We start from the raw sequence: 115343 nt of genomic DNA on the forward strand, positions 1-115343 counted from the left end.
CTGGTGGAAAAACGGGATATGAAAAAACGTTGTTAATCGATCTTGATGGTGCTGGGAAAACAATTGAAGCGGCTAAAAAGGCAGGTATTGATCGTTTTATTATGGTCAGTGCAATTCAGGCGAATAACCGGAAGAACTGGCATGACAATATCCTCCCCTACTATGCAGCAAAGCATTATGCGGATAGAGTGCTGGAAAGTAGCAGTTTGAACTACACAATCATAAGACCGGGGATTCTTTTGAATGAAATCGGTACGGGAAAAGTGGCTGCCGCGGAGAATATCACCTATGGCAGTATTCCTCGTGAGGATGTAGCAAGTGCCATTGTGGCAGCTTTAGATGAGAAGAACACATACAAGCGAGCATTTGATCTGATTACTGGTAACGATTCAATTGTCGATGCATTGCAAAAAATCTGAAGATGAGGATCAAGTATGAATCCAAACAATAAAGAACTATTTGCACCAGTTACATTGAAAAACGGAATCACTCTGAAAAATTGCGCACCTAGAGTTGACAAATAAAACAAACATGTTAATGTATATGCTTGTGCATGCATTTTATTGATACATTTCATAATATAAATCAGAGAGGAGTCTTTCTCACATGAAAGATTTATTTAGTCCCTATACAATTAAAGGTTTGGAATTGAAAAATCGCGTAGTTATGCCTCCAATGTGCCAATATTCGGTTGACAAAAAGGATGGGGTCGCCACAGATTGGCATTATATACACTACGTCAGCCGGGCGGTAGGCGGAGCTGGTTTTATCATGATTGAAATGACAGATGTAGAGCCAGATGGTCGTATCTCCGATTTTGATCTTGGTTTATGGTCAGATGAGCAGATTCCTGCTCTCAAACGGATTGTAGATGCTTGTCACAGCTACGGTGCCAAAGTGGGAATCCAGATCGCTCATGCCGGACGCAAGGCGGAAGATGCTGAAGTCCCTTTAGCACCCTCTGCTATTGCATTTGATGAAAGTTCAAAACAACCTCGCGCGCTTACAACAGAAGAGGTTAAAGGACTAGTTGAAAAATTTCGTGCTGCTGTAGCTCGCGCTGTCAAGGCTGGATTCGACAGCATTGAAATTCATGGTGCACATGGCTATTTGATTCATGAATTTCATTCGCCGCTTACGAACAAACGGGAAGATAAATATGGTAAAGACCTTACCCTTTTTGGTCGGGAAATCATTCAGGCAGCGAAGAGCGAAATGCCGGAAGATATGCCGCTCTTGATGCGTATTTCTGCCAAAGAATACGTAGAAGGTGGATATGGTATTAAGGAAAGCATTGCTTTTGCCAAGGAATATCAAAAGGCAGGAGTAGATATGTTTGATATTTCATCTGGTGGTGAGGGACCTATAGCTGCATGGGGCAGACCAGGAACTCACGCAGCGTATCAAGTCCCCTTGGCAAAAGAGATTAAAGAAGCTTTGGATATTCCGGTGATGGCCGTTGGAAGACTAGAAGATCCAATTTTGGCGAATGCAGTTATCGGAAATGAAGAGGCCGATCTGGTTGCTGTGGGTAGAGGGATGCTGAGAAATCCTTATTGGTCACTGGAAGCCGCATCAAAATTGAAAAAAGAAACTGCAATCCCTACACAGTATACTACAGGGTTCTAAGACTGACTAAAATGATGAACCTCTAGCTATATTCGTCCAGGGAAATATTTTAAGCCCGAATGCAACGATAAAGGAATTTGAATTGGTTGATTAAGCAAAAAAAGTACGTCCTTTAGACCTTCTGTAAAGTACTCTATCAAGGTACTCTACAGAAGGTCTAATTAATGAACTCTGCGATCATAGAGAGCATGGAAGAAGGTTTGCGCTTGTGGCGGGAGAAGTGCGTAAGATTGCCGAATATGCTTTGAATCTGTGGGCGGAATCCATGACCAGACGATTCATCAAAGTACGGCATGTAGAACTTGACCTTACAAACAATAATGAAGATGTTCAGAGGAAGATACATAAGAAGAGATTCATTTTTAGCTCTTACTAGTTTTGATATGTGGCACTATAAGATGGTTGTTCATGCCATGGACGTTACAATGCAATGGAGCATCCTATACTTTAATTTCATATTCGAATAGAAATTATTAAGTCCAAACAGCTAGAGTATTAAAAGATGTCTCTTACTCGATTCACGGAGACGGGATGGTTCTAGAAAGTCCAGTGTAGGCACTATTGATTTATAAGCCATATTATTTGCTAAACAATTAGTTTTTGATGGTAGAAGTGAATGTTGGTAAAAGCACCTGCAAACTGCTCCTCAAGTTTTCTTTTGTCATTTCTATTGGACTTTTGTGTAGAAAAATGGGTAAAAATACAAGCTAGTTTCGGAGGTTTTTTTGTATTCCATATTTTCTCTAATTGACTTTGTAACCCGACATTATTATTATCTTATACTATAAGATTAATTATCTCATACTATAAGGTATTAGCGAGAAGGTGTTGTGACCATTGGATTATAAAGCATTAGCGACAGAATTATTCGAGTATATCGTCAAATCGCGGAAACCGGCATTAGAGGAACGAGGGCACTTCTCACGTGGCGAAATGGGGATTCTCATTTGTCTGAATTTCAATAAGGACGGGGTTACCTCTGGCCACTTGAGCGAATACTTGTCCGTCAGTACGGGACGGGTAGCAACGGCACTGAAGAGTCTAGAGAAGAAAGGACTAGTTGTACGGCGTACTGATGTCAACGACAAACGTAAGGTGATTGTATTCATTACGGATTCAGGTAAGCAATTTATGATTGATAGGCATAATGAAGGAATTGCATGGACCGAGAATGTTCTTCGAAAGTTAGACGAAGAGGATGCTAAAGAACTGATTCGACTCATTAAGCTTATTGTCTCTAGAAGCTGAATTTCTATGCAGATGCAGGACGCACCATACTTCACCAAACATCAAAGACTATCAGATAAAAGGAGAGCAACAGAATGCTAAAGATATTCAAATATCTCAAGAAAAATGAATGGATGCTCGTGCTTTGCAGCTTAGCTTTCATCGTTGTGCAGGTATGGCTTGATCTGAAGCTGCCTGATTATATGGCGGAAATTACGACCAAGCTGCAAACGGAAGGAACGCCTGTGTCCGAACTGCTGATTCCCGGCAGTTACATGTTGCTTTGTGCCGTCGGTAGTATGATTGCATCTATTATTGTGGGCTACTTCGCGGCAAAGGTGGCTGCAGGGCTGGCTATGCGTCTGCGTGCGATGGTCTTTGACAAGACCTTATCCTTTTCGATGGAAGAGATGAACAACTTTTCGACGGCAAGCCTCATTACCCGCTCCACGAACGATGTTACACAGATTCAAACGGTGGTTGCGCTGGGGCTGCAGGTGATCATCAAGGCACCGATTCTAGCCGTATGGGCCATTGTGAAGATTGCGGATAAAAACTGGCAGTGGACCGCCTCCACAGGAGCGGCCGTAGCTGCTCTGATTCTAATGCTAAGTGTCATTGTTGTTTTCGCTCTTCCAAGTTTCCAGAGAATCCAGCGTCTCACCGATAATCTGAACAGGGTAACACGTGAGCATCTGATCGGACTTCGGGTAGTACGCGCTTATAATGCAGATCAGTATCAGCAGGAGAAGTTCGAGCAGGCTAACGTTGAGTTGACGAATACAAACCTGTTTGCAAACCGATTAATGACGATGATTGGCCCAGGTATGACCTTTATTATGTCAGGTCTGAGCGTCTCTATCTATTGTATCGGCGCTTACCTGATTAACGGGGCGGCCGTACCAGACCGTATCACGTTGTTCTCCAATATGGTCGTATTCTCCTCTTATGCAATGCAGGTGGTTATGGCCTTTATGATGGTAAGTATGATATTCATTCTGATGCCTCGCGCCTCGATTTCTGCCAAACGGATCATGGAGGTTTTGAATACCGAATCCAGCATCGTTAACGGGCATGAGACGACTGGAGAAGAGAGCGTTATGGGGCAAGTGGAATTCCGTAATGTCAGCTTCAAATATCCGGACGCGGAGGAGGCCGTGCTTCGCAACATTAGCTTTACGGCGAAACGAGGCGAGACGGTTGCCTTTATTGGCGCTACAGGCAGCGGCAAAACCAGCGTGATCAATCTGATTCCCCGTTTCTATGATGTGACCGAGGGAGAGGTACTCGTGGATGGTGTGAATGTCAGGAACTATAATCAGCAGGCACTCCATAACAAAATCGGGTATGTCCCCCAGAGAGCTGTACTGTTCAACGGTACGGTGGTATCCAACGTTTCGTATGGCGATAACAGAAGAGCAGGAGCTTCGGAGAAACTCGTTAAAGAGGCCGTTGGTATTGCTCAAGGAACGGAGTTTGTCGAAAAAATGGATGGTCAATATCAGGGTAGAATTTCGCAAGGTGGAGCGAACGTGTCCGGTGGTCAAAAGCAGCGGCTGTCCATTGCGCGTGCCATCTACCGTCAGCCGGAAATTTATATTTTCGATGATTCCTTCTCGGCATTAGACTACAGAACAGACCGGATTCTGCGCTCCGCTCTCAAAAAAGAAACCGGCCACGCTACGACACTTATCGTTGGTCAGCGCATAGGTACTATCAAAGACGCTGATCGGATTATCGTGCTGGACCAGGGAGAGATTGTAGGGAGCGGCACGCATGAAGAGCTGATGACGAACTGCAGCACCTATCAGGAGATCGCATATTCGCAGCTTTCGAAGGAGGAACTCATACATGGATAAGAATGAACACACCGTCGACAGCCAGCAAATGAAAATGAATCAGCGAGGTCCCATGGGTAAAGGACCCGCGGGGGGCAGTGGTGCTGGTGAAAAAGCGAATAATTTTAAAAAGACCATTAGCCAGCTTGTATCCTACAGCAAGGCCTATGTGCCTATGATTATACTCGCTATGGTACTGGGCCTGGTCGGCTCTACCCTCAACGTGATTGGCCCCGATAAGCTCAGTGATATTGCCAACCTGATTCAGGAAGGAATCGTAACCGGGATTGATGTAAGTGCTGTTCAGAAGATTGTTCTTGTATTGGCGCTTTTATATGGATTTGGTCTTATTTTTAACTATTTCCAGGGCTTCATTACGGCAACCGTCTCACAGCGTCTTACAAAGAAGATGCGGACAGAGCTGTCTCGAAAAATCGATCATATGCCTTTGAAATATTTTGACTCTACGAGTTACGGTAATGTGCTTAGCCGTGTAACCAACGATGTCGATACCATTGGACAAACTTTAAACAACAGTCTCGGCACGCTTGTCAGTGCGCTGGCTACCTTCGTGGGCGCCTTGATTATGATGCTTTATACGAACTGGATTATGACCGTTACCGGAATTATAGCTACGCTGATCGGCTTTTGCCTGATGAGCGTGATTATGAAGCATTCACAGAAATACTTTGTAGCACAGCAAGCGGAGCTTGGCCAGATCAACGGTCATATCGAAGAAACCTATGCTGGTCATAACGTAGTCAAGGTATATAACGGGGAACAAGCAGCCAAGGAAGTGTTTCATGGTATTAACAGCCGCTTATATACAAATGCATGGAAGTCCCAATTCATGTCTGGTCTGATGATGCCAGTCATGATGTTCATTGGAAATTTTGGTTATGTCGCGGTCTGTGTTGTGGGAGCTTTGCTGGTCAACCAACAGACTATAACTATCGGAACTATTGTCGCCTTCATGGTGTATATTCGTCTGTTTACACAGCCCTTGTCGCAGCTGGCACAGGCCGCAACCAATCTGCAGTCGGCGGCTGCCGCCAGTGAACGTGTATTCGAATTTCTGGGTGAAGAAGAATTGGCAGATGAGCGTCACAAGACCATAAAGCTGGACACCGCCAAAGGGGATGTCGAATTCAAACATGTCCGTTTCGGCTATAATACAGATCGTATGATTATCAAGGACTTCTCCATGAAAGCTGAAGCTGGTCAGAAAATTGCCATTGTTGGTCCGACAGGTGCTGGTAAGACCACGCTCGTGAATTTGCTCATGCGGTTTTATGAGCTGAACGATGGAGAAATCTACATTGACGGAACCCCGATCAGCCAATTAACGCGTGAGAATATTCATGAATTATTCTGTATGGTGCTTCAGGATACCTGGCTGTTCGAAGGAACGATTCGTGACAATATCGTCTTTTCCAAAGATCATGTTACCGATGAGCAGGTGGAAGCTGCTAGTAGAGCGGTGGGGCTGCACAGCTTCATTAAAACACTGCCGCAGGGCTATGATACAGTGCTGGACGACAAAGCCAATCTCTCCGCCGGTCAAAAGCAATTGATTACCATTGCAAGAGCGATGATTGAAGATTCACCCATGCTCATTCTGGATGAGGCCACAAGCTCGGTCGATACGCGTACGGAATTGCTGATTCAACAAGCGATGGACCAGCTGACTGTGGGGAAAACCTCCTTTGTGATTGCTCACCGACTTTCGACGATCAAGAATGCGGATCTGATTCTGGTCATGAAGGACGGTGACATTATCGAAATGGGTAACCATGAGGAATTGTTGGCTAAAGGCGGCTTCTATGCCGATCTATACAACAGTCAGTTTGAACATGCATCTTAAAAGTAACTGCTTGAAAGTACAATAAATATCCATATAATTCCAACGACATTGACATCAGCATATGGACATTATAAGGTATGAAAGCCAGAATTTTTTAATCATAATTGTGGAGGCAGATCAATGAACCAGCGTTTTCGAATCACTCGTTCCATGCAGGAAAGTCCTGTGGAGCAATCCATTTCCCTGGAGGAGTGCAAAGATTACTTTGCATCCCAGCCAGACTTTTCGTATTCACGAGTGCTAATCATACAAGGTGCTGAGAGCACCATGTCGATCGAGGGAGATTTTTTCATGTGGAAGTATGCTGATGTAGAAATACCTTTTCGTCATTACATGGGTGATGTGTATGTGGCTATTTCCGATGAGGCTGTCGTGCCTAAGATGATTGAAATTGCAACAGATTTGCAAGCAGATGTGGTGGATGGGTGAAGAACTATTCACTATTCTTATTCTGCTGAAGGTTGTTGACTTCGTAGTATATCTTTACAGCAAATTGACAGTGCTGATTTCTGCCTGCTGACATCGAGTTACATAGATGTCAGCATTTTTGTTAACCACGCAACTTCATTGGACAAAATTTAGTTATTGAATATCATAATCTGTTGAATAGGTATCATTTTTTGGATTGTTTTCTCATTTTTCAAGGGTTCGTTTCCTGTCTGGTCAGGGCAGAAGCTCACTCGGTTGTGATGCGCTCGTCAACAAAAACGATTCGATTCGTACACAGTATACATCACACAACAAATGTTTCCGGTACATTCGCTGTGGGAGTATTCATTTCATTCTTAAGGGTCAAATCGCAAAAAGTTAAAAATAGCAAGTCTCTTGCAACATGGAGACTTGCTATTTTGTATTTTCGATTCATTAAATTTCGCGAAAAAAAGTAGTTCCAAAGTTATGGATTTTCTAAAAATTTATATTTTTAAAGGGAAATAAAAACGTTTCTATTAATTAAAAAATAAATTTTATAGCTTAAATTAGAGAAAATTTAAGCTGAACTGAAATTTCAGAAGAAAAATTAAAGAAAATTACGTATGTGAATTAGTTCAAAAGAACTATAAAAAGTCACTATCTATTTAAAAAGTGAAGAGTTATTAATTTTGAATCATTTCAGCTTTATACAAATAAATTCCATGATATAGGTAATTAAAGAATATTGCTGAAAAAGTTGAATTTTGTCGAATGATGTCAGGATTGAGTTGTTACATTTGTGTTAATGATATGTAACATGAAATTTGCTTTGGTACAAGGGTTTTGGACTTTTTTGCAAGCCTACATCATTTTGATTTTATCAATTTATAAAATCAAAAATTTTGTTTTGAAGCACGTTAATTGGTCATGATGAGTATTCAATTTAATAAATAAGTGAAATTCTTGCATTTGAAGATATAAAAATAATAGAATAATATGGGTTATTTATTGATTTCATGAAATCTATCAATTTGGAACTTATGTCCCATGCTAATCGGTTTTAAAGTTTGTATATTTAAAATAGCTAGAAAGTATTGGGAGGAAAAAAGGGATATAAGGATTTATTGTGAGATTTTGGACAGCAAGAGGACATGGGGAATTTATATGCTGACTCGGTCATGTCTTGGTTTTGGAAAATCGCAATCCATCTGACTGAGAAGATCCAGTTATTTTGTTTCGCCCGACCTGAGGGCTTTGCCTGAATGGCTTACAGAACATGAAAGTTGTTCAACAGCAGCTCCATGGACATCAAGCATGACAACATGCCCTCACTGCTTCCCGAAATAGCTTCATAAGTACATAAGCTGTTTTCTTTATTAGAGACTGTATGGGAGCACTGATTGTAATTGAAACAGCATGGCAGTTGTATAGGCAAAACTGCAAGATTCCCTGTCCATAGCATCATATCCGGTAAATTCTTCTCACACCTTCCGTATTCCAAAAGACAACTCCATTATTTTTAAGGTATACGAAACGTATCCTTAACAGCCTGGGAATCTCGTTAGCTCGTCCGATGACCATCACTTTTTCATCCATGTACAAAATCAGGAAGTTATAAGCGCAGTTGTGAGTATTTTTTCGCTCCTTTCAGCCTAGAATTACACTCCTAACCACGCTGCAGCAGCTTATGCATCTCACAGCATCGATACCCTCCAGCCAAGATTCAGACAGCACACATCACGATACACTACGTTGTTAACACTGCGGCAACCATTCTACAACCCACCACCAAGATGTACTCTCAGCATAATTCAAAAACGATCTCATTCCATACACGTATTCATACATCCAGAGTCAGAGTTATTTCACTATGTCCGCCAACTAAAAAAGCTTGCACTGCGAAAGTGTGATCGATGAAAAAGAGAGATGTGCTTGTTTCGATCAAATTCAGCTCTTTGAAGGCACCCATGTCTCAATGGTATATCAGGAGTGATCGCTTTTGCCGACTGCCATTGGCAATTTAATGCCGGAGAAAAGACACGCATGGCTAGTTCCTTGACAAGGACGGTCATTTATGAGGAGTTACTTTTTACCCATATCTATTTCGCGAGGAGAGATACGTATGACTCAGCACAATGTTCAATTGTTTGCATTAAGCCAACCACAACAACGTATTTGGTACACGGAGCTTGTGTATCCTAATCGCAACACGTCCACGATTATTACCACTGTTAAAATTAAGGGAACGGTTCGAATAGATGCATTGCAGCAGGCAATGAACCGAGTGATTGCACAAAACGATTCTTTTCGTATCAAAATCACGGCTAGGGACGGCATTCCCTATCAATATGTGGAGCCGTTTACTGCTCAAAGCATAGAAACACTTCAGGTTACCCCGGAGGAAGCAGAGCTATGGGTTAGCCATCATAACGCACGGCCGTTCCCCTTGCTGGATTCGCAGCTGTATCGGTTTGTTATTTTGCAGCTGGGGGCAGAAGACACCTGGTTTAGTTTCAAGATGCATCATATTATTTCTGATGGCGTTACCATGGAGCAGGCCATTAATGAAATTACGGGGAATTATATGAATATTGTACATGGTACAGGTTCAGATACGCCGGCCCCAGCGAACTCATATCTTGATTTTATTCAGACGGAGCAAAGCTATGAGCAATCAGATCGCTATCAAAAGGACAAGACATACTGGACGGAAAAATTTGCCGATTTGTCGGAGGTTACGGGTTTAAAATCATATAATCCGCTCACGGTGAGCACGGCTGCATGCCGGGAGAATTATACACTTAAGCACGAATTATATCGTGGTATCACGGCTTTTTGCGAGGCGCATAACATCAGTATTTTTACATTTTTCCTGGCTGCTCTGTATATTTATTTACATAAAAATACAGGGGAACAAGATTTAACTGTTGGTACATTGTATGCTAACCGTACTTTGAAGAAGGAAAAAAATACAATGGGCATGTTCGTCAGCACTGTGGCTACACGTTTGCAAGTTGAGCCGGAGTCCGAGCTGCTTACCTTCCTGCAGGGTGTTGGCAAGGAGCAGGCGTCCATTTTGCGGCATCAGCGTTATCCATACAACAAAATCATACAGGATTTGCGTGAACAGCAAAGCGGCACGAATATTCGCCGCCTGTTTGGCGTTACCATTCAGTACCGTACACTGAGCTTCTCCCGTTTTGATGAAGCCGTTCAGCAGGTGCATACCGATTTCTGCGGAGATACGGTGAGCGACTTCGATATTGCCATGATAGACATGCTGGATGACGATAAACTTGTACTGCAACTGGATTATCGGACCGAGCTGTTCAGCGAGCAGGAAATCGCCCGAATTATTCGTCAATTCTTGAGTGTGGTAGAGCATATGGTGAAAGGGCCACAGAAGCGGATTCAAGAGTTGTCACTGGTGAGTGACGAAGAGCGGGCACAAATTATGGATGTATTTAATGCGACAGCAGTCCCCTTTCCACACGATGTGGGAATTCACGAGCTATTCGAGCAACAGGCAGAACGTACACCGGGTCAGACAGCGGTTATGTTTGGAAATCAGAGTCTGACTTATCGGGAGCTGAATGAACGGTCGAATTCATTGGCACGAATGCTTCAAGCACAGGGAGTAGGACCTGACAAGCTGGTCGGCCTGATGGTGCAGCGCTCCATGGAAATGATTGTAGGTCTGCTGGCCGTTCTAAAAGCAGGCGGTGCTTATGTGCCGATTGATCCTGAATTTCCGTCATCTCGTATTCAATACATGCTGGAAGACAGCAAGGCCGCAGTGCTTCTGACCCGTCGTGATCTGGCAGAAAAACATCACTACATCGCCAATACCATGTTTCTTGAGGATGCAGCATTGTATCAGGGAGAAAGCGGCAACCTGGAGGCGATTGCCCGTCCAGAGCATCTGGCTTACGTCATCTATACCTCTGGTTCGACTGGAAATCCGAAAGGAGTTATGCTCCAGCATCGCTCGGTACTCAACTTTATTACCGGGATGCGTGAAATCATCGACTTTGAAGCGAACAAAACGATTTTGTCACTGACGACCATTTCATTCGATATTTTCGTATTGGAAACCATCCTGCCCCTGCTCGGTGGAATGACGGTTGTGCTTGGCGACCGCCAGCATCAGGTGAATCCTCAGGCGCTTGGTGAGTTGATTGCTCATCATCATATTGATATGTTGCAAATGACACCATCCCGGCTGCAAATGCTGATGGATCATGAATCAGGTTCCCGCGCGCTGCGAGACGTAAAGGAAATCATGGTCGGGGGTGAAGCCCTTCCGTCCAAGCTGCTCGCAGCACTGCAAGAAATAAACGGTCCCCGCATTTATAACATGTACGGACCTACAGAAACGACGGTGTGGTCGGCCGTACAGGAAATGACTCATGCTCAAGACATTAATATCGGACGTCCTATCGCGAATACTCAAATCTATATCATGAATGCGAGTGGGGAATTGCAGCCCGTCGGTGTGCCGGGCGAGTTATGTATTGCAGGGGAAGGACTGGCCCGTGGATATTGGAATCGCGAAGAACTGACGGCCGAGAAATTTGTGGATAATCCGTTTGCCGGAGGCAAAGTCGGGTATGAACGTATGTACCGTACAGGCGATTTGGCGAGATGGACGCTGGACGGCAACATTGAATATTTGGGACGGATGGACCACCAGGTGAAAATCCGGGGCTACCGGATCGAACTGGGCGAGATTGAATCGCAGCTATTGCAGGTGGAATCGGTACGAGAAGCGGTCGTCGTGGCCCATATGGACGAAACGGGCCAAAAACAACTAGTTGCGTACTATGTGGCGAGTCAAGAACTGGGAGCCAGCGAACTGAGAAGTGAGCTGGGGCGGGAGCTACCAAGCTATATGGTGCCGTCGTATTTCATTCAGTTGGAGCAGATGCCGTTGACACCGAACGGTAAAATCGATCGCAAGTCCTTGCCAGCACCGGAAGGCAGCCTGCAAAGCGGAGCGGATTATGTAGAGCCGCACACTGCACCGGAACGGGCACTCGTAGCGGTCTGGCAGTCAGTCCTGGGCGTGCCAACCGTCGGTATTTTGGACAATTTCTTTGACCTGGGCGGCGATTCGATCAAGGCGATTCAAATCGTATCTCGTGCGTTCCAGGCAGGCTACAAGCTGGACATGAAGGATCTGCTTGGGTATCCAACCATCGCAGCACTGGCACTGCATATGCACGAGGCAAGTCGTATGGCAGATCAGGGAGAAGTGAGCGGGGAAACAGCGTTGCTTCCGATCCAGCACGGGTTCTTTGAACAAAAGCAAGTGGATGCGCATCATTTTAATCAGGCGGTTATGCTGCACCGGGAGCAGGGCTTTGACGAAGCTGCTTTGCGTCAGACGTTTATCAAGTTGACGGAGCACCATGATGCACTGCGGATGGTGTTCAGGAAGACCGAGCAAGGCTATGAAGCATGGAACCGCGGAATACAGGAAGGCGAGCTGTACCATCTGGACGTGCTGGACTTTAGAGCTTTGACAGATAAAGCCATGCTGAGCGCGACGATTGAGACGAAAGCAACTGAGATACAAAACAACATGAACCTGCCCCAAGGACCGCTGGTAAAGCTGGGTCTGTTCCATTGCCCGGATGGAGATCATTTGCTGGTGGCGATCCACCATTTGGTGGTCGATGGTGTGTCTTGGCGTATTTTGCTGGAAGATTTGGCAACCGGCTATGAGCAGTCTTTACGGGGCGAGTCTGTCCGTTTGCCGAATAAGACGGACTCCTTCCGTCTGTGGGCTGATCAGCTGTCGACATATGCGAACAGTTCGGCTTTGCAGAAGGAGCGTGCATACTGGCAACAGCTGGAGCAAGCGGCAGCTACACAAGCAGCTTTGCCCAAGGATTACACTTGCAAATCCGAGGTCAAGCCTCAGCTACGAGATGACCGCACACTGACCGTAGCGTGGACGGTAGAAGAAACGGAACAATTTCTGAAACAAGCTCATCGGGCCTACAATACGGAAGCGAACGACCTGTTGCTGACAGCTCTGGGCACCGCAATTCAGGAGTGGGCAGGCATCCGTCAGGTGCTTGTAAATCTGGAGGGTCACGGACGGGAAGCCATTTTGCCGGATGTGGATATTACGCGTACGGTCGGTTGGTTTACAAGCCAATTCCCGGTTGTACTCGATATGGGCGAGGATCGGAATGTGGGACGGCGTGTCAAGAACGTCAAAGAAGGACTGCGCCGTTTGCCGCATAAAGGAATTGGATACGGGATTTTGAGATATCTTTCTGCGCCTAGGGAAGGGGAAGCCACTTTTGTCGCCGAGCCGGAAATCAGCTTTAACTATCTCGGACAATTCGATCAGGATTTAAAGAAAAATGCCTTTCGCATGTCTCCTTATTCCATCGGAGCTTCCATTAGTGACACGTTAACCAAGCGGTATGCTCTGGATATCAACGGCATGATCACGGACGGTGCACTGGAGCTGACGATCAGCTACAGCAGGAAAACATTCATGAAAAAGTCAATCAAAAAGCTGGCTGATCTGCTTCAGGAGAGCTTGCGTGAGGTATTGGCTCACTGTGTGGAAAAAGAGTTGCCAGAGCTGACGCCAAGCGACTTGTCCTTCCAAGGACTGACGGCTGGAGAGCTGGATCATATTGTAGAGCAGACGGCTGCTGCGGGAGAACTAGAAAATATTTATTCGCTCACACCCATGCAAAAAGGCATCCTGTTCCACGGCCTAATGGAGCCGAAATCCGGGGCGTACTTTGAGCAGGCGACATTTGATCTGCAAGGCAGCTTTCAAGTGGAGGCTTTTGCCGAAAGCTTAAATCAACTGGTGGATCGCCACCAAATATTCAGAACGAATTTTTATAGCGGCTGGAATGAGCAGCCTTTACAGGTAGTGTACTGCCATAAAGCGGCTGGATTCCGTTTTGAAGATGTACGTTCACTGGGGCAAGGAGAGCAGGACGCATACATTGCTGATTTTGCTGAGCGTGACAAAGCCGAAGGCTTTCATTTCAGATCAGGCGAGCTGATGCGGGTGTCTGTTTTGCGTACAGGCGAGGAATCGTACCGTTTTGTGTGGAGCTTCCACCATATTTTGATGGACGGCTGGTGCTTGTTCCTGGTTGTCGGGGAAGCCTTCAACACGTATTTTGCCCTGCTCGAAGGCCGCAAACCGGAGTTAGCTCCGGTAACGCCTTACAGCGAATATATTGAATGGCTGGAGCGACAGGATAACATGGAGGCTGAGCGGTTCTGGAGTGACTATTTTGCTGGTTTTGAGCAGCAAACAGTGCTGCCACAGGCGAAGCAACTGGACGATCACGCTAAAGAATATGAAGCGGACAAGCTTTCGTTTACGCTGAGCCGTGAAGTGACCAAGCAGATGAAGAAGCTGGTCAAGCAGCAGCAGGTAACGGTCAATATACTGCTGCAAGCGGCATGGGGCGTTGTGCTGCAACGGTATAACAACAGTCGGGATGTTGTATTTGGCAGTGTCGTATCCGGCAGATCAGCGGATATTCCGGGTATCGATAAAATGATTGGTTTGTTCATTAACACGGTTCCTGTACGGATTCACAGTGAGAAAGATATTACGTTTGCTGCGTTAATGAAGCAGATACAGGAGCAGGCACTGGCTTCCCGTGCCTATGAAACCTATCCGTTGTATGAAATTCAGGCCCTAACAGAGCAGAAACAGGACCTGGTGAACCATATTATGGTGTTTGAAAACTACCCAGTGGAACAGCGCATGGAGCAAATGGGTAGCCGTGGTGAGAATGGTTTTACGATTGCCAATGCTTCCGTGTCGGAGCAAACGAACTATGATTTTAACATTACAGTGGTGCCAGGCGATAAAATGGATATTCATTTTGAATTCAACGCGCTGGTGTTTGAACGTGCAGCTGTCGAGCAATTCCGTGAGCACTGGCTGCGTGTGATAGAAGAAGCAATTCACAAACCGCATGCCCTAGTAGATGAGCTGGAGCTAGTGACTGCTGAGGAAAAAGTGAAGATCATCGACGGCTTTGGTTCCGTTGGTGTATCTGCATGGAGTGATGAAAAGCAATCAGAAGGGTTGTTCCACGCCTATGTGGAAGAACAAGCGCAGCTTGTGCCGGATCACGTGGCAGTTGTATACGAGGAGCGGCAGCTTACGTATCGCGAGCTGAACGAGCGTGGGAACCAACTTGCTCGTAGATTGTGGAATGAAGGTATTGGGCGCGAGTCCATTGTTGGTATTTTGAGCGAGCGCTCGGTGGACATGCTGATCGGCGTATTAGCAGTATGGAAAGCCGGAGGTGCATATGTACCGTTAGATGCGGATTATCCATCCGAGCGTATCCGTTTTATGCTTGAGGACAGCGGCGCAACGGTACTGCTGACTCAAACTAGTTTGCGGGAGCGCGCACAAGCATGGCTGAATGAAAGCCAATGGGCTTTGGACGATGGAAAAGCTAAGGGTGAGCTGGAGACGGCGGTTAGCGTTGAAACAATGGAAAGAGACAGCCTCAATGAAGGTTTGAGCTTGAAATCAGATTTGGAGTCTGCCAGCGAAGCAGCACCCGAATCCGCAGCGAACTTGCGTCTGCATACCGTACTAGCGCTGGATGATGAGTCACTGTACACCGGGGATACGACGGATGTGGAACCTATCAATGAGCCGCAGGATCTGGCGTATGTGATCTACACGTCCGGGACAACGGGGCGTCCAAAAGGCGTTATGGTCGAGCATCGCAGCTTAGTGAATACGGCTAAGGCATATCGTCGGGATTATCGCCTGAACCAGTTCCCGGTACGACTGCTGCAGCTGGCAAGTTTCTCCTTCGACGTATTCGTCGGTGATATCGCACGGGCGCTCTATAACGGTGGCACGATGGTCATCTGCCCGAAAGACGACCGGATTGATCCAAGCCGTCTGTATGGCTGGATTCACGATTATCAGATTACGGTGTTCGAATCTACCCCGGCTTTAATCGTACCGTTCATGCAGCATGTGCATGAACACGGACTGGACATGAGCAGTCTGGAACTGCTGATCACCAGCTCGGATAGCTGCAGCGTGACGGATTATCGGGTGCTGCAAGAACGGTTTGGTGCGGATATCCGCATTATGAACAGCTATGGCGTCACGGAAGCGGCGATTGACTCCAGCTTCTACGACGAAGAACTGTCGAAGCTGCCAAGTAGCGGCAGTGTGCCGATTGGTCAGGCATGGCTGAACGCACGCTTCTACATTGTGGACAGCCAGTTGAATCCGGTGCCGATCGGCGTACTGGGCGAGCTGTGCATTGGCGGTGCCGGGGTGGCACGAGGCTACCTGAATCGTGCGGACCTGACGGCCGAGAAATTCGTGGCCAATCCGTTCGTGCCAGGTGAACGGCTGTACCGCACAGGCGACTTGGCGCGGTGGATGCCAGATGGCAATGTGGACTTTATCGGCCGGATGGATGATCAAGTGAAAATCCGGGGATACCGGATTGAGCTGGGCGAGATTGAAACCGCGATCCAGCGGGTGCCGGGTGTGCGTCAAGCGATAGTCATCGACCGGACGGACGAACGTGGACACAAGTACTTGTGCGGATACATCACGGGTGAAGACGAGCTGCGGATTGAGGAAGTACAGGCCGAGCTAGAAGCAGGACTGCCAGCACATATGGTACCTGCACGCTTGATGCGTCTGGAGACCTTACCATTGACCCACAATGGAAAAATCGACCGCAAGGCCTTGCCGGAACCGGAAGGAAGCATCCATACGGGTGCAGCCTATGTGGCTCCACGTACTGCGGTAGAACAGGTTTTAGCTTCAGTGTGGGCCGGGGTGCTGGGTGTCGAAACGGTAGGCACGCAGGATAACTTTTTTGAACTGGGCGGCGATTCGATCAAAGCACTGCAAGTATCATCCCGCTTGCTGCAAGCAGGGTATCGACTGGACATGAAGGATTTGTTCAGCAATCCGACGGTAGCGTCACTCAGTCCTTTACTTCGTACAGATGGCAAGATTGCCAGCCAGGAAGAGGCCGTAGGCAAGGTAGATTTGACGCCCATTCAGCGGTGGTTCTTCGAGCAGCAGCCGGTTGATCTGCACCACAGCAATCAGGCGATGATGCTGTATCGAGCTGGGCGCTTTGACGTCGACGCGCTGCGCCGTACGATGGACCGTATTGTCCAGCATCATGACGCATTGCGCACGGTATTCCGTGAGACGGAGCAAGGCTATGCCGCTTGGAATCGGAGTGTGGAGGAAGGCGAGCTATACACACTAGACATTGTAGATTTTAGAGGAATTGAGGACGAATCTGCCGCTGTAGAAGCCAAGGCGAGTGAAATTCAAGCCGGCATTCATTTGAGCGAGGGTCCGCTTGTGAAGCTTGGTCTGTTCCATTGCGCTGGGGGCGACCATTTGCTAATCGTGATTCATCATTTGGTTGTGGACGGTGTATCGTGGCGTATTTTGCTGGAGGATTTGGCATCGGGTTATGAGCAGGCCGTTGCAGGTAAAACGGGTAAAGCTATTCGACTGCCGCATAAAACAGATTCGTTCCAGGAATGGGCTAAACAGCTGTCAGCCTACGCGAACAGTGCGACGATAGAGCGGGAGCTTGCATACTGGCAGTATATCGAACAAGCAGAAGCCAGTCTTGCAAAGCCTTTGCCGAAGGATTTTGCGAATGACAATGCACTGCTTGGGGACAGTGAGGTTGTGACGGTCCGCTGGACGAAGCAGGAAACCGAGCAGCTGCTCAAACAAGCTCATCGCGCATACAACACAGAAATGAACGACCTGTTGCTGGCTGCGCTCGGAAAAGCCGTCTATGACTGGTCTGGTTCCGAACGAGTGCTGGTCAACCTGGAAGGCCATGGACGGGAAGCCATTGTACCGGATGTGGATATTACGCGCACGGTCGGCTGGTTTACGAGTCAGTTCCCGGTTGTACTGGATGGAAGTCTGGGACAAGGGGGGAATACGGCTCGTCTGATCAAACGGGTCAAGGAAGGGCTGCGTCATATTCCGCAGAAAGGCATCGGTTATGGTATTTTGCGATACCTGTCAGATATGAATGTTCTGGAGAAAGCAGGCGTGCAGTTAAAGACTCAGCCTGAGATCAGTTTTAACTATTTGGGCCAATTCGATCAGGATTATAAAGGCAACGATCTGGAGCCTTCCTCCTATTCCATTGGTGTGCCTGTCAGCACGAACGCGGCTATGGATTTTGCACTAGATATCAATGGATTAATTGAGGATGGCGAGTTGATTTTCACTATTCGCTACGGCACAACGCAGTTCCGTCATGAGACGATTGCACGACTTGGAGATTTGCTGGCATCCGGCTTGCGTGAGGTGATTCATCATTGTGTTGCCCAAGAAAGAACGGTGTTGACCCCAAGTGATGTCCTGTTAAACCATGTAACGCTGGATGAGCTGGAGCAATTGGTGAAGGATACGCAAGATATGGGTGAGCTGGAAAATGTGTATGCTTTGACACCGATGCAAAAGGGCATGCTCTTCTTCAGTCTGATGGATGAAAATTCGGCAGCTTATTTTGAACAGGCAACCTTTGAGTTGAACGGTCGTTTTGATGTGGTTGCTTTCAGCAAAAGCTTTGATCTGCTCGTACAGCGTCATGAGGCATTACGGACGAATTTTATCAGTTCATGGAAGGATGAGCCTGTGCAGGTTGTCTTCCGTGACCGCAGCGGAGAATTGTATTACGAGGATTTGCGCGAACTGGAAAAGGAGAAACGTGAAGCTCATGTTGAGGCATTTATCCTTGCGGATAAAGCCAAAGGATTCCGCCTGTCAGAGGATGCACTCATTCGTGTCTCCATTCTGCAAACTGGGGATGAAACGTACCACTTTGTTTGGAGCTTCCATCACATTTTGATGGATGGCTGGTGCTTGTCCTTTATGACACAGGAGGTATTCGGCAGCTATTTGGCACTGCGTGCGGGTCATGAGCCAGCGCTGGAGCCTGTCACGCCGTTCAGTCGATTTATTGAATGGCTGGAACGTCAGGACCGTGAGGCAGCCTTGCAATACTGGCGTGGGTATCTGGCGGACTACGAGCAGCAAATTACGCTCCCGCAGCAAAAAACACAGCCTAAATCGATGCAAGATGGGGAATATGTCGCTGCAGATCTGGATTGCGAATTCCAGCCAGAGCTGGTTGCTCAGATCGAACGGGTGGCGAAGCAAAATCAGGTCACGATCAACACGCTGATTCAGACCGTATGGGGCGTTCTGTTGCAAAAATATAATAACAGTTCGGATGTCGTGTTCGGCAGCGTTGTGTCCGGTCGTCCAGGGGATATTCCGGGTGTGGAGCACATGATTGGGCTATTCATTAACACGATTCCAGTGCGTGTGCAGTCTGAACAAGGTGAAAGCTTTGTCGAGCTGATGAAACGAACACAGCGGCAGGCGCTGGCTTCCAATGCCTACGATGCGTTCCCACTGTATGAAATTCAAGCACTGACCGAGCAGAAACAGGATTTAATCAATCATATTATGATTTTTGAAAATTATCCGGTGGAGCAGCAGGTAGAGCAGTTGGGCAGTGATGGACAGGATAAATTTACGATTTCGAACGTGGTGTCTACAGAGGCAACCAACTATGATCTGAACGTCGTCGTGATGCCGGCAGAAGGCATCAAGATTCGTTTTATGTATAACACGCTCAGCTTTGATCAAGCAGGTATTGAGCGTCTGTATGGGCATTTTGCACGCCTGCTGGAGCAAATTTCGGTCAATCCGCATGTTCGTGTTGAAGAGCTGGAACTACTCACAGCAGAGGAAAAACAACAGATTACAGCGGCATTTAATGATACCGCTTGTGCATTCCCATGCAAACAGACGATCCATCAGCTGTTTGAGGATCAGGTGGAGTGTACGCCGGATCAGGTGGCATTGGTGTTTGGACATCAGAGTCTGACTTATCGGGAGCTAAATGAACAGGTGAATTCATTGGCACGAATGCTTCAAGCACAAGGAGTAGGACCTGACAAACTGGTCGGACTGATGGTACAGCGTTCAGTGGAAATGATCGTAGGTCTCCTGGCTGTTCTAAAAGCAGGTGGTGCTTATGTGCCGATTGATCCCGAATTTCCGTCCTCTCGTATTGCATACATGCTGGAAGACAGCGAGGCCACAGTGCTTCTGACCAGTCGTGATCTGTTGGAAGAGCATCATTGCAACGCCAATGCAATATTTCTTGAGGATGCAGCCTTGTATCAGGGAGAGAGCAGCAACCTGGAGACGATTGCCCGCCCAGAGCATTTGGCTTATGTCATCTATACATCTGGTTCGACTGGAAACCCGAAAGGAGTTATGCTCCAGCATCGCTCGGTCCTCAACTTTATTACCGGAATGCGCGAAGTCATTGACTTTGAAGCGAGCCAAACCATTTTGTCACTGACGACTATTTCATTCGATATTTTCGTCTTGGAAACCATCTTGCCCCTGCTCGGTGGAATGACGGTTGTGCTTGGCGACAGCCAGCATCAGGTGAATCCGCAGGCGCTGGGTGAATTGATTACTCAACATTCGATTGAGATGTTGCAAATGACCCCATCCCGGTTACAAATGCTGCTGGGTCATGAAGCAGGCTCGCGCGCGCTGCAAAGCGTGAAGGCCATTATGGTCGGGGGTGAAGCCCTTCCGTCCAAGCTGCTCGCAGCACTGCAAGAGATAAACGGTCCCCGTATTTATAACATGTACGGACCTACAGAAACGACGGTGTGGTCGACCGTGCAGGAACTGACCCATGCCCAACATATTAATATTGGACGTCCCATCGCGAATACCCAAATCTATATCATGAATGCAAATGGGGAGTTGCAGCCAGTAGGTGTGCCGGGTGAGTTATGTATTGCAGGGGAAGGCTTGGCCCGTGGGTATTGGAAACGTGAAGAACTGACGGCCGAGAAATTTGTGAATAATCCGTTTGCTGATGACAAGTCAGACCATGAGCGGATGTATCGTACAGGCGATTTGGCGAGATGGATGCCGGACGGCAACATTGAATATTTGGGTCGGATGGACCATCAGGTGAAAATCCGGGGCTACCGGATCGAACTGGGTGAGATCGAATCGCAGCTGCTGCAGGTGGAGTCGGTACAAGAAGCGGTTATCATGGCACGCACGGACGAAACGGGCCAAACACAGCTCGTGGCGTACTACGTGGCGAGTCAAGAGCTTGGAGCTGGTGAGCTGAGACATGAGCTGGGGCGGGAGCTGCCAAGCTATATGGTGCCGTCGTATTTCATCTGGTTGGAGCAGATGCCGCTGACACCGAATGGTAAAATCGACCGCAAGTCCCTGCCAGGACCAGAAGGCGGTTTGCAAAGTGGTGCGGATTATGCAGCGCCACGCACTGTAACAGAACGAACACTCGCAGCGATCTGGCAGTCCGTCCTGAGCGTGCCAACCGTCGGTATGTTGGACAATTTCTTTGACCTGGGCGGCGATTCGATCAAGGCGATTCAAATCGTATCGCGTGCGTTCCAGGCAGGCTACAAGCTGGACATGAAGGATTTGTTCCGCTATCCCATCGTCGCAACGCTGGCACCGCATATGCACGAGGTCAGTCGTATGGCAGATCAGGGAGAAGTGAGCGGGGAAACGACTTTGCTTCCGATCCAGCACGGGTTCTTTGCGCAGGCCCAAGTGGATGCGCATCACTTTAATCAGGCGGTTATGCTGCACCGGGAGCAGGGTTTTGATGAGTCCGCTCTGCGTCAGGCACTTGGCAAACTAGCAGAGCACCATGATGCACTGCGGATGGTGTTCAGCAAGACCGAGCAAGGCTATAAAGCATGGAACCGCGGAATACAGGAAGGCGAGCTGTATCAGCTGGACGTGCTGGACTTTAGCAATTTGGCGGATGAAGCTATGCTCAGCGCGGCAATTGAAGCGAAAGCCAGTGAAATCCAAAGCAGTATTCAGCTGCATGAAGGGCCGTTGTTGAAGGCGGGCTTGTTCCACTGTGCAGATGGAGATCATCTTCTGATGGCGATTCACCATTTGGTCGTGGACGGGGTATCCTGGCGTATCTTGTTTGAGGATTTGGCTACTGCCTATGAACAGGCCGTTCATCAGGAAGTGCTTCAGCTGCCGAACAAAACGGATTCCTTCCGTTCCTGGTCTGGGCGACTCTCCGCGTATGCGAATAGCACAGCCATGGACAGGGAACACGCCTACTGGGAGCAACTGAACGCAGCCGCTTGGGCTGACCAAGTGCGTTTGCCTGAGGATCAAGCGCAGGCTGAGCCCTTTACCTTGGCTGACACGGATACAGTGGTCGTCCAGCTTACGGAAGAAGAGACTGAACGGCTGTTGAAGCAAGCACACCGCGCATATAACACGGAAGTGAATGATCTGCTTCTGACTGCTTTGGGCATGATGCTGTACACATGGACCGGCCATGAACGCAGCCTGATCAACCTGGAGGGACACGGACGTGAGGATATTTTGCCGGATACGGACATTTCTCGTACGGTAGGCTGGTTTACGAGTCCATATCCGGTATTGCTGGACGTTGGTCGTGATCACGCTTGGTCGGGACGCATCAAACAGGTCAAAGAGAGCCTGCGTCATATTCCGAATAAAGGAATGGGCTACGGTATATGGAGATATTTGAGTGAATCCGGCCAAACGGTTGGTCAGCAAGCAGATGCACGGCACCTTGGTCAACATCAAGCTTTTGCCGAGCCACAAGTGAGCTTCAATTACCTCGGCCAGTTTGATCAGGACTTGCAAAACAGCGATATGCGTATGTCTCCTTACTCGATTGGATCGGTCGTTAGTGACCGGACGAAGATGAAATATGCTCTCGATGTGAGCGGGATCGTAACGAACGGCATCCTGGAACTGGACATTCGGTATAACGGCAAAGCCTTCCGTAAGGACACCGTCCACATGCTGGCTAATCTATTAAAATCCAACCTGCTTGAAATGATCGAGCATTGTGTCACACGGGAGCGGACCGAATTGACTCCAAGTGATGTATTGCTAAAAGGTCTGACCCTGGAGCAATTAGATACGATTAAGGAGCAGACCAAGACGGTTGGGGAATTGGAAAATGTGTACCCGTTGACCCCTATGCAAAAGGGGATGCTGTTCCATAGTTTGATGAATGCAGAAACAGGCGTGTATTTTGAACAGGCAAGCTTTGATCTGGAGGGGTACTTTGAAACGTCCCTATTCGAGGAAAGTCTGAAGCTGCTGGTTAGCCGGCATGCTATATTACGGACGAATTTCTACAGTGGCTGGTATGGTCAACCGTTGCAGATTGTCTATCGTCATAAAAATTTGAGCTTCTTTTATGAGGATGTCAGAGGGCGCGAACACGCTGTAGCTGAATTTGTGACCCAGGATAAAGCTCGAGGCTTTGATCTAAGCAAGGATGCGCTTATGCGCGTAGCCGTCTTCCGCACGGGTGAAAGCTCATACCGTTTTGTATGGAGCTTCCATCATATTGTGATGGACGGATGGTGCCTGTCTCTGATGACGGACGAAGTGTTTGGGGCATATGTTGCCTTGCTGGAGCACAAGCAGCCAGAGCTCGCACCTGTCAAGCCGTATAGTGACTATATCGAATGGTTGGAACATCAGGATGCACAGGAAGCGACCCGTTATTGGAGTGACTATTTGGCAGGTTTTGAGCAGCAAACCTTGTTGCCTGGGGAGAACGCACAAGCTTCTGTCGTCGCACGGGATGAAGAACCGGACAGAAGTGGTGAAAGTTCAAATGCCGGCTATGTTTTGGAAAAGCTACCCTTTAGGTTGGGTAAAGAACGGACTGCGGCATTAAACCAAATGGCCAAGCAAAAACATGTCACGATTAACACATTGCTGCAAAGCGTGTGGGGCGTTATTTTACAGCAATACAATAATCATCAGGATGTTGTGTTTGGTGGTGTGGTATCCGGTCGTCCGGCAGACCTTCCAGGCGTGGAGAACATGATTGGATTGTTTATCAACACGATTCCAGTACGCATTTGCAGTGCACCGGATGCTACATTTGCTGAAGTATTGCAGCGCACCCAGGAACAGTCTTTGGCCTCCAGTGTCTATGATACGTTCCCGCTATACGATATCCAGGCACTGACTGAACAAAAACAAGACCTGATTCATCACATTATGGTCTTTGAAAACTACCCGATCGGGCAACAGATGAAGCAGATGGGCGGTTCCGACGAGACAAAGGCACAAACAGGCTTCTCGATTGCCAATGTGGCACTTGCCGAGCAAACCAACTACGATTTCAACCTGATTGTCGTGCCTGATGAGGATATCTCTATCCTGCTTGAATACAATGCTCAGGTGTATAGCCGGTCTGCCATGCAGCGTATCCAGGGCCATATCGACCATGTCATCGGACAAATTGTGGACAATCCGAATATCCGAGTGAATGAGTTGGAATTGGTAACCCCGCAAGAACAGGCACAGATCGTTCAGGTTTGGGGAGATACGGCGGCAGCCTATCCGCAGGATCAAACGCTAAATGCACTGTTCGAGCAGCAGGCAGCGAATACACCGGATCAGGTGGCAGTGTTGTGCGGATCGGAATCGTTGACCTACGCGGAGTTGAATGAGCGCGCGAACCGTTTGGCTCGGACGCTGCGTGCCGCAGGTGTTGAACCGGATCAGCCAGTAGGCATTCTGGTCCAACGCTCGCTGGACATGATCGTCGGCATCTATGCGATCCTCAAGGCAGGCGGAGCTTATGTACCCATCGATCCAGAATATCCGGCGGACCGCATCCGCTTTATGCTGGAGGATTCGGGTGCGAAGCTGATACTGACGCAATCGCATCTGGCGGAGCAAGCCTCACGGAGTTTCGACGGCCAGGTGCTGGTGCTGGATCGCGAGGACATTTACCACGAAGATGGCTCGAATTTGGAGCCACTGGCCGGACCACACCATGTAGCCTATGTCATCTATACGTCCGGCTCCACGGGAAAACCGAAGGGCGTGATGATTGAGCACCATTCTGTGCTGAACCGGATTTTGTGGATGCATGATCGATACGGCTTGAGTGCGGAAGATACGATCCTGCAAAAGACCGCCTTCACGTTCGACGTGTCGGTGTGGGAGCTGTTCTGGTGGTCGCTGGTCGGTTCGAAGGTAAGCCTGCTGTCCGTGGGCGGGGAAAAGAACCCGGAAGACATCGTCGACACGATTGCCCGCGATGGCGTGAGCACGATGCACTTTGTACCTGCCATGCTGCATGCGTTCCTGGAGTACGTGGAGCAGCAGCCACGGGAAGTGATGCAAGCGAAGCTGGCAACGTTGCGTCATGTTTTTGCCAGCGGCGAAGCATTGCCACCACAGCATGTGGCCCGGTTCCAATGGCTCGTGTCGAGCCTAGTGGGAGCGAAGCTGATTAACCTGTACGGTCCAACCGAAGCGACGGTGGACGTATCGTACTTCGATTGCGAGCCTAATGAAACCTATTCGGTCATTCCCATCGGAAAACCGATTCAAAACATCCGTCTGTACATCGTGAAGGAAGGCACGGAGCAATTGCAGCCGATCGGGGTTGCGGGAGAGCTGTGCATTGGCGGTGTCGGCGTAGCCCGAGGCTATCTGAACCGTCCAGAGCTGACGGCCGAGAAATTCGTAGCCGATCCGTTTGCTGGCGGGGAAGCAGGCTATGAGCGGATGTACCGCACAGGCGATTTGGCGAGATGGATGCCGGATGGGAACATTGAATATCTGGGCCGGATCGACCATCAAGTCAAAATCCGAGGGTACCGGATCGAGCTGGGCGAGGTCGAATCGCAGCTGCTCCAAGTAGAATCGGTACGAGAAGCGGTCGTCATGGCTCGTGCGGATGAAACGGGCCAAAAACAAATGGTGGCGTACTACGTTGCGGGACAAGAGCTAGGAGCCAGTGAGCTGAGAAGTGAGCTGGGCCGGGAGCTGCCAAGCTACATGGTGCCATCGTACTTTGTACAGCTGGAGCAGATGCCGCTGAGTCCGAATGGCAAAATTGACCGCAAGGCCCTGCCAGCACCAGAAGGCAGCCTGCAAACCGGAACGGATTATGCAGAGCCGCGTACCGCATCAGAACGCGCTTTGGTAGCGGTTTGGCAGTCAGTACTGGGGCTACAGACGGTCGGCATATTGGACAACTTCTTTGATCTAGGCGGCGATTCCATTAAGGCCATCCAAATCGCATCGCGCGCGTTCCAGGCCGGCTATAAGCTGGACATGAAGGATTTGTTCCAGTATCCAGCGGTTGCAGCACTGGCACCGCATATGCATGAGGTCAGTCGTATGGCAGATCAAGGAGAAGTGAGCGGGGAAACCTCGTTGCTTCCGATCCAGCATTGGTTCTTTGCGCAGGAGCGCGAGCGCCCGCAGCACTTTAATCAGGCGGTCATGCTCTATTGTGCCGAGGGCTTTGATGAGACGGCGATTCGCCAAGTCATGGATCACATCGTGAAGCATCATGATGCGCTTCGTACGGTTTTCCATCAGGATTCCTCTGGTTATATGGCTTGGACACGTAGTGTAGATGAAGGCGCGTTGTATACGCTGGAAACCGAAGACTACCGTGAACAAGTAGCCTATGCGGAAGCGCTGGAAGCGAAGGCAAATGAAATTCAAAGCAGCATTCACCTGTCCGAAGGACCTCTGGTGAAGCTGGGATTGTTCCGCACAACCGAGGGCGATCATTTGCTCATAGCTATTCACCATTTGGTGATAGACGGGGTGTCGTGGCGGATTCTGTTTGAAGATTTCTCGACAGGTTACGAGCAGGCGATCAAAGGCGAGCCTGTACGATTGCCCTATAAAACGGATTCCTTCCAAACATGGGCACGGGAGTTGTCGTCTTACGCCAGCCGTTCTGCGGAGGCATCGGATACAGTCTACTGGCAGCAGCTGGAACAGGCCAAAGCGGAAGCGGCGCCGCTGCCTAAGGACTTCGCCTACGAGGGTTCCTTGAATGCAGACAGCGAAGTGCTGACGGTGGAGTGGACCGAGGCTGAAACGGAGCAACTGCTAAAACAGGCCCATCGCGCCTATAACACCGAGGTTAATGATTTGCTGCTGACCGCGTTAGGATTGGCCATGCACAACTGGACAGGCGCAGGACAGGTGCTGGTGAATCTGGAGGGACATGGCCGGGAAGCGATCCTGCCAGAGGTGGATATGACACGTACGGTAGGCTGGTTTACGAGCTTGTATCCGGTGCTGCTGGACACAGATGTCAACCTGACGCTGGCCCAGCGGATTAAAGAAACGAAGGAAGGTCTGCGCCGGATTCCACATAAAGGGCTGACGTATGGCACATGGCGCTACCTGTCCCCTGCGTTCGCATCGGATGAAACGCACGCGATTGCAGCAGAACCGGAAATCAGCTTTAACTATTTGGGACAGGTCGATCAGGATGTACAAAACAGTGGAATCACATGGTCATCCTATAGTACAGGGGAGACAGAGGATGCACATTCACCGTTACTGTACACGCTGGATTTGAATGCAATGATCTCGGAAGGCATGCTGCGCTTGACGATCGCTTACAGCCGTAAGCAGTACCGCAAAGAAACGCTGGAACGTGTGGCGGGACTGTTGCAATCCGCTTTGCAAGAGGTGATTACGCATTGCGTCGCTCAGGAACAGCCGGAACTGACCCCGAGTGATGTATCCTTCAAAGGTCTGACGACTAGAGAACTGGAACAAATTGCGGAACAGGCGGCACATACCGGTGAGCTGGAAAATGTATACGCGCTGACGCCGATGCAAAAGGGCATGCTCTTTTACAATCTGATGGATTCGCAATCGGGAGCATATTTTGAACAGGCATCCTTTGATCTGCGAGGACAGTTTAATATCGCTGCATTTGCGGCAAGTTTGGATGTATTGGTGCAGCGGCATACGGTACTGCGCACGAACTTCTACAGCGGCTGGAAGGATGAACCGCTTCAGGTCGTGTACCGCAATAAGCGCAGCGAACTGTATGTAGAGGATTTGCGGGATATGGAGGAAGAGCAGCAAAACGAATACATCCTCGAATATACGCGCCAAGACAAGCAAAGAGGCTTTGATCTGGCGCAAGATGCTTTGATGCGTGTGGCTGTTTTGCGCACCGGCGAGGACGCGTACCGTTTTGTATGGAGCTTCCATCATATCGTGATGGACGGCTGGTGCTTGTCGCTGGTGACAAACGAAGTGTTTGCAAGTTATTTTGCGCTATTGGCTCATAAACAGCCGGAGTTGTCACCTGTAACGCCGTACAGTCAATATATCGAATGGCTGGAGCAGCAGGATCGTCAGGCCGCATCAGGCTACTGGAGCAAGGTTCTGGAAGGATATGAGGAACGGTCCCGCCTGCCACAGGCTAAAATTCAGGGCAAAACAGGATATCAGGCGGAGCGTCTAGATTTTGACTTGGGCGCGGAGCTAACGGCAGGCATTCAGCGCATAGCCAAGCGTTATCAGGTAACGATCAATACGTTGATGCAGACCGTTTGGGGCCTTTTGCTGCAAAAATATAATGGCACAGATGATGTAGTATTTGGCAGCGTGGTATCTGGACGTCCGGCAGACATTCCGAATGTGGAGCACATTATAGGTCTGTTTATCAATACCATTCCTGTACGCATCCGCAGTCAAGTGGACAGCTTATTCTCAGATGTGATGAAGCAAACCCAGGAGCAATCGATTGCTTCCCATGCCTATGATACGTACCCGCTGTATGAAATTCAGGGGCTGTCGGAGCTTAAACAGGATTTGATCAATCATATTCTTATTTTTGAGAACTATCCGGTAGAGGAACAATTGGAGCAATTAGGCAACGACGATGAGTCCAGCTTCAGTATCACCGGAGCCGAGTCTGTCGAGCAGACCAACTATGACTTTAACCTGGTAGTGCTGCCGGGGGACACCATTCACATGAACTTCGGATATAATGCCTTGGCCTTTGAACGGGGAAGTGTAGAGCAAATTCGAGGTCATCTGGTACAGCTGCTGGAGCAGGTGGTAGCGAAGCCGGACATTCGGGTGCATGAGCTGGATATGTTAAGTGAGCAGGAGCGCAAGCAAATTCTCAGCGTATGGGGCGATACGGCGACCGAGTATCCAAACGAGCAAACGATTCATGGCTTGTTTGAGGCGCAAACCGCGCAGACGCCGGAGCAGACAGCACTGTTCTTCGAAGGAGAGCAGTTGACCTATCGTGAACTGAATGCACGCGCCAATCGATTAGCTCGTACCTTGCGCAGTCAAGGCGTCACGAAGGATCGTTTGGTGGGTCTGATGACCGAGCGTTCGGTGGACATGATCGTAGGTATCTTCGGGATTTTGAAGGCCGGGGGTGCATATGTCCCCATCGATCCGACGTATCCAGAGGAGCGTATCCGCTACATGCTGGACGACTCAGGGGCGAAGCTGTTGTTGACACAAAGCCATCTGGTAGGCAAAGTCACGTTTGACGGCCGCATGCTGGTGTTAGATGGGGAGCAAACGGTGTACCACGAAGATGATTCCAATTTGGAACCGTGGTCCGGTCCGAATGATTTGGCGTATGTGATTTATACGTCGGGTACAACGGGGCAGCCGAAGGGTGTAATGCTGGAGCATCATGGGCTATGCAATCTGAAAACGTATTTTGATCAGACGCTTCGGATGAGCACGTCGGATCATGCGTTGCTGTTCGCCAGCTATTCGTTTGATGCGGCTTGCTGGGAAATCTTCCAGGCACTGTTCTGCGGAGCCACGTTGTATGTGCCAACGTCAGAAACGATTTTGAATTACGAGCGGTTTGAGCTATATATGGCGGATCATCAAATCACCGTGGCCGCTTTGCCGCCGACCTATGCGGTCTATCTGGAGCCGGGACAGATGCCAAACCTGCGTATTTTGTTCACTGCGGGTTCTGCATCTTCAACAGAGCTGGTGTACAAGTGGAAGGATCAGGTGGCGTACTACAACGGCTACGGTCCCACCGAAAACTCGGTGGCGACGTCCATCTGGCCCGTATCCGAGGATGAGAGAGCCGGACAACTGATTTCTATCGGACGCCCTGTGCCGAATCACCGGGTATACATGGCGGATGTGCATGGACATTTGGCTCCGGTAGGCGTCGCAGGTGAACTGTGCGTGTCCGGTCCGGGTCTGGCCCGTGGTTATCTGGATCGCCCAGAGCTGACGGCTGAGAAATTTATACCAAATCCGTTTGCGGCTGGCGAAGCAGGGTATGAAAGAATGTACCGTACGGGTGACTTGGCGAGATGGATGCCAGACGGCAACATCGAATATTTGGGCCGGATCGACCATCAGGTGAAAATCCGGGGCTATCGGATCGAGCTGGGCGAGGTCGAGGCACAAATTTTGAAAGTGGAGGACGTACAAGAGGTCATCGTACTGGCCCAGGCGGACGAGCAAGGGCAAAACCAACTGGTGGCGTACTATGTCGCTGAACGGGAAGTAAGCGCGGGTGAGCTGCGCAGCTTACTGGGTGAGGAGCTACCAAACTACATGGTGCCTTCGTATTTCATCCAGCTGGAGCAAATGCCGTTGACACCGAACGGTAAAATCGACCGCAAGGCCCTGCCAGAACCCGAAGGCAGCCTGCAAAGCGGAGCGGATTATGTAGAGCCGCGCACAGCGCTGGAGCAGACGTTAGTGTCCATTTGGCAGGCTGTATTAGGCGCGAAGAGAGTCGGGGTATTGGATAATTTCTTTGATCTGGGCGGCGATTCGATCAAAGCAATCCAGGTATCCTCCCGTTTGCTGCAAGCGGGCTACAAGCTGGACATGAAGGATTTGTTCCAATATCCTTCCGTCTCGTTGCTGAGTGGTCATGTACACAAGGTCAGCCGTACAGCCGATCAGCGGGTGGTTTCGGGGGCAGTTAAATTGACCCCAATACAGCAATGGTTCTTTGGACAATCCTCGGCAGAGCCGCATTATTTCAACCAGTCGGTGATGCTGTATAGAGAGCAAGGCTTTGAGGAAGCCGCATTGCATCAAACGGTGACCAAGGTAATGGAGCATCATGATGCGCTACGTATGATCTTCCGTCAGACCGAACAGGGCTATGAAGCGTGGAATCGCGGTTTGAACGAAGGTCAGCTGTACAGTCTGGACGTTGTTGATTTGACGGGTATCGAAGATGCTGCGGATGTGGTGAAGGCGATTGAAATGAAAGCCAATGCCATCCAAGGTTCCATTCGTCTGGACGAGGGGCCACTGGTGAAGCTGGGGCTTTTCCGCTGCACGGATGGAGATCATTTACTGATTGCGATTCACCATTTGGTGGTGGACGGCATTTCATGGCGGATTGTGTTTGAGGATTTTGCCGCGGGATATGAGCAGGCGGTTCGTGGAGAAGCCATTCGTTTGCCATATAAAACGGACTCGTTCTCCACTTGGGCAGAACACTTGTCTCAATATGCGAATAGTCCGGCGATCGACAACGAACGCGAATATTGGCATCATCTCGCTCAAATGGAATTCGCATCGTTGCCTAAGGATCATGAGAGAGCGGAAGGACAGCATTATCCGCTGAGAGACAGTGAAATTGTGACCGTGGCTTGGAGCGAGCAGGAAACACGATTGTTGCTACAGGAAGTACATCGTGCGTACCACACCGAGGTCAATGATCTACTGTTAACCGCACTCGGCACAGCGGTATATAACTGGAGCGGTCAGGAGCGTGTGCTGGTCAATCTGGAGGGACATGGCCGGGAAGCCATTGTTCCAGATATCGACATCACCCGTACCGTGGGCTGGTTTACGAGTCAGTATCCGGTGCTGCTGGATGTGGACGGAAAGGCAGAAGTAGGGCAGCGAATCAAGCGGGTGAAGGAAGGCCTGCGCCATGTACCGCATAAGGGTATTGGCTACGGCATTTTGAAATATATGTCTCAGGATGATGCCCATCCTTCCTGGACCTTGCAGCCTGAAATTAGCTTTAACTATTTGGGACAATTTGATCAGGACTTGGAAAATGGGGATATCGTTCTGTCTTCACATCCAGGTGGAGAGCCGATGAGTGATCATACCGTACTGGAGCATCCTTTGAATGTGAACGGAATGATTACAGCGGGCGCGCTGACACTGGAAATTCGCTATGACAGCAAAGTATATCATCAGCAAAATGTAGAAAAATTTGCGCAGTTGCTGCAGGAAAGCTTGCAGGAAGTGATCGCTCATTGTGCCTCCAAAGAGCGGAGTGAGCTAACACCAAGCGATGTATTGTTCAAAGGCTTGACACTGGAGCAACTGGAGCAATTGACGGAGCAAACGGCTTCTGTGGGCGAGCTGGAAAATGTATATGCTCTTTCGCCTATGCAGAAGGGGATGCTGTTCCATCATCTGATGGAGCCGGAGTCAGGCGCCTACTTCCAGCAAGCGTCGTTTGATCAAAAAGGAAGCTTTGATGTAGCTGTTTTCCGCAAGAGTTTGGATGTACTGACACAGCGTCATGAAGCGCTGCGGACGAATTTCCATAGGTTTGAGACAGGACACAGTCAGGAGCCATTGCAGATCGTGTTCCGTCACAAAGATAGTGACCTTTCCTTCCAGGATATACGGGGAATACAGGAAGCAGAGCAACAGGCATATATCCAGGCGTTTAAGCTGGAGGACCAGGCTAGAGGCTTTAATCTCGGTACCGATACACTCATGCGCGTACAGGTATTGCAGACCCATGAAGAAACGTATCATTTGGTATGGAGCTTCCATCACATTGTCATGGATGGCTGGTGCTTATCGCTCGTTACGGGCGAAGTGTTTGGTACGTACTTCGCCCTGCTGGAGCAGAAGCAACCGGAGCTTGCTCCGATCACACCGTATGGCCAATATATCGAATGGCTGGGACGTCAGGATGAACATGCGGCAAAAGAGTATTGGAGCAGTTATTTGGCGGGCTTTGAACAGCAGACGTTGTTACCTGGATCGGATACTTCATCGAAAGACCAAGTGGCGGACAGCAGGGATCATACTGTATCCATTACAGAAAGTGAAACCAGCGAATATATTTCTGGAAAAATAACGGTAGATCTGGATCCAACGTGGAGCGAAGCCATACACCGGATTGCAAAGCAGCAGCAGGTCACGATTAATACGCTGATGCAGAGCGTGTGGGGCCTGATTTTGCAGAAATATAACAACAATGAGGATGTTGTGTTCGGCAGTGTCGTTTCTGGACGTCCAACGGATATTGCTGGTGTAGAGCATATGATCGGTCTGTTCATTAATACCATCCCGGTGCGGATTCAAAGTGAACGGAATGCCACTTTTGTGGAAGTGATGCGGAAAACGCAGGAGCAGGCACTGGCCTCGGGAGCATACGATAGCTTCCCGCTGTATGAAATTCAGGCATTGACCGAGCAGAAGCAGCATCTAATTAACCATATTATGGTGTTTGAGAATTATCCGGTCGAGGAGCAAGTCGAGCAGCTTGGCGAAGTTCGTCCATCCGCTTTTGAAATTACGAATGTAGAGGTTGTCGAGCAAACGAACTATGATCTGGACCTGATTGTGATGCCCGATGAAACATTCCGCATCATGTTCAGATATAACGCGAATGTATACGATCGGTCTACGATAGAGCGGATGCAGGGACATGTACTGCATGTCATCGAGCAAATTATCGATAATCCGCATATTCGTGTGAATGAGCTGGAATTGGTGACACCGGAAGAACAAGCACAGATCGTTCAGGTCTGGGGGGATACGGCGGCAACCTATCCGCAGGATCAAACGTTAAGTGCGCTGTTCGAACAGCAGGCAGCGAACACGCCGGAGCAAGTGGCGGTACTGCGCGGAGCGGAGTCGCTGACCTACCGTGAACTGAACGTGCGCGCGAACCGACTCGCACGCACCTTGCGTGCTGAAGGTGTTGAACCGGATCAGCCCGTGGGCATTTTGGTTCAGCGTTCGCTGGACATGATTGTCGGCATCTATGCGATCCTCAAAGCAGGCGGAGCCTACGTGCCAATTGATCCAGAATATCCGGCAGACCGTATCCGCTTTATGCTGGAGGATTCAGGAGCGAAGCTGGTACTGACGCAGTCGCATTTGGCGGAGCAAGCCTCACTGAGTTTCAACGGCCAGGTGCTGGTGCTGGATCGCGAGGACATTTACCACGAAGATGGCTCGAATCTGGAGCCACTGGCTGGCCCACACCATGTAGCCTATGTCATCTATACCTCCGGCTCCACGGGAAAACCGAAGGGCGTGATGGTGGAGCACCATTCCGTGCTGAACCGGATTTTGTGGATGCATGATCGTTACGGCTTGAGTGCGGAAGATACGATCTTGCAAAAGACCGCCTTCACCTTCGATGTGTCGGTGTGGGAGTTGTTCTGGTGGTCGCTGGTCGGCTCGAAGGTGAGCTTGCTGTCCGTGGGCGGGGAAAAGAACCCGGAAGACATCGTCGAGACGATTGCCCGCGATGGCGTGAGCACGATGCACTTTGTACCCGCCATGCTGCATGCGTTCCTGGAGTACGTGGAGCAGCAGCCACGGGAAGTGATGCAAGCGAAGCTGGGCACGCTGCGCCATGTCTTTGCCAGCGGCGAAGCGTTGCCGCCACAGCATGTGGCCCGATTCCAACGGCTTGTGTCGAGCCTGGCCGGAGCGAAGCTGATCAACCTGTATGGGCCAACCGAAGCGACGGTGGACGTATCGTACTTCGATTGCGAACCTAATGAAACCTATTCGGTCATTCCCATCGGGAAACCGATCCAAAATATTCGTCTGTACATCGTGAAGGAAGGCACGGAGCAATTGCAGCCGATTGGGGTTGCGGGCGAACTGTGCATCGGTGGTGTCGGCGTAGCCCAAGGCTATCTGAACCGTCCAGAGCTGACGGCCGAGAAATTCGTACCCGACCCGTTTGCCGGCGGGGAAGCAGGCTATGAACGGATGTACCGCACAGGCGATTTGGCGAGATGGATGCCGGACGGCAACATTGAATATCTGGGCCGGATCGACCATCAAGTCAAAATCCGGGGTTACCGGATTGAACTGGGCGAGGTCGAATCGCAGCTGCTCCAAGTGGAATCGGTACGCGAAGCGGTAGTCACGGCGCGTGCGGATGAAACGGGCCAAAAACAAATGGTGGCGTACTATGTCGCGGAGCAAGAGCTAGGAGCCAGCGAGCTGAGAAGTGAGCTGGGCCGGGAGCTGCCAAGCTACATGGTGCCATCATACTTTGTACAGCTGGAGAAAATGCCGCTGAGTCCAAATGGCAAAATTGACCGCAAAGTCCTGCCAGCACCAGAAGGCAGCCTGCAAAGCGGAGCTGATTATGTCGCACCGCGGACGTGGGTGGAAGTGAAGCTGGCGCACATTTGGCAGGATGTGCTGGGCCTCACGCAGGTCGGTGTGAAGGAAAACTTCTTCGAGATTGGCGGACACTCGCTGCGGGCGACGACACTGGCCTCGAAGATTCACAAGGAGCTGAACAAGCCGCTTCCACTGCGCAGTATTTTTGAAGCACCAACGATTGAGCAACTGGCAACGGTGTTAGAAAGTCTGGATCAAGTAACATATGCGTCCATTCCGGTAACGGAAGAGCGTAGCTTCTACCCGTTATCTTCGGCGCAAAAACGACTGTATGTGCTGCATCAGTTTGATCCAAGTGATGTGAACTACAACATGCCGTCGGTGCTGCAAGTGAGCGGTCCGCTGGACGTAAAACGAGTAGAAGACGTGTTCCGTCAACTGATCGATCGCCATGCGACCTTGCGTACCCGCTTTGAGCTGATCGACAGCGAGCCAATGCAATGGATTGAAGACAGCGTGCCGTTCGAGGTGGAATATACGAAGGTACAAGAAGAGGATGCGACTGCGGATACAGACACGACGGTCAGCCAGGAAGCACAAGAACGGGTACGGCAGTTTGTGCGTCCATTCGATCTGCAAGCTGCACCGCTGCTGCGGGTGGGCTTGGTAGATTTGGGTGTACAAGGAACCGAGCAGGAATCTCAGCATTTACTCATGCTCGACATGCACCATATCGTTTCGGATGGTGTGTCGATGGAGGTACTGACCAATGAATTTGTCCGCTTGTATGGCGGTGAAGAGCTATCGCCATTGCGGATACAGTACAAAGACTATGCCGTATGGCAGCAAAGCGAAGCCCATCAGGAATGGATGCAGCGTCAGGAAGCATACTGGCTGGGCACCTTCCAGGACGGAGTGCCTGTGCTGGATCTGTCAACCGACTTTGCCCGTCCGGCGGTACAGAGTACGGCAGGGGATACGATCGAATTCGGACTGGAGCGTGAAGTGAGCGAACGCCTGAAAGAACTGGCTTCGCAAACAGGTTCAACCTTGTATATGGTGCTGCTGGCAGCGTACACCACGCTCTTGCATAAATACACAGGCCAAGAAGATATCGTAGTGGGAACGCCGATTGCTGGAAGACCGCATGCGGAACTGGAGAGTCTGATAGGTGTCTTCATCAATACGCTGGCAATCCGCAATTATCCGTCTGGCGACCAATCGTTCCTCGATTATCTGCAAGAGGTCAAAGAGCATGCGCTCAGCGCTTATGAGCATCAGGACTATCCTTTTGAAGAACTGGTTGAAAAGCTGAATTTAACGCGGGATACGAGCCGGAATGCGTTGTTTGACACAATGTTTGAATTGAAAACATTGGAGCAGCAGGAGGTGCAGCTGGAAGGTCTGACCTTGAATTCGTATCCGATAGCCAATAAAACCGCCAAATTTGATCTGACCTTGGATGCAGTGGAGCAGCCGGAAGGCATTCTGTGCAGTCTGGAATACAGCACGGCGCTGTACAAGCCTGAAACCATCGCGCGATTGGCACAGCATTTTACCGAACTCGTACGTGCCATTACCCTTCATCCGCAGCAGCCACTGGCAGCTTTGGAGATGGTACCTGCCGAGGAAAAAGCACAAATCATCCATGGATTTGGAAATGTGGGGGTATCGGATGTTGCTGCTGTTGAAGCAGGAGCCTTATTCCATACCTTTGTGGAAGAACAGGCACAGCTTGTGCCGGATCACGTGGCAGTGGTGTACGAGGAGCAGCAGCTTACGTACCGGAAACTGAACGAGCGTGCGAACCAATTGGCGCGTAGATTGAGAAATGAAGGCATTGGACGCGAGTCGATTGTCGGCATTTTGAGCGAACGCTCGGTGGACATGCTGGTCGGGGTACTGGCGGTGTGGAAGGCAGGAGGCGCCTATGTACCGCTAGATGCAGACTATCCGTCCGAACGTATTCGTTTCATGTTAGAAGACAGCGGTGCTACGGTACTGTTGACCCAAATCGGCTTACAGGAGCGTGCACTGGGTTGGCTGAATGAAAGCCGATGGGCTCTGGGCGAAGGAAAGAGTGAGAGTGAGCTGGAGACGGCGGTTAGCGCTGAAACGATGGAAAGAGACCGCCTTAGTGAAGGCGTAAGCTTGAAATCAGATTCGAAGTCTGACAGCGAAGCAGCATCCGAACCGGCAACAGTGCTGCGTCTGCATACCGTACTGGCGTTGGACGATGAGTCGCTGTACATCGGAGATACCACAGACGTCGATCACATCAACGAACCGCAGGATCTGGCGTATGTGATCTACACGTCCGGGACAACGGGACGTCCGAAAGGGGTCATGATTGAACATCACAGCTTGGTCAATACGGCTGCGGCGTATCGTCGGGATTACCGTCTGAACGAGTTCCCGGTACGTTTGCTGCAACTGGCGAGCTTCTCGTTCGACGTATTCGTCGGGGATATCGCGCGGACGTTCTATAACGGCGGCACGATGGTCATTTGTCCGAAAGACGACCGGATTGATTTTAGCCGTTTGTATGACTGGATTCGCGATTACCAGATTACAGTGTTCGAATCGACCCCGGCCCTAATCGTACCGTTTATGCAGCATGTGCATGAACAGGGGCTGGACATGAGCAGTCTGGAATTGCTGATCACCAGCTCGGATAGCTGCAGTGTGACGGATTACCGGGTGCTGCAAGAACGGTTTGGCGCGGATATTCGCATTATGAACAGCTACGGTGTCACAGAAGCGGCAATCGACTCTAGCTTCTATGATGAAGAGCTGTCGAAGCTGCCAAGCAGCGGCCATGTGCCGATTGGCCAGGCGTGGCTGAACGCACGCTTCTACATCGTGGACAGCCAGCTGAATCCGGTGCCGGTCGGTGTACTGGGCGAACTGTGCATCGGCGGAGCCGGGGTGGCACGAGGCTACCTGAACCGTGCAGACCTGACGGCCGAGAAATTCGTAGCGAATCCATATGTAGCGGGTGAACGATTATACCGCACAGGTGATTTGGCGCGGTGGATGCCGGATGGCAATGTGGACTTTATCGGCCGGATGGATGATCAGGTCAAAATCCGGGGCTTCCGGATTGAACTGGGCGAGGTGGAAGCACAACTGCTGACCGTGGATGGCATTCAGAAAGCCATCGTCACCGCCTGGGAAAATGAAGACGGGGACAAGGATTTGTGTGCGTATGTCGTAGCCTCTGATGCGCTGAATTTGCCAGAGCTGCGCAACCTGCTGCAGCCCAAGCTGCCGGGTTATATGATCCCGACATATGTCGTACAACTGGATCATTTCCCGCTGACACCAAACGGGAAAATTGACCGCAAAGCGTTGCCTGCGCCGGAAGCGCGCCTCGAAGGAGGCACAGCGTACGTGGCACCGCGGACACTGCTAGAAGAGCGACTGGTACGTATTTGGCAAAGCGTTTTGAATCATCGGCAGATAGGCATCCAGGATAACTTCTTTGAAGTGGGAGGACATTCTCTGCGCGCGACAACACTGATGGCGAAAATTCATCAGGAGCTGAATTACAAGCTGGCGCTGCGAGATATTTTCCAATATCCGACGATTGAGCAACTGGTACAGGTGATGGGAGAAGTTCAGACGCAGCAAACGTATGTATCCATCCCTGTTGCGGAGGAGCGCGTATATTATCCCGTGTCCTCGGCGCAAAAACGGATGTACGTTCTGAGTCACCTGGAAGGCGGAGAGGTTAGCTACAATATGCCAGGCGCTTTGATCATTGAAGGTTCCTTGGATAAAACGCGACTGGAGCAAGCCTTCCGCCAGCTGATTGCCCGCCATGAAGCCCTGCGAACCCGATTCGACATGGTGGATGGTGAGGTTATTCAATGGATTGAATCGGGCGTCACATTCAACGTGGAGCATGTGCAGGCAAGCGAAGAAGAGACCCAGCAGTATGCACTGGACTTTGTACGCGCATTTGATCTCGCACAAGCACCATTGCTGCGGGTTCAGCTGGTGGAAACCGGACCGGAGCGTCACGTCATGCTCTATGACATGCACCATATTATTTCGGATGGCGTCACGGAAGGAATTATCGTGCAGGAGTTCTCTCAATTGTATGAAGGCAAGGAACTGCCGCCCCTGCGCATCCAGTACAAGGACTATGCGGTTTGGCAGCATGCCGATATGCAAAGTGAACGTCTTCGTGAGCAGGAAAGCTATTGGCTGAAAACCATGGCTGGTGACATTCCGGCGCTGGATATGCCTACGGATTTTGCAAGACCAGCCGTACAGCGTCAGGAAGGAGCTCGATTGGAATTTGCGATCAGCCTGGAGGATAGCGAGCAGTTGAAACAGCTGGCCGCGCAAACCGGCTCCACCTTGTACATGGTGTTGCTGGCCGCGTATAGCACGCTTTTGCATAAATATTCGGGACAGGAAGATATCATCGTCGGCACGCCAATTGCCGGAAGACCGCATGCGGAACTGGAGGGCTTGGTAGGCGTATTCCTCAACACGCTGGCGATCCGCAATTATCCGGCTGGCGACAAAACGTTCCTGGACTACTTGCAAGAGGTCAAAGAGCATGCGCTCAGTGCGTATGAGCATCAGGAATATCCTTTTGAAGAACTGGTTGAAAAACTGAATTTAACGCGGGATACGAGCCGGAATGCGCTGTTTGACACGATGTTTGAGTTGAAAACATTTGAGCAGCAGGAGTTCGAGCTGGAAGGTCTGACCTTTAAAACGTATCCGACAGACAGTCATACGGCCAAATTTGATCTGACCTTGGATGCAGTGGAGCAGCCGGAAGGCATTCTGTGCAGTCTGGAATACAGCACGGCGCTGTACAAGGCTGAGACCATTGCGCGATTGGCACAGCATTTTACCGAACTCGTACGTGCCATTACCCTTCATCCACAGCAGCCACTGGCAGCCTTAGAGATGGTAACTGTGGAGGAAAAAGCACAAATCATCTACGGTTTTGGAGATGTAGGGGTATCGGATGTTGCTGCGGTAGAAGCAGGAGCACTGTTCCATACCTTTGTGGAAGAACAAGCGCAGCTTGTACCGGATCACGTGGCGGTGGTGTACGAGGAGGAGCAGCTGACGTACCGCACACTGAACGAGCGTGCAAACCAGCTTGCCCGTAGATTGCGAAAGGAAGGCATTGGACGTGAGTCGATTGTCGGCATTTTGAGTGAGCGTTCGGTAGACATGCTGGTTGGCGTATTAGCGGTGTGGAAGGCTGGAGGCGCATATGTGCCGCTGGATGCAGACTATCCGTCAGAGCGCATTCGTTTCATGCTGGAGGACAGTGGTGCGACGGTACTGCTGACCCAGACGGGATTGCAGGAGCGTGCACAGGCATGGCTGGATGAAAGCCAACAGGCCTCGGCCGGAGGGCAGACTGAGGGTGAGTTGGAAACAGCGGTTAGCGCTGAAACGATGGAAAGAGACAACCTGAATGAAGGCGTAAGCTTGAAATCAGATTCGCCACCTGACAGCGAAGCAGCATCCGAGCCGGCAACAGGGCTGCGTCTGCACACCGTACTGGCACTGGACGATGAGTCACTGTACACCGGAGATATGACAGACGTCGATCATATCAACGAACCGCAGGATTTGGCGTATGTGATCTACACGTCCGGGACAACGGGACGTCCGAAGGGCGTCATGATTGAGCATCGCAGCTTGGTGAATACGGCTGCGGCGTATCGTCGGGATTATCGCCTGAACCAGTTCCCGGTACGTTTGCTGCAGCTGGCAAGCTTCTCCTTCGACGTGTTCGTCGGTGATATTGCCCGGGCGCTCTATAACGGTGGCACGATGGTCATCTGTCCGAAGGACGACCGCATCGACCCAAGCCGTCTGTATGGATGGATTCGCGACTATCAGATTACGGTGTTCGAATCCACACCGGCTTTAATCGTACCGTTTATGCAGCATGTGTATGACCACGGACTGGACATGAGCAGTCTGGAATTGCTGATCACCAGCTCGGATAGCTGCAGCGTGACAGATTATCGGGTGCTGCAAGAACGGTTTGGCGCAGATATTCGCATGATAAACAGCTACGGCGTCACGGAAGCGGCGATTGATTCCAGCTTCTACGACGAAGAACTGTCGAAGCTGCCAAGCAGCGGCAATGTACCGATTGGTCAGGCATGGCTGAACGCACGCTTCTACATCGTGGACAGCCAGTTGAATCCGGTGCCGATCGGTGTACTGGGCGAGCTGTGCATTGGCGGAGCCGGGGTAGCACGTGGGTACCTGAACCGTGCAGACCTGACGGCCGAGAAATTCGTAGGGAATCCGTATGTACCGGGTGAACGACTGTATCGCACAGGTGACTTGGCGCGGTGGATGCCAGACGGCAATGTGGACTTTATCGGCCGGATGGATGATCAGGTCAAAATCCGGGGCTACCGGATCGAGCTGGGCGAGATTGAAACGGCGATCCAGCGGGTGCCGGGCGTGCGTCAAGCGGTAGTCATCGACCGGACGGATGAGCGTGGACACAAGTACTTGTGCGGGTACATCACCGGAGGAGCCGAGCTGCGGATCGAGGAGGTACAGGCCGAACTGGAAGCCGGACTGCCAGCGCACATGGTGCCTGCACGTCTGATGCGACTGGAGACGATCCCGCTGACCAGCAACGGCAAAATCGACCGCAAGGCCTTGCCGGAACCGGAAGGAAGCATCCATACCGGTGCAGCCTATGTGGCACCGCGTACCACGGTGGAGCAAGTACTGGCTGCGGTATGGGCCGGGGTGCTCGGCGTGGAAGCAGTAGGCACGAAGGATAACTTCTTTGAACTGGGTGGCGATTCGATCAAGGCCTTGCAAGTATCCTCCCGATTGCTGCAAGCAGGTTATCGACTGGAGATGAAAGACCTGTTCAGTCATCCAACTGTGTCTGCCTTGGCACTGAAAGTCCAATCGGTGACCCGATTGGCGGATCAGAGCGAAGTGGTGGGCGCTGTGAAGCTGACACCCGTTCAACAATGGTTCTTTGAGCAGAACCTGACGGATGCTCATCATCATAATCAGTCCATTATGCTGCATAGCAAGGACGGTTTTGATGAACCGGCCCTGCGCACGGCGATGGATCAAATCGTCAGCCATCACGACGCACTGCGTATCATTTTCCGTCCTACGGAGTACGGATATGAAGCTTGGAACCGTGCGGTTGGGGAGGGCGAGCTGTATACGCTGGATCGGGCCGACTTCAGAAATGAGTCTGAGGTGTCTGCGGCGATCGAGGCTAAAGTGAATGAAATTCAAGCGGGTATTCAGTTAAGCGAAGGACCGCTAGTGAAGCTGGGGCTGTTCCATTGCCCAGATGGAGATCATTTGCTGATGGCTATTCATCACTTAGTGGTGGATACCGTATCTTGGCGCATTTTGTTCGAGGATATTACGACCGCCTACGAGCAGGCATTGAACGGACAAGCGGCTCGTCTTCCGCACAAAACGGATTCGTTCCGCACCTGGGCTGATGGGCAGTCTCAATATGCGAACAGTCCGGCAATGGTAGCAGAACTCGCATTCTGGCAGGAAATGGAACAAGGCGTATATCAGCCGCTTCCAAAAGACGAATCCCATTCTCATTCCTTGAATAGGGACAGCGAGAACATTACAGTCACGTGGACAGCTCAGGAAACAGAGCAGCTGTTAAAACAGGCGCATCGTGCCTACAACACGGATATGAATGATTTGCTGCTTACCGCATTGGGACTGACTATTCATCGCTGGGCGGGCCTGGAACGAGTTCTCGTGAGCCTGGAAGGTCATGGACGGGAGTCCATTTTGCCAGAACTGGATATTACGCGCACTGTGGGCTGGTTTACGACTCAATTCCCAGTTGTGCTGGATATGAGCGTGGGGCAAGACCTTTCACAGCGCATCAAACAAGTGAAAGAAGGACTACGCCGCATTCCGCAAAAGGGCATTGGCTACGGGATGTTGAGATACCTGTCTGCAGCACGTGAGCAAGAGCGGTTTGTAACCGAACCTGAAATCAGCTTTAACTATTTGGGACAATTTGACCAAGATATGCAAAATCAATCTATTGGCGTATCTCCTTACGCTAGCGGTGCAGAGCTTAGCGCCCATGCAGTTAGAACGCACACGCTGGATATGAATGGACTGATTTCGGAAGGCGAACTGCAATTGACGATCAGCTACAGCAAGCAGGAATATCGCCATGAAACGATGGAGCAGTTAGCCGAACAGTTCCGAACCAGCTTGCAGGAAATCATTGCGCATTGCACAGGCCGCAAACAGCAAGAACTGACGCCAAGCGATGTCATGCTTAAAAATGTAACGATGGCCGAGCTGGATCAATTGGTAGAACGGACTCGTGACATGGGGGAACTGGAAAATGTATATGCATTGACGCCGATGCAAAAAGGCATGTTGTTCCATAGTCTGATGGATGCAGCGTCAGGCGCTTATTTTGAACAAACGACCTTTGATTTGCACGGACGCTTCCAAGCGGATATTTTCCAAGATAGCTTGAATCATTTGGCGCAGCGGCATGAGATATTTAGAGCTAATTTCATCAGCGGTTGGCAGGATGAGCCTGTGCAGGTTATTTTCCGCCATAAAGAGGTTGGATTCAGATGTGAAGATTTGCGTCATTTGGATGAGCAGGAACGTGACGCGTATGTGAAGGAATTTATTCGCCAGGACAAGGCAGCCGGATTCGATTTATCCCGGGATGCGTTGATGCGCGTGGCGATTTTACGAACAGGTGACGAGGATTATTATTTTGTATGGAGCTCTCATCACATCTTGATGGATGGCTGGTGTGTGGCGTTAGTCACGGATGAGGTGTTTGAGGCTTATTTTGCAGCCGTGGAGCATAGACAGCCGAAGCTTGCCCCCGTGACCCCATACAGTCAGTATATTGAGTGGCTTGAAGCACAGGATGTAGAAGCAGCAGCTTCCTACTGGAAGGATTATTTGCTCGGCTATGATCAGCAAACTTCGATTCCGACCGGAAAAGTAGGCGTGAAAGCGGGCGATGCACAATTTGAGCATATCCTGTGCGATCTGGGCAAGGACTTGACCGGACGTATGGAAATGGTGGCCAAGCAGCACCACGTGACCCCGAATACATTGCTGCAAACAGCCTGGGGATTGCTGCTCCAAAAGTACAACGGTAGTGACGACGCTGTTTTTGGCGGTGTAGTGTCTGGTCGTCCAGCGGATATTTCGGGGATCGAAAATATGGTGGGCTTGTTCATTAACACCATTCCAATACGTATCCGCAGTGGGGCTGAGGACACCTTTGCCGACATGATTAGAACGAATCAGCAGCAGGCGCTGACTTCTCAAGATTATGAAACGTATCCGCTGTATGAAATTCAAGCCTTGACTGAGCAAAAGCAAGATCTGATCAACCACATTATCGTGTTTGAAAACTATCCGGTGGAGGAGCAGGTCGAGCAGCTTGGCGAAGGTGCAGCGTCGGATTTTGAAATTCGCAATGCAGGCATGATTGAACAAACCAACTATGATTTCAATCTGGTTGTCATGCCGCAGGAAGCGATGAAAATCCGATTTGAATACAATGCGAATTTATATGATCGAGAAGCTGTTGAACGGACTCAGGGCCATCTGATACAGCTGTTGGAGCAGGTGGTAGCGAAGCCGGACATTCGAGTGCAGGAGCTGGATATGGTAAGTGAGCAGGAGCGCGAGCACATTCTCCGCGTATGGGGAGATACAGCTGCCGAGTATCCGAGCGGGCAAACGATCCATGGCCTATTCGAGACACAAACGGCGCAGACACCGGAGCAGGCAGCGTTGTTCTTTGAAGGAGAACAGTTGACCTATCGTGAACTGAATGAACGCGCGAATCGTCTGGCGCGCACTTTGCGCAGTCAAGGCGTGACGAAGGATCGTCTAGTCGGTCTAATGACCGAGCGTTCGGTAGACTTGATCGTGGGGATCTTAGGCATTTTGAAAGCCGGGGGTGCATATGTGCCCATCGATCCGACGTATCCAGAGGAGCGTGTCCGCTACATGCTGGACGACTCGGGAGCGAAGCTGTTGTTAACGCAAAGCCATCTGGTGGACAAAGCAGCTTTTGACGGTAACGTGCTGGTGCTGAATGGAGCACAGGGTGTGTATCACGAGGATGGTTCCAATCTGGAGCCGTTGTCTGGTCCGAACGATCTAGCGTATGTCATTTATACGTCGGGTACGACGGGGCAACCGAAGGGCGTTATGGTGGAGCATCGTAATGTCGTACGTTTGGTGAAAAATACAAACTACGCGCAATTAGATACCGACACGCGCATTTTACAGACAGGGGCTGTTGTTTTCGACGCATCCACCTTCGAAATTTGGGGGGCGCTATTGAATGGTGGACAGCTGGTGCTAGTGAGCCAGGATGTCATTTTGGACGCACCCAAGCTTAAGGAAGCTGTGCGTATCCACGGCATTACCACGATGTTTCTGACCACACCGCTCTTTAACCAGCTGTCCCAGCAGGATCTGGCGCTGTTCGAGGGGGTACGGGAGCTGCTGGTTGGCGGTGATGTGATGTCCGTACCACATATGAACCGGGTGCTGGAGGCTTATCCATCCTTGCGGATCAGTAATATCTATGGTCCAACCGAAAATACGACCTTTTCCACAGTGCATGCGATCACTGGTATGCAATCGGAATCGGTGCCAATTGGCAGACCGATTCATAATTCGACAGCGTATGTCGTGGACCGTTCGATGCGGCTTCAGCCCGTCGGGGTATGGGGTGAGCTGATCGTCGGCGGTGACGGGGTGGCACGTGGATACCGCAACCGTCCGGACCTGACGTCCGAAAAGTTCATCGACAGCCCGTTCCGCAGCGGAGAACGCTGCTATCGCACAGGCGACCTGGTGCGCTTGAATGTGGACGGGACGCTGGAATATAAGGGACGGATCGACGCACAGGTGAAAATTCGGGGCTACCGGATCGAACTGGGCGAGGTAGAAACGCAGCTGTTGAAGCTGGAAGCGGTGCAAGAAGCTGTGGTCATCGCGCGTGAAGATGAGCAAGGGCAGAAGCAGCTCTGCGCTTATGTGGTCGCCGATAGAGAAGTTGTGGCAAGTGAGCTACGCAGCGCTTTGAGCCAGAAGCTACCGGGTTACATGGTCCCTTCCTATCTGGTACAGTTGGAGCAGATGCCGTTAACTCCGAATGGAAAAATCGACCGCAAGGCACTGCCAGCACCGGAAGGCAGCCTGCAAAGCGGAGCTGATTATGTCGCACCGCGGACGTGGGTGGAAGTGAAGCTGGCGCAAATTTGGCAGGATGTGCTGGGTCTGGCGCAGGTTGGTGTGAAGGAAAACTTCTTCGAGATTGGCGGACACTCGCTGCGGGCGACGACGCTGGCCTCGAAAATTCACAAGGAGCTGAACAAGCCGCTTCCACTGCGCAGTATTTTTGAAGCACCAACGATTGAACAACTGGCAGCGGTCATGGAAGGTCTGGATCAAGTGGCGTATGCGTCCATTCCAGTGACGGAAGAACGCAGCTTCTACCCGCTTTCCTCGGCGCAAAAACGACTGTATGTGCTGCATCAGTTCGACCCGAATGATGTGAACTACAACATGCCGTCAGTGCTGCAAGTGAGTGGTCCGTTGGACGTGAAGCGAGTGGAGGACGTGTTCCGTCAATTAGTCGCCCGTCATGCGACCTTGCGTACCCGCTTTGCACTGGTGGACAGTAAGCCAATGCAATGGATTGAGGACACCGTGCCGTTTGAGGTGGAATATACAAAGGTACAGGCAGAAGATGCGACTACGGATACAGATCAGGATATAACCACGGATACGGACACGATGGTCAGCCAGGAAGCACAAGGACGGGTGCGGCAGTTTGTACGTCCGTTCGATCTGCAAGCCGCTCCGCTGCTGCGGGTAGGCTTGGTAGATTTGGGTGTACAAGGAACCGAGCAGGAATCTCAGCATTTGCTCATGCTCGATATGCACCATATCGTCTCGGATGGTGTGTCCATGGGAGTACTGACCGATGAATTTGTCCGCTTATACGACGGTGAAGAGCTTTCACCATTGCGTATACAGTACAAGGATTATGCGGTATGGCAGCAAAGCGAAGCCCATCAAGAGTGGATGCAACGTCAGGAAGCGTACTGGCTCGACACCTTCCGGGGTGAACTGCCTGTGCTGGATCTACCGACGGACTTTGCCCGTCCGTCGGTACGAAGTACGGCAGGCGATACGGTGGTGTTCGGGCTGAAGCGCGAAGCTAGCGAACGCCTGAAGGAACTGGCGGCGCACACAGGCTCTACGCTGTATATGGTGCTGCTGGCGGCGTACACCGCGCTCTTACACCAATACAGCGGGCAAGAAGATATTGTAGTCGGCACACCGATTGCCGGACGACCGCATGCGGATCTAGAGCCGATGATTGGGATGTTCGTCGGAACGTTGGCATTGCGGAACTATCCGACAGCGGAACATACCTTCCGCAGCTATGTGGAAGAAGTGAAAGTTTGTGCACTGCAAGCCTATGAACATCAGGACTACCCGTTTGAGGAACTGGTGGAAAAGCTGAACGTGAAACGGGATATGAGCCGCCATCCGCTGTTCGATACGATGTTTACCCTGCAAACGACTGAGGAAGGCGATCTGCAGCTGGCGGACCTGAGCTTCCGTCCATACGGCTTGGAACAAACGCCAGTCAAGTTTGATTTGATGCTGGAGGCCAGTGAGGAAGAAGCAGGTATCCAGTTTGGATTGCAGTATGCAACTGCGTTGTACGAGCGCGAAACGGTAGAACGGATGACGCGTCACTTTGTTCGCTTGGCCGAAGCCGTGGCGGCGAACCCGGATGCGAAGCTGGGTGAGCTGGAGTTGATTACGGCAGAAGAAACCGAGCAGATTCTGGAGGTGTTTAATGACCCGAATGCGCACAGCCTGCTTGGAGCATTACAAGGCCGTTCGCTCAGCGAACGCTTTGAAGAGCAAGCGAAGCGCAACCCTGAGCGGATAGCCGTTGTGTCTGGGGCTACCGCGCTGACCTACACTGAGCTGAATGAGCGTGCGAACCAATTGGCTCGTGTGTTACGGGCGGAAGGGGTCGAAGCGGATCAACCGGTGGGCGTATTGCTGGAACGTTCTGCGGATATTCTGGTGAGCATTCTGGGGGTACTTAAGGCCGGAGGCGCATATGTGCCGATGGATACGATGTATCCACAGGAGCGCATCGACTACATGCTCCAAGACAGTGGGGCCAAGGTCGTGATTACAAGTAGAGTCGCCAACCTGTCACTCAGCTTGCCATCCATAGTTCGAGCTGTAGTCTTGGATGACGAGGATGTTCAAGCTCAACTGGGAGCACAGGATGCGAGCAATCTAATCCCTGTCGCCCGCCCGCATAACCTGGCCTATATGATTTATACGTCAGGTACCACCGGTCAGCCGAAAGGGGTCATGATCGAGCAGGGCAGTGTTAGTAATCTGGTAGATGCTTTATGGGAACGAGTATACAGCCGTTATGAACAGCCGCTTCATGTTGCATGGCTATCGGCATTTGTATTTGACGCTTCAGTGAAGCAAATCTTCGCCAGCTTGCTGTTAGGCCACACCTTGCATGTGGTGTCCCGTGACGTCAGTCTGAGCGGAGAGCATTTGATCGCCTACTACCGTACGCACCGGATTGATCTGTCGGACGGCACACCTGCGCATCTGCATATTTTGAACGAAAGCGTCAATGTGACGGAAGCGCCGGAAGTGAAGCATTACCTGATCGGTGGCGAAGCATTATCCGTGCAGCTGGTACATGTGTTCCTGCACAAGTGGTCCGGGTATCGTCCGGTGATTACGAACGTGTACGGTCCGACCGAAACCACGGTAGATGCGACTGCTTATACGATTGAAGATGTGGAGTCCCTGAACGTACTGCTGGAAAAAGGGGAGCATACGGTATCCATCGGTACGCCGATCGCAAACCAGTCCGTGTACATCTTGAACAGCCAGCAACAGCTGGTGCCGATCGGTATCGCTGGTGAGCTTTATATCGGAGGTGCAGGTGTCGGACGAGGATACCTGAACCTGCCGGAGCTGACGGCAGAGAAGTTCGTCCTGAATCCGTTCGCTGATGCGGCAGCAGCCGATCAAGCGGACAGCACTCACGCAAACCGGATGTACCGGACGGGAGACCTGGCACGGTGGTTGCCAGACGGCAGCATTGAGTATTTGGGCCGGATCGACCACCAGGTGAAAATCCGGGGGTACCGGATCGAGCTGGGCGAGGTGGAAGCGCAGCTGCTGACCGTGGACGGCATTCAGAAAGCTGTGGTCACAGCATGGGAAAACGAAGACGGACACAAGGACCTGTGTGCCTACATCATAGCTTCAGCGTCCCTGAGTTTGCCGGAGCTGCGCAATGCGCTGCAGCCGAAGCTGCCGGATTACATGATCCCGACGTATGTGGTACAACTGGATCGTTTCCCGCTGACACCGAATGGGAAAATCGATCGCAAGGCATTGCCGGCACCGGAAGCACGCCTCGAAGGAGGCCTGGAGTACGTTGCACCGCGGACGCCGCTGGAAGCCAAGCTAGCCCAAATCTGGCAGGATGTCTTGAAGCTGTCCAGCGTAGGAGTCACCGACTCATTCTTTGACGTGGGTGGGCACTCCCTGCGGGCAACGACGCTAGTGGCCAAAATCCATCAGGAACTGGACAGCCGGATTACGCTGCGTGAGGTGTTCCAACACTTTACGATTGAGCAGCAAGCCCAGCTCATAGCTACGCACGGTACAGACACCTATACGGTGATCCCTGCGGCAGCGCAACAGGCGTACTACCCGGTTTCCTCGGCTCAAAAACGACTGTACATTTTGAGCCATCTGGAAGGTGGGGATCTCAGCTACAATATGCCGGGTGTATTAACCGTGGAGGGACCGCTTCAGGCCGATCGGCTGGAGGATGCGTTCCGTCAGTTAATAGCCCGCCATGAAACGCTGCGGACTTCCTTTGAAATGGTGGAAGGCGAGGTTGTTCAGCGGGTTTACGATCAAGTGGAGTTTGCAGTAGAGCACCTGCAGGCCAGGGAATCCGAAGCCGAAGCTTATATCGAGTCCTTTGTACGCAGCTTTGATCTTCGCCAGGCACCACTGCTGCGTGTCCGTCTCATTCAAACCGGACCAGAGCGCCACCTCCTGATGTACGACATGCACCATATTATTTCAGACGGTGTATCGTCTAACAATATCGTGCAGGAGCTGGTACAACTGTACGAAGGGCAGGAATTGGAGCCGTTGCAAATTCAGTACAAGGACTACGCCGTGTGGCAGCAACAGGAGATACAGCGTGAGTCATACCAACGCCGGGAACACTTCTGGCTGGAGCATTTAGCCGGAGAATTGCCGGTACTGGATTTGCCAATTGCTTATCCTAGACCCGCTGTGCGCAGCTTCGAGGGTGCGATGTATGAATTTACAGTGGACGCAAATGTATCCGAGCAACTGCGCCGAATTGCGGCACAGACCGGAAGCACGCTGTACATGGTGCTGTTGAGCGCCTACACCGTTCTGCTGTCCAAATACAGCGGTCAGGACGATTTGATCATCGGTACGCCGGTAGCAGGCCGCTTGTTGCCTGAACTGGAGCCGTTGATCGGAATGTTCGTCAATACGCTAGCCATCCGGCATCAGCCGAGGGGCAACCAAACGTTCCACAGCTACTTGCTGGAAGCCAGAGATCGTACGCTGCAAGCCTTCGAGCATCAGGATTATCCACTGGAAGAGTTGGTGGAAAAGCTGGATGTAGCACGGGATGCAAGCCGTAACCCATTGTTTGACACTATGTTTGTACTGGAAAATACAGAGTCGCCGGAAGCGAAGCTTGAGACGCTGTCCTTCAGTCCGTATGCTCAGGAGCATCGTATTTCCAAATTCGATTTGACTTTGTCTATGAGTGATGAAGATGGGGAGATCAAGGGTTCGTTTGAATATTGCACAAAGCTATTTGGGGCCGACGCTATTGAGAGATTAACCAGAGATTTGATAGCGATCCTGTCCCAGATTGGAATCCATCCAGATTTGCTGTTAAGCGATATTCAGGTGAACTCGGACGAGCAACCGGAAGGCTTCTCGCCGGATTCCATCGACTTTGTTTTCTAAATCCGTTTTCTAAAATGCAATGATTTCACTTTGCGTGTGCAGAGGGCGGCGGCTTGTCCGACCGCCCTTGCCTGCAAAGTATTATTTTTCCGATACAACACTCATGTACGTAACAACGCACCATTCCAACCGGGGTAACAGGCCCCATGAAGCAGGAGGGATGTCACTGAAGCCTTATTTGAGAAGGAAAAAAATTACTGGAGTTATAAGCTTGAATTGGAGAATTGTATCGTCTGTCTGCCATACACCAACCATGTGTCCAGGGATACAGCTGCAACGAGTAACATCTGAAACCAAGTTAGAGGCTATAACGACTCCATATCGAAGAAGGTTGGACGTATCATAAACTCATGAAGAAGTTTGGGATCGCAGATCTACATTGATTAAAGGAATAGACCAGACTAATTTTACATCATGTTAACAGCCGAAGGGCACTGCAGTTAGTATGTCATGTCGAACGAGGAGATTGATTCAAAAAAATGGGTGGTAAACTTGAGCTTTGAGTTAATAAAAAATGTCGGAGGACAAGAGGATGTTGCATTAGAAGCCGTCTAAATGACGGCTTTTTTGTTTTAAGAAATCAAGTTCTTGCTCCAAGCCAAGGACAAGAACTTGATTATTCCAATGCCGATTAGATATCTACTAATTAATAAATTTAAAATCTAAACTTGGAGTGCAAATGTATACATAGCTTTGATTCCGATGGTAAATTTATACTAGTAATTTCTTAGCAAACGTTCAGATTGAGATTAATAAAGGAAAAGAGTCTATTATTGAATTTATAAAATCGAATGAAGGTCTAATTTTTATTTTACTCCATTTTCAGTCAAGATTACAGAAGGTCTACTTTTCAAGGAAAAAATTCAAGTCCAGGACAGATAGATGCCGGCTAATTTCTGACTAGGCGCGGTTGAAAGGTTGAGTTTCTACCTTCTCATAATTAGATGGTTAATCAATAAATAACCAAATTTATACTGTGCAGCTTTGAAAAAGCTCAATAAACTTCTGAGCTGCTGAAGAAAGGGGCAAGTCTTTTTTGATAGCAATACTTAAAAATCTTTTAGGTATGATTTCTTGGATGGGCACTATGAATAGCTGTTGTTGATCCAAATCGCTGCGAACAAAATCCTCGATTACACACGATATGCCCAAACCTTTTTTAGCAAATTCAATTAACAGTTCCATGGTACTCAATTCTACTTTAGGTATTACTTTTAAGCCATATGAAGTGAAAAAGTTGTCAATATATTTTCTTGTATTAAGTCCTTTCTGCATGAGAATGATCGGGTAATTTACTACTAGTTCTTTTAAGAATATTGGTTTATCACATATTTCTTTAAATCTCTCACCTACTACAAAACAATCTTGTATTTCTATTTTTCCAATCACCGTCAGAGAATCTCTGCTTCCGTTCAGATTGATGATTCCTATGTCAACTTCGCCTGACTCTAGCTGCTTAATTGTAGAATGAGTAGATTGATCTTTGATATAAATCTCGATATTAGGGTAAGCCAAGGAGAATGTCTCTAGGTATTGCATCAAGAAGTTACTACAAGCTGTTGTGCTTACGGCTATTCTTAGTTGACCAGCATCTAAATTCCTTAATTCCAAAAATTTTCTTTCAGCCGCCTGTAATAACTCATAGCTTTGTTCTACATATTGAAATAATATCTCTCCTTCCGTAGTAAGGGACACTCCTTGTGCTCTTCTATGGAACAATTGTCCACCTAGCTTATTTTCAAGTAGTTTTATGGACTGACTAACTGCCGATTGTGATGTAAACAGTTCCTTTGCCGCATTAGACATACTTCCAGCTTTTACTGTGATATAGAAGATCTTATAGAGTTCATAATTAATATCCATATAAGTATTTAGTATACCTCCTATACTTATTATTAATTTTACTTATTATACTGCGTGAATTATACTCGGGTTGTCAATGATTAATGGATAAATTGAGAAGGTGACCAATCTAGTATTCCCATATTTAAGTTATATTATTGACTCATCTGTAGGGGATATTCAATCTTCAGAATTTGAGAGGGGATAATACTGTGAGGCGGGATTACTTTTGCAATGGACACACTTGAAACCGTTCTTTTGGTATTTTCTTTTCTCGTGGTTCTAAAATCGGATAAACGATTTATTGAAGCACTTCGTTCAATTTCCGATTGGCTAATTGATCAAAGTAAGAGAAAGGGGAAAATACATGGCTATCATATTTATAATTTTCGCATTATTGGCAGGAATGGCCTTGCCTACACAATTTAGTGTTAATGCGCAGCTAAGGACGGTGGTGGGATCACCTATTGTTGCTTCGGCCATTTCTTTTACAGTAGGTGCCATCTCATTAATAATCATATCTTTTTTTGTAAAAGGATCGTTGTTCAAAAAAGAATGGTTTGAAGCTCCCTGGTGGATGTGGACAGGAGGACTACTGGGTGCTTTCTATGTATTGGCGACAACCATTCTCATGCCCAGAATAGGAGTAGCAGCTACGGTTGGATACGTTTTAGCTGGACAAATAATCGTGTCGGTGATCATTGATCATTTTGGATTAATTGGTGCTAGTATGCACACTTTGAATATTCCTCGATTATTGGGAGCTCTTTTGGTTATTGCAGGATTCTTTATCGTACAAAAATTTTAAATACATTTGGGGGAAACATACATGAGCAAAATAAGAAAAGACTTTCTGTGGGGAGGAGCTATTGCAGCTAATCAAGTAGAAGGTGCACATCGCAGGGATGGAAGAGGGTTAAGTACCGCTGATATTCAGCCGTTTATTCCAGGAGCTGATCCTATTGATCTACATTTTAATAACATGGATTCAGAAACATACGAAAAATACAAACATGGGACATATTATTTCCCTAAGCGCCAAGGAGTACATTTCTACGAACGATACCGTGAGTATATCGATGCGTTAGCAGACATGCATGTAAAAACATTGCGGTTGTCTATTTCTTGGAGCAGGATTTTTCCGAATGGAGATGATACTGTTCCAAACGAGCAGGGTTTGGCCTTCTATGATCGATTATTTGAGTACATGAAAGAAAAAAATATTGAGCCGATCGTCACGATTTTCCATTATGAAATGCCTTTAAATTTGGTTGAGCAATATGGCGGTTGGACAAACCCGAAACTGATTGATTTCTTCGTGAAGTATGGGCAAACCGTCCTGCGAAGATATCACCAAACCGTTAAATATTGGATCATTATCAACCAAATTAACCTTGTCCACAAAGAGGCATTTGCCTCCCTTGGCATACTGAAAGATAAAGTTGATCATTACGAGCAGTCTCAGTTTCAAGCGGTTCATCACCAATTCGTTGCTTCTGCAAAGATTACTGAGTTTGGCCACAAGCTAAATCCATCCCTTCAAATGGGAATGATGTTGGCCGATACGTTAACCGCCCCTTATTCATGCGAACCTGCAGATGTCGAACTGAATTTCAGACGAAATCGAATGCAATATTTCTACAGCGATGTTCTGATTCGAGGAGAGTATCCAGAATATGCATTGACGTATTTCGAAGACCATGACATCCAGCTGGAAATTACGGAATCAGAGAAAGAATTGCTTCGGAACAATACAGCCGATTTCCTTGCAGTCTCTTATTACTGGTCAAATACTGTTAAAGCTAGTGAGAATACGATGGACCCTAATTCTACCGTCAAAAATCCCCATTTGAAAGCGAATCGCTGGGGCTGGTCTATAAATGCTTCAGGATTATATCTCTGCATGTCTAAATATTGGGACAGGTATCATGTTCCCATGATGGTGGCTGAAAATGGTCTTGGATTTAAAGATGTTTTAACAGCGGACAATAAAGTTCATGACGATTATCGCATCGAATACCACCAGGAGCATATTGCAGCACTGAAAGAGGCAATACATGAAGGGGCAGATGTTTTTGCCTATTGTACCTGGGCCCCTTTCGACATCATCAGTGCAGGTACTGCTGAAATGAGCAAAAGATATGGCTTTATTTATGTGGACTATGACGATGAAGGTAATGGAAATGGGCAATTCCATTATAAAGATAGTTTTTACTGGTATAAACAAGTTATTGATACAAACGGCGAGGATCTTCATAGAACCACCAACGATTAGGATGAGAATCACTAAATGATTGAGGCACCCCCGGATCATTTTGTATCGTTTTTGTAATACGGTATGTGGAAAATGGTCCGGACATTTATAATAGGGGGACAACTATGAGTTATCAAAAATTGGCAAAGGATATTCTGGATGGCGTAGGAGGAAAAGAGAATGTAAATGCGGTGTGGCATTGTGCCACTAGATTGAGATTTAAATTAAATGATGTGAGTACTGCAGATACCAAAAAGATTGAAAAAACAGATGGGGTCATTACCGTCGTCAATAGTGCCGGACAGTATCAGGTGGTTGTTGGTAATTCCGTTGCTCAAGTCTATGATGCACTAACATCATTACCTGGAATGGCATTACATGCTTCTAGCAACAATGAAAGCGCTTCAGAAAAGAGAACTGGGAAATTTAATCCTGTCAGTCAGTTGATGGATTTTGTTTCGGCCGTATTTACGCCATTTCTGGGAGCCTTGGCTGGATCCGGAATTTTGAAAGGCATTCTAGCTTTGTTTACAACAATGAACTGGATATCGACCGACAGTGGTGCGTATAAAATATGGAATGCAGCAAGTGATGCCATTTTCTATTTTTTGCCGATTTTCTTGGCATTTACTGCGGCCAAGAAGCTTAAAGTCAACCCATTCGTAGCCGTTTCGTTAGCTGGTGCACTCATTCATCCGTCTTTAGTAGAGATCGTATCCAATTCACAAACGATTGATTTCTTTGGCATACCGATCATACCAATTACGTATACGGCGTCTGTGTTTCCCATTCTGTTGTCGATTTGGGGCCTCTCTTACTTGGAACCTTTGTTGAACAAATTCTTTCCGGAATCAATTCGTAATATGCTAACCCCTCTGGTTTCTCTAGTGATCATGTTGCCTCTAACTTTGGCTGTTATCGGCCCTGTAGGCACAAAGATTAGTGACCTGTTCGCCATGGTATTGTTGGCAATCTTTGGTTTCTCCCCATTACTTGCTGGGCTGGTTTTAGGAGCGTTCCATCAGTCGATTGTCATTTTTGGAGTCCATTGGGCGCTGATTACGCTGATGATAAACAATGTCGCTAATCAAGGATACGACCAGTGGTTGCCAATTGTATGTGCAGCCGTACTTTCTCAAGCAGGTGCTGCTCTAGGCGTATTTTTGAAAACCAAGGATGTCAAAATCAAAGGCCTATCGGGTTCTGCAGCAATCACAGCCATTTTTGGTATCACTGAACCGGCAATTTACGGCGTAACCCTTAAATTAAAGCGTCCATTCTACTGTGCAATGATCGCTGCTGGGATTGGGGGCGCTGTCATTGGATCGTTTGAAGTACATGCATCCACATTTACATTTCCTAGCTTGTTGGCTATTCCAACTTATTTAGGCCAAGGTTTCATTGGAGAAGTCATCGGATTGATTATTGCATTCTTTGGAGCCGTCATTTTAACTTATTTCTTCGGTGTTTCGAATAAGAGTGTAACGAATTTGAGTGATCAAGCAAATCCAAACGAGGTTGTGGTACCTGTGGATGGTCAAATTGTTCCTTTAAGCAGTGTAAGCGATGAGGTGTTTGCTTCTGAAGCGATGGGTAAAGGAGCAGGGATTGTTCCAGTTAGCGGAATTGTTATAGCTCCGGTAAACGGAACGGTAAGCAGCGTGTACAAAACCGGGCATGCGATTGGCATTGTATCTGATTCCGGTATAGAACTTTTGATTCATATCGGTATTAATACTGTGAAATTAAAGGGACAACACTTTAAACCATTGGTTGAGGAAAATGACAGAATTCGCATTGATGACAAATTAGTTGAGTTTGACTTGGAGCAAATTAAGGCTGCGGGTTATGATCCTACGGTAATGGTTATTGTTACGAATTCATTTAATTATGATCAAGTGCATGTGAATCTGGAGGATCCAAATTCAAAACAGTTATTACATGTGATTCCTGCAAAATCTAGCGTTTCATCTTCAAATTTGGTTTAACACAGGACAGCATGGATTTGATCTTGGAAGTAAATAAAAAAACGTATAACAGCCAGCTATAGCTATTATAGCTGGCTGTTTTTAGTAGATAGTTCTGTTGTTAACGAAGAAAAGGATTAAGATATTACGAATGCTTGGGTAGTTCAGCAAAGAGTCTGCTTCTAGGACAATGTAATTCAAAGCCTCTGGAACACGTTCAGCACCAATTGCAAATGTGAACCACATCTGTTGTTCCTCCAACACTCATAACGAAAAATTTTACAGCAAACGTGCTTAGTAGTCTTCTCTTCGAAAAGGTATTAGCCGAATGGGCAACAGAATGTTTCTGTAGACTGAAGATCCTTTAGTATGAATTCCAAGTGTTCTCTAGCTGATTGATTCAATGGTTGTAAGGGTAAAGGAAGACTGGGACTTGAAGTCAAGCCACTTATTTCTGCTGCTGCTGAAACAACACGAAGGCTACCATATTGATGAAATAACGTCCAAATCGGTTCAAGTAGCGCCGAGAGTTGTTTCGCTTCATCAGCAAAACCGTCCTGGGCCAAACGGGTCATTTTTAGGCACGCCTTTGGAAACAAACCACCGAAAACCGAGTACCATGCTTCACAGCCTGCATTCAAGCCAGTGACTGCAAATGAATCTCCACTTACTCCTATAGTTACATGGGGAGGAATGGCTATTCGCAGTTTTCTAATGCGTGTCTTGGCTGCTTCAGGATCAGAAGGCACTCCAGGAATCTTGATAGAACGAACGTTAGGCAGCTCAGCAATCCGACCGTGCAACTCATCACTGAAATGAAAATGCGAGGTACTCGGATTATCATATACACAAAGTGGAATGGAGAGTGAACTGGTCACCTGTTCATAGAGTAAAAATACTTCTTCATTCGTTAGTGTTTGATAGGAAATAGGGGCTAGCAACACTGCGCTTGCTCCTGCTCTTTGTGCATCTTCCGCTAATCGAAGTACTTCAGAAGTACGAATCGCACTTATACTTGTCATTACGGGAATCCCCTCAGATGAATGGACAGCAAGTCGAAGAACACGTAAACGTTCTTCTCGATTAAGATATGCATAATTTCCAGTTGAACCCAATGCACCAATTGAGTCTACACCAGCTGCAACTAATCGTTGAATTAGTGTCACAAATGCTTTTTCGTTAATACCTGTCTCGTTAACTGGGGTGAGTGGAAAAGCAGATAATCCACGGAACATAAAACTACACTCCTTTATTAATTGACCTTCAAAATACAAACACATTATAAAAATGAATTAGATACAATAAAAGTACCAATTGTGAGACAAATAACAGTACCAATTCTTCTAGACAAACTTAAGATCGAAACAAAGAGATATGAGCATCAAGCTTCAGTGTCAACTTGGAATTACATCTTTTAACAGATCAGGTTAATTGAACAACATAAAAAGCATTCTATATAGAATGCTTTTTATCTTTCTCATGAATTAGTGATGTATCAGAGTGTGTTAATATGCGGTCAAGTACTTTTTTAGTAAGTGGCATAAAGTAATTGAGTATTAGCCCCCCTAAACAAACGGTTAACAAAGTTCCAATGCCAATGGGTCCATTTAAAATGAATGCTATGATCAAGAATATAAGATAGATGAATGTTCTCGAAAAAAATAGATTTGTTTTAGTTAATTCTTGTATGATTAATGTTAATCGGTCAACTGGAATTGGTGCAAAATTTGTCTGTAAATATGTTGCAGTTCCTAATCCTACAACAACTAAACCAATTCCAAAACAAACAACTTTGCTGTACCATAGTTCAGGTGTTATCAAATTGTGTAATAAAAAAAGCCACATATCAATACCAATACCCGTTATAAATGCTGTTAACAACCCCAAAACTTCTGGTCTTTGTCTTTTTAAAAGCGAATTACAACATATCAATATTATAGCTATTATGATTTCCCAACTTCCCACAGTAAGCCCCACATTTATGGACAGTCCTACCAAAAGTGCATCAAAAGGTGAAGTCCCAAGGTCTGATTGTATAGTGAACGAAATTCCAAGGGATAATATAAAAATTCCTAATACGAAAAAAACATATTTCACTTTACTCGACCTCTTTAGTATAATTTTATGTTGCAAATGCAATAAAAATAAGGTAAATTCAATATATATCATTTTTATTGCATTTGCAATAAAATAGGTGCGAAGGAGTTAACTATGAAGGAAGTACTTCGTGAAATTGGAATGATCGCAAGGGCATTAGATTCTATAAGTAATATAGAATTTAAAGAATATGACCTTACAAAAGGGCAGTATTTGTACCTTGTGCGAATATGTGAAAACCCAGGAATCATTCAAGAAAAGTTAGCTGAGATGATAAAAGTAGATCGAACAACTGCATCTCGTGCTATAAAAAAACTTGTAATTAATGGATTTATTGAAAAGAAAAAAGATAACCATAACCAAAAAATTAAAAAACTCTTTCCAACAGAGAAAGGGAACAATGTTTATCCTTTTATAAAAAGAGAAAATGATTATTCCAATAACGTTGCATTAGAGGGATTTTCGGAAAGAGAGATAGAAACCATTTTCAATCTTCTTCAAAGAGTGAGTGAAAATATAGGGGAAGACTGGGAATTTGTAAAAAAGGGGAACAAGAGAAATTATTGATTTTCATGAAGGAGCGATACATTAAGTGACTGTAAAAATAATAAAGTGCAGCCGTGAAGATTTACAAATACTCCAGGAAATAAGTATTGAAACATTCAACGATACTTTTAAAGATCAGAATTCACCTGAGAATATGAAAACCTATCTGGAAAGAGCATTTAACTTTAAGCAGTTGGAGGAGGAATTGTCCAACGTCTCTTCAGGAATCTTTCTCATCTATTTTAATGAAGAACTTGCTGGATACTTAAAGGTAAATATGAATGATGCTCAATCCGAAAAAATGGGTGATGAGTCGCTCGAAATTGAGAGAATTTATATAAAAAACAAATCTCAAAAACATGGGCTTGGTAAATATCTGCTAAATAAAGCTATGGAAATTGCGATGGAACATAATAAAAAGAAAATCTGGCTCGGTGTATGGGAAAAAAATGAAAACGCCATTGCTTTTTATAAGAAAATGGGGTTTGTTCAAACTGGCGTACACACTTTTTATATGGGTGATGAAGAACAAATTGATTTCATAATGACCAAAACAATGATATAAGTTTAGGATGATATACGAATTCTTATTATTTTTTATATTGTAATTGATTCACTACTGTGTATAATGTTAACTAAAATTGAATTCAAAAATGTTTTCTAGGGTTCCGCGATGTAATATCGGCTGGTCCGAGAGAAAACTCACAGTCGTCGTACTGTGCCACGGAGGGATAAAAGCCTGGGAGAAAAACTGCTGTATGCAGTATTCTCTCAGGCTTTTTTTATTGCTGCTATAAATCCATACTACATTTGCAGCATTATCAAAAAGGAGGAAGCACAGAATGAACAAGACATGGTTATCTGTTGTAGTTGCGGCATTATTCGAAGTTGGATGGGTCATCGGCCTGAAACATGCCAGCGGCTGGTTAGAGTGGGGGGGCACTTTAGTTGCCATTTTAGTAAGTTTCATACTCATGATTATGGCTTCCCGTACGCTTCCGGTAGGTACGGTGTATGCAGTATTTGTCGGGTTGGGAACGACCGGCACTGTATTAGCAGAAATTTTGTTGTTTGGTGCTGAGGTACAGGGATCTAAATTGTTGCTAATTGGGGTGCTTCTGCTCGGAGTTGTAGGGCTCAAAATACAGAGCAAAGAGAAGAAACAAGGAAAAGAGGGCACTGACGTATGAACTGGGTATTTCTTATTTTGGCAGGCGTATTTGAGATGATGGGAGTTCTCATGATTAATAAGCTCCATAAAGACCGGAATTTCCTGTCTGCTTTTTACTTGCTTGCAGGCTTTGGATTGAGCTTCTTGTTTCTATCCCTGGCCATGGAAACACTACCAATGGGAACGGCCTACGCTGTCTGGACCGGTATTGGAGCTTCTGGCGGAGCCATATTGGGCATGATCTTTTACAGTGAACCGCGTAATACCGCGAGAATTCTGTTCATCGCGATGGTACTCGGTTCAGCAGTTGGCCTAAAGCTGGTAAGCTGAATAATGATGGAATTGGAAAAATTAAAAAAATAGATAGAAAAGACCAGCATGCAGACAAAGTATCGATAAGAAATTTTGTCTGCATGTTTTTTTGCATTTCTTTACCCTTCTATACTCTGATCTTTAGGATCGCCGCGTTGTGTTTTCAGTTTTAGAAAATGAAGAGTCAATTGAAGTTTGAGGCGAATATCACCATCGCTTAGATCAATCTCAAAAAGCTCACGTATCCTGTTGATTCGATAGAACAAAGTATTTCTATGAATAAAAAGTGTTTTAGCAGCAATATTTGGAGTATCCACATATTGAAGATAGGCTTCAAGGGTGGGCAGCAAACTTGTTTTGTGGGCATTGTCATAAGCAATTAACTTTTGGATAACCGGATGGCAGAATTCAGCGAGATCGTTCTGTTCCGATATGATCTTTCCAATATGCTCGCAGAGATAGTCCTCATACATATACACTGGCTTGTTAGAATTAAGTTGGAAACCAATCTCAATGGCGGTTAGGCATTGCTTATAATATTTTCGCAAAAAAGTTATATGACTAAAGCAGTCACTCAGCGAAGCAGTTAATCCGTTTACTTGGAGAAATTCCAGAATTCGTTTGTCTTCAGCAATGATTTTACAGGATGAATCAACAAGGGAAATGAGAAATACAATACGTCCTTGATATACGATCCAACGGCTATCCGGAAGTAATTTAAGTTTTCCTCTATCCACGTCTTCTTTAACTGTAATATAAGGCAAAAAAGAAAATCCAAGCCCACTCATAACGGTTTGTTTAATCGCCTCTATGCTCCATAACTCCATGGTTTGAAATGGATGAATATCATGCTTAACAAGATATCTTTCAAACATGGTCCGATAACTACAGCCTTCTTCATTCGTAATAAAAAAATGGTTGGTGTTCTCTCTCTTATATTCATCGAAATGGTCTGGGCCGTCATTGCTGCACACCAGGACAATGTTCTCCTGGGCCAAAGAATAATGGATGCATTTTTCCGGATGTATTTCCGGGTAGACCATCAAAGCCACATCTACACGTCCACTGATTAAGTCAACCTGGTTTTGTTCACATGTACCGTTGGTAAGGCTGAATTTGACATGAGGATATTTCAAAGAGAACTCCCTTATAATCGGGCTTAATCTAGAAATCGTTAAAGACTCTGGTGCAGCCACCTTAACAACACCTTTAACTTCCTGGTTGCTTCGTATATTTCTAATCTAGTCATAAGTAGCCAGTAGATCTTCTGCCAGAGGTATTAATTCTCTCCCTAATGGAGTAAGTTTCAAATGCCTTCTTTCGTAAGTGAAAAGCTCCCCGCCAATCTCTTCTTCAAGCGACTGTATATGGGCAGTGATTGTGGACTGAGTGTATCCCAAATGCGATGCAGCTCCTGTATAACTTCCGATTTCGATAATCGTCTGAAATGTAATAAGGTGTCTAATTTCCATCGATGTTCTCCTTAGGTTTAATTTCTATCGATAAAAATGATAATGATTTTGAATATTTCAATTTTATTAATGAATAGATCCATCATACAATAGAATCCTTCTGATCGTAAATTAATCTACAAGGGAGGAAACAATGAATGGAACCGTTCAAAATTTCAATTCCAGAGCAACAACTGCATGATCTGTCTATCAGACTAAAACAGGTTCGATGGCCTTCGAGTTTCTCTGTAGAACCATGGGCTCTGGGGACAGACCGTTCCTTTTTGAAGAGATTAGTTGATTATTGGGGCACGGAATACAACTGGCGTGAACAGGAAGCATGGTTAAACCGTTTCCCGCAGTTTATGGAACATGTGGATGGTTTCGATATACACTTTGTACACGTCCGGGGTGAAGGCACATCTGCACGACCACTGTTGTTGACTCATGGATGGCCGGGATCATTTGTAGAGATGTTAGAACTAATCCCTTATCTAACAACTCCGTCGCTATATGGTGGACATGCTGAAGAGGCTTTTGACGTGATTATTCCCTCATTGCCAGGCTTTGCATTTTCGAGTAAACCCACACGACCGGGAGTAGGGTCCAAATACGTAGCTACGCTTTGGGCAAAACTTATGGATCGTTTGGGTTACGAAAGGTATTTGGTTCAGGGAGGGGATATTGGAGCAGGGGTTTCAACATGGTTAGCATTCATGTACCCCGAACGGGTAAGGGGACTTCATCTCAATTATATTCCAGGAAGCTACAAGCCACCCCTCACTCCGAATACACCATCTGTTAGCGAAGAAGAGCAAGCTTACTTAGACATCGTAGCTGAGTGGTTGGACCGAGAAGGTGCTTATAGCGCCCTTCATAGAACGAAGCCGGAAACACTGGCTTTTGCACTAAGTGATTCCCCAACCGGTCTTGCCAGCTGGATGGTAGAAAAATTTCAAGGTTGGAGTGACTGTGACGGGGATATCGAAAGGTCTTTCTCACTTGATCATATCCTCACTAACATATCGATTTACTGGTTTACCAATTCGATTGCTTCTTCCATGCGAATATATACTGAAGGTACCAAAATGCCACTGCATTTCACCGAAGGTCAGCGTGTTACTATTCCAACAGGGGTCTCCTTATTTCCCAAGGAGCTGCCCACGCCTCCCCGAAGCTGGGTAGAACGCGTCTATAATATTACGTACTGGGAGAAAGCGAATAAAGGCGGTCATTTCGCCGCTATGGAAAATCCTAAATTGTTTGCCGACCATCTAAATCATTTTTTCATTCATTAAGCATCTGATAGTTTCTATCCTTGAGAGGGTTATGAACAACCAGTACAACTGGTTACCGTCTTCAGAATGCAACTCTTCAGGTGCTTCCAGAGAGGAGGGTAAACGTGCTCACGCTTTATCAGCTCTAGGGGCGGTACAAGGTTTCTTCGGCTTTTTTCTAAAATATACAGTTGCTTTATTGCAAGAAGCGATAACCCGTTAATACTTGATGGTTATTGGTCATTAAATATACGGAGGAATGTACGCACATAGAAGCTGTCGTTGGTACTTTTTAATAGAAGCAACCTTAGCACGGTGCAATACCGAACTGAGGTTGCTTCAGTTAACAGTTAACTAAGACATACTGCCGTTTACTTCAGATAGGTTCACGTTTCTCCAATTCCACCTCTGCCATTCAATACATATACCCTTGCATTTCCTTTGCCGGAGCATGTCAGAGTAATCTTGCCATCAGTAACGGTTTTGGAATCACCGGTCACCGCATCCACATAGGTTCCGTTCGGAATTCCGGTAAACGTGGCGTTTCCTGAAATCGTGACCAATGCAAAGCTGTCAATGCCTTTGGCACTGTCGGTATATCTTCTCTTAAACGCCAGATTGCCCGACACATTCTCTGTGGAATACTGACCTTTTTGCAAGGCGGGAACAGCTCTTCTGATTAAATTAAGCTGTCTGATATGTTTCGCCAGAGGATGATTGAGCGATTCAGCAAGCGTGCCAGTAGCATTTGTGTATTTGCCGTAATCTTGTACCGTAACATTGCCTTCAATGTGATCGCCGAAATATGCCCGTCCCGTTTTACTTAGCGGTGCGTTTGGACCTGAATCAATGGTTGCCCCTTTTTGAAACTCGATTTCGGAGCCATAGAAGATAGCGGGTATTCCGCGGAAGGTGAACATCAGATCGAGATTCTCGGCCCAAGTGTCCTGTGTGCCCGCAAATCTTTGATTTTCCGGAGCCTGGTCGGGCGCATAGTCATGCGAGTCGACATAGGTTACATTCCAGGTAGCATCATTATAGTATTGATCGCCACCTTTCATACTGAATGCTTCCTGTGCAGTCTTGAATGCCCAATGCATTGGAAAATCAATCACATCCATGCCCGATTTCATCGAATAGTCAGGCGTATGATAGGTATTTCCGTTTAAGAAAGCATTGTTCGAGGTTAGCTGTCCTGCTGTAGTAGAGTTGTCCGCCCACTCTTGTTCAACTGACGCTTTATTGGAGGCGTAGTCATTCTTTCCATCGCCCGGATACGATTTTGAGCTTTTCCAAGTATAAAATGGCGTCGAGATCGCTGGAATTCCACTGTTCCAGACATCTCTGTAACGAGTGGCTACTTCTCCAAAAATATAGAAATCCGAGCCGCCTCTTGTTTTCCAGGCAGGAATATAGTATTTATTGAAAATATACCTGCTCACATGCTTCACCGTATCGACACGGAAAGCGTCAATACCCATGTCTATATAGTGATTGTAGGTATCTATTAAATATTTGTTAACTTCAGGGTTTTCCGTGTTCAAATCCACGCAATCTCCCGCTATCTGACCAGTTTGAACAGTATAGGATTCCCAAGAGAGACTTTTCTCTGTATGGTAAATGTTATTGTTCGTTCCCTCTGTCTTCATTAAAGCGAGCCTTGCCTGATACTGCTGATCGGGTGTCATGGAATCATAGTTTGGCGGCAACTTATCCGTAGTCTTCACCAAGTTGTTAGCGGTATCGGGTTTAGCCGGATCTTTCTTGAACATGGGGTACAGATTCTCTTCACCGAAATTACCCGTATGATTGACGACGATGTCCTGAATAACCTTCAGTCCTTTGGCATGGGCCGCATTGATCAAATCCTGATAAGAAGCTCCCGCCGATTCATATCTGGGATCTACTTTGGCAAAATTTATTGCATGGTAACCATGATAATCATAACCGCTGGCATTCTGCACAACAGGTGTAATCCAGATGGCGCTGAATCCAAGGGCTTTGATATAATCGAGCTTTTGAATCAGCCCCTTAAAGTCCCCTCTCCAAGCCGGGTCCGAATCTGGATTGCGCGCCTTTCCATCATCCCATGCGTGCACGTTATTGCTCGGTTCACCGTCATAGAACCGGGAAGTAATCACGAAGTAAATAGTATCTTCCCGAAAGTCACCTTTATTTCCAACATTATAAACAAAGCTTTGTTTGGTTTGATTGCCAGCGCCGTCTATAACGAGAAATTTTAATGTCGTGGTCTTTGAGATAAGGATGGACGGTCCGGTCAATCCGGCCAGAGCGTTGCCGAGGATATAGACTTTTGAGCTTATGGTTGGTTCCGTACCATCCTCGGTGTAGTATGCCTTAGTCGTTGCCGCCTTGTTATCCTTAAGGGTGAAGGATACAGTCACTGAGGAATTGGAATGCCCTGCAGGCAAATTCGCTGTGATTGTCGGAGCTTGCAGATCAGCATTCAGGTCAATTACATAATCGAAAGAGGATGCATTTCCAGTTTGACCGATTGAATTAACACCGAAGGCCTTAATGGTCAAAGAGGAAGCAACTTGGATTGGAGAGGTATACAAGATCGAGGAGGTCGTAGGTGTCGAACCGTCTATCGTATAGTAAATCTTATCGTCACTGTTGGTGCTGGAAAGCGTCACCGTTTGGGACGAATCATAAGTTTTGGGTACAGGAGAGGCGGAAATCGCCGGAATTTTAGGCATTTCCGGGCTGGCATCATACCATGTGTTATCTGTGTAATACCAGCCCTCTTTTACACTGCGGGACAAGTCGGCCGTCTGTTTGCCGCTACTGTCATTGAAGATGAGACTTGAGCCTGTCGCCTCGGCAATGGTGTAGCTGTACCAGTCGTTTCCATCCGACTTCATCAGGATTCCCGGCCACGCCCCGCTTATCGGAACGGTTGTCGGATTCAAATTCCAGTAATGGATTCGAATCGCTGAATTCCAGCTTGAAGGTTTCTTAAAGTGAACCGTTAACCCAGTTTGAGTTGATTTAGGTGTTGCGGTAGGTGCATACGTTGCGGTAACGGTAGACGTGATCGAAGCGGTTGTCGATGGAAGAGCAGTCGCTGTGGAATTCGTGTAGGTGGCTGTATAATCGCTGTTACTCGAAGCTACGCCGGGTAAACCGAAGAAGTTGAAGCAAAGTGATAAAATAATCAACCAAGAAATAAAACTCCCAGTTTTTTTTCTTAGCAAGTTAGCAACCTCCTGATAATATTTATTGGGGTAGGTAATGCAATCGGTTGCATTAAAAGTAAAAAAACAAAGACATTTATTGGGTAAAAATGGGTTCATTGATCGCCTCCTCAGTAATATATAGGGAAAAGCATCATTGTACGCGCTTACAAAATAAACTATGAGAAAAGCCCATTCACACAGGGCTCTATACCAATGATTTTTTCCTTTTATGATTATATCATCCATACTTTTACTGGTCAATGCATTGCTAGGGACATATTTTAAGGTTTTAAGAGTTTATATTTTAGTACTGAAAAGGGGATGATTTTTTCAACGTAATACTTATTGTCTGACTTTCTTTTGCTGGATTTACATTTTTCTTTCATTTCTTCATGATATTGTTTCTGCTCACTTTTACTTCTGTTTTTAAGGTCTTTGATGGCTTTGGCTAAAAACAGTGAGAAGATGGATTTCAGAAAAAAGCGCATGTTTAAACGAAGAAAGTGGAGTGAACGGATCAAGGAGCAGGTGGGGAAGCCGTTAGGAATTTATCTTTAATATAAGCATTGACAAATTTTTGAATAAGTGAAACCATGTCTCTAATTACAATTATGTGCAAACGATTGCCCCCTTTAAAAGCGTATACATTTTGCTTTTTTAGCCTCTTTTATTTACTCCTAAACTCCCAAGAGAGGTTGGTCGTAAAATAAAATCAAAAAGGAGAGTTTAGTATGAGGAGGAGGGCAAGCCCCACTTGAGACGTACCTGGAGTATCGTTCTCTTTGTCGCATTGTTGTTGCAAACGATTGGCTTTAATCCCAAAGCACAGGCGAATGCAATTTTCGGCAGTTAGACGGTTCGGATGCGAAGCTATCGGCTGTCGCAAACTACGGACTTCCGGAAAGGACGAAGGATGGTATTATTTTTCATGAGTGGAACCTTTAATACGCTGTAGTAGCTAGATTGCAGCAACGTGCAATCTTGATTTTTTTACAAACAGGAAAAATTGACTGTATTTTCAAAAAAACCGAAAATCATTTGAAATTCGTACTTAACCAGCCTGAGAAAGTTTTTTATATTATTTTGTGCTGCTATCCTTCCACTGAGAAAGCTAGGACAGAATCAGGATTTTGAGGCTTCTTTAAGGATGTTATTACATAAAAGCGGATCTTAATACAATCTTAATGCTGTAGGCAAATTCGTAATACGGTACTGATTTTGCTCATGATATACTAAGGATTGAGAGAGATATAATAGAGGGTGGGCACAAGATGGCAGCAAAACAGAACGATGCCGGGTCCATATTTGATCGAATTACTGACTTGCCGGTAAGGGAAAGAAGAGGAAGACTAAAAATTTTTATTGGATATGCACCAGGTGTTGGGAAGACTTGTGCGATGCTTAACGACGCGCACGAAGAGCAAAAAGAGGGTATAGATATTGTAGTTGGATATATTGAACATTATGCCCGGCCATACACTGCGGCGCTATTGGAAGGACTTGAACTTCTTCCTTACATCAAAATTTCAAATAAAGAATCCTCAACTAAGGAATTTGATCTGGACCAAGCGCTCCAGAGAAGTCCTGACCTTATTTTATTGGACGATATGGCCCATACCAACGCGGCAGGATGCCGCCATAAAAAAAGATATCAGGATGTGGAGGAGCTTCTTCGCGCAGGAATTCATGTATATACGACGATGAATGTTCAACAGATCGAAAGCCTAACGGATATTGTCTACTCCATCACTGGCATTTCCGTTGACGAACGCATACCGGACAGTGTATTTGACAGTGCTGATCAGGTGGAATTAGTCGATATTGAACCGGATGATTTGATAGGACGTTTGAATAGGGGAAAGATTTATCCTGAGGAGGAGAATACACAAGCTCATTTATTTACCAAGGAGAAGCTGACGGCTCTACGTGAAATTGCTTTGCGTAATACAGCAAGCCAGTTAAACCGAATCGCGGAGCAAATCAGTGAGCAGGCGAAAACAAATGAATTTGATACGAAAGAACATATTCTGGTCTGCCTGTCTTCAGCTGCTTCCAATAAGAAAGTGATTCGAACAGCAGCAAGAATGGCGGCAGCTTTTCATGGTCATTTCACCGCGTTGTTTGTGGAAACACCGGAAGCGAGAGAATTGACACCAAAAAATAAAGCGGAGTTAAGGGAAAACCTTAGGCTGGCTGAGCAAATGGGTGCACAAATCGCAACGATGTATGGAGACGATATTCCAGGACAGATTGCCGAATATGTCAAAACAAGCTGTGTATCGAAAATTGTCCTAGGACGCTCCCCTTACAAGAGGAGAGGCCTTGCAAAATCCAATGTAATGGATAAACTAACGGCCTTACTTCCTAATATTGAAATCTATATTATCCCCTATACTCAGTCTTCCTTCTATAAAAGATTGCCTTTTTACGCAAAATACCCAAAGCTGTCGTTGGCTGATACTATCAAGACCATTGCTATCTTGGCTGTGTGCACAATCATTGGCTTGTGGTTTAAGTATTTGGAATTTCGAGAAGCCAACATTATCACCGTGTATATTCTGGGGGTTTTGTTAAATGCAATTGTGACCAAGGGCAGAATGTATAGCGCCATTTCTTCCGTTATGAGTGTACTTGTGTTTAATTATTTCTTTACCGAGCCTTATTATTCTCTGCAGGCTTACGACTCAGGTTATCCGGTCACCTTTCTGGTTATGCTAGCTGCTTCTTTCATGACGAGTACACTGACTATGCGAGTAAGAGAGCAGGCTCGTCAATCCGCACAAAAAGCTTACCGTACCGAGGTGCTTCTGGAAACAAGCCGGAAACTGCAACAGGCCAAAGACTCTTCGGCTATTATTAATGAAATGGCGCAGCAAATGGTAAAGTTGCTGGACAGAATGGTCATTTTTTATTCAGTTGACCAAGGGGAACTGTTGGCGCCGCAGGTTTTTCCAAAGAAAGAATCGGCAGTTGATCCAGGGGTCTACACAGGAGGCAACGAACGTGCAATTGCAGAATGGGTGTATAAGAACAACAAGCGTGCAGGAGCTACCACGGATACTTTTTTTGGCGCTAATTGCCTATATCATGCGGTGCGTGGGGGAGATAAGGTTCTTGCGGTGGCAGCTATTGTTATGGACCAGGAAGAACCTTTAGAAGTTTTTGAAAAAAGCCTGATGATTGCCATGTTGGAAGAGTGCGCGCTGGCGTTGGAAAAAGAAAAGCTGAACGAAAAACAAAAAGAAATCTCCATGCAAATCCAGCAGGAGCAACTTCGTGCCGATCTGCTTCGGTCCATTTCTCATGATTTGCGCACCCCTCTTACCAGCATCTCAGGCAACGCGGGAATTCTTCTTGGAAACTCTGAGGTACTAAACGTGGAACAGAAAAAAGGTCTATATACGGATATATATGACGATTCCATGTGGTTAATCAATTTGGTAGAAAATTTGCTGTCCATTAGTCGAATCGAAGGTGGTACTCTAAATCTGAATTTTCAGGCAGAATTAATGGAGGAAGTCATTTCGGAGGCTCTGCTTCATGTGAATCGCAACAGTGTGAAGCATGTCATTCAGACGGCATTGGATGATGAATTGATGATGGCTCGAATGGACTCCCGGCTTATTGTTCAGGTATTGATCAATATGGTTGATAATGCAATCAAGTATACCCAAGATGGCTCTCACATCACGATTTCCGCAAGACGCGAGAGACGTATAGTCGTTGTAGAAATCTCAGATGATGGCCCTGGTATTTCTTCAGAAGAAATCAAGGTCAGACTGTTTGAGATGTTTTATACGGTCGACAACATTCATGGGGACGGACGTCGTGGATTAGGACTGGGACTTTCTCTGTGCAAATCAATTGTGAATGCTCATGGCGGTACTATTGGTGTTAAGGACAATGTCCCTAAAGGGACGGTTTTTTACTTTACCCTGCAAGCTGAGGAAGTGAATGTCCATGAATAAACCTTTTATTCTTGTTGTGGAGGACGATAAACCCATCCGCAAGTTGATTACGACAACACTGGAGACACAGGGCTATAAATATCATACGGCTGAAACAGGGGAAGCATCGATTTTAGAAGCAGTATCCAAGCAGCCGGATCTAATGATTCTGGATTTGGGGCTGCCGGATATGGACGGTGTAGATATCATAAAAAAGCTTCGTGCATGGTCGAATATGCCTATTATCGTGGTCAGTGCACGTAGCGAAGATCGGGATAAAATAGATGCGCTGGATGCCGGAGCGGACGATTATCTAACAAAGCCCTTCAGTGTAGAAGAACTACTGGCCAGACTTCGAGTCAGTTTACGAAGAATTCGAAATGACAGTGATAAGCTCCTGAAGGATGCTTCCAGCTTTATAAATGGAAATTTGAAAATTGAATATGCAGCAGGATGCGTATGGATCGGTGAAGAAGAAATTCACCTGACCCCAAGCGAATATAAACTGCTTTGCCTGCTGGCAAAGCATGTAGGCAAAGTACTGACCCATAATTTTATCCTGCATGAAATCTGGGGCAGCCACAGCTATGACATTCCTGCCCTGCGTGTGTTTATGGCAACGCTGAGAAAAAAAATAGAAAAAACATCATCACAAACAAAGTTTATTCAAACACATATCGGAGTTGGTTACCGTATGCTTCAGGTTGGAGATGATGGCTAGGTAACAATACCATTATGTAATTAGAGATCATGCTCTTATGGAGCATGGTCTCTTTATTTTTCATCTGCCATCTAAATCTTAAGATGATCTTTATACTTATATGAAAACCCTAATCCTAAACTAATGGTGAAAATGTTACGCTGAACTCGGAAGTAAAGAGGATAAGGAGGTTTGGCATGTGAGATGGGCACTACCTTGTTCGTCTGTTTCATCGGCTAAGCGTTCAACTGAGTGATAGGGAAAGAGGTATGAGGAATGAATGAAATTTTAACAATTGCGGGTCTGATCTCAATCGTGCTGGCAGTGCTGTATTCCGTTAAAAAAATATATGATTTTATCGATTTGCAGAAGGTGACACGGAAGGATATCTATGAGAACTATAATATCTATAAAGCAGCTCAGAAGTTTGCTCTCGGTACACCCGTCGATGAGATCAGAGAAATCCTGACAAACAGCTATGAGTTAGACGATAACCAGGTTGAAGAGACAATGCTTTTGGCTCTTCCTCATCGGAACGATACCGATGGTGGTTATCTTGCCTTTATCAAGGCTGTAAATCGGGTGCTGGGACAAGAGGTTTACAGCTAAACCTCAGAAAGAAGGCAAAATATGAGTCGTCAGGCCCTGTTATTGGTGTTTGCTCCCAATCTGGCCGGAGAACAATTTCTACAAGCGCTGAGTGCAGGAGAGAAATTATTTGTTTCTTTGGCATCCAATCCTGATCAACAACAATATTTGTAAGAATTGAATTAGGAATAGAAAATGTTATTGAAAGCTTAGAAGGCTTATTCCACTTGTTGAAGACGGAGTGAGCCTTTTTTACATGCAGAAAATTCAACTACAATAAGCAATTAAAAACGGCAAGTCGATGTATGCAAAGAGGAAGGGAGAATGAGTGCTATGAATTTCATGAAAGCGTTTGACATATTTGAATATCAATCTATAATTATGAACAGAATTGGACCTCACAGAGATGGAAGTATCATGATTTTTTCAATCTGAATCGGATTGAGATGTCGCCATCTTTCAAATAGGTCGCTGCCTATGAGGAATACGATAATTGATAGAGCTGTTGTTCATAAACAGCAAGCTCCATAACCAGGGGCTTGCTCTTTCATTTACCTAAGGAGAATGGGTCGGAATGACACTTAAAAAAAGAATCTTTTTATTGTTTTTTCTCAGCGCATTTATCCCCTTTATTAGTATATTTGTAATTTCTTACTATACCATTGATTCCATTTTTGCGAATAAAATCAATGATGGAATTCGGAGCAATCTACAGCAGGTAACTTCATCACTGGAGAATTCAATTAACAACCTGAATCATGTTACTCAGCAATTGTCATATAGAGGTACATTAGGAAAGAAACTGGATGAAGTCTTGAAGCCTTCCTCCAATATATTTGAATTGATTGAGGCTAGAGATGAATTAAAGAATGAGTTAAATGTCGTAACGTTTACTAATCCGAATATAGGTCTGATCTTATACTATTTCCAGAAAGAAGGCACTACACAGTTCGCTAACTTTCCCATCAAAGATCGTTTTTCCCCCGAGTCTTTGCCTGTGCTATTCAAATCATATGGCATTGCGTACTATGGTCCCCATATCAGTATGAACCGATTTGATGATCAGCTCGTTTTATCTGCTATGCGAAAGGTACAACTGCCTCAAAGGGAAGATGTATACATTTACGTCGAATCCGGCTTTCGCCTTACACAGGATATACTGGGTTACAATCAATACAAAGGAGCTTTATCGCATTTGATCTTGAATGGTGAGGGCAACATTGTTTACAGTGAAATTCCGGAAGCGATGAAGGTCGGGGAGAATTTCTCCAGCTTATCGAAAGGTACTGCAAAAGACGGAATATCCCGTGATTACCATTGGTTTAAGGAGGACTCCTCTCAGAATTGGAGCGTCATATCGGTAATTTCGCAGGCTAAGTATCAACAGGAGAAAAACCAGTGGTTGCTTCAAATATTACTGGTCGCTTTATTTTTTTTCGGCTTTACCGTATTTCTTGCTTGGCTTCTGTGGAAGACCGTCTACAAACCACTCGGTCTGTTCCATTCGGAAATTAACGGAATGTCTCAGAATCCACAAAAGGCAGGCAGCCAGATCCGCACTCAAATTCCCGAGTTTGACTTTCTGCTGGGGGAATTCTCAAATATGCAGCATCAAATCGGCGACCTGTTCAAGGAAGTGCAGCAAAAAGAGAAGATTCGTGCAGATTTGGAAGTGGAAAAATTGTTATATCAGATCAATCCTCACTTTCTGATGAATACGCTGGATACTGTGCACTGGTTGGCAGTTATGAACGGACAAGGGGAGATTGACAAGTTGGTGCAATCCTTGAACAAGTTGTTGTATTACAATTTAGGTAAATTAGGGCAAGTATCCACGATGGAAGAGGAAATTGATGCGCTAAGACAGTACCTAATCCTGCAACAAATTCGATATGACTTTGAATTTAACGTGCGTATTTCAGCGGATGATCAAGTGCTTCAAATACCTGTGCCTCGTTTTATTCTGCAACCGTTGGTTGAAAATTCACTTTATCATGGACTGAGTGACGAAGGTTTTATTCAAATTGAAGTTACACTCGCCAAAACGCTGAATATTTTAATACAGGATAATGGAGCAGGTATGACCGAGGAAGCGATTCAAAGACTTCTGAACAATCGTATAGCTGAACATAAAAAAGTAGGGATGGGCATCGGACTCAATTATGTCCACCGCATGTTGAGGGCACAGTACGGAGATCAAGCACAACTGGTGATCGAAAGTGAATTGGGTACAGGGACAAGTATACTGCTCATACTTCCTATCAAAGGAGAAGATGTCTAAGGATGATTAAGGTGTTGATTGTGGATGACGATAAATTGGTACGAAAAGGAATAAGCTCCGCGATGCCCTGGAACGAGTTCAATATGGAGGTTGTAGGAGAAGCAAGTAACGGGTTGAAAGCACTGGATTTTCTGAAATCCCAACCGGTCGATCTGATGTTGACGGATCTCGCGATGCCGGTAATGTCAGGTATTGAACTGATGCGAGCTGCAAGGCAGCTCTATCCAGAACTACATATTGTCGTATTAACACTGCATCAAGATTTCGATTATATCCAGGAAGCGCTCAGGCTGGGAGCCATCGATTATATAGCCAAAGTTCAGCTCGAGAAGGAGCAATTCGAACACGTGCTGCATCGAATACATACCCGGATTGACGAGCTGGCGAATACAAGACGAAAGCTGCCGCTGCTAAGTGAGACCAATGTCCATTATCGCCATGTATATGCACTTGTTTCACTGGATCGCAAGTCAGGACAGAACTGGCCGATTGAACTGACATCCAATGTAGATGAGATCCGATGGGAGGTTGAACGGAACAGCTGGATGTGGACGGCACCCATGGACCTAGAGGATCAGCTGTTCCATAAACTGAAGGGATACCTGGATCAATTTCCCCAAGGAGCCTTGCTGGTTCTGTCCGATGTACAAGAGCGAACATGGTCGCAAATCCAAAACTGGATTATGAATTATACAGAAACGTCCTTATTCTATGCATACAATCCTTATGATCCTGTCATTTCCGTTTCGATGAATGTGGAGGACTCTTTTCCAATAGAACCGCAAGATGAAGACATGGATCGTATTAAGCAAAGTTGGTTCCTATCACCATGGACCCATAACGACAGTTACTACAACCAACTGATTGAACAGTTCAAATCACTAAGACTGCATAAAGGCCAGCTGATGGGTTTGCTATATTCTATAGTTATGGAATGGAATCACCTTTTTGCTCAGAGTACGCTGGGTAGAATCTCAATGATCCATTCTTTTCAATCCTGGTACGAGGTAGAAGGTTGGATCAAGCAGACCTCTGTGGACATTCGTAAGGCAGATGAACAGACTTCATATTCACAAGAAATTGTAGACGCCGTGAAAAAAGCAATTATGATCATGCAAAATGATTTGGACCAAGCTTTTACAGCTTCAGGTCTGTCCCAACAGCTGAACATCAGCCGAAGCTATTTCAGTCAATGCTTCAAGGATTTGATGGGGAAAACCTTTAATGAGTACTCTCGATTTATGCGAATAGAGAAGTCTAAAGAGTATTTATTGAATACAACCAACACGATTTTCTGGATTGCGGAGCGAGTGGGTTATACGGATGAAAAATATTTCAGCCGAATTTTTCGCGAATTGACAGGTCTGCTGCCAAGCGAATATCGACAGCTCGGCAGAGGGGATAGATAGCGTACTCTCCCAGATGACCAATAATCCGGGCGAAAGAGGGGGAAGCGATGATTAAGAAGATGGCTACATGTGTTCTTGTCGTCAGCTTAATTGCAGTGACAGTATATTTCAGCAGCCCATACTTCCGGGAATCGCCAATGGGACCAACGAAAACAATCTCGGACACTGCTGCTGCCGATCCATTGGGGAAATATGAACACCCCGTTTCCATCCGGCTGGGATATGTGGTAGACCCAACGGGCGCGGATCTTTCCGGAGGAGAAACACTTGAGAAGAATATGTGGAAAACGATAATTAAACAAAACCTTAACATTGATGTCCAGGTATTATGGCAGGTGTCGAAGGAAAATCTGGGTCAGAAAATCGATCTGGCTATCGCCAGCAATGATTTGCCGGATGCCATGATTGTAAATCAGGTGCAGCTGAACGAGATGATCAAGGCTGGAGAAATTGAAGATCTAACCGAGGCATACAATAGCAGCGCATCACCGGAAATAAAAAAAATTATCGACAGCACAAACGGATTAGCTATGGAACAAGTGACCTTCGATGGCAAGATGATGGCTGTTCCGTCTGTGACAGCGGAAGACTTCAGCATGCTCTGGATTCGACAGGATTGGCTGGATCGTCTTGGACTGAAGCCGCCGAAAACGGTAGATGATCTGGAAGCTATCGCCAAGGCCTTTGTGGAGAATGACCCGGATGGAAACAGTAAGCGGGATACGATTGGCCTTGCTTCAAGCACTGGACTGTATAACGATTTCAACAACAGTGCTTTTGCTTTTGATCTAACGCCGATCTTCGCAGCATATGGATCTTTCCCGGGATATTGGCTGAGCAAAGATGGAAAACCTGTATACGGTTCGGTTCTACCGGAAACGAAGGACGCCTTGGTCAAGCTGCGTGAGATGTACGCCAAAGGCCTTCTCGATCCAGAAATGGGCATCCGCAAAGAAGCGGAGGAAACGGTCATTAACGGTCAGGCGGGGATGTTCTTTCAAGGTTTCTATGCTGGGTACTGGCCCCTTCCGAGCGCTTGGCAGAACGAGCCGAAGGCGAACTGGCAAGCATACGCACTCCCGCTGGATGCAAACGGAGCATACCTTGTGAAGGTGGATAATCCGTCAAGTTCATTCTTGGTGGTACGAAAAGGATATGCTCATCCCGAAGCGATCATTAAAATTAACAATCTGTACCTTCGTGATGAGTTCAAGTACGGTACGCGTTTTATGCTGAGCCGCAATTTCTTTGCTCCGGCAGATGAGGCACGATATGAATCGAAGGCCGCGCAGGATATTCTGATGGGAACCAAAACACCCGCTGATTTCAAGGACAAGTCTGAATACAAATTGCTGGAAAACTTGGTTTCGACGATAAAACAAACCAAATTGAAGCCTTATGATCAGCATGGTATTTCCTATTGGAATGAACACAGCGACAGCTTTATGCGGGGTTATTCGCTTCTTGTAGGCGGAAGAAATTTCTTCGATCCAAACATCCATAAAATTCGAAGCCTTACCTATATACGAACTCCAACGATGGAGAAGGCCTGGGGTGAACTATCGAAACTGGAACATGATACATTTTTGAAAATTATTTTAGGCGCTGAACCGATCGATTCATTTGATCAATTTGTCGAGGAGTGGAAGGAACAAGGGGGCGATCAAGTGACTGTGGAGGTGACCACATCCCATAATCATCGCTGAAGACCATCTTGAATGTGATACGATCAATTCTACAAGACACTTTTGTAATTCCATTAATCAAGCCGACAGATTCCTGTTTCAGGAGCTGCGGTTTTTTTGTTCTTCACTTTGATTAGTAAGTAAGGATAGACAAATGTATGTCGGTAGGTAGGGTAAATGCTTACAAGCCAACTATGGCTTCATGATCTCGAATGAAACCGTATACATCTCTCTATCCAAACAGACGTTCAATCCCTATCTCGATTTGTCTTCTCCGAGTTTTATAATGAAAGCGTAAACAAAAATGGTAGAGAAATATTCAGAACGAAGGGGAATCGAATGTGATGAGAACTAAATGGTTCATAAAAAGAAAAATGTTGACGAGACGTCTGGCCGTGCTGTCGATGTCTGCCTTGATGATTTCAACCCTTGCAGCCTGTGGGGGTTCCTCCAACCCTCCCACTGCGGAGGAAGCGGGCAAGTATGAGGCAACACCGGGAGACCCATTCAGTGCCTATAAAGACGAAATAACCGTAACGATGGGTCGAGTGACTACAGCCAACCCGAAACTGCCGGCTGGAGATACGTATGAGAACAACGCGTACACTCGGCTGGTCAAAGAAACGTTTAACGCTCAGATTAAAGACCAATTTGAAGCCAACGGAGAAGATTACAGCCGTCAGGTTTCTCTCGCCATCGCCTCTGGGGAACTGCCTGACATGATGCGTGTCGATTCCAAGGATGAACTCAAAGAACTGGTTGATAATGATCTGATTGAAGATATGACGGAAATTTACAAACAGTATGCCACAGATAACATCAAGAACATTTACGAATCTTATGAGGGCCGTGCATTAGATAATGCGATGATAGATGGACGCTTAATGGGACTTCCGGCTACTTCCCTAGATTCCGCGCCAACCATGGTCTGGGTTCGTCAGGATTGGCTGGATTTACTGGGAATTCAACTTGATGCAGACGGAGACGGGGCCATCAAGCTGGATGATGTGGAGAAAACGGCCGAGGCATTCCTGAAAAGAGATCCTGGCCAATCCGGGAAACCGGTAGGCATTCCCTTTGTGAACACCCTGAATACAAGTGACTATAATGGTTCCGCCTATACCATGCTGGGAGTTGCCTCCACCAAGGGTGCATTCCCTCAATACTGGATGAAGGGGAAGGATGGCAGCATTGTTTATGGCTCGACAACAAAGGAAACCAAGCAGATGTTAGGCGTCATGGTAGATTGGTTCAAGAGAGGCATCATCGACCCGCAATTTGGAACCCGCACATTTGATGATATTACGGCACTGTATACCAACGGCCAAAGCGGTATTGCTTTTGGACCATGGCATATTCCCGACTGGGGTCTGAGCAGCGTGAAGCAGATGGATAAGAATGCGAAATTCACGGCTTACACTTTGGAGGATGCAGACGGAAAGGTAAACGTGGCACACGCCAATCCAGCCAATCAGTTTATCGTTGTGAGAAAAGGATATGAACACCCGGAACTCGCCGTTAAAATAGTAAACCTTTTCTACGATAAACTGGCAAATGATAAAAATGTGGAAACATCTATGCCAGAAGCCGCCAAGTATCAAGAGAACGGTGTAGACGGTTCTACCAGACCTTTTAATATTGAAGTCAACTCGGCTACCTCGCTGCTGGATGATTACTCTGACGTTGTTCGCGGGATTAAAGGGGAGATTAGTCTGGATCAGGTCCGGACAACAGAATCAAAAAACAATATTGAAAGTATCCAAACCTACTTGAGCGATATGGATACGGATAACGTAACAGCCTGGTCGAAATATCACTCGCGTATTAACGGAGTGGGACTCATCGATAAACTGACACAGGAAAACAAATTCGTTTGGATGACACCCGCTTTCTCTGGAACTACACCAAGCATGAAACAGACATGGGCTAATCTGACCAAGATGGAGCAGGAATCTTTCATCAAAATCGTGACGGGTGCAGAATCTCTGGATTACTTCGATACTTTCGTTAGCAATTGGAAGAAACAAGGTGGTGACCAGGTAATTCAGGAAATTGAAGACGAGGTCGCATCCGATAAATAAATAATCATGAACTGCTAGAAGGGCTGCGATACGCAGCCTTTCTTCAGGAAAGGGGCCCATTCATGAAACAGGGAAATGATAAAGCAAAAGGTCGGTTGGGCACGGGTGCCATGTATCATCTGATGATGCTTCCAGGAATTTTATTTTTGCTGGTATTCAGCTATGTTCCGATGGTCGGTGTCATTACGGCATTTCAGGATTATATACCAGCCAAGGGGATGTTTGGCTCCAAATTTGTAGGACTGAAGCATTTTATTTATATGTTTAAGCTGCCGGACATCGCACAGGTTTTTAGTAATACGTTGGTGATTGCCATTGCCAAGATTCTATTGGGAACAATGATGGCTATCATTTTTTCCATTTTGTTAAATGAGATTCGCATTAAATTCGTTAAAAAATCTGTACAGACAATTGTCTATCTGCCACACTTTCTATCCTGGGTAGTTCTAGCGTCCGTGGTTGTTAACATGTTCAGTTTGGATGGAATTGTGAATCGAATTTTGGCTTTTTTCGGTCTGGAGAATATTAATTTTCTCGGCAGCAACACCTGGTTCCAGCCACTGATTATTGGGACAGACGTGTGGAAGGAGTTCGGTTACAATTCCATCGTCTATTTGGCTGCAATTACTTCGATTGACCCAGGTCTGTACGAAGCGGCAGGAATGGATGGAGCCAGCTGGTGGAGAAAAGTATGGCATATTACGTTGCCAGGTATGCTGCCTATTATCCTGCTTATGGGAGTGATGAGTCTGACCAATATTTTGAGTGCCGGCTTCGATCAAATTTATAATCTGTATAATCCGGTTGTTTATGAGTCGGGAGATATTCTGGATACTTATGTATATCGGATTGGACTCGTTGGGCGACAGTATAGCTTCGGTACGGCTGTTGGCCTGTTCAAGTCAGTGATCGGTATTGTTTTGCTATTGTCCGCCAACCATTTGGCCAAAAAATACACCGACCGAAAAATATTCTAAGGAGGCACAGCCTATGTCATATTCTGTAAGCCTAAAAGATCGAATTGGCCGGGTTGTCATCAATGCCATCGTCATATTGCTGGCATTGATCTGCCTTCTTCCGTTATGGAATATCGTTGCGATTTCATTCAGCAGCAGCGAGGCCGTGTCAGCTAATGCTGTAGGTCTCGTACCAGTCAATTTTACAACAGCAGCGTATACAAAAATTATCGATGATGCTCAGTTCTGGCGTTCCTTTGGCATATCTGTTCTACGTGTTGTGCTCACACTCCTTCTCAACATGATTCTTATTATTTTAATGGCATACCCGCTCTCTAAGTCGAAAAGGGAATTTAGGGGCAGAAACATTTATATGAATGTCATGATTTTTGCCATGCTGTTCAGCGGCGGGATGATCCCGAGTTATCTACTGATCAAAAACCTCGATATGCTTAATACAATTTGGTCGCTTGTTCTACCGGGAGCTGTCCCTATATTTAGTGTCATCCTTGTCATGAACTTCTTCTCTGCTGTACCTAAGGCGCTAGAAGAAGCAGCATTCATCGATGGGGCGAATCCGCTTCAGGTCCTGTTCAAAGTGTATGTTCCCGTGTCCATCCCTGCGCTGGCGACGGTAGCATTATTCAGTATCGTGGGAACGTGGAATGATTTCTTCAGCGGTTTGATCTATATGACCCAAGTTAGCAATTATCCGCTAATGACTTATATTCAGTCTCTTAACGTGGATATTGCGGAACTTCTTCAATCCGGCACCAACTCAGCACAACTCAGCAACCTGACTGAAATTTCAAACAAAAATCTAAATGCGGCCAAAATCGTAGTCGCTGTCATCCCGTTGCTGCTGATTTATCCGCTGCTTCAAAAATATTTTGTGACTGGAATTGTTGTAGGATCGGTAAAAGAGTAATTGTATGCTGTGACTTGATTAAGATAAAAACACCTATTCGTGTATGAAGTGCACCCCTTAGAATAGACATTGGAATAAACCCCTGGTTTATCCGATGAAATCTAAGGGGTGCATTTTTTATGCCGGCGAAAAAGGGAACAAAGTTTAACGAGTATACGTTTGAAACCAAGGTAGAGGCCATACGACTCCATATTGAAGAAGGTTGGACGTATCGTAGACTCATGGAGAAGTTTGGGATCGCAGATCGACATCGATTAAAAGAATGGATGCGCAAATACAAGCAACTCGGTGAATTCGGGCTCATGGACCAGCGAGGACGGCGTAAGGAGTATATCGATCAGGATAGGTATGTACAGAAGCTGAGACGGGAAAATGATATGCTAAAAAAGTGTTTGGAAATCTGGATACAGGAGATGAAGCACACAAATATATAACCATTGAGAAAGCTGCGAAAGACTATCCTATTAGCAAACTGTGTACGCTTTTCAAAGTCTCCAGAAGTGGATATTACGCCTTCTTAAAGCGTAGAGGAGCAGATCGAGATCGGGACGCGAAAGCACTTGTGAAGAAAGTGTATGAGCAGTATAACGGGGTCTACGGCTATCGCCAAATTCAACTATTTTTGCAGCACGATCATGGAGTCTGGATGAACCATAAAAAGGTACTCCGGCTCATGCAGGTCTTGGGAATCCGCTCACAAATTCGCCGGAAACATCGCTGCAACTATGCTTCCTCTACGAAAGGTCGTGTGGCGAAAAATCTGCTAAAACAGGATTTCAAGGCGGACAAACCCAATCAAAAATGGGTCACAGATATCACGCAATATCGTGTGGGGGATTGCTGGCTATATCTGTCTGCGATTAAAGACTTGTTCAATAACGAAATTATCGCGTACCAGATGAGCCATAGAAATGATAACGAACTGGTTTTACAGACGTTTCGACAAGCCTTTAAACAGCAAAAAGACGTGACTGGCCTCATCGTTCACAGCGACCAGGGATTCCAGTACACGTCCCATGCGTACCATGACATGTTGCCAAAGGTTGGCGCCCGGATCAGCATGTCTCGCCGAGGCAATTGTTATGATAATGCCTCGATGGAGAGCTTCTTCTCGCATCTCAAAACGGAAGGGCTCTACCCATATGATATCCGAAATATGGACGGGGCACAAAGGAGAATAGAAGAATATATTCGATTTTACAACCAATGTCGACCACAACGAAAGTTAAATAAGCTGCCTCCGAAAGAGTATCGGAAGCAGCTTATAGCCTAGGGTCTTTTTTCAGTGTCTATAAAATGGGGTCTTGACCAGTATTGGAAGGGTTGTAATGAACAATGAAAAACAAAAATTGGTGGAAAGAGATCGTAGTAACCAGATATATCCACGGAGCTTTCAAGATAGTAATGATAATGGAATCGGCGATTTGAAAGGAATTGTTTCCCGTCTAGACTATTTGCAGCAACTCGGTGTCGGAGCAATTTGGCTATTTGGTGGTTCAGCTTGGGAATAGGTACCCGAGATAGAACAATATTATTTACATCTTTTTTCTGTAAAACAGCCGGATCTCAACTGGGAAAAACCAAAAGTCCGACAAGAGATTTACGAAATGATCAATTGGTGGATAAGCAAGGGTGTAGGCGGTTTTCGGCTTGACGTAATTGACTTAATCGGAAAAGAACCAGATTTGAAAATTACCAGCAACAGGCCGAATCTGCATAAGTATATCAGGGAACTCAGCAAGGAGACGTTTCAAAAAGCTGGAGATCTGCTGACGGTTGGAGAAACATGGGGCGCTACGCCAGAGATCGCCAAATTGTATAGCAACCCGGACGGCAGTGAGTTTTCAATGGTATTTCAATTTGAACATATTAGTTTAGACGAACAAGAGGGGAAAGGGAAGTGGGATCTAAAGCCTTTAGATTTTCTAGAATTAAAAAAGTGTTGTCTAAATGGCAGACAGAGCTGAAGGGGGATGCCTGGAACAGTTTGTTTTGGAATAATCACGACTTACCCCGAATCGTTTCTCGTTGGGGAGATGACGGAGAATACAGGATAGAATCGTTTAAAATGTTGGCAACCCTTCTTCATGGAGCAAATCGCGCAGAGATTGTATGCTGGGATTTCCGTTCATCCTCACCATTCCGACACCGCACAGCGAAAAGACCCCGGCGACGGGGTCTGTTTTCTATGTCCGCTGTAATTAAATATGTCAACATCCGTTGGCCATGACATGCGGCGGATGAGCATTCCTTTCCGGATCCACCACTCAATTACCCCTACATAACAGCATATTGCAACATAACATCTTCACTTAAATCCGCATTTCTTCCGCTGTCTCGGTCAATCTCGCCTTTGAATCGTTCCATAAACGAAGCAAGAAGCCGAGTTCTGAAAATCATTGTATCGGAGATTGGAGGGATGCAGTCATTAGTAGTTTAACTCTCTTTATATTTATGAAAGTAGGAGCTGGATAGTTCTTGGCGTATTTTAAGGTTTAACACTTTACTATAGGTGATAGTGGATGATTAATTTTTTATGCGAGCAAGGAGGGTTCGTCTATGATATTTCGCAAAGAATTGAGCTGTCTTCACAATTGTGAAACAAACAACCCCGGCCGAAAGGCAGGAATCAGCACATTACATGCCGTTTCTGCGCCATCGTCGCGCAACCTTACAAGAGTGTAAGGCAATTGTCATCTAGATCAATGGTATCAACCTAGCTGCTCCTCTATACTAATCCATTGATAGGATTATTTTTAAGGGGGAGTTGGCGTGAGGTTTTTTGAAATGCTGCTATTCTTTTCAAGTGCTTGTCTGTTGGCACTCCTGTTCATTTTCAATCAACGTATCCGAAGATCAGCTTTGCTCATGACAAGCGGAGCAGGCTCCATTTTTTTAGTGATACATTTGCTTGTCGAAGGATACAGGGTTCAGCTTTTATTTTTATACGGATTTACGATCCTGATGCTTATGCTTTCGCTTATAAACGTTTTCATAACGCCGAAGGTCGTTCGGACTGCCTCGCGAATCCGTAGGGTGCTGGGCCGCCTTTTTATCGTGATTGGGCTGATCGCAACGGGGTGCTTCCTCTATGTGTTTCCCGTATTCGACTTTCCGGCGCCAACCGGCGAGTTGAAGGTAGGCACGCAAGTCTTTCATTTCATCGATCCAAGCCGGGAGGAGACATTTGGCAAAACCGCGACAGGTAAAAGGGAATTGATGGTTCAGGTATGGTATCCGGCTCAAGCTGGCACCGGCAAGTACGCTCCCTTTATTCCCGATACCCAGATTTTACGTTATATGGCCGCGGACTATGGCCTTCCCGGGTTTACTTTTCAACACCTGAAGTACGTATCCAGTCATGCTTATTCGGGGGCCGAAGTCTCTTCGGCACAGACTTCATACCCGCTGATCCTTGCGAATCCCGGCAACGGCTCTTCCAGGTTCCTCCACACGTCGCAAGCCGAAAGTCTCGCGAGTCATGGATATATCGTGGCAGTGATCGACCACACGTACAATACATTTGCAACCGAGTTTCCGGACGGGCGAATCACGACCAGCACAACCAACGACTTATTCTCGCCCGACCATGATTACCAGACGAGTAGGGGAAATCGCGACAAGTTGGGAAAAGTTTTAACCGGCGATGTGGCGTTTGCGTTGGACCAATTCGAGCTCATCCAATCGGGGCAGATTCCAAGTCATCTAAAAGGGAGGATTGATCTCGGTCATGTCGGGGCATTCGGTCATTCCATCGGCGGAGCGACGGCCTATGACGCTTCTTATGATCCGCGAATCGCGGTTGGAATAGACCTTGATGGAGGGCTTTATCGACTGCGTGACAGAGAGGGTCTGCGAAAGCCGTTTTTGTTCATCAACTCGGAAAGTTATTTCGAAAAATTAAAAATGGTGATGGATAACCGGGTCTACACGGATGCAGAGCTTAACCGTATGGGCTCAACAAGAGAGTGGGAGGATCAAGTAACGGAAGATAAAAAGTTGGAGCTTGAACGGATGCGCGAAACGGTCGACGAAGGGGGACAAGTCCTCTATATCGAAAATACGGAGCATTTGAATTTTGCCGACGTCCAGTTCATTTCTCCGATTTTCAAAATGCTGGGCATTACAGGAAAGATTGCACCCGAAAGAGCGAACTCCGTTATCAATGCTTATATGCTGGATTTCTTCGATATGTATCTGAAAAATCAAGGCGGAATCTTAATGAAAGGACCGGATAGCCGCTTTCCGGAGGTGAAGTTCGTAACCTCGCTATTATAAATTACGGAACAGGCTACCGATTTTGATATGCTCCTCTTCAAGTAGACAGGTTTAATAAATAAACCGCCTCTTGAAGGGGAGTTTTATTTTGTCTAAGAAAAACGAATACAATGCGATTGAGAAACTAGCCATCATACATGAGTTAAAAGCAGGACAGAGCAGCCGTGTGGAAGTAGCAAAAAAACATAACATCAGCGTTACCACCTTAGTGAAATGGCGACATCGCTATGAGTTGTGAATGGAGGGGTTAGAAATTCATTCCCACACTCGGAGTTATTCTGCGGAACATAAACTTCAAGCGATTCAGGATTATCAATCCGGTGAGTATTCGCAATACGAAATCATCGATAAATACAAGATCGCCAGCCGAACACAACTCTCAGATTGGGTGAAGAAGTATAACGGTCATAGCAGCTTAAAAGCCTATAAAGGGCTGCAATCATTTCGGCTTCGTTGAACAACGGGAATTCTAATTGATCCGGATGCGTCTGCTCGCTGGAAGCACCGAAACGCTTCTTTTTCGCTAAGCGGAACTGCTCTTCGTACCATTTGAGCTTGGCCGATAGTTCGATGATTTATGGAAGAGAATCTGAATATTTAAGTTAAGGATTTGAGCGAGTGGCTTCTTCAAATAGAACCATTTATAGCACGAAGGCGTACAAAAAAGACGGAAACACGGAATCAGCGAATTACATAAAAACTATGATGAATTTATCGCGATCCAAAAAAAGCTGAAAACCCCCGGAGTACAACCGATCGTGGTTGGTGACAAGGATATTTTTCCCATAGAATTTTGGACCAACGAATTTCTGACCACTAGCTTTATGCAAAGTATCCGGACTTGGACTCCAAGCGTACGGCCAAAGAAGTCAGGTTAGATTTGTAATTAGACCATGGACTACAAGGAACTATTCATCAATATGGCTGACTCCAGTACCAAATTATAATCAAACGACTTCCTTCTCGCTAACGGCAAAGCAGCCCAACTATTTTCGAGTCCATGGAATGTTCACGCCAGGTTTAATTATGGATTGGTGAACTAAATGATTTTTGGATGTTTTTTTATAATCCAAAGTGAGCTACTATTTAAATTATCATTTACAAAAACATATAAAGAGCAGAAAGAGGGTAGAACATGGGGAATTTAGTCGAAGAGAATCTCAATACCGTGAGGCAACAGATGGAATTGGCTTGCTTGTCCTCAGGGCGCAAGGTAGAAGATGTGAAATTGCTGTTGGCGACAAAAACGGTGCCGATCGAAAAACTCCACTTAGCCATGCAGGCTGGTGAAACTTTATTTGGCGAAAACAAAGCTCAAGAACTTCGGGGCAAATTTCCACTTATGGAGCAGTTCAAACAGGTAGAATGGCATTTTATCGGGCATCTGCAAACGAATAAAATAAAAGATGTTGTCAAATATGTTACGCTCATTCACTCTGTGGATCGTTTGAAGTTGGGGCAAGCGTTGCATAACTATCTCGTCAAAGAGAACAAGACCATGGATATACTGGTACAAATCAATACCTCCTACGAGGAAAGCAAATTTGGTGCTCCGCCTGAATTAGCATTGGAATTGGTGGAACAATTGTCTCAGTTCGAAACGTTAAACATAAAAGGCTTGATGACGATTGGTAAACTAAATGCCACAAACGATGAGACCCGGCACTGTTTCCAATTATTAAAATCTATTCAAACACAAATAAAGGAGAAAAAGTTCCCGCGTGTAGAAATGGATATCCTTTCAATGGGAATGTCCGGAGATTTCAAAGTGGCTATTGAAGAAGGGGCTACTATTATCCGTGTAGGGACAAGTGTATTCGGTCCGCGTTATTTGCCGGACGAGTATTATTGGAATGAAAATATGCGCCAGGAGGATTAGAAGAGAGGTCATGGAAATAATTAATCACTATTGATGTGGATGTTACCCCTAGCAGATTGACTCTACTGTTGGTTCAGGGTAATTCTCTTCAAAATCTTTAAGAACAATATAAAGCGAGTCGAATACAAAAATTCAGAAAAATTAGGAGACAAAAAAATGAAGACAGGTACAGAGCGGGTTAAAAGAGGGATGGCAGAAATGCAAAAAGGTGGTGTCATCATGGATGTGATGAACGCCGAGCAAGCAAAAATCGCGGAAGCGGCAGGGGCTACCGCCGTTATGGCGCTGGAGCGCGTTCCATCGGATATTCGAGCAGCTGGGGGCGTAGCTCGTATGGCTGATCCGACGATTGTAGAGGAAGTAATGAAGGTTGTTTCCATTCCAGTTATGGCGAAGGCTCGCATCGGCCATTACCTCGAGGCGAAAGTTCTTGAATCAATGGGCGTTGACTACATCGACGAAAGCGAAGTGCTGACACCTGCGGACGAAGTGTTCCATATCAGCAAGAACGAGTTTACAGTTCCTTTTGTATGCGGAGCGAAGGATTTTGGGGAAGCGCTTCGTCGTATCCAAGAAGGCGCGGCAATGCTGCGTACAAAAGGGGAACCCGGGACAGGCAACATAGTAGAAGCGGTACGACACCTTCGTCTGATCAGTGGTCAAATCCGTAAAGTACAAGGCTTATCGAAGGATGAGCTTTACAATGAAGCAAAGTTGCTTGGTGTCCCGTATGATCAACTGCTTCTGGTTCATGAATCCGGCAAGCTGCCAGTGGTCAATTTTGCTGCTGGTGGGGTAGCAACACCAGCTGACGCAGCGTTGATGATGCATCTTGGTGCTGACGGTGTCTTTGTCGGATCGGGCATTTTCAAATCGGATAGTCCTGAGAAATTTGCGCGTGCGATTGTAGAAGCTACAACACATTATGAAGATTACGCATTAATTGCACAAGTATCCAAAAATCTAGGAACCCCTATGAAAGGGATTGAAATATCCAGTCTGCGGGAGCATGAACGGATGCAGGAACGCAGTCAGTAGCAGAACTGAAGATCATAATGCTGCTTGAAGAACGTGAATTCGGCTTTGGTTGCAGTGGGGAATACCAAATATCAGCATGAAATGCGGATTATCCTATTCCTTCTTTCAGCACAAAGTACAGTTAACTATCCCTGACTTTTAGTGATTGAAAATACCAACTTTCTGTTTCGTTAACTGATTCTTAGAGCTGAATAAAAACCAATGAGGAGAGGCTGTTTGAGTTGCCGACTGCCTCATCCGTTCTCTGATAGCATATTGCTAACCTGATTCAAAAATTTCGTGTGCATGATAATCCCCATAACGTCATTCTTAAAAGAGATTTGCTGGACACATTTTCGGATAATGAATTGAAGAAGCTTTTATCAACCTTTTTTTTGGCGCTGTCATGACCATTCATTTCGGGCATTCCCACGTGATATGTGACTTAAATAAGGAGGAATTTTTAATGGAATTCGCTGAACTGGTTCATGAATTGAGAGGCGAAGTAGTGGACAAGTATGAAATTGATTTAAATTTGATAAGTAGATAAGATAATGAAAAAGAAGCAAGATTTCTTTTTTGATCAGTTTGGGGGTATAGCCAAACGACAAGGTTAAGGTCTGCAAAGCCTTAAGTTCTGGTTCTAATCCAGACACTTCCTCTAATCTTTTTACTCATTAATGCAATAAGGAAGCGACATAATTTTAAAAGTAGATAAGAAGGAGTTTTATAATGCACATTCATTTTGTTGTCCATGAAGTTTTTGAAGGACCAGGCGCTTTTCGGACGTGGGCTGAGAGCAACGGATACAGCATCGGATATTCAAAAGTGTATGCTGGTGAGGAACTTCCACATTCCGTGGAGAAAATTGATTTATTAATCGTACTGGGTGGACCTCAAGACCCAAGCACAACCACTGAAATGTGTTCTCATTTTGATGCTGCTGCAGAAATTGCCTTAATCAACAAATGTATCGAATCAGATAAGGCTGTTATCGGAGTATGTCTGGGAGCTCAGCTCATTGGAGAAGCCTTGGGTGCGAGATATGATCATAGTCCGGAAAAGGAAATAGGTTGCTTTCCCATAACTCTTACAGATGAAGGAAAGAACAGTGATATGTTTTCTCATTTTGGTACAACCTGTGTTGTAGGGCATTGGCATAATGATATGCCTGGATTGACAGAAAGAAGCAAAGTAATGGCTTACAGCGAAGGTTGCCCAAGACAGATTGTAGAATATCAAGAACTTGTTTACGGGTTTCAATGTCATATGGAATTCAATCTCGAATTAATAGAGCTTTTGATCAAGCATTCAGAAGCGGAACTATCTGAGTATAAAAATCATCGTTTTGTACAGCAACCAGAACAGTTAAGAAATAATGATTATGTAACAATGAATAATAACCTATTTTCCTTTTTAGACAAATTGATTCATCGCTATTTACAGAAAAGGCCTCATTAAAAAGAAAGGAATCGCCTCGAAAGAAAGTGACTCTATAAAGTTAGATAGTGGATATAGCTAGGCTGCTTGAAGGGTATGAATCCGGTACTGTACTGGGCTCATGCCCTTTTTCTTTAATCCGTTTATAGTTGTAATATTCTATGTATTTCTCAATTTCGATTTTACACTCTTCAATGAGTCTGCATCTTTGCCTGGATATCCAGTGTACTATCCAGTTATGTTTGTATAGGTCAAAGGTATCGTTAGGAATGGGCATTGTTTTAATGCAACCGGAGAGTACTAGTTGGACCCGAGAAAGATAAGTGCATCCGAATATGAATTATTCAACTTTTACCGGACATAGAAGTTTTTTTCATAACTAGCAAATTAAATGTGTAGCAACAGAGATTAGCGAAGAAGGAGCTATTATAAGTTGGGTAAGGTAAGTGTATTGATTCACTTTGTCGGCCGTACAATAAATGACCGACTACACCGTCCACTTTTACCATTCGATTCACCTCTATAAGGTTATGCATTAAGATATGGATTGCCCGAATCCTTTAATTATGGATGTTTTACAACGTACCATTAATTGATACACTATCGTGACAATAGTTGCGCTTATAAGGGACGACAGGAATAGACAGTTGTTTACTTAGTCAGATCGAGAAAAATCAACCAGTACGCTGAAGGGTATCCGGGAAGAAGATATTATGGTGGTTGTGAACATGTAGATATTGTCGAAGAACTTGCCATAAGCCGGGTCAGAGAAACTTTTTGGTACTGAGCATGCGAATGTTCAGCCTCATTCAGGCGCGCAGTCGAATATGGCGGTTTATCTTGCAGCAGTTGAGCCCGGTGACACCATTTTGGGCATGAATTTATCCCATGGCGGCCATCTTACACACGGTAGTCAAGTGAATTTTTCAGGAAGGCTACGACTACAACACATAAAACGTTGCGAGGGCCAAGAGGTGGTATCGTTATGTGCCGTAAATCGTGGGCGCAAGAAATTGATAGAGCGGTGTTCCCCGGATCACAAGGCGGTCCGTTTATGCATGTAATCGCGGCAAAAGCGGTTGCGCTAGGCGAGGCGCTGCAACCGGATTTCAAAACGTTTATGGAAAAAGTGCTTGAAAACGCCAAAGTGTTTGTGGAGAGTTTGATGAATGAAGGGTTAACGGTCGTTTCGGGAGGAATAGATAATCATCTTGTACTGCTTGATTTGCGCACTATTGGGCTTACCGGTAAAGAAGCTGAAACACTACTCGATGAAGTGGGAATCACCGCTAATGTTTACCGAATCTGCAGCCCGATTTTCAAAAATACACCAGAACGATCTCCTTGTTTTACCGGGGGGAGGCCCACTAATGCCTTCGATATAGTGAGTCATGTGCTGTGAGAAGTACAAGGTCCTCCTTTCCAGAAGAAAGACCTAGATATAGATCACTGGAGTGAAAATGTTTGTGCTATAAAAGCATCTCCGCAAGCCGATAAATGCCTTCCTCAATGGCTGTTTCATCTACTTTGGCAAAACCCAGCACCCATCCTTTTCGATCACTTTCCAAACAGTACGTGCTAAGCGGATACACACGGATGCCTTTTTCGAGCGCTTGGTACGTCAAGGTTTCTTCATCGAACGACTTTTCAGCTTCAAGAAGCATATGCAATCCTGTTTCTACGCCGCTTAGTGTGAATCGTTCGCTCAGACCTGTCACGGTGATGGCTTTCGTCATAGCTTCGTGTCTACGTCGGTATACATTTCGAATTCTTCTCATATGGCGTGTGAAATGGCCGCTTTCGATAAAATGAGCAAGCGTTAATTGTTCCATAATCGGAAGGTGGCGATAGGTTAATTCATGGACATGGGTGAGCTGGCGAATGGCTTCATTGGGACCAACGATCGCCGATATCCGTATACCCGGAGCAACCATCTTGGAAAAACTCATCATATACAATATGTTCTGAGGTTGCTGGCTGAATAAAGTTGGAAGCGGTTTGCCGCGATATCGAAATTCGCTATCGTAATCGTCCTCAACAATCCAAAATGAATGTTGAGCGGCCATGTGCAACAATTGTTGTCTGCGGGGTTCCGACAAAATGACTCCAACCGCGCACTGGTGCGAAGGTGTGACAAAAACAAGCTTGGATTGCGGATGAATTTGATCTACTCGTAGACCGTGATCGTCAACAGGAACGGGAACGACATGCATACGTCGATAAGTCATGGCCATCCAGGCAGCAGGAAAGCCAGGATCTTCAAGAGAAACAGTTTCTCCTTCATTTAAAAGGGCCTGAGCGATCAAATCGATGCTATGCTGTGCACCCGAGGTTAGAAGTATTTGATCGAGATTCACGTGGATGCCTCGTTCAAGAGACAAGTATCGTTGAATCTGTTCACGCAGCGGCACAAACCCGTAGGCGTTGCCGTAAGCCCAACTGTCCAGATCTATTTCTGTGGAGGCTTGTAAAAACGATTGTCTCCAATTTTTTTGAAAATGTTCATCTAAATACGGTTCATGAGGGCTGAAATCAATTTCTACATTTTGATTTTCTTTGCCTCTGATCCAATTATGCAAATGACCGATCGAAACGTCTAATAAAGGTAATTCGGGGAGCATGGGCCCTTGAGGTGATGCTTCCTCTAAAGAATGGGGCATGTACGCCCATTCACTGACTCTTGTACCGCCTCGACGAGATGTCACAGTGTACCCTCGGCTGAACAATTCCTCATAAACGATCTGTATGGTTGAACGAGAAACACCAACCAATTGAGCGAGTTCACGAGAGGGGAGTAATAACTCGCCGGGGGGCCATTTCCCGGTCGTGATATTATGGATCGATTGATCTAGAAGTTGTTGCCAAATGGGGCGTCCATCGTCTCGATTAATTATTAACATCAAATTCACCTCAGGTGCTATTAAATACAAAAAAATATGGACTGTTCAAATCATTTGTTCGTTGATATATATACCACTCCATTAATTGATATACTAACATGATTAAAGTTTCCTTTGCAATAATCGAGCTAGTAAATTAAAGATGGTGGACCGGAAATGATTGTTTATGGACGTCCCCAATTAGTTTGTTAAACATGACTAAGAAACCTTCTGCTCCTACAGAATCCCCCCGGATGAATATGGTATTTTACAGGCGATAAGACTCGTTTCTACTAGGGATGCCATACATGTGATGTATAGGCTTGTTGGCGCAGACGATCACAACCACCTTGTAAGGCTTACCTTCTTTTTCTTATCGTGATAGTTTTAGCCCCTCGAACTGTCTCGCATCACCGATTTCAACTACAATAATAGACGCGAGTTTACGCCAACCCAGGAATAGTTTTTAGCAAATGGACCTCTGGAAGGTTTCCGGCAATTTCTCCATCTGTTTCTCCAATATTTCGAGTTGAGACTGAAAGGTAAGTAACAAAGTAATCATGCCCTCTAAAACGATATGTGAGGAGAAGCAGAAACATATATTATTGAAATATGATGAACAACAATGGTTAAAATGATGTCATTGCATATACAGCGCGGAATGCTGGAGACATGTTTTTTCACGTTTAACCATGTTAAAATAATAGAATAATTGGAGACTTGGCATGGAGAGAAGGCAGGTTGAATCAATGAAACCAAAACTTAACGATGTTGCACAATTAGCTGGAGTTTCACCGACTACGGTTTCTCGCGTACTTAATAATCGTGGCTATATCAGTCAGGAAACGAAGGATCAAGTTCATAAAGCGATGCAGGAACTGAATTATTTACCAAATGATGTGGCTCGGTCATTATTTAGTAAACGAACAAATCTGATTGGATTAATCATTCCAACTACAAGCAACCCATTTTTCGGAGAGCTGACTTTTCATATAGAGAATATTTGTGCGTCATTAGGTTATAAGCTGTTGCTTTGTAACAGTTTAAATCAGCTGGATAAAGAAGAATCTTATGTCGATATGCTTATGCGAAATCAAGTTGACGGTATTATCGTTGGTACACACAACCGAGGTATCGTAAATTATGAACAGAAGAATATTGCCGTCATTGCGATCGATCGCTTCCTATCCGATTCAATCCCAGTTGTAGGATCGGATAATTATTTGGGTGGCAAACTGGCGTCAGAACTGCTTATTGAAAAGGGGTGCAAGCATATCTTGCACATAAATGGCCCTGTTGAATTGGAAACACCAGCAAGCTTAAGAAGAAAAGCATATGAAGATGTGATGGAGCAGTATGGTCGAAAGGCAATTACCTATGAAGTACATGATCCCTTTCACCAACAGAATCACGATGAACCGATTGAACGCTTGCTCGATGAACATCCTGAAGTAGATGGATTGTTCGCGAGTAATGACTTGGTGGCTGCGTCTTTTATTGCTAAAGCAAGAAGAAGAGGAAAACGGATTCCTGAAGATATTCGCGTAATTGGATATGACGGAACAGAAACAACCCGCAATCTTCTCCCTGAATTAACGACAATTCAGCAACCAATACAGGAGATCGCTAGATCTTCCATAGAGTTACTTATTAAAGAAATTGAAGGTGGATTCAGTGATGTCCCGCGAGAAACCTACCTACCAGTGAAACTGATTGAAGCTAGTACAGCTTAACACAGTTTCCATAGTTTTCAGCATTGTGATAGAAGGTGGAGCTATCCTTATTAGAGTAATTGAAATCAAAGAGGAGAGCTCTTTTTCTTTCGAAAATATGTCAAGCGGTTGATATATGAAAGCGGTTGACATATAATCGATCTGTAAGTACGGAAGTGCTTTCATTTACATTAAATGTCCAACTTGAGGAGCGTTCTATATGAGAAAGTCAAAGAGCATGTACTGGAAACTAAGTGCCTATTTCTTCTTTTTCTTCTTTACTTGGTCAGCAAGTTATTCATTGTTCTCCATCTGGCTAGGGCAAGAAATCAGTCTGAATGGTGCTGAAACAGGTGTTATCTTTACTGTAAACGCTATCTTTGCGCTATGTATGCAACCGCTTTATGGCTATATATCTGATAAAATCGGATTAAAGAAGCATATTTTATTTCTAATCAGTTCTTTACTCTTATTTGTTGGTCCTTTCTATATCTTTATCTATGGGCCGTTACTTCAATACAATGTATTTCTCGGCGCCATTGTAGGCGGATTATACTTGGGTATTTCTTTTTTGGCCGGGATCGGAGCCATCGAATCTTATGTCGAGAAAGTCAGCCGAAAATATGACTTTGAATACGGAAAATCTCGTATGTGGGGCTCGCTAGGTTGGGCAGCAGCAACGTTTTTCGCTGGTCAGCTCTTTAATATCAACCCTAACATTAACTTCTGGATTGCATCAGTATCTGCTGTCATTCTGTTTATCACTATGATGACTATTAAAGTTGAAATGACAGATTCCGAGATGGAGCGAGCAGAATCCGTTAACTTTAAGCAAATCGGCCATTTGTTTGCAAATAAGCATTTGTGGTTCTTCATTTTATATGTTCTTGGTGTTACCTGTATTTACAATGTGTATGACCAGCAGTTCCCGAATTACTTTTCATCGACGTTCTCAACGGTTGCATTAGGCAATCAAGTTTACGGTTACTTAAATTCCCTACAAGTGTTCTTGGAAGCAGGCATGATGTTCTTAGCGCCTTTCATTGTCAACAAAATTGGAGCAAAAAAGGGTCTGATATTGGCAGGGTTTTTGATGGCGTTCCGGATCATGGGTTCAGGCTTAGTTATTGGACCTTATGGAATCTCAGCTATGAAATTGATTCACGCATTGGAACTGCCAATCATGCTGATTTCTGTATTTAAGTACTTGGCTGCAAATTTCGATACGCGTCTGTCTTCGATCTTGTATCTGGTGGGATACCAGTTTACGAGTCAGGTAGGAGCTTCGATCTTCTCGCCAATCGCCGGTATGTCTTATGACATTAGAGGCTTTGCAAATACGTACGTGATTATGGGTGTTTTCGTATTTGCCTTTACAACAATCTCAATCTTTACCTTAAAGAAAGAACCGAAAAGGCTGAATCCCAAGCCTAACAAGCATATTGAAACAGCATAGGAGGAAGAAAGATGAACACATATAATAACAATACGAAGCAAGCTGAGGAAGCATTGAAACAGGCAGAAGCGAAAATGAACAAGCGGTACCGATTAGGTTATCATATTATGGCACCAGCAAACTGGATTAACGACCCAAATGGATTAATTCAATTCAAAGGTGAATATCACGCCTTCTATCAGCATCATCCTTATGATGAGAACTGGGGCCCAATGCATTGGGGCCACGTGAAGAGTAAAGACCTTGTACATTGGGAGCATTGTCCGATTGCATTAACGCCTGGAGATGCGTGTGACCTTGATGGTTGCTTCTCAGGAAGCGCAGTAGATAATAACGGCGAACTGACATTGATCTATACTGGCCATCACTATATTGATCAACCAAACAATATCTTTTTCCAAAATCAAAATGTGGCAGTAAGCACAGATGGCATTCATTTTACAAAACTAAGGCAGAATCCTGTAATCGCTGAACCTCCGACAGATAGCTCGCAGCATTTCCGTGATCCGAAGGTATGGAAGCATGAGGATACATGGTACATGATCCTAGGTAACAGCACGAAAGAAGATCTGCCGCGTGTTATTCTATATACATCTCCTGATCTTAGAACCTGGACCTATCATGGTGTGCTTCTGCAGGGAGATAAGAATATGGGCTTCATGTGGGAGTGCCCTGATTTCTTTGAACTGAACGGTAAGCACATATTTATGTTCTCCCCACAAGGTATTGATGCGCAAGGAGATAAGTACAATAACTTGTTCCAGACAGGATATTATGTTGGCGAATATAATTATGATAGTAATGAATATAAGCATGGAGAGTTCATCGAGTTGGATAATGGTCATGACTTCTATGCGGTTCAAACTTTTCTAGATGATCAAGGTCGCCGCATTGCGATTGGTTGGATGGATATGTGGGAAGCGGATATGCCGACGAAAGCAGACGGCTGGTGTGGAGCAATGACGATCCCACGTGTAATTACGTTGGGTGACAATAATAAAGTACTGATGACTCCAGTTGAAGAAATGAAGTTACTTCGTCAAAGTAAACATGTTTTGTATCAATATGGCGCTATTTCTGGAAGTTACTTGACGGAAGTTGAAGCGGATCTGCTTGAAGTGAAGGTCGTGTTCGACCTGACGAAGTCAAGTGCAGACCTGGTAGGCTTGAAGCTTCGCGGAACAGGTGAGGAGGAAACAGTTATCACTTATTCTATCCCGGGTCAGAAACTTATGCTTGATTGTTCTAAATCAGGCAAAAAGACGGATGGAGTACGTCAAACAGCCTTCAATGCTGAGGGACAGCTGACATTGCACGTATATCTGGATCGCTCATCCATTGAAATGTTTGCGAATGAAGGGCAAGCTACGATGACAAGTCGCATCTATCCGAGTGAGAAATTGCTAGGCATAGAAATCATAACAGAGGGTGGAGAGGCACTAGTAAATGGGCTGACATATTGGAAATTGAAAGATATATGGCAAGCTGAATAACTCAATGAAAAGGTTGCTTTCTGAGTCCTTGTAATGACTTAGAAAGCAGCCTTTTCTTGTTGATCTATACTTAAAATTCTCCGTTTTGCATCCAAACGTACAGACCGTTAGATAAGATGAGCGGAAGAACAGACCCCTATGTACATTGACACAAAGTTCCCTGCTGTATAAAGGAAAGGGGTGTAAGATGTATCGCTTATTAATTGTGGATGATGAAATGTGTATCGCGGATGGAATAAAATCAAGTGTGCAGTGGGAGCGTGTCGACTTTGCGTTGATGCTGAAGCCGATCCTCAAAGAATAATTGGTCGGGAGTCAATGCACGGTCATTCAAAAAGCTGAGTGTGGATGATTTTAACAAGTAAGTTATAATCGATATTCTCAAAAAAATTCTCCTAAGGTAACCATCTCATTAATTTTTACTGAATCCAAAAATGAGGAGGAATTTTCAGAGGATTTAGTAACAGTATCGAACTAGCTTATTTAGATTAAAAAACCGTATCAAGCAAAATTGACTTACTCATTTTATTTACCAGAAAGAGAGGAAGAACATTATATCAATGCCATGAAAAATGTAAATTCTAAAAACATAGAAGACGGCCCACAGATGGACTTCCAGCAACGCAGCTTATGGGCGGTACTTATTCAAACTGCTGAAGAACCTTGCTTGAAGCAGAAGTGAATTAATTTAATCACAAAAAAAGTCGAGCAGGGGATTAATTTATTCCCTGTGCTCAACTTTTTTATGCCTTGCTAGAAGTAGATTGTGATATTAGCTAGTGCGTCGAACCATTAATTCTGTGGGAAATACTTCTTCGACAGGCGTGATAAGCTGCCCGTTGGACTCGATGGATTCGATCATTAACTTGGAAGCGGCCACAGCCAATTCATTGATGGGATGCCGGATCGTCGATAAGCTCAGCAGTTCAGAGATAGTCGGCATATCATCGACACCCAAAACGGCAAGGCCTTGTGGAACAGACAGCTCTAAATCTTTGCAGGCCTTTAAGGCCCCGATGGCGGATATGTCGCTTAAACAAAACAACGCTTGCGGCAGTTGGTTAGTTTGAGCCAGATTTATCACGGTATCGTAACCGAATTTCTCCGTCATATCTCCTGTGATAACGGTCGTTAGTTTTCCGTTTTGCTGTAAGGTATCGCTGGCACCGTTTAGTCGGTCGTCGAATCCGGGCACGTGACCGTGCGGATAAGTTAAAATAACCAGTTTGTGATACCCACGGGATAATAAGTGATTCACCCCGGTCTGACCGCTTTGGTAGTCGTTGACACGTAACACGTGCGCTCCATAGGATAAATTGTGACGTCCAATGGTAATGACCGGTACGTTGAGATCCATCAACTTGGGCATAAATTTTTCCGTACCTATGGTCGCTTTGACGATGATCCCGTCGACCATCTGGATATTCATGAAGATTTCTTCAAAGTCCAACAGCATTATTTTATATCCCAGCATCTTTAACTGCTGCTTAATAACTTTGGCAAAATGGAGGAAGTATAAGTCCTCAAAATAACCGTCGTAGGTACTGTCGGATAAAACGAGCCCAATCGTGTGCATTTTGCCGGTAATAAGGCTTTTCGCAACAGGGTTCACTTGGTACCCTAACTTTGTGATCGAGAGACTGATTTTTTTCTTTCGTCTGCGAGCCCATTTTATGAAAGTTGCCGTTCAGAAAATGAGAGACCGTCGCGGGCGAACAGCCCGCGTCTTTTGCGACTTGAACTAAGGTAACCCTTTTCTTATCCATTTTTTAGCTCTACTTTTTTACCGGCTTTACCTAAGATTAGCGAGGACGTCTTTCCAGTACGCCAGGCAGTGCGGGAAACACTTGATGCGGTTCGGTCTGGTACCAATAGCATACGGAACTCACGTCGTCACTTCTTTCAAATAACGCTTTTCCATCATGCCCGATCTGTTGAACGGTGACGCGTAAATCCTCTTCAAACAAAATGGGGTCAAGTATATGCCAACGATAGAAGCCGCGCATCGGACTTGCAGCTCCATCATAAATATGCGATCTGGTGTTGTCTGTCACCTGGAAATGCGGAAAACCCATAAAGGGAGTCGAGTATGTCTGTTCCTGCACCGGGTTTCCGTTGTCGTATTTCACGAAGCCCCAAGCGCCGCCGAAATAATCCTCCGTCCCCGTTCCACAGATGGTCGGCCAATCCCGATCGCCATCGAGATAAAATTTCACTTCGCCTTCGCCGTACCAATAACGCGATAAAGAAGTCCATGCCATATAGGTGCCGACATATTTGCCTCTTCCTTTAATTCCATTAATAATCGCTTAAGCTTGTGGGATTTTCCCTGCGGAATTGGGCGTGAAAATATTCCGTATCCTCAGAGAGTTCATCAACCAACACGTAATCAAACTGGTAGAAGAACGCTTCGATCTCCTGGGGATGCTCATTGGTTATGGTTACTTTGGCGGCTTTTATGAAAGGCATTGCAAAAGTAACTGTTCATGCCGCCGACCGGATTCACCACGATTGGCAAGGAATTGACGATCGCTCTGGCACCGAAGCCGTTGCAGAAAAAATCGCCCAGCGGAACTTCCACGGAAGGGGTCTGTTCATCATCCCAATACATCCGCAATACCAGGTCACGCAATACGAACCAGCCGGTCTCGGTTTGGTCGGTTTAAATGTCAACGCTTACATTCGTTATAAAATAGAGATATAAAAATGTATTATAAAAAAACAAAAATTAATATAGTAAAACGTTTTCCTGAAAATAATAGAAACACTTACCATTCGGGAAGATCCCGAAATACGAATAGGTGCGATTGAAGCACAGACATGAAATTCATATGCGGGGTCGGCAGCGTAGGCATATTTCCGGGACAAAATTTGATACAGATTTTAGATCGTTCTAATGATGATTCATCACAAGCCTTGGTATTTCAAGATGCATCATGCAATCTGACAATAGATGTTCATTAAAGTGGCGGCATTCTTTAGGAAGCATGAAAACGGTCAGGAAAAAAAGCGCTTCAAAAAATAATTGAAACGTTTCCAACTTAGTGCTATTATAATTTTCATAAGAGAGATGGGGGGGTTAAATGCCAAGTATTAGAGATGTAGCTAAGATAGCTGGTGTTGCTGTGGGAACGGTGTCCCGCGTTATTAATAACTCGGGCTCTGTAAAACCAGATACACGCAGAAAAGTGGAGAAAGCTATACAAGAACTGAATTATTTTCCTAATGAAGTCGCTCGAAATTTTAAAATGAGGAAATCCAAGATGGTAGCCTTGCTGCTTCCAAGTATCTGGCATCCTTTTTTTTCTGAACTGGCTTATTACATTGAGGATGAGTTGGATCGGGAAGGCTTTAAGCTCATGTTATGTAATAGCGGCGGCAAGCCCGAAAAGGAACTGTATTACCTGGATATGCTACGGCAAAACAAAGTGGCTGGTATTGTCGGCATTACTTACAATGATATAGAAAATAGCGTAAGCAATGACATTCCAATTCTAAGTATTGATAGGCACTTCAACAAAAAAATCACTTGTGTGACCTCAGATAATTATGAGGGAGGCCGTCTAGCTTTGAGGGAACTTGTTAAAGCAGGGGCCCAAAAACCGGCTTTTATGGGAAGCGTCACTTCCGTTTTTAGTGAAACCATGAATCGAAGAAAAGGTTTCATTGATGAGGCAAAAAAATTAGGTGTAGACTATGTTGTATACGAGAAACCAGATCCTATTGTGGACGACGAAGCCTATTTTGGCGAATTTCTATCTAAGCATCAGGATGTGGACGGCATTTTCGCTATTACCGATATGTTTGCCGCCAAATATATAGAAAGAGCAGGTAGGCAGGGGATTCGTATTCCAGAGGATGTAAAGGTCATCGGTTACGACGGCATTCAGGATCATCGTTATTTTCATCCGATATTGTCTACAATCAGGCAACCAGTGGAGGAGATGGCACGTCTAACAATCAGACTACTGTATCAAAAGATCGAAGGTGAAACTTTAGATCAGCAAGTGTATCGTCTCCCCGTTATCTTCAGGCAAGGCGAAACTACATGATTTTAATTGTAAAAATATTAGCTCGTAAAGTCGAATCACAGTCTGGATATGCAAACTTGATTTTTTCTTATAGAAAATTGGAAACGTTTCATTTGACAATCAGACCACTCTGTTAAAAGATCGAAGGAATAAGTTTAAATCAGCAAATGTATCGTCTCCCATTATCTTAGGCAAGTTGTTTTTGACTTTGGAAAAACTTCAGCTCATTTGGTGGATTTATGGTATGGATCACCGACTGACGTTTTTCTTATAATAAATTGGAAACGTTTCAAAAATGAAAATATCCTTTTACAAGAAAGGCAGTGTAGTGATGAATTCAAGAACTAGTGAGCTGGATCATTCCACAATCAAGCCAAATCGCAACATATGGAACCAGATCAAACGTGACTATGAACTGTATCTGTTTTTGCTGCCAATCATTATTATTTATCTCGTATTTAAGTACTATCCGATGTATGGAATACAAATTGCTTTTAAGGATTTTTCACCAAGTCGGGGGATCTGGGGAAGCGAGTGGGTAGGCTTTAAGCACTTTATTGATTTCTTCGATTCCTATAACTTCTGGACGATTATGACGAATACACTTACACTCAGTATCCTATCGCTTGTGTTTAGCTTCCCAGCTCCGATTATTATAGCGATTATGTTGAATCAGATGCTGGCCAAAAGATACAAGAAAATTGTACAAACTGTAATTTACGCACCACACTTTATTTCTACCGTAGTGCTCGTCGGTATGCTTAATGTTTTTCTGTCTCCAAACAGCGGAATCGTGAATCACATCATCACCTTGTTCGGAGGAGACCCCATTATGTTTTTGGCCGACGAAGGTTGGTTCCGTCCATTGTATATTTTATCAGGGGTTTGGCAAGAGACAGGTTTTGCTACCATCATTTACCTTGCTGCGCTGGCAGGGGTCAATCCAGAATTGCATGAAGCCGCGATAATGGATGGAGCAAGCAAATGGAAGCGCGTAATGCATGTGGATATTCCAAGTATTTTGCCGACGATCGTCATCTTATTGATTCTCGCACTCGGTAACATTATGGGCATCGGTTTTGAAAAGGCTTTCCTTATGCAGAACGATTTGAATTATGCCACTTCCAATATCATTCCGACCTATGTTTATGAAATCGGGATTCAAAAGGCACAATACAGCTTTTCTACGGCAATTGGTCTGTTTAATTCAGTTGTAAATATTATCCTGATAGTCACCGTCAACCGGATCGCCAAAAAGTTGACTGAAACCAGCCTGTGGTAAGGGGGAGTTCATTTTGAATCAATTATTAAAGAGAAAAAGCAAGGGAGACATGTGGTTTGACATCGTCAACTACGTCATGTTGACCATAGTGATGCTACTTGTATTATTCCCGTTGTATTTTGTGTTGATTGCTTCACTCAGTGACCCCAATCTCATCTACTCAGGAGAAGTATGGTTTTTTCCAAAGGGTTTTACGCTGGATGGATACGGGCGGATATTCAGTGATTCATCTATATGGATTGGTTATGCCAACTCGATTTTATATGCGGGCCTAGGAACATTAATCGGAGTAGCCGTGACCGTATGTGCAGCTTACCCGTTAGCTCGTAAAGGACTGGCGGGAAAATCGGCGATTATGTGGTTTTTACTGATCTCCATGTTTTTTAGTGGAGGGCTGATCCCAACCTATTTGCTGATCAAAGATCTTCACATGCTGAATACGATCTGGGCACTTGTTATTCCTGGAGCAGGTGGTGTGTTCAATGTCATTATCGTAAGGACTTTTTTTCAGTCGACCATCCCGGATGAAATGTGGGAGGCAGCTTCGATTGATGGTTGTTCCAATACCAGATTTTTTTGGAGCATTGTATTGCCTTTGTCTAAGTCGGTTATAGCCGTAATGGTACTGTATCATGTTGTCGGCTTCTGGAATGGTTTCTTTGACGCTTTGATCTACTTGAACGACGAAAACAAGTATCCGTTGCAACTGGTTCTGCGCAACATTCTTGTCCAGAATCAGGCCAACTCGGGCATGATGATAGACGTGGAATCTTACGCAGCGAAGATGCGCGTTACAGAGCTTATCAAATATGGTGTCATCATGGTATCCAGTCTACCATTGCTGATTTTGTATCCTTTCCTGCAAAAATACTTTGTTAAAGGCGTGATGATCGGCTCGATCAAAGGCTAACATTTTCATGGTGCCTGAAAGGGGGAATGTGCAACAGAATTGATAGATCCAGCATTCAGACAAATATATAACAAGGCAAGGGAAGTTTTCAGCTTGTGGAATGACATAAAGGAGGTTATGTACGATGAAATTATTCAAAAGTGCTGGAATTCTAATGCTGGCTGGAGTATTTGCACTTAGCGGATGTTCGGGAGGCGGTGGCGAGTCAAAAAATCAGATAGTAAACCCGGATCAGGATGCGAATTTTAATAAAACCGGTCTTCCGATTGTTAAAGAAGCGGTGACATTAAAGATGGTATCCCCAAAAGCTGCTTTAGCGCCGGATTACTCGAAAATGGAAATTTTTAAGCGGCTGGAAAAACAAACAAACGTAAAGATTGATTGGGAAAACATTCCAGACACTGACTTTGCAGAGAAGAAAAATTTGTTGTTGGCCAGCGGAGATTTGCCAGACGCCTTTTACGGAGCCGGATTTACAGATTACGATCTAATCAATTACGGTAAAGACGGAACCATCATTCCGCTGGAGGATTTAATTGATAAATATGCGCCTAATTTGAAAGCGCTTCTCGATCGTCGGCCTGACATTAAATTAGCTATCACAGCGCCAGACGGGCACATCTATGGGCTGCCGTCGTGGGAAGAGAATAAGCTCGATACCAACCCCTTCTTTCATGTCATCAATAAAAATTGGCTCGATAAGCTGGGCCTGAAAGTCCCTCAGACGCTGGATGAATACACGCAGGCTTTGATTGCCTTTAAAACGAAGGACCCGAACGGCAATGGCAAGGCTGATGAAATCCCATTAAGCTTTATGCATATGCAATGGTGTAGTGACATTGCCGGCATATTCGGAGCTTTCGGTCTTCCGGATAATTTGGAACACCGGATCGTACGCGAAGGTAAAGTGATCTTTACCGCTTCGCAACCTCAATATAAGGAAACATTAAAATATATTCATGATAACTGGTATAAGCAGGGCCTGATTGACCCTGAATCGTTCACCCAGGACGCTGCTCAGTATTTAGCAAAAGGCAAAACACCAGATGAAACGCTTGGCTCCTACGTTTGGTGGGAAGTCGAAGAGGTTGTCGGACCGGAGCGTAGTAAGGATTATGCTCTGTTGCCCCCGCTTAAAGGCCCAAATGGAGATCAAATGATCGGCCGCAACAACGGCGGCGGTCCGGGACGAGGTGGCTTCGTGATTACAAAGGAGAACCGTTATCCGGCAATGACGATGCGTTGGATCGATCAACAGTATGACCCTTACATGGCGGCTCAAATTCACTGGGGTCCGTTGGATGTCGTATTCAAGAAGGACGAAAAAGGAAAATTGGTGAACCTGCCGCTTCCTGAGGGAGCCTCCGCAGGTGAATTCCGTCAAAAAGTGGCTCCAGGCACAGGAAATCCGGGCGTCATTACTTTCGATGACTTCGGAAAAGTTGTGGATATGGAACCCCGGGCTCAGAAGCGTGCTGATTATTTGGAGAAATATTACACTCCATATATGACAAAGGAAAACTATCCGAGCATCTTCTTTGAGCCGGATGAACTAGATAAAATCAATCGGATTGAGCCAGAACTTATTAAATATGTAAATACCCAAAGAGGCAAGTTCATCGTCGATGGCGGCGTAGATGAAAAGTGGGACAGCTATGTGAAGACACTAGAGAAGATGGGGCTGAACGAATTAATGGAGATCTATCAAAAAGGGCTGGACCGTTATAATGCAAATTTAATAAATAAATAATCAAAGGATAGGTGGGGAGAAACTGTGCTTGATGTAATAACCATTGGGGAAGTATTGATAGACTTTACTCCCTCAGGTCGTACAGCGGGAGGCAACGAGCAGTTTGAATGCAATCCTGGAGGGGCTCCGGCTAACGTAGCAGCTGCTCTATCCCGTTTAGGAGCTAGAGCGACGTTGATTAGCAAAGTTGGGGATGATCGATTCGGTTCCTTGCTGCACGATACCTTGATGAACGGCGGCATCGACGTGTCTGCGCTTTCGTTTACAGATGAAGCCAATACAACGCTGGCATTTGTCCATCTGGATGACAACGGAGACCGATCGTTCAGCTTCTACCGGAAGCCAGGAGCGGATACATACTTGCGCACGCAGGATGTCCCGTTTGATAGGATTGAAAACTGCCATGCACTGCACTTTGGTTCTGTGTCGATGACCCATGAGCCGGTCCGTACGGCAACAAGAGCAGCAGTTGTGAAGGCTAAAGAGGCAGGAGTCCTGCTTTCATTCGATCCGAATATCCGGTTTGCTTTATGGGAGAGTAAAGAGGAGGCGAAACAGAATATCCTTTGGGGCATGAAGTATGCCGACATCCTGAAAATATCGGAAGATGAACTCTGCTTTATAACTGGTACAACTGATGTGGAAAAAGGCTCGTTAGAGCTGCAACAACAATTCGGCATCGCCTGGATCGTCGTAACTTTAGCGGAAAAAGGCTGCTATTACCGGTTGGCTGGTCATGACGGATATGTGCCGGGTTTTCAAGTGAAGGCCATCGATACGACGGGAGCCGGCGACGCTTTTCTGGGCTGCTTGTTATATAAGATACTGGAAGCCGGTATTTCTTTGAATCAGCTGACCAAACAGCAAATCATCAGCATGCTAACTTTTGCTAATTCCGGCGGTGCATTGGTAACCACACGGAAAGGAGCTCTTCAATCTATGCCGACGACAGATGAGATTAAACAGATGATCGAGACAAATAAACAGCACGATGACGATATATTAAGGCCGGGTTTTCATTTTTCACCTCACTCCCATTGGTTGAATGATCCGAACGGATTAGTCTATTACGAGGGAATCTATCATCTGTTTTATCAGCACCATCCTTATAGCAACCAATGGGGGCCAATGCACTGGGGGCATGCCGTAAGCCAAGACTTGGTTCATTGGGAGCATATGCCTATCGCTCTGTTCCCGGATGAGCACGGCGCTATTTTCTCCGGTTGCTGTGTGGTTGACTGGAATAATAGCAGCGGACTGTTCGATGGTTCCCATGGATTGATCGCGCTTTTCACTCATGCAGACATCTGTCCGGATACCGGACAACCTCGTCAGCGGCAAAGCCTGGCTTACAGCAGCGATACAGGCCAAACTTGGCACAAATATGAGGGGAATCCAATACTCGATGAGCAAGATCTAGTTGACTTCCGGGACCCCAAGGTGTTCTGGCATTCGCAAAGTAAGCGGTGGATTATGGCTCTTGTCGGGGGAGATCACGTTCGGTTTTATCGTTCGGACAATCTGCGTGAATGGTCGTTGTCAGGCAAATTCGGAAAGAGTGAAGGCTCACATGACGGAGTTTGGGAATGCCCTGATCTCTTTGAATTGCCGGTTGATGACAGCGGGCGTTCCAAATGGGTACTTATCGTAAGCATCGGGGACAATCCCAACTGTCCAGAAGGATCGCGCACACAATACTTTATCGGAGAGTTCGACGGATATACGTTCATCAATGACAATCCGGCCAACCATATCCTGTGGCTGGATTATGGCCGGGACAATTATGCCGGGGTCACTTGGTCGGATATAGCTGAGCAAGACGGACGGCGCATGATCATCGGATGGATGAGCAACTGGAAATATGCCAACCAAACGCCTACCGGAGCCTGGAGGGGCGCAATGACTCTGCCTCGCGTCTTGTCATTGACCAGCCGAGACGAGGGCGTAGTTCTGACCCAAATGCCTGTTCGGGAAATAGAGCAGCTGCGGAAAGAAACGCTCTGCTGGAATGAGGTCAAGGTTACGCCGGCAGTGCCGTTTACGCAAAAAATGAATGATGTTCTGCTTGAGATTGAAGCGGATATCGACATTCGTTCCGGGGATGAGGTTCATATTAAAATGAAGTCTTCTGGGCAAAGTGAGACTATTATCGGATATGACCCTGTGCGCCAATGGCTATTCATCGACCGTTCGAAATCGGGCCTGACTGACTTCCACCCATCGTTTGCGTGCAAGCACGGTGCTAGAATGGTTCCGGAGAATGGAAAGATCAAGCTGCATATCTGGCTGGATCGCAACGCGGTTGAAGTGTACGCGAATGAGGGTTTGGTTGCACTGACGGATCAAATATTCCCTGATGCTCCGATGGATCGTATTGAGATAAGTGTGAAATCAGGGGAAGTTGTACTGAACTCGTTTCATATGCATGCTCTTAACTCCATTCATATTCCCAATGGCCCAACGGAGCAGACATCAAGGAGGGTTGAAGTATGAGCCATGCAACCGATAATCGGGGATTGATCATGTATTGGGCGTTCAATGAAGGAACCGGTACAAGCGCTCTGGAGAGCGTATCCCAAGTCCAGGATAATATCCAGTACGTATTTAACCAAGCGGAGTTTACTAAACCTTGCCCTCCACGGTGGAGACAGGGAGTAATTGGAAATGGGCTTCTGTTCGATGGTTATTCGACTTACATTGCGCATTCGTTCGATGAGGGAAATCAGAACACCGAGCCAGAGTATCGATCAGCGCTAAGCATAGGAGTATGGGTAGCCCCACGCTCCTATGAATGGGGGGATGATGGCAAATTGTCCGCTATTGTGAACCGCTACAACCTGGATCGTAAGCAGGGTTATCTGCTCGGCATGTTCCGTCACGGTTCCTGGTCCTTCCAAGTCGGGCTGGAAGGAGGGGACTGGAAGGAACTTTGGTCGCCGGACGGCCATGAACTGCCCAAGAATGAATGGTCATACGTGAATGCAGTGTTCGATGGGAACCAAGGCGAAATCAAGCTGTATTTGAACGGCAGTGAAATTGCTTCGGCGGCCTTGCCTTGTGGTTCCCGCCTGGCTGAGGCGACGGATTCGGAACTTCTTATCGGCAAGAATAACCATAGCAGCCTGCTGGCGGAAGTGTTCAGCCTGCACATGTTTAGCGGTATCATTGATGAACTCAAGATTTATAATCGGGCGCTGAGTGCGGAAGAAGTGGCCGCTTCTTATCGGCATGTACTGGATACCTTTCACGAAGGAGTCCGGCCGCAATTAAACTATGACGAGATCAAGCTGGACCGGACGCCACTGCTGCTTGATCGGCACAGACCGCAATATCATGTTAGCCCGCCAGCCCATTGGATGAACGAACCCCATGCACCGATCTATTTTGACGGGCAATATCATTTGTTTTATCAGCATAACCCGCATGGGCCGTTCTTTCATCAGATCCATTGGGGACATTGGGTAAGTCAGGATTTGGTGCATTGGCGTGATCTACCCGTGGCCCTGGCGCCTGAAAAAGATCAGCTCGCACCGGACGGGATCTGGTCGGGAAGCGCAACCTATGATGCAGACGGCCTGCCTGTCTTGTTCTTTACGGCAGGTAATGACAGCGCTTCGCCGAATCAGAGCGTGGCGCTTGCCCGAAGCACCTATACCCTTGATGGAAACCCGGATCTGGTTCACTGGGTCAAACATCCGGAGCCGTTGATCGTGCAAAAGAAGGGAATGGGCGCATTTGGGGATTTCCGGGATCCGTTCGTATGGAAGGACGATGACGGCTGGTATGCTCTGGTCGGGTCCGGAATTGAAGGCGGAGCAGCACTGGCATTTGCGTCACAGGATATGCTGAATTGGACGTATAAGGGGCCATTTTTTAAAGCGGATATTCAGAAGTTTCCTTACCTTGGACCCATCTGGGAGCTCCCTGTGCTTCTTCCCCTTGGGAGTGACAAGCAGGGAGTGAACAAACATCTCCTGCTTGTAAGTCCTGTGGGAAAGGGAGCGGATGTCGAGGTGTTCTATTGGATCGGACAACTTGACAAGCAAAATCTTTCGTTCATCCCCGATCAAGAAGAGCCTCAATTAATTGACGTCGGGGATTTCCATTTTACCGGACCGAGCGGAATGGTTGATCCGAAGACCGGCAGAAATATCGTCTTTACGATAGCCCAAGGCGACCGGACGTCCGAGATGGAATATAAGTCGGGCTGGGCTCATAACGGCGGCTTGCCGTTGAGCGTGTATTTGAGGGATGACGGGCGTCTGGGAATAGAGCCGATTCAGGAGCTTCAATCGCTGCGTAGCGCCAAGCGGCTATCGCTTCGGGATCAGTCATTGGCTGAAACTAATGTACGGCTCAGGGATGTACATGGCGACATGCTTGAGATTCAATTGGAATTGGAGCCCGGTAGCGCCAAACAATTCGGAATCAAGGTCCGTTGTACGCCGGACGGTGAGGAAGAAACCCTTCTGTATTATGATTGGAATCAAGCGATGCTCATGGTCGACCGCTCGAAAACGACGCTGCATCCGGGAGAAAAGTGCGGAGGGATTCAGGGCGGTAAGCTGGAGCTACTTGGGGAGAATCTGAAGCTTCACATTTATTTGGACCGCTCCATGGTTGAAACTTATGCAAACGGATTGAAAAGCCTGACAACCCGAGTATACCCGAGCCGTATGGATGCTTTGGGACTCGAGATTTGGGGAGATGGAGAACCGTTTGTTAAATCCCTGGAAATATGGGATATGCAGTCCATTTGGTAATACGATCGCTTAGACACCGATTACCAATAGGGCTAACCACCAGAAAGTTAAGTAACTTTGCTTTTCTCTAATTGGAAACGTTTCATTTATTTTCTCCTTTCTTCTTGACTTTCAGCTTTGTACTAGGAGAGCATTTCGAAATGAAGTATCGATGTTTGAAAGTGTAAGAAATTTCGAAGGAGGAGCTAGAATGAGAAAGGTGAAAACAGGAAAATGTTGGATATCAGGGATGCTTATATGGGCTATGGTGCTCCAGCTTGTTGTTCCAGGAATCACCGCAGTAGCCGAATCTAGAACTGATGCTGGGAACACGCTCAATCCTAAGAATGACGTGGACTCGTCGGTTACGGATGCGGTTTATCAAATCAAGAATCCGGGATTTGCAACCATCCCTAAGAATCACGCGGGATTGTCAGTTACGGATTCGGTCTATCAAATCCGGAATCCTGGATTTGAAACAGGAGATTTGACGGGATGGACCGCTGTCAAAGGCAATGCGTTCGGTCCGAATAGCGTAACAGACGAAACGACTTGGTGGGCGGAAAAAATACCGTATAACCAGGAAGGCGCTTATCATTTAAACGGCTGGAAGTATGACGAATCTGCGACAGGTGTACTTCGTTCCAGCACTTTCGAGCTGGGCGGCAGCGGCTGGATCAGTTTCAGGCTTGGCGGTGCGAAGAACCCAGACAAGGTATTTATAAATATTGTGGAAGTCGATACGGGACAAGTTATTGCCCGATACGGAAATAGCGCATTCGCCGACGTTGGCTTCCCGGATCCTGCGCAGGGCATGCGGCTTGCCAATATGGTGCAATACAAGGCGGATCTTTCCACACATTTGGGCAAGAAACTGTATGTGGAGGTCGTCGATAATGCAACCTCGGATTGGGGAATAATTTTTGCGGACGCATTCTCCGTGTACCATGAATCGGAGCCAGCTGAAGGAATTGTTGCGACGGATATCAAGCCAGATTTCAAACGCTATGAAATCGATAATCCCAGCTTTGAAACCGGAAATCTCGATGGCTGGACGGTTGAGGGAGATGCTTTTGAAGTGACCGACGAAGCTCATGCGAGCAAAGAAGGGAACTTCTATGCCAAATCCTCCGTGCAAGGTAAGGGCTCCATCACCTCTAATACTTTCACGCTTCAGGGAACCGGAACAATTAACTTCACTATTTTGGATATCCTCAAACCGGAAAACGCCTATGTCGCACTTTACGATGCGAATAGCAACACATTGCTTATGAAAACCGGGGATGTCAGTGCGAACGAGAAAATCTCATGGAAAGTGCAGGAACACTACAACAAGAAGCTTTATGTAAAGGTCATCGATTATTCCAATGAAGCCAGCATTGCCGTTGATGGGTTCCAAGCAAGTGGTGTGGGTACCATTTTCTACTTAAACCTTGATGAAGGCGCAGGAAAGAAAGTGTTGGAGAATGTACGCAATCTTAAGCATAATCTGAACTATGTATTTAACAACGCCAGGTATATGGCATCGAAGGATCCAAGATGGACTCCGCGTGGAATAAAAGGCGGTGCCTTGTTGTTTGATGGATACTCGAATTATATTGAGGTCAATGCAAAGGATACTGTGCCTGTAAGCGACGCGTTAACCATCGAAGCTTGGGTTGCACCGCGGAGCTATGAATGGGGAGACGGAAACAAGCTATCTGCGATCGTAAACCAATCCGATCAGGATAAAGCGGAAGGCTTTTCTCTTGGAATGTATCGGCACGGTACATGGTCGATGCAGGTAGGCATTGGCGGCCAGTGGATTCAGGTATGGGTAAAGGATCACCCGTTGGAAAAATACAAGTGGAATTATGTGGCCGCTACTTTCAGTAAAGAAGATGGAAAGATTAAGTTATATCTAAACGGTGAGGAAGTGGCTTCACAAGCAACCCCCGTCAACGTTCCGATCACACCATCTACCGAAAGCCTGATCATCGGAAAAAATAATAAACCAGTAGAGTTGGCAGGGTTGTTCTCCTTCAATATGTTCAGCGGACTCATAGATGAAGTGAAGCTGCATAACAAAGCTCTTACGAACCAGGAGATACTTGCTGGATATGAGAGCGTGAAGGCGCTTCACGGGGGTTCGGTTCCGAAAATTCCGAATGCGGACATTGATGAGGAACCAAGTGTATTTGACGGAGATCAGCACCGTCCCCAGTACCACGCAATGCCTCCGCAAAACTGGATGAATGAAGCACATGCACCGATTTATTATAACGGCAAATACCATTTATTTTATCAACATAATCCGCAAGGTCCATACTGGCATCAAATCCACTGGGGGCATTGGGTGAGCGACGATATGGTGCACTGGGAAAATGTAAGGCCTGCTCTTGCGCCCGAAGCGGGCACCCTTGATCCGGACGGCACGTGGTCAGGCAGTGCAGCGTATGATCGAAACGGCAATCCCGTTCTGTTCTATACCGCCGGCAACGACTCCCTGTCGCCGAACCAAAGAACCGGGCTGGCAACTCCGGCGGATTTGTCCGATCCCTATTTGGAAAAATGGGTGAAATATCCTAAACCGGTAACGGAGCAGAACGGAAAAGGCATCCACAACGAGTTCCGCGATCCATTTGTATGGTACGACAAAGAGGTGGACAAGTGGTATCAGTTGGTGACGTCTGGCCTTCCAGACGTCAGCAGCGGCACAGCTTTGGTGTATGTATCCGACGATATGTACAATTGGGAATATAAGGGGCCTTTATACGTTAGTGACAGAAGCCGTTATCCGGAGTTGGGTACGGTATGGGAGCTGCCAGTGTTATTGCCGGTAGGCACGGATAGTACGGGCAAGCAAAAATATATTTTCATGATTAATCCCCATGAAAAGCCGGAGCATGTTCCTCCAGCAAACGATGTGCAAAGAGATGTTGAGGTCTTTTACTGGATCGGGACCTGGGACCGGGATAACTTCAAATTTATTCCTGACCAGGAGGCACCCTCCAAAATGGATGTGGGTGACGGCTATTTAACCGCAGAAAGCGGTCTGGTCACACCTGACGGAAGAACGGTCGTATTCTCCATGGTGCAAAATGTAAGAACACCGCAAGCCGAATATCAATCCGGATGGGCTCATAATTTATCTTTGCCAGTTTCACTAAGCCTCGATAAGCATGATAAATTGCATATCGAACCGATTAAAGAACTGCAGAGCCTTCGAGGGAAAAAACGGGTTGATTTTTCGGACAAAAATTTGGAGAGTGCCAATCAATTGATCCAAAATGTCAAAGGCGACATGCTAGAGGTTGTGATGGAGATTGATCCGCGTGAGGCCCAGAAATTCGGTCTCAAGGTGCGACGCTCGGAAAAAGGCCAAGAAGAGACGCTCATTTACTACGACAAGACGAACGGGACCTTCAATGTGGATCGAACCAAGAGCAGCATTGATCCGGACGTGCGTGTGGACGGCATTCAAGGAGGATATGTAGATCTTGACGGAGAGAACTTGAAACTCCATATCTTCCTCGATCGCTCGGTCATTGAAGCCTTTGCAAATTACAAGAAGAAGCTGACAACTCGTGTCTATGTAGGCAGATACGACTCCTTGGGCTTGCAGATCTGGGCCGATGGCGATATCACTGTCAAGTCTATGCAAGTATGGGATATGAATGCCTTAACGGGTAAACCGGCTGCTCCGGTCTATGTGCCCGATAACTGGGATAACTCCGTGTATAAGGATATTACAGAGCTGCCTAACCATGATTTTGCTACGGGCGACTTAACAGGATGGATCACGGAAGGAGACGCCTTCCAGAATGTCCATGTGACCAATACCCAGTTCTTCTGGGACACCATTTACTTCAACCCGTCGCATAAAATTCCGGGCGGCTACCATTTATGGGGCTTCAACGAACAAGCCGGCGGCGACAGCTTGACAGGAGCGCTAAGATCTCAAAATTTCGTCCTTGGTGGGAACGGTAAGATCAACTTCCTTATCAGCGGCGGCCGGGATATAGACCGTCTGTATGTTGCGCTGGTTCGGGCGTCGGACGGCAAAGAGTTATTTAAAGAGACAGCGACAAATTATGAAGAATATCAACGGAAGATTTGGGATGCATCAAATTATATTGGAGAGGAGCTTTACATTAAGGTGGTTGACCAATCCAAAGACGGATTTGGACATATTAACGTCGATGATTTCAACGTACCGGTTCAGATAAACAAGAAGATCAACAAATAACTGGTTAAAGGAAAGCCAGATGGTCAAGGCTAGTACGGTCGTACGCCATAGCTATCAGGCTTTCTTATGAAAGTGCCGTGGGTGGCTTAATTGATGAGGAATCGGATTAGATGAAGGGTAAAAGCAGATTGCTGCTTTTGGTCATAGTATACATTAAAAAAAGCACGTTTATGAGGCGACCGATCACCTG

Annotated in this window: 54 protein-coding genes, 1 tRNA gene, 5 pseudogenes and 1 riboswitch (1 of these 61 only partly in view); of the genes and pseudogenes, 46 read left to right on the top strand and 14 right to left on the bottom strand. The window is 46.4% G+C overall.

The annotated features are described in order from the left end of the window. The 7 genes from T3H97_RS12295 to T3H97_RS12325 form a co-directional block, all read left to right on the top strand. A protein-coding gene (locus T3H97_RS12295; protein WP_328802697.1) for an SDR family oxidoreductase crosses the window boundary here: on the top strand, positions 1-419 show its 3' portion. It extends 226 nt beyond the left edge of the window; only the last 419 of its 645 coding nucleotides appear in the window; the start codon falls outside the window, past its left edge; its stop codon occupies positions 417-419. Between the two features lie 187 nt (positions 420-606). Continuing rightward, a complete protein-coding gene (locus T3H97_RS12300; protein WP_328802698.1) occupies positions 607-1629 on the top strand; it encodes an NADH:flavin oxidoreductase/NADH oxidase in 1023 nt (340 codons plus the stop codon). An 837-nt stretch (positions 1630-2466) separates the two neighbouring features. After that, positions 2467-2877 (top strand): MarR family winged helix-turn-helix transcriptional regulator, encoded by a 411-nt coding sequence (locus tag T3H97_RS12305; RefSeq protein WP_013310356.1) that lies wholly within the window; start codon positions 2467-2469, stop codon positions 2875-2877. A gap of 74 nt (positions 2878-2951) precedes the next feature. Next, positions 2952-4715: an ABC transporter ATP-binding protein gene (locus T3H97_RS12310; RefSeq protein WP_328802699.1), complete on the top strand. Its 1764-nt coding sequence runs from the start codon at positions 2952-2954 to the stop codon at positions 4713-4715. Next, positions 4708-6558, top strand: coding sequence for an ABC transporter ATP-binding protein (locus T3H97_RS12315; RefSeq protein WP_103048527.1), 1851 nt, complete (start codon positions 4708-4710; stop codon positions 6556-6558). Before T3H97_RS12310 ends, T3H97_RS12315 begins: the two co-directional genes overlap by 8 nt. A gap of 120 nt (positions 6559-6678) precedes the next feature. After that, complete coding sequence (locus T3H97_RS12320) at positions 6679-6987, top strand: hypothetical protein (RefSeq protein WP_025723019.1); 309 nt, start codon at positions 6679-6681, stop codon at positions 6985-6987. A gap of 2104 nt (positions 6988-9091) precedes the next feature. After that, complete coding sequence (locus T3H97_RS12325; protein ID WP_328802700.1) at positions 9092-51364, top strand: non-ribosomal peptide synthase/polyketide synthase; 42273 nt, start codon at positions 9092-9094, stop codon at positions 51362-51364. Positions 51365-52333: 969 nt separating this feature from the next. On the opposite strand, the gene T3H97_RS12330 is transcribed toward T3H97_RS12325, so the two are convergent. Continuing rightward, positions 52334-53227, bottom strand: coding sequence for a LysR family transcriptional regulator (locus tag T3H97_RS12330; RefSeq protein WP_103048528.1), 894 nt, complete (start codon positions 53225-53227; stop codon positions 52334-52336). Between the two features lie 346 nt (positions 53228-53573). Here T3H97_RS12330 and T3H97_RS12335 point away from each other — a divergent pair, with 346 nt between their 5' ends. The 3 genes from T3H97_RS12335 (at position 53574) to T3H97_RS12345 (ending at position 57448) form a co-directional block, all read left to right on the top strand. Then, the gene (locus T3H97_RS12335) at positions 53574-54014 is read left to right on the top strand and encodes a DMT family transporter (protein WP_328802701.1); all 441 of its coding nucleotides are present in this window, start codon (positions 53574-53576) and stop codon (positions 54012-54014) included. A 21-nt stretch (positions 54015-54035) separates the two neighbouring features. Then, on the top strand, positions 54036-55481 hold the full coding sequence (locus T3H97_RS12340) for a glycoside hydrolase family 1 protein (RefSeq protein WP_328802702.1): 1446 nt from the start codon (positions 54036-54038) through the stop codon (positions 55479-55481). Positions 55482-55585: 104 nt separating this feature from the next. Then, complete coding sequence (locus tag T3H97_RS12345) at positions 55586-57448, top strand: beta-glucoside-specific PTS transporter subunit IIABC (protein WP_328802703.1); 1863 nt, start codon at positions 55586-55588, stop codon at positions 57446-57448. Positions 57449-57747: 299 nt separating this feature from the next. Here T3H97_RS12345 and T3H97_RS12350 read toward each other — a convergent pair whose 3' ends face one another. Both T3H97_RS12350 and T3H97_RS12355 read right to left on the bottom strand, forming a co-directional pair. Continuing rightward, complete coding sequence (locus tag T3H97_RS12350) at positions 57748-58662, bottom strand: dihydrodipicolinate synthase family protein (RefSeq protein WP_328802704.1); 915 nt, start codon at positions 58660-58662, stop codon at positions 57748-57750. A gap of 217 nt (positions 58663-58879) precedes the next feature. Then, positions 58880-59524 carry a YczE/YyaS/YitT family protein gene (locus tag T3H97_RS12355; protein WP_328802705.1) on the bottom strand — a complete coding sequence of 215 codons (645 nt, stop codon included), beginning with the start codon at positions 59522-59524 and terminating at the stop codon, positions 58880-58882. A gap of 114 nt (positions 59525-59638) precedes the next feature. On the opposite strand from T3H97_RS12355, the gene T3H97_RS12360 reads away from it, so the two are divergent. The 4 genes from T3H97_RS12360 (at position 59639) to T3H97_RS12375 (ending at position 61571) form a co-directional block, all read left to right on the top strand. Then, positions 59639-60091 carry a MarR family winged helix-turn-helix transcriptional regulator gene (locus T3H97_RS12360; protein WP_328802706.1) on the top strand — a complete coding sequence of 151 codons (453 nt, stop codon included), beginning with the start codon at positions 59639-59641 and terminating at the stop codon, positions 60089-60091. Positions 60092-60116: 25 nt separating this feature from the next. Further along, positions 60117-60635, top strand: a complete 519-nt coding sequence (locus T3H97_RS12365) for a spermidine/spermine N(1)-acetyltransferase (RefSeq protein WP_103048534.1) — start codon at positions 60117-60119, stop codon at positions 60633-60635. A gap of 84 nt (positions 60636-60719) precedes the next feature. Continuing rightward, positions 60720-60818, top strand: a riboswitch (guanidine-I (ykkC/yxkD leader). A gap of 94 nt (positions 60819-60912) precedes the next feature. After that, complete coding sequence (locus tag T3H97_RS12370; protein WP_328802707.1) at positions 60913-61260, top strand: DMT family transporter; 348 nt, start codon at positions 60913-60915, stop codon at positions 61258-61260. Then, positions 61257-61571, top strand: coding sequence for a DMT family transporter (locus T3H97_RS12375; protein WP_023988641.1), 315 nt, complete (start codon positions 61257-61259; stop codon positions 61569-61571). Before T3H97_RS12370 ends, T3H97_RS12375 begins: the two co-directional genes overlap by 4 nt. Before the next feature lie 101 nt (positions 61572-61672). Here T3H97_RS12375 and T3H97_RS12380 read toward each other — a convergent pair whose 3' ends face one another. Together T3H97_RS12380 and T3H97_RS12385 are read right to left on the bottom strand one after the other, a co-directional pair. Further along, entirely contained in the window at positions 61673-62026 is a 354-nt protein-coding gene (locus tag T3H97_RS12380) for a helix-turn-helix domain-containing protein (protein WP_328802817.1), read from the bottom strand. Positions 62027-62254: 228 nt separating this feature from the next. Then, positions 62255-63025: pseudogene (locus T3H97_RS12385) on the bottom strand (LysR family transcriptional regulator); the annotation flags it as partial. 137 nt (positions 63026-63162) lie between these two features. On the opposite strand from T3H97_RS12385, the gene T3H97_RS12390 reads away from it, so the two are divergent. After that, positions 63163-64302, top strand: coding sequence for an epoxide hydrolase family protein (locus T3H97_RS12390; RefSeq protein ID WP_328802708.1), 1140 nt, complete (start codon positions 63163-63165; stop codon positions 64300-64302). Positions 64303-64667: 365 nt separating this feature from the next. On the opposite strand, the gene T3H97_RS12395 is transcribed toward T3H97_RS12390, so the two are convergent. Then, complete coding sequence (locus T3H97_RS12395) at positions 64668-67499, bottom strand: alpha-amylase family glycosyl hydrolase (protein WP_328802709.1); 2832 nt, start codon at positions 67497-67499, stop codon at positions 64668-64670. Between the two features lie 1253 nt (positions 67500-68752). Here T3H97_RS12395 and T3H97_RS12400 point away from each other — a divergent pair. The 13 genes and pseudogenes from T3H97_RS12400 to T3H97_RS12460 form a co-directional block, all read left to right on the top strand. After that, positions 68753-71449: a sensor histidine kinase KdpD gene (locus T3H97_RS12400; protein ID WP_328802710.1), complete on the top strand. Its 2697-nt coding sequence runs from the start codon at positions 68753-68755 to the stop codon at positions 71447-71449. Beyond that, a complete protein-coding gene (locus tag T3H97_RS12405; protein ID WP_328802711.1) occupies positions 71442-72149 on the top strand; it encodes a response regulator transcription factor in 708 nt (235 codons plus the stop codon). The genes T3H97_RS12400 and T3H97_RS12405 overlap by 8 nt, the downstream gene beginning before the upstream one ends. 255 nt (positions 72150-72404) lie before the next feature. After that, positions 72405-72737 (top strand): hypothetical protein, encoded by a 333-nt coding sequence (locus T3H97_RS12410; protein ID WP_250245108.1) that lies wholly within the window; start codon positions 72405-72407, stop codon positions 72735-72737. Between the two features lie 21 nt (positions 72738-72758). Further along, entirely contained in the window at positions 72759-72890 is a 132-nt protein-coding gene (locus T3H97_RS12415; RefSeq protein ID WP_328802712.1) for a hypothetical protein, read from the top strand. A gap of 400 nt (positions 72891-73290) precedes the next feature. Then, positions 73291-74997: a sensor histidine kinase gene (locus T3H97_RS12420; protein WP_328802713.1), complete on the top strand. Its 1707-nt coding sequence runs from the start codon at positions 73291-73293 to the stop codon at positions 74995-74997. Positions 74998-74999: 2 nt separating this feature from the next. Beyond that, positions 75000-76406 carry a response regulator transcription factor gene (locus T3H97_RS12425; protein WP_328802714.1) on the top strand — a complete coding sequence of 469 codons (1407 nt, stop codon included), beginning with the start codon at positions 75000-75002 and terminating at the stop codon, positions 76404-76406. A gap of 47 nt (positions 76407-76453) precedes the next feature. Further along, positions 76454-78112, top strand: coding sequence for an extracellular solute-binding protein (locus tag T3H97_RS12430; protein ID WP_328802715.1), 1659 nt, complete (start codon positions 76454-76456; stop codon positions 78110-78112). A 323-nt stretch (positions 78113-78435) separates the two neighbouring features. After that, positions 78436-80172, top strand: a complete 1737-nt coding sequence (locus T3H97_RS12435) for a type 2 periplasmic-binding domain-containing protein (RefSeq protein ID WP_328802818.1) — start codon at positions 78436-78438, stop codon at positions 80170-80172. A 62-nt stretch (positions 80173-80234) separates the two neighbouring features. After that, positions 80235-81149, top strand: a complete 915-nt coding sequence (locus T3H97_RS12440; protein WP_328802716.1) for an ABC transporter permease — start codon at positions 80235-80237, stop codon at positions 81147-81149. Between the two features lie 13 nt (positions 81150-81162). Next, positions 81163-82056: a carbohydrate ABC transporter permease gene (locus T3H97_RS12445; protein ID WP_328802717.1), complete on the top strand. Its 894-nt coding sequence runs from the start codon at positions 81163-81165 to the stop codon at positions 82054-82056. 119 nt (positions 82057-82175) lie between these two features. Beyond that, positions 82176-82490, top strand: a complete 315-nt coding sequence (locus T3H97_RS12450; RefSeq protein WP_025722639.1) for a helix-turn-helix domain-containing protein — start codon at positions 82176-82178, stop codon at positions 82488-82490. Next, entirely contained in the window at positions 82445-83329 is an 885-nt protein-coding gene (locus T3H97_RS12455; RefSeq protein ID WP_134902449.1) for an IS3 family transposase, read from the top strand. The genes T3H97_RS12450 and T3H97_RS12455 overlap by 46 nt, the downstream gene beginning before the upstream one ends. 62 nt (positions 83330-83391) lie before the next feature. Further along, a pseudogene (locus tag T3H97_RS12460) lies at positions 83392-84148 on the top strand (alpha-amylase family glycosyl hydrolase); the annotation flags it as partial. Between the two features lie 118 nt (positions 84149-84266). Here T3H97_RS12460 and T3H97_RS12465 read toward each other — a convergent pair. Next, positions 84267-84450: pseudogene (locus T3H97_RS12465) on the bottom strand (TetR-like C-terminal domain-containing protein); the annotation flags it as partial. A 378-nt stretch (positions 84451-84828) separates the two neighbouring features. On the opposite strand from T3H97_RS12465, the gene T3H97_RS12470 reads away from it, so the two are divergent. From T3H97_RS12470 to T3H97_RS12480, 3 genes are all read left to right on the top strand, one after another. Then, complete coding sequence (locus T3H97_RS12470) at positions 84829-86334, top strand: alpha/beta hydrolase family protein (RefSeq protein ID WP_328802718.1); 1506 nt, start codon at positions 84829-84831, stop codon at positions 86332-86334. 88 nt (positions 86335-86422) lie between these two features. After that, positions 86423-86572, top strand: coding sequence for a transposase (locus T3H97_RS12475; protein WP_328802719.1), 150 nt, complete (start codon positions 86423-86425; stop codon positions 86570-86572). After that, positions 86573-86791 carry a transposase gene (locus T3H97_RS12480; RefSeq protein ID WP_328802720.1) on the top strand — a complete coding sequence of 73 codons (219 nt, stop codon included), beginning with the start codon at positions 86573-86575 and terminating at the stop codon, positions 86789-86791. Here the strand turns inward: T3H97_RS12480 and T3H97_RS12485 are convergent. Beyond that, positions 86772-86909: pseudogene (locus T3H97_RS12485) on the bottom strand (transposase domain-containing protein); the annotation flags it as partial. The gene T3H97_RS12480 and the pseudogene T3H97_RS12485 sit on opposite strands and share 20 nt — an antisense overlap. A gap of 560 nt (positions 86910-87469) precedes the next feature. Between T3H97_RS12485 and T3H97_RS12490 the strand changes: the two are divergent. From T3H97_RS12490 to T3H97_RS12505, 4 genes are all read left to right on the top strand, one after another. After that, entirely contained in the window at positions 87470-88213 is a 744-nt protein-coding gene (locus T3H97_RS12490; RefSeq protein WP_328802721.1) for a YggS family pyridoxal phosphate-dependent enzyme, read from the top strand. 156 nt (positions 88214-88369) lie between these two features. Beyond that, entirely contained in the window at positions 88370-89251 is an 882-nt protein-coding gene (gene pdxS, locus T3H97_RS12495) for a pyridoxal 5'-phosphate synthase lyase subunit PdxS (protein ID WP_328802722.1), read from the top strand. Between the two features lie 569 nt (positions 89252-89820). Further along, positions 89821-89891, top strand: a tRNA-Cys gene (locus tag T3H97_RS12500). Between the two features lie 71 nt (positions 89892-89962). Then, a complete protein-coding gene (locus tag T3H97_RS12505; RefSeq protein WP_328802724.1) occupies positions 89963-90691 on the top strand; it encodes a type 1 glutamine amidotransferase in 729 nt (242 codons plus the stop codon). Between the two features lie 40 nt (positions 90692-90731). Here the strand turns inward: T3H97_RS12505 and T3H97_RS26410 are convergent, their stop codons facing one another. Beyond that, on the bottom strand, positions 90732-90947 hold the full coding sequence (locus T3H97_RS26410) for an IS3 family transposase (RefSeq protein WP_442955642.1): 216 nt from the start codon (positions 90945-90947) through the stop codon (positions 90732-90734). Between the two features lie 369 nt (positions 90948-91316). On the opposite strand from T3H97_RS26410, the pseudogene glyA reads away from it, so the two are divergent. Next, positions 91317-91964, top strand: a pseudogene (gene glyA / locus T3H97_RS12510) (serine hydroxymethyltransferase); the annotation flags it as partial. A 175-nt stretch (positions 91965-92139) separates the two neighbouring features. Here the strand turns inward: glyA and pdxR are convergent. Beyond that, positions 92140-93570, bottom strand: a complete 1431-nt coding sequence (pdxR, locus tag T3H97_RS12515; RefSeq protein ID WP_328802725.1) for a MocR-like pyridoxine biosynthesis transcription factor PdxR — start codon at positions 93568-93570, stop codon at positions 92140-92142. A 728-nt stretch (positions 93571-94298) separates the two neighbouring features. Between pdxR and T3H97_RS12520 the strand changes: the two genes are divergently transcribed. From T3H97_RS12520 to T3H97_RS12530, 3 genes are all read left to right on the top strand, one after another. Continuing rightward, positions 94299-95282 (top strand): LacI family DNA-binding transcriptional regulator, encoded by a 984-nt coding sequence (locus T3H97_RS12520; RefSeq protein ID WP_328802819.1) that lies wholly within the window; start codon positions 94299-94301, stop codon positions 95280-95282. A 199-nt stretch (positions 95283-95481) separates the two neighbouring features. Continuing rightward, positions 95482-96717 carry an MFS transporter gene (locus T3H97_RS12525; RefSeq protein WP_103048541.1) on the top strand — a complete coding sequence of 412 codons (1236 nt, stop codon included), beginning with the start codon at positions 95482-95484 and terminating at the stop codon, positions 96715-96717. An 11-nt stretch (positions 96718-96728) separates the two neighbouring features. Beyond that, positions 96729-98210, top strand: coding sequence for a glycoside hydrolase family 32 protein (locus tag T3H97_RS12530; RefSeq protein WP_328802726.1), 1482 nt, complete (start codon positions 96729-96731; stop codon positions 98208-98210). Positions 98211-98982: 772 nt separating this feature from the next. On the opposite strand, the gene T3H97_RS12535 is transcribed toward T3H97_RS12530, so the two are convergent. The 4 genes from T3H97_RS12535 to T3H97_RS12555 all read right to left on the bottom strand — a co-directional run bounded on the left by T3H97_RS12535 (position 98983) and on the right by T3H97_RS12555 (position 100821). Beyond that, entirely contained in the window at positions 98983-99822 is an 840-nt protein-coding gene (locus T3H97_RS12535; RefSeq protein WP_328802727.1) for a LacI family DNA-binding transcriptional regulator, read from the bottom strand. Between the two features lie 190 nt (positions 99823-100012). Beyond that, positions 100013-100471, bottom strand: coding sequence for a DUF2961 domain-containing protein (locus T3H97_RS12545; RefSeq protein WP_328802729.1), 459 nt, complete (start codon positions 100469-100471; stop codon positions 100013-100015). Positions 100472-100508: 37 nt separating this feature from the next. Further along, entirely contained in the window at positions 100509-100679 is a 171-nt protein-coding gene (locus T3H97_RS12550; protein ID WP_328802730.1) for a DUF2961 domain-containing protein, read from the bottom strand. Next, positions 100639-100821 carry a DUF2961 domain-containing protein gene (locus T3H97_RS12555; RefSeq protein WP_328802820.1) on the bottom strand — a complete coding sequence of 61 codons (183 nt, stop codon included), beginning with the start codon at positions 100819-100821 and terminating at the stop codon, positions 100639-100641. Before T3H97_RS12555 ends, T3H97_RS12550 begins: the two co-directional genes overlap by 41 nt. Before the next feature lie 472 nt (positions 100822-101293). Between T3H97_RS12555 and T3H97_RS12560 the strand changes: the two genes are divergently transcribed. The 7 genes from T3H97_RS12560 to T3H97_RS12590 all read left to right on the top strand — a co-directional run bounded on the left by T3H97_RS12560 (position 101294) and on the right by T3H97_RS12590 (position 115153). Further along, a complete protein-coding gene (locus T3H97_RS12560) occupies positions 101294-102262 on the top strand; it encodes a LacI family DNA-binding transcriptional regulator (protein WP_103048543.1) in 969 nt (322 codons plus the stop codon). 310 nt (positions 102263-102572) lie between these two features. Continuing rightward, positions 102573-103523 (top strand): ABC transporter permease, encoded by a 951-nt coding sequence (locus T3H97_RS12565; RefSeq protein ID WP_250245126.1) that lies wholly within the window; start codon positions 102573-102575, stop codon positions 103521-103523. Between the two features lie 13 nt (positions 103524-103536). After that, entirely contained in the window at positions 103537-104433 is an 897-nt protein-coding gene (locus tag T3H97_RS12570) for a carbohydrate ABC transporter permease (RefSeq protein ID WP_103048545.1), read from the top strand. A gap of 124 nt (positions 104434-104557) precedes the next feature. Next, positions 104558-106183 carry an ABC transporter substrate-binding protein gene (locus tag T3H97_RS12575; RefSeq protein ID WP_328802731.1) on the top strand — a complete coding sequence of 542 codons (1626 nt, stop codon included), beginning with the start codon at positions 104558-104560 and terminating at the stop codon, positions 106181-106183. A gap of 24 nt (positions 106184-106207) precedes the next feature. After that, positions 106208-108676 carry a PfkB family carbohydrate kinase gene (locus T3H97_RS12580; protein ID WP_328802732.1) on the top strand — a complete coding sequence of 823 codons (2469 nt, stop codon included), beginning with the start codon at positions 106208-106210 and terminating at the stop codon, positions 108674-108676. Continuing rightward, the gene (locus tag T3H97_RS12585) at positions 108673-110946 is read left to right on the top strand and encodes a GH32 C-terminal domain-containing protein (RefSeq protein ID WP_328802734.1); all 2274 of its coding nucleotides are present in this window, start codon (positions 108673-108675) and stop codon (positions 110944-110946) included. Before T3H97_RS12580 ends, T3H97_RS12585 begins: the two co-directional genes overlap by 4 nt. Before the next feature lie 190 nt (positions 110947-111136). After that, on the top strand, positions 111137-115153 hold the full coding sequence (locus T3H97_RS12590; protein ID WP_328802735.1) for a GH32 C-terminal domain-containing protein: 4017 nt from the start codon (positions 111137-111139) through the stop codon (positions 115151-115153). Positions 115154-115343: the final 190 nt, after the last annotated feature.

Source organism: Paenibacillus sp. LX16 (assembly GCF_036252815.1).
GTDB classification, from domain to species: domain Bacteria; phylum Bacillota; class Bacilli; order Paenibacillales; family Paenibacillaceae; genus Paenibacillus; species Paenibacillus polymyxa_B.

Excerpts from the sequence above, each read along its gene's own strand:
- T3H97_RS12300 (WP_328802698.1), top strand. The coding sequence starts at position 607 with ATGAAAGATTTATTTAGTCCCTATACAATTAAAGGTTTGGAATTGAAA.
- T3H97_RS12310 (WP_328802699.1), top strand. The coding sequence starts at position 2,952 with ATGCTAAAGATATTCAAATATCTCAAGAAAAATGAATGGATGCTCGTG.
- T3H97_RS12315 (WP_103048527.1), top strand. The coding sequence starts at position 4,708 with ATGGATAAGAATGAACACACCGTCGACAGCCAGCAAATGAAAATGAAT.
- T3H97_RS12320 (WP_025723019.1), top strand. The coding sequence starts at position 6,679 with ATGAACCAGCGTTTTCGAATCACTCGTTCCATGCAGGAAAGTCCTGTG.
- T3H97_RS12325 (WP_328802700.1), top strand. The coding sequence starts at position 9,092 with ATGACTCAGCACAATGTTCAATTGTTTGCATTAAGCCAACCACAACAA.
- T3H97_RS12330 (WP_103048528.1), bottom strand. The coding sequence starts at position 53,227 with ATGGATATTAATTATGAACTCTATAAGATCTTCTATATCACAGTAAAA.
- T3H97_RS12335 (WP_328802701.1), top strand. The coding sequence starts at position 53,574 with ATGGCTATCATATTTATAATTTTCGCATTATTGGCAGGAATGGCCTTG.
- T3H97_RS12340 (WP_328802702.1), top strand. The coding sequence starts at position 54,036 with ATGAGCAAAATAAGAAAAGACTTTCTGTGGGGAGGAGCTATTGCAGCT.
- T3H97_RS12345 (WP_328802703.1), top strand. The coding sequence starts at position 55,586 with ATGAGTTATCAAAAATTGGCAAAGGATATTCTGGATGGCGTAGGAGGA.
- T3H97_RS12350 (WP_328802704.1), bottom strand. The coding sequence starts at position 58,662 with ATGTTCCGTGGATTATCTGCTTTTCCACTCACCCCAGTTAACGAGACA.
- T3H97_RS12360 (WP_328802706.1), top strand. The coding sequence starts at position 59,639 with ATGAAGGAAGTACTTCGTGAAATTGGAATGATCGCAAGGGCATTAGAT.
- T3H97_RS12370 (WP_328802707.1), top strand. The coding sequence starts at position 60,913 with ATGAACAAGACATGGTTATCTGTTGTAGTTGCGGCATTATTCGAAGTT.
- T3H97_RS12375 (WP_023988641.1), top strand. The coding sequence starts at position 61,257 with ATGAACTGGGTATTTCTTATTTTGGCAGGCGTATTTGAGATGATGGGA.
- T3H97_RS12380 (WP_328802817.1), bottom strand. The coding sequence starts at position 62,026 with ATGTATGAGGACTATCTCTGCGAGCATATTGGAAAGATCATATCGGAA.
- T3H97_RS12390 (WP_328802708.1), top strand. The coding sequence starts at position 63,163 with ATGGAACCGTTCAAAATTTCAATTCCAGAGCAACAACTGCATGATCTG.
- T3H97_RS12400 (WP_328802710.1), top strand. The coding sequence starts at position 68,753 with ATGGCAGCAAAACAGAACGATGCCGGGTCCATATTTGATCGAATTACT.
- T3H97_RS12405 (WP_328802711.1), top strand. The coding sequence starts at position 71,442 with ATGAATAAACCTTTTATTCTTGTTGTGGAGGACGATAAACCCATCCGC.
- T3H97_RS12410 (WP_250245108.1), top strand. The coding sequence starts at position 72,405 with ATGAATGAAATTTTAACAATTGCGGGTCTGATCTCAATCGTGCTGGCA.
- T3H97_RS12415 (WP_328802712.1), top strand. The coding sequence starts at position 72,759 with ATGAGTCGTCAGGCCCTGTTATTGGTGTTTGCTCCCAATCTGGCCGGA.
- T3H97_RS12420 (WP_328802713.1), top strand. The coding sequence starts at position 73,291 with ATGACACTTAAAAAAAGAATCTTTTTATTGTTTTTTCTCAGCGCATTT.
- T3H97_RS12425 (WP_328802714.1), top strand. The coding sequence starts at position 75,000 with ATGATTAAGGTGTTGATTGTGGATGACGATAAATTGGTACGAAAAGGA.
- T3H97_RS12430 (WP_328802715.1), top strand. The coding sequence starts at position 76,454 with ATGATTAAGAAGATGGCTACATGTGTTCTTGTCGTCAGCTTAATTGCA.
- T3H97_RS12435 (WP_328802818.1), top strand. The coding sequence starts at position 78,436 with ATGAGAACTAAATGGTTCATAAAAAGAAAAATGTTGACGAGACGTCTG.
- T3H97_RS12440 (WP_328802716.1), top strand. The coding sequence starts at position 80,235 with ATGAAACAGGGAAATGATAAAGCAAAAGGTCGGTTGGGCACGGGTGCC.
- T3H97_RS12445 (WP_328802717.1), top strand. The coding sequence starts at position 81,163 with ATGTCATATTCTGTAAGCCTAAAAGATCGAATTGGCCGGGTTGTCATC.
- T3H97_RS12450 (WP_025722639.1), top strand. The coding sequence starts at position 82,176 with ATGCCGGCGAAAAAGGGAACAAAGTTTAACGAGTATACGTTTGAAACC.
- T3H97_RS12480 (WP_328802720.1), top strand. The coding sequence starts at position 86,573 with ATGGAGGGGTTAGAAATTCATTCCCACACTCGGAGTTATTCTGCGGAA.
- T3H97_RS12490 (WP_328802721.1), top strand. The coding sequence starts at position 87,470 with ATGGGGAATTTAGTCGAAGAGAATCTCAATACCGTGAGGCAACAGATG.
- pdxS (WP_328802722.1), top strand. The coding sequence starts at position 88,370 with ATGAAGACAGGTACAGAGCGGGTTAAAAGAGGGATGGCAGAAATGCAA.
- T3H97_RS12505 (WP_328802724.1), top strand. The coding sequence starts at position 89,963 with ATGCACATTCATTTTGTTGTCCATGAAGTTTTTGAAGGACCAGGCGCT.
- T3H97_RS26410 (WP_442955642.1), bottom strand. The coding sequence starts at position 90,947 with ATGCCCATTCCTAACGATACCTTTGACCTATACAAACATAACTGGATA.
- pdxR (WP_328802725.1), bottom strand. The coding sequence starts at position 93,570 with ATGTTAATAATTAATCGAGACGATGGACGCCCCATTTGGCAACAACTT.
- T3H97_RS12520 (WP_328802819.1), top strand. The coding sequence starts at position 94,299 with ATGAAACCAAAACTTAACGATGTTGCACAATTAGCTGGAGTTTCACCG.
- T3H97_RS12525 (WP_103048541.1), top strand. The coding sequence starts at position 95,482 with ATGAGAAAGTCAAAGAGCATGTACTGGAAACTAAGTGCCTATTTCTTC.
- T3H97_RS12530 (WP_328802726.1), top strand. The coding sequence starts at position 96,729 with ATGAACACATATAATAACAATACGAAGCAAGCTGAGGAAGCATTGAAA.
- T3H97_RS12545 (WP_328802729.1), bottom strand. The coding sequence starts at position 100,471 with ATGGCATGGACTTCTTTATCGCGTTATTGGTACGGCGAAGGCGAAGTG.
- T3H97_RS12550 (WP_328802730.1), bottom strand. The coding sequence starts at position 100,679 with ATGCCTTTCATAAAAGCCGCCAAAGTAACCATAACCAATGAGCATCCC.
- T3H97_RS12555 (WP_328802820.1), bottom strand. The coding sequence starts at position 100,821 with ATGTATTGGGATGATGAACAGACCCCTTCCGTGGAAGTTCCGCTGGGC.
- T3H97_RS12560 (WP_103048543.1), top strand. The coding sequence starts at position 101,294 with ATGCCAAGTATTAGAGATGTAGCTAAGATAGCTGGTGTTGCTGTGGGA.
- T3H97_RS12565 (WP_250245126.1), top strand. The coding sequence starts at position 102,573 with ATGAATTCAAGAACTAGTGAGCTGGATCATTCCACAATCAAGCCAAAT.
- T3H97_RS12575 (WP_328802731.1), top strand. The coding sequence starts at position 104,558 with ATGAAATTATTCAAAAGTGCTGGAATTCTAATGCTGGCTGGAGTATTT.
- T3H97_RS12585 (WP_328802734.1), top strand. The coding sequence starts at position 108,673 with ATGAGCCATGCAACCGATAATCGGGGATTGATCATGTATTGGGCGTTC.
- T3H97_RS12590 (WP_328802735.1), top strand. The coding sequence starts at position 111,137 with ATGAGAAAGGTGAAAACAGGAAAATGTTGGATATCAGGGATGCTTATA.